Origin of the sequence: Novosphingobium acidiphilum DSM 19966, from assembly GCF_000429005.1 — a bacterium.
Taxonomy (GTDB): domain Bacteria; phylum Pseudomonadota; class Alphaproteobacteria; order Sphingomonadales; family Sphingomonadaceae; genus Novosphingobium; species Novosphingobium acidiphilum.
This window is the reverse complement of record NZ_AUBA01000007.1, coordinates 1-115,343: the sequence shown is the minus strand read 5'-3', so window position 1 is coordinate 115,343 and position 115,343 is coordinate 1. Positions and strand designations below refer to the sequence as shown.

Below are 115,343 nucleotides of genomic sequence, written 5' to 3'. Positions count from 1 at the left end.
GGCGGCGCAGGCGGCCTGGCCAATGCCGCGGGCGCGGGCGGAGCGGGCGGCGCGGGGTCCACGCAGATCAGCCTGAGCGCCGCCGGTGCGGCCACGGGCATCGCCGTGGCACAGGGCGGCCAGGGCGGCGCATCATCAACCGTCGGCGGCGGGAGCGGCTATATCACCGCCAAATCGGCGGTGGCCTCGACCGGCACCGGTGCGTTTGCCGTAGCCGCAACGGCCACTGCGACCGGCGGCGGCGGCGGGGCCAGCACCGGGGGCACCGGCGGCGCCGGGGGTGTTGCCAATGGCTCGACCGCCACAGCGACCAGCGCGGGCAACGGCACGGTCAGCGCCACGGTCAGCCAGACCGGCGGCACCGGCGGCGCAGGCGTGACCGGCGGCGCCGGTGCTGCCTCAACCCTGACCAACGCGGTCAGCGCGATCAGCAATGGCGGCACCGTGCAATTGATCCAGCAGGCAACCGGCGGCAACGGCGGCGCGGGGCCCACCGCGGGCATAGGCGGCAAAGCCGCATCGTCGCTTAGCGTCAACGACACCACCCAAGCCACGCACAGCGCGGCGATTGTGGCGGTATTGCAGGCCACCGGCGGCAACGCGGGCGCTGCTGCCGCTGCCGCTGGCAGTGCTGCGGCCACAGGCGCGATTACCGGCGCCAAAGCGGTCAACCTGTCGGTCGGCGCCAGCGGCGGCAGTGGCGCGGGTGGTACCGCCACGGCCACTGCCACGGCGGCCGGCACCACCGCGGTCACCGCCAGGGCCACCGCGGCGGGCGGGCTTGGCACGGGCAGCGCGGGCACCGCAACGGCGCAGGCCACGGGCAACACCGGCACGGTCAGCGCGATCACATCGGCGCAGATTGCCGGACAGGGCACAACCGGCGTGCTGATCGACAGTGTGTCGGCCGTGGCGGGTTCGATCCTGGCCGGCAACGGAACCGCGCTCGACACCGGACGGGATACCGCGCTGGCGCGGTTTGGTGCCGCGATCCCGGGTTTTGACAGCGTCGATCAGGGGGTGGCTGACATCACCGGCGCGCCGACCTCGGCCAACATCGCCAGCGTCCTGGCCGCCAACAGCACGATTGCCACAGCTTTTGCGGTTTCGCCCAGTTACTTTGGCCTGGGCGAACTGGGCGGCCGTTACAGCACCGCGGGCAAAGGCAGCGAAACGACGGTCAGCACCACCGGGCTGGTGGTTGATCTTGGCCAGCTGGCGGTCAAGCAGGACCTGTTGATCGGGTTTTACGGCGGCACGCTGGTCGGCACCGGGGTGACCGGTGTCACGCTGACGATCACCGCCAATGGCACGACATTGCTGAACCAGAGTTTTGCCAGCGGTGCGGCGGCAAAGACCTGGTTCACCAACAATGCGGTCGATCTGGGTTCGTTGACCGCGTCGCTCTATGCCGGTGGTGTGGCCAATCTGTCGATCAGTCTGGCGGTCACCGCCAATGCCGCGGGATCGGGCTTTTACGGTGCCTTTGTGATTGGCGATCCGCCAAAGAATGCAGCCCTGGCGCCTGTCGCCATGCCCGCGGCCGACAACGGCGCCAACGCCTTTGCCGGCTGGGCCCACCTGCTGGGCGCAACCCGCCTTGGCAGCCACGACAGCGTGCATCCGGGCATTGTCGCAAACGAGGGCGGGTTGCGCGAACTGGTGTTTCCTGCAGGCGCGCGCCACCTTTGACGGTCAACCACGATGGGGCCGGTAACAGATTGCGCCAAAGCGTCGCCGGGCCCGGGCTGGACGCTTGACGTTGTCAGGTCGCTTGCCGATGGTAGGTCCAGCCCGGTTCCCCGGCTTGGCCAGATGAAAGCATTGCCTTGTACCTGCCCCGCGTGCCCGCCTCGTTTCTGACGGTGCGGCCCATTTCACAGCGTTCGCTGCCGTGGCTGGTGGCGATCGCGTTTTTCATGGAATCGCTCGATACCACGGTGCTCAACACCGCGGTGCCGACGATGGCGCGTGCACTGCACGAACCCGAATTGAACCTGAAGGCGGTGCTGGCGAGTTATGCGCTCAGCCTGGCGGTGTTCATCCCCGCCAGTGGCTGGATGGCCGACCGTTTCGGCACGCGGCGGGTGTTTGCCGCGGCCATCGGTCTGTTCACACTGGGGTCGGTGCTGTGCGGGTTCAGCCATTCGATCCCGCTGCTGGTGGTGTGCCGGATCATCCAGGGGATGGGCGGCGCCATGATGGTGCCGGTCGGGCGGCTGACACTGGTGCGCAGTTTTCCGCGCGAAGAACTGGTCCAGGCGATGAGCTTTGTTGCCATTCCGATGCTGATCGGACCGCTGATCGGCCCGGCGCTGGGCGGCCTGATCATCAGCGTGGCGCGGTGGGAGGATATCTTTTTCCTGAACGTGCCGTTCGGCCTGGTCGGGCTGATCCTGGTGGGGCTGCGCCTGCCCGATTATCGTGGCACCGATGTGCCCCCGCTTGATCGCATGGGGCTGGTGTGGTTCGGCGGCGGGGTTGCGCTGCTGTCGTGGACGCTGGAAGTGTTTGGCGAACACCACGCCGGGACGCAGGTGGTGCTGCTGGCCGGGGCCACTGCGTTTGGCCTGCTGGCGTTGTATTGGCGCCATGCCCGGCATCGTGCCAACCCGCTGCTCGATCTCGATCTGTTGCGGTTTCGCACGTTTGCCGCCTCGGTCACCGGGGGCATGGTCACGCGGCTGGGGGTGGGCGGGGCACCGTTCCTGTTGCCGCTGCTGTACCAGACCGGGCTTGGCTATGCGCCGCTGCAATCGGGCCTGCTGTTCATGCCCCAGGCGCTGGGCGCGATGAGCAGCAAAGTGTTCGTCCGCTATGAACTGGCGTTTCTGGGCTATCGCACGATGCTGATCGCCAACACGGTGGCGCTGGGCCTGATGCTGATGCTGTTTGCCACGGTCGGGCCGCAGACCCCGGTCTGGCTGATCTGTGCGCAGGCGATGGTCTATGGCGTGCTGATGTCGACCCAGTTCACCGCGATCAACACGCTTGCCTATGCCGACGTGCCGCAGCCGCGCACCAGCCGGGCGAGCGCGTTTGCCAGCACGTTTCAGCAGCTGTCGCTCAGCTTTGGCGTGGCCAGCGCGGGGCTGGTGACCGCAGGGTTTGTCACCTCGCGCGCCACCGAACAGGCCGACATGCTGTCAAGCGTGCACCATGCCTTTGTCATTCTGGGCGCAGTGACGATCGCGTCGTGCGCGGTGTTTGCGATGCTGCGCCGCGGCGACGGGGATGCGGTCAGCGGGCATCACGAAGGCGGCACGCAACCGGCTCAATTGTAATATTGTCGTCTTGAATCTGTCGTAAATACCGGGGCTCGACAAAAAGGAGCCACGCGTTGCGCTGTCTGGTGATTGAAGATGATCCGGTGATTGCCGGGCATATCGTCGGCGGACTGGGCGCGGCGGGGATCGAGGCGACCTGGGCGGCCAATGCCGCACAAGGGCTGGCCCGGGGACGCGAAGGCGCGTTCGACAGCGTGGTGCTCGACCGGCTGCTGCCCGATGGCAACGGCATCGACCTGTTGCGCACCTGGCGACGGCACGGCCCGGTGCCCCCGGTGCTGATGCTCAGCGCGCTGGGATCGGTCAAGGACCGCATCGACGGGCTGGAATCGGGCGCGGACGATTATCTGGCCAAACCGTTCCACATGGCCGAACTGGTGGCGCGGCTGAACGCGATTGCCCGGCGCGCACCCTTGCGTGAAGGCGGCGACGTGGCGGTGCGTGCGGTGGGCCGGTTGCGGCTCGATCCCAGCCGGCACGCCGCCTGTTTCGGCGCAGCCTCGGTCGAATTGAACCGGAAACTCTATTCGCTGCTGGCGCATCTGATGCTCCATGCCGATCGGCTGGTGACGCGCGACATGCTGCTGGAACACGTCTGGGGCTACAGCTTCAGCCCCGGCACCAATATCGTCGAAAGCAATATGAGCCGGCTGCGCACGCGGTTGCAGGACCTGGGCATCGATCCGATCCTGACCCGGCGCGGCGAAGGCTATGTCCTGCTTGCCGGCGCCTGCCGGTAAAGGCCGGTTCGTGGAACAGGCGGCCCGTTGGCCAGGCGCAGGCCGCATCTTCTTTCTGTTTGGTGGGGTGTTTGCGCTGGCCATGGTGCTGATGGGGTCGGTGGTGTTCGTCGTGGTCGAACGCACCGTGGCGATGCGCATCGATGCCGATCTGTTGCATCACGAAGGCAAATTTCTGCGCGTGCCGTCGGGGCGCGCCGCCACCAGCGACGAAGTCGCCGCGCGCATCCGCGACTGGCAGGCGCGCAAGATCACCAGCGAACGCACGTACAGCCTGTTTGCCCCCGATGGCCGGCTGGTGGCGGGGCGCCTGTATCTGCGTCCGCAGCCGGGCCTGTCGGACGTCATGTTTCTGGGCGGCGGACGCACCTGGCAACGGGGCCGCGCGCTTGCCGAACGGCTGCGCGACGGTTCGCTGTTCGTGATTGTCCAGCACAGCGAAACCGCGGCCAGCCTGCGCGCGCTGTTGCTGCCGCTGGTGCTGGCCACATTCGTTGCGGCGCTGGCGGCGGGGCTGGGGGCAACCTGGCTGTTTGCGCATCTGACCGCGCGGCGGCTCGCAGCGACCGGCGCCACCGCCGATGCCATTGCCGAGGCGGGAGATCTGTCGCGGCGCGTGCCGATGCACGGGCTCGACGGCATGTTTGCCCGCCAGGCCGAAAGCCTGAACCGCATGCTCGACCGGATGGAAAGCCTGGTGGAAACCCAGCGCCACTTTGCCAGCGCACTGGCGCATGACCTGCGCACCCCGCTGACCCGGCTCAGCACGCTGCTGACCCCCGATATCACCGGTGACGAGGAACGCCTGCGCCACGCGATCGAAGCGGGGATGCGCGAATGCGGCGGGATCATCGCGATCTTTGACGCGCTGCTGCGCCTGGCCGAAATCGAAGGCGGCCGGCACGGCGGGGCAATGGTCGATCTGTCGCTTGATGCGGTGGTCGAAGATGTGGCTGAAACGATGGAACCGGTGATTGCCGATGCCGGGGGCACTTTGCTGCGCGGGCCGATGCAATCGGCGGCGATTCATGGCGATCCCGGCCTGATCACCCAGTTGCTGGTCAACCTGTTGCAGAATGTGGCAACGCATACCCCGGCGGGCACCTGCGCGCGGCTGTCGCTGACGCGCCAAGCCGATGATGTCGTGCTGGTGCTGGCGGACAACGGCCCCGGACTGCCCCACGCCGATCGCGCGCGCGTGCTGCGCCCGTTCGAGCGCGGAGCGGGCGCGGCCGACCGGCGCGGCAGCGGGCTGGGCCTGTCGATCGCGCAGGCGATCGTGCGCTTTCACCGTGGCCGGATCGATCTGGTCGATACCGGCCCGGGTTTGGAAGTGCGGATCACCTTTCCCGCCGTTGTCGTTGTTTGAATTCTATATTTGCAATGTAATCCGACGCGGCGACCCGTGTCACCGGACTGTCATCGGTGCCACCTAGCGGTCCGGCAACAGGGCGCGCGTGTGCCCATGGTGCGGGATCGGAGACGATGATGGTGGTGCGTGGCGTTCTGCTTGCCAGTGCGATGATTGCGGCATGTTGCGGTGTGGCGCGGGCCGATCCCGCGCCCGACATGACCGCCGCCAAGCCCGCCAGGGCGCTCCACTGGCTGGATGCACAGGCCTTTGCCCCCGACCATGTCCTGCCCGAACCCGCCGCTGTCGGATCGCCCGATCAGCAGGCCGAAATGGCCACGCTGCGCGCCTTTGCGCAAAACACCTCGCCCGAACGGCGTGCTGCGGCCGCCGTCGATGCCGACGATGAAACGCTGCGCGCGTTCAACGCGGCGGCGGGCCGCGATCTGACCGCCTTGCCCGCAACCAGCCGCCTGATCGATCTGTTCGAACAGGATATCGAGGCCGTGGCCGATAACGCCAAGCGCCAGTTCCACCGTACGCGGCCCTATATCGTCGATCCCGCACTGATCCGTTGCGGCAAGGAAAGCACCAAGGGCGCCGAACGTTCATACCCCAGCGGCCACGCGACATTCGGCTGGAGCGTCGCCTGGGTGCTGGCCGACCTGATGCCCGAACGCCGCGCTGCGTTGTTTGCGCGTGCGCGCGACTATGGCTTTTCGCGCGAAATCTGTGCCGCGCATTACCCCAGCGATATCGAGGCCGGCCACGTGCTGGGCGTGCTGACCGCACGCGCGCTGCTGGCCGATCCGCGGCTGGCGCCGCAGATTGCAGCGGCGCGTGCCGAACTGCGCCGCTGATCGTTACGCCAGATCGATCGCGTGCCCCGGTTCGTCATGGCGGAATCGGCCCGGCACGATCGCGTGTTCGGCCAGGGCACGGGCCAGCGCGTGGACGGGTTCGTCGCGGCCTTCGTCGCTTAACGGGAACACGCCCCAGTGGATCGCCTGGGCGTGTCGGGCCTGCAGATCGAGCATGATGCGCACCGCCTCGTCCGGATCGGTGTGCTGATCGCGCATGAACCAGCGCGGGGCATAGGCGCCGATCGGCAGCAGCGCCAGATCGGGTGATCCAAGCCGCATGCGGATCGTGTGAAACAGGCTGCCATCGCCATAGCCGGTGTCGCCCGCGAAATAGACCGATGCATCGGCGCTGCGCACGTGAAAACCGCACCACAGCGCCATGCGACGATCATAGACGCCGCGCGCCGACCAGTGTTGCGCAGGCACCAGGGTCGCCGTTACGCCATTGTCAAAGCGATGGGCATCCCACCAGTCGCCGGTCACGATCCGCGCCTTGGGAATGCCCCGGCGCACGATCGTGTCGTTGCCCAGCGGGGTCACGATCAGCGGATCGTGGTGCGCCACGATCTTGCGCAGCGTGGCCATGTCGAGGTGGTCGTAATGGTTGTGGCTTAACAGCACCGCATCGATCGGCGGCAGATCGTCAAGCCGCACACCCGGCGCACAGACGCGCTTTGGTCCGGCAAATTGCACCGGGCTGCACCTGCTTGACCACACCGGGTCGGTCAACAGGTTCAGCCCGCCGGTCTGGATCAACACGGTGGCATGGCCGATCAGTGTAACGCGGGTGCCATCGACGCGCGCGTGGGGCACCGCAGCGTGCACCGGCACATGCTGCGGCCAGGGCGTGCGTTGCGACGTGCGGCGCCAGCGGCGGATATCGGCCAGCGTCTTGTCGGCGGTGGGCGGCGCGTTGTTGAAAAAGCGACCGTCGAAATGGTCGCTGGGCGGCCCGTCGTAATAGCGGTTCTTGGGCATGGGATGTCCGTCTGCGGGGCGGTCCCGATACCGGGACGACAGGTGCGCGATTACAAGGCTGCGTGTTCGCGGCGCAGGATATTGACCGCCTGCCCGATCAGGCGCGCGACCGCTTCGGGGCTTTGCCAGCCGGTGTGCGGGGTCAGGACCGCGCGCGGCGCTGTGCGCAACGGGTGCTGTGCGGGCAACGGTTCGCTTGAAAAGACATCAAGGCCCGCGCCTGCCAGATGACCGTCATCGAGCATCGCCAGAATTTCGGCTTCGTCGGTCAGTTCGGCGCGTGCGGTGTTGATCAGAACCGCGCCGCGCTTCATCTGGCGCAGGCGCCGGGCATCGAGAAATCCTGCCGTTTCCCCGGTATAGGCCAGATGCGGTGAAACGATGTCGGCCTGCGCCAGCAACGTGTCGAGATCGACCTGTTCGACTCCCGGAATGTCGACCGGGCGCCGCGCCCAGACCAGTACGCGCATGCCCAGTGCCAGCGCCAGCCGCGCCACTTCGCCACCGATCGCGCCAACACCGATCAGCCCGATGGTCTTGCCGTACAGTTCGCCCAGCGGCGCCCCGGCCCAGCCGCCGCCGCGCACGCTGGCATCCTGCGATGCAATATCGCGCCACACCGCAAACAGCAGCGCCAGCGTGTGTTCGGCCACGGCCCGATCGCCATAGCCCTTGATCGTGTGCACCGGGATGCCACGCGAGGCCGCCGCGGGCAGATCGACGAAATTGGCGGCGCCCGTGCCAAGGAACAGGATCTGTTTCAACGCGGGGCTGGCATCCATCACGGCTGCACTGACCCGGCTTTCGTTGACCACGATCATCGCATAGCCTTGCGTGCGTGCGATCATCGTCGGCTCGTCGGGTTGGCCCAGATAATGCGTGATCAGGCCGTCATCGGCGCCGGCGCGGGCAAACGCTTCGACCAGCAGGTCGGTGGAATCGGCAAGCACGGCAAAGCTTTCGGTCATTCTGGATGCCTTTTCGTCCCCGGACCGGGGAGGGTGGCCAGGCCACCGACTGGTGGCCGCATGGCGGAACCGAGGTCGGTCCTGGCACAACGATGCCGTGGTGCGTTGCGCGGGGCAAGGCCCCGCCACCACCTTTCAAGCGGTGATTGTCCCCCTGGCGGGGCGGATGTCACGTGGCAAAATCGGGGTCGGTGCGTTGCAGGTCGCGCAGCAGCGCAATCCATTCGGGCAGACCGGTATCCTGGCCGCCGAAATTCTCGTTTTGCCGCGCGGTCAGTTCGCGCACCGGTTCGGCCACAGGGTATAGACGTGCGCCGCCGCTCATCGCTGCGATCTGGATCTTGCAGGCATTTTCCAGGTTCAGCATCGCGGTAAAGGTTTCGGCCACCGTGGCATAGGCGGTCAGCAGCCCGTGATTGCGCAGCACCAGCGCGCCATGCCTGCCCAGGTCGCGCACCAGGCGGGGCTTTTCATCCTCAAGCAGCGCGATGCCTTCATAGTCGTGATAGCCGATGCGGTTGTAGAATTGCAGCGCGTGCTGGCTGATCGGCAGCAGTCCGTCGGCCTGGCAGGCAACGGCAATGCCGGCAACGGTGTGCGTGTGCATCACGCAGCCGACATCGTGGCGTGCGGCATGGATCGCGGTGTGGATCACGGTTCCGGCGGGGTTGACCTTGTGCGCGGGGGGCGTTTCGTGGATGCCGAACCGCACCAGGCTTGACGCCGTCACTTCGTGGAACTGGTCACCGAACCGGTTGATCAGGATATCTTCGGTGCCGGGAATGCGCGCCGAAATATGCGTGTAGATCGTGTCGGTCATGCCGTACTTCGCCGCCAGGCGATAGCACGCCGCCAGATCGTGGCGCGCCTGGCGTTCGGCATTGTCAAGGCGGGCGGCCGTGGCCATCAGCGCAGATCCCCCAACTGACGCGACAGCACGCGCCAGCGCGAATTGATCTCGTCGCGATCGACGTAAGCCCCCTGCAAATGGCGTTCGCCGGTCTGCGGATCGAATTCGCGCCGCGCGTGCAGCACGCGACGATTGTCGAACGCCCACATGTCGCCCGGTGCCAGCCGGCGTTCGATGAAAAAGCGCGGATCACGGCACATCGCCTGAAACAGGCGCAGCGCCGCATAGATCGCGTCCATGCGTTCCGCCGGGGCGTCGATCGGCCCGCGCAGGAAATTGGCAAACCGCACTTCGGCCAGATCGCCGTCCGCGTTCAGCGCGATCAGCGGCGCGGTCCAGCGATAATCGGTGCGATCGTCGCGGTTCCAGAACGCCATCGGCGTGGTGGTGATCGTGGCGAAGTGCGCCGGGTGATCGCGCCGCATCGCCTCGGCAATGGCAAAGCCGTCGACAAACACCGATTCGCCGCCCACCGCATCGTTGACCAGGCAGTGCAGGAATTGCAGGCCGGGCTGCAATTCACGCGTCGGCAGATCGGTATGTGGCGGCAGATTGACGCTGGTGTAGGCGGCGCTGTCGGCGCGGGGCTTGGATTTCACATCGAACACGCGGCCGAAATTGGTTTCGCGAATGTGCGATATGCGCGCGATCGGGGCCAGCAGAGCCTCGTGCGCGACGGGCACGTTTTTGACCAATGTCATGCCCGCCGACCGCAGCGCGCCCAGCCAGTCGAGCAGGACGTGATCATCGGCCATGATATCGGCACATTCGAACGATTTCAGCGCATCGGCATATTCGCTGCCCCAGATGAACGGGCGCGCGCGGTCGGCGTGGCGTTCGGCGCGGCTGACGGCATCGGGCGCGCATTCGCGCAGCCAGCCCGGGGCATAGCGGCTGACATGCCCGTCGGACCAGTCGACCACCAGATCACCGCCGGCATCGATGCCGGCGCCGGCAAAGCGCAGATCGGCGGGCGCATCGGTGATTTCGAACAGCTGTTCGCGGGTCAGCGGCAGATAACACTGCGCGCAGGTGCAATTGTCGCGCAGGAAAAACCGGTGCAGCGGCGTTTCGCGGCCATCGCTCCAGGTGACCACCGCATCGTCATCGCCCAGCGCGACCTGCGCCAGGTGATGGTCGGTTGCAAAGACGCGCCAGTCCTCGACAATATCCGGTGCGGTGCTCATCGCGTTCAACCCTCGTTTGATTTGGTATGATCGCCCCATGGTTCGCGCGCAAACACGCGCTCCATCGCGGGCAGGAATGTCTCGATCGGCAGTGTGTCGTAATCGCGATCGAACGCCTTCTGGTCCCATTCGTCGGTAAACCGCGCGGTGCGCGCAAAGGCCGGATGATCGCGGTAAGTATCGCGCGCATGCTTGTCGCCGCCGAAATATTCGGCATAGAAAAAGCCCTGAAATTCCTCGTGATGTTCGATCATCCAGGCGTTCAGCGGCGAAATATACGGCGCCAGCATCGCCGCCGCCATCGGCCCGTGGTTGACCGGTGCCAGCGTGTCGCCAATGTCGTGCAACAACGCGCAGACCACCATTTCGTCATCCGCCCCGTCGCGCAGCGCGCGCGTTGCGGTCTGCAACGAATGGACATAGCGATCGACCGGATAACCCAGATCGTGCGTGGCGAGCAGTTGCAGATGCGCGATCATCTGGCCCGCAATGCCCATCTGGAACGCGACGAATTTTTCATCGATCGGTTTCCAGTCCGCAGCCGTAGCCTCGTCGAAATGGCGGAACATCGGGCCCCCTTCCATCATGCCACCTGCAACAGGCGGCGGCGGCTTTGCACCGTGTCGCGGTCCATATAGCACTGGCGCATATGGCGCGATCCGGTGGCCAGCGTATAGCCGGTGCGGCCGTGCAGCAGGCGGTAATTGTCCATCATCAGCAATTCGCCCGGTTGCAGCCGGAACCGCAGCGTCAGCGGCGAAGCCGGCGCGATCAGCTGCCAGAACGCCGCACGCGCGGCATAATAGGCATCCAGCCGGTCGATCGGCAGCCGCCCGATCATCTCGGTCCGGTTGGAATAGCGTATCTGCACCACATCGCCCGCCGCATTGCGCGCGATCAACGGCGCATGGTGTTCCAGAAACGCGGTGTCGTCGCGATAGCGGAACGTGACATCGGTGCTGGCCAGCGTGGCAAAGCCGGCCGGATCGTCGCGGCGCAGGATCGCCGCGGCATGAAACCCGTCGACCAGCGTCGAATCGCCGCCATCGGCATCGTTTTCAAGGCAGTGCAGCAGAATATAGCCGGGCACCGGATCGCGATACGGATTGTCGCTGTGCGGTTCGAGATGGCGCGGGGTCATCGTCAGGTCATAGGCGTTGGGGATCGCCTTGACATCGGCCATGCCGCCCCAGTTGGTGATGCGGATCGGGCCCATCAGGCCGGCCAGCGCAAGCCCGCCATCCATTTCGATCGGCACGCCGCGCACCACCGCAAAGCCATAGGCATCAAGCTCTTCGAGCAGTGCTGACAACGCCGCCGGATCGGCGCGCAGATCGGCCAGATCGGCGGCCGGAAACCGGCCCCGGTCAAGCGTTGCATCCCAATGCACGTGGTGCCCGGCGGCAGGGCAGGTGGCGATCGCGTTGGTCAGCCAGTCGCTTGGCAGACGGGTGGCAAATCCGTCGGAAAACGCGATCGTGCCATCGGGTTCGGCGCTGACCACGCGCAAATCGCGCGGTGTTTCGGCGGCTTCCTGCAGCCGTTGCCCGGTGCGCGGGTCCAGCACGGCCGCATCGGGCAGCCGTTCGCGCAGCCACACCGGATGCAGCAGCACGGGTGGGCCGCCACGCTGGGCAACTTGCAACAGCCCCCGGTCGGTGATGGTCAGATCCATGGGTTGCGCACCTTGGTTTGAGTCGAGCCGTGTCATCGGCAGTCTAGCCGCGAAATGGGCCGACATTGACAGCTTTGCGACATCGTGGACTCATTTTGCGACAGCGTCGCGCCGCGCAGCATTAGTGAAAACGGGTTTTGCACTTGGGCAAATCTGTGTTTGTCTGCGCGCCATGAATGCCGCTTTTGCCCCGCTGGGGCAGGAAACCTATTGCTTTTACCTGGTGCCGGGGTTTTCCGCGATGGGCTTTGTCGCGGCGATGGAACCCTTGCGGGTGGCCAACCGGCTGGCGCAGCGGCCGGTGTTTGCGTGGCGGCTGTTTTCGGCCGATGGTCAACCGGTGGCCGCATCGTGCGGGCTGCAGGTGGCGGTCGATGGACCGCTGGATGAAAATGCCTCGGCGCTGATCGTCTGCGCAGGGTTCGATCCGCGCCGGGGGATCAGCCGCGCGCTGGTGGCATCGCTGCGGCGCATGGCGCGCAAGGGGGCGGCACTGGGCGCGCTGGACACCGGGGTCTATCTGCTGGCCGAAGCCGGGCTGATCGGCGACCAGCCCGTCACCCTGCATTGGGAGGCGGTACCCGCCTTTCGCGAGGATTACCCCGCTGTGCGCGTGACCGAAGACCTGTACTGCCTGGGCGAGCGGCTGTTCACCTGCGCCGGGGGCACTGCCGCCATCGACATGATGCTGGAACGCATCGCCTGGCGCCAGGGGCCGGCACTGGCGCGTGCAGTGTCCGATCAGTTCATCCACAGCCGCATCCGACCCCACGAAGAAAGCCAGCGCGCCGATATCGGATCGCGCATCGGCACGCGCGATCCGCGCCTGGTCAAGGTGATTGCGCGGATGGAGGCAGACATTGAAAACCCGGTGGCGCTGGAGCAATTGGCGGTTGCGGCCGGGATCACCCGTCGTCAGCTCGAACGGCTGTTCACCACCCAGTTCGGTGTGGGTCCGGCGGCCTATTACCGCAATCTGCGGCTCGACCGTGCGCAGCGGCTGCTGGCCGATACCGGCCTGCCGCTGATCGAAGTGGCCGTGGCAACCGGGTTTTCGTCGAAAAGCGCGATGGCGCGCGCCTATGCGCAGAAATTCGGCCGTCCACCCGGGGGTGAACGTGGCCGCAAAACAAGGATGCCGGTGTGACCTCTTCCCAGATTGCCCCGCGCGCCAGTGGTGTTGCGGCGAACCTGCCGCTGATGCTGTGCCTGGGGATCGCTGCAACGAGTTGTGCGGCGCACATGGGCATCATCTATACGCCGTTTCTGGTTGGCGGGCTGATGGATCGTTATGGCTTTGGCCAGTTCCTGATGGGCTGGTTCGCCTCGGTCGAAACGCTGTCGTTCGCCGGCGCGATGTTCCTGTTTGCCCCGCGCGCGCACGCGTTTCGCCCGCGGCGCATGGCGCTGGTGGCCAGCGGGCTGATTGTCGGAGCACAATTGGCCTCGGCATTGACCGGGTTCTGGCCGCTTCTGCTGCTCAGCCGTCTGGCCACCGGTTTTGGCTATGGCACGCTCAACACCGCGGTGAATGTTGCCGCCGGGCGCAGCAGCCAGCCCGAGCGTGCGATTTCGCTCGGGATTGCCTTGCAGGTTATCCTGTATGCCTTGCTCAATATCGCGGTGCCGCGCATCGGGCTGGTGGGCGGGGTGGCCGCGATCTTTGTCGCGCTTGGCATGGTTTCGGGCACGCTGGCGCTGGGCATGTTTGCGCTGACCGATGCCCGTGCCGACAGCAGCGCGCAGGCCGCCCAGGCCGTGCCGCCGATCGCGCCGGGCGGTTGGCCGGTGTTGGCCGCGATGGCGCTGTTTGCGTTCGGCACGATGGCGATCTGGCCGTTCATGGAGCGCGCGGCGCATGCCATTCATTTGCCCGATACGACGTATGGCCTCTATTCGGCGTTGTCGATGGTGCTGAGCTCGCTGGGCAATTTTACGCTCAGCTGGTTTCTGGCGCGCGGGGGGCGGCGTGGCCTGCTGGAATGGGCGCTGATGGCCTGCGGGACGATGTGCGCGGTGCTGACGCTGGTTGACAGCCAGATCGTGTTTGGCGTGGCGCTGCAGATCTACAACGTGTCGTGGTACATCACGTATCCGCTGCTGCTTGGCCTGGCCTATGCCCACGATCCGCACGGGCGGCTGGCGGTGCGCACCACGGGCACCTGGCTGGTCGCGCAATCGGCGGGGCAGGTGGTTGCCGGATATATGGCACAAAGAACCTCGGGCTATGCGCTGGTCGGGTGCCTGGGCATGGCGACCTGTGCGATGGCCGTCGGCCTGATCGTGTGGTTTCAGGCCGGCTTGCGCAAGGATGCGATCAGCGCGGTGCCTGCCACAGGCACAGCCCGCTGATTTTGGCAGGGCTGCGCGAAAGCGTTGCCCTGCCGTTGACGCACACCAGTGTGCGCGCCTGCGGGCCGGTTCCGGCCAGCCCCGACAGATCGATCAGGATCTGGTCCCAGTGGCGATATTGCACATCGTGGCCTTCGTCGGGATAGGCGCGTGCCATCACCGGCCCGCCCAGCCGCTTTTGCCAGAATTGCGCATTGACCGGGCTGACGGTGTGATCGGCCAGGCCGTAATAGGTGAACACCGGCGCGGTCACTTTGGCCAGCGCGGGGCCCAGATCGGCCAGTTTCGCGTGGCAATAGCGCTGCATTTCGGCGGCTTCGGGTGCGGCGTCGCCCATCTGCCCGCGAATGAAAAAGGCGCGTGCACCCTCGTCAAAGGCACGCTCGGCAAAGCCCGGAATGGCGCGGGTCGGGCTGGTGTCGGGAAAGCCCCACCAGATCTGCGGGTTGATGACGGCAGGCCCCAAAGCCTTTGACAACTGTGCGGTGGTCAGATCGCAATTCATGTCATCGCCCACCGGCCGGTCGGCCAGCGCCGCGGCAAAGTGCAGCGAGATCAGCCGGTCGGGCATCGCTGCGGCAACATGCGCGGCATAAGGCCCGCCGCCCGAGATCGCCACGACCGCAAACCGCGCAACGCCCAGGTGGTCGAGCACCGTGCGCAGATCATCGGCATAGTCGGCCAGGCTCCAGGCCGGGTCATAGGCGGTGTCGCCAAACCCGTTGCGCTCCACGCTGATCAGGCGGATGTGCAACTGCCTGCGCAGCGTTTCGAGATAACCGGTCATCAGCATGGCGCGCGCGCTGGTGCCGGTGCCGCCGATATAGACCACCGGCCGCCATCCGGCCTCGGCGGTGTCGGCCTGGGCCGTGTCGGCATAGTGCAGCATGCGGCCGTGCGGCCCGGGCAATGCTGCAACCGGCGGTCCGATCGGATCGAACCGGGTCTGCAACGGGGGCAGGTGCGCCACGCTGGGCGGCTCGGCCAGCGCCGGCGCGGCCAGCAGCAGCGACAACAGCACGGCGCGTGCGATCATGCCCCATACTCCGGTTCCAGGCCCGCGTCGGCGCGAACGATCTGCGCGCGTTCGGCCGCAAGGTCGATCGATTGGCACGACAGGTAATACACCAGCCCGGCCACCGGCAATCCGATCAGCATCGAGATATCCGCCCCGCCCAGATGCTGCGCCACCCAGCCTTGATAGACCGGGGTGGAAAAGCACGGCACCATCGCCACGAACCCGATGACATAGGCACCGATCCCGCGCCAGTTCCAGCGGCCATAGATCCCGTCGGGGTTGAAGATTTCGCGCACCGAATAATGCCCGTGCCGCACAAAGAAGAAATCGACCAGATTGATCGCGGTCCATGGCGTGAACAGATAGATCAGCACCGACAGCAGGTCTTCGATCAGTTTCTGGATATTCGCGCCCGCCAGCGCCGACAGCCAGGTCGACACGATCCCCAGCACGACCAGCGCGATCAGCCGCGCCCGCCCCGGATTGCGCACATGGTGAAAACTGTCGATGATCGACAGCAGCGTCAGCGACCCGCCATAGAGATTGAGCGTGGTGATCGTCACCAGCGACAGCGACGACAGCACGATCAGCAGCGGGCCAAACCCGCGCCACACCAGATTGCCGGTATCGAGCACCGCGCCGACGATCTCGCGCCCCGGAAAGATCGCCACCGCCACATCGCCGACCAGCATCATCCACGCCCCGCCGATGAACGCGCCGATGAATGTCCACCAGAACGACGCCTTTACCCCCACGTCGCGCGGCAGATATCGTGAATAGTCGGACACATAGATCGACCACGACAATTGATACCCGGCCACCGCGAAAAACTGCACCAGAAACGGGATCGTCGCCCATTTGCCCATGGTCAGTTGCGCCATGCCATGACCGATCACGCCAACGCCGATGGTGTAGACCAGCAGTGCCACGATCACCACCGTGGCCAGCGTGCGCTGCGCAAGATGGATCATGTCGTACCCGGCCACGGCAAACACCAGCGCCGCCAGGCTGAACGCGGCATAGATCGCCACCAGCGCGCCTTGGGACAGGTGCGTGCCGGTCAGGTCTGCCACCGCCACGCCAAACACCACTTCGTTGAACACGGTATAGCCGACATACGTCACCAGCGCGAAACACCACACCAGCAATGCACCCTGGTAACCGAACTGCGGGCGCGACTGGATCATCTGCGGCAGCCCGAGTTCGGGGCCCTGGCTGGAATGCGATGCCATGAACAAGGTGCCAAGGGCACAGCCTGTAACAATCGCCAGCACCGACCAGCCAAATCCCAGACCCAGCGGCATACCGATCGCGCCGGTTGCCAAAGTGGCGAGGTGCGCATCGCCGGCGAACCAGATCGGCCACAAGTGCCAGACTTTGCCATGGCGTTCCTTCAGCGGAACATAATCGATGGCATGGCTTTCAACGAGCTTCATCAACGCCCTCTTGCACGAACGGGATCCCTTGCAGGTTCATGCCCGACTGCGATGCCAGGGGGAAGGGGGTGGGGAAAAAGGCCCTGTCGGGGTGTGGCCATGCGCCGATCCTTGGCTATGGTGCACGCAACGAGGCGTTTGGGGGTCAAGGGGCGAACATGGCAGGACTTGGGATCGGGATGGCGTTGGTCGCTGTGGGCGTGGGCTGTGCGCTGCCGCTGGTTACGCGCAGCGCCGTGCGCCGTGCCGAACGGATCGCACCGCCGCAGGGGCAGTATCGCGATGTGCCGGGTGGACGGCTGCATTACACCGATCAGGGCAGCGGCCCGGCGCTGGTGCTGATCCACGGTCTGGGCGGAAACTTGCGCAATTTCGCGCCCGAACTGGTCGCCCGGTTGGCGCAGCGGCACCGGGTGATCGCGGTCGACCGGCCCGGAGCGGGGTATTCGACCGCCGCAGGCGCGATCCCCGATCTGCACGGCCAGGCGGCGATGATTGCAGCACTGGTCGATGCGCTCGATACGGGGCCGGTGACGCTGGTGGGCCATTCGCTGGGCGGGGCGCTGTCGCTGGCATTTGTGCAGGCGCGGCCCGATCTGGTCTCGGCGCTGGCGCTGATCGCCCCGCTGACCCAGCCGATTACCGCGGTGCCGGCGCAGTTCCGCACGTTGATGATCCGTTCGGCGCTGCTGCGCCGGGTGTTCGCGTGGCTGGTGATCGGCCCGGCAGGGCTGCTGGCGGGGCGTGCGCGCGCATTGCCCGCCTTTGCCCCCGATGCGGTGCCCGCCAGCTTTGAAGGCACCGGTGGCGGCGCGTTGCTGTTCCGGCCGGACACGTTCGATGCGGCATCGCAGGATGCGCAATCGGTGCCCGATGTGATGCCTGCACTGGTGGCCGGCTATGGCGCGATCGCGCGCCCGGTGCACGTCTTGTTCGGCACAGGCGATCAGATTCTGCCGCCGGACCTGCATGGCCGGGCCTTTGTCGACCAGGTGGCGGGGGCGCGCTGCACGCTGATGGACGGCGGGCACATGCTGCCGTTTGTCCATCCGCAGCAGACCGCGCAATGGATCGCCGGCGTGATCGCGCAGACGGCATCATGACCGTGCGGTCGACACTGGGCGCGCTGATCCTGCTGGCGCTGGTCTGCACAGGCCACACCACCGCCAGCGCTGCGCCGATGACCATGCGGGTGTTTCGCATCAACGATCACCTGTTGTGTTTCTATGACGGGCGGCCGGACGAGGCATCGGTACCGCCGGGTGACACCAACTGGGCCGATTTCGGCGCGAACAACGTCGGCGTGGCAACCTATGCCGTGGTGCGCGGCGATTGTGCGCTGGTCTATGACGCGTTTCCCGGCGTGCGGCAGGCGCAATGGGTGCGCGATTACCTGCAAAAGGCGGGCGTGCGGCATTTCGTGCTGGTCAACAGCCACTGGCACCTCGACCATGTCGGCGGCAATGCGGTCTATGCCGACAGCGATGTGATCGCCACCGCGCGCACCCGGCAGAAACTGGTGGAGCACAAGGCCGCAATAGAAGCGGGCACCGATTCAGGCCCACCCGCAATCACCCCGCTGGTGATCCCCGATGTGGCGATTGCCGCCGACACCACGTATTATGTGGGCGACATCCGCGTCGAACTGCGCCCGGTCAATATCCATTCCGCCGACGGGCTGGTGATCCTGCTGCCCGCAGATCATCTGCTGCTGGCCGGCGACACGCTGGAAGACACGGTGACGTTCATTTCCGAACCCGCGCAGATCCCCGAACACTTGCGCAATCTGGCGGCGATGAAGCAATGGGGGTTTGACCGTATCCTGCCCAACCACGGCAACCCGGACGTGATTGCCAAAGGCGGCTATAGACCCGCGCTGATCGATTTCACCCGCGCCTATCTGCGCCGCATGGTCGAACATGCGCACGATGCCGATTACCTGACCCAGCCGATCGATCGCTATATCGAACAAGGCGTGCGCGATGGCACGGTCACCCTGTGGTGGGCCTATCGCGACGCGCACAAGGAGAACCTGGGCAAAGTGGCGTCGGTGTGGAAGGATCGCGCTTTGCCCGATTTCGGCCGGGAACCGTGATCATGCGGCGCAGATTTGTGCCCCTGCTGGCAGGTGTGCTGGTGCTGGGCGGCTGTGGCGGCGGCAGCACCGACGGATCGCCCGCCACGCCCGTGGCACCGGCGGTGAATGCTGCGGCTGCGCCGCGCATTGGTACCAGCGCTGCGCTGGGCGGGGCGGTGGTGGTGTCCTTGTCGAGCACGACAACCGGCGCCACGATCCATTACACCACCGACGGAACCACCCCGACCAGCGCTTCGCCGCAATATCAGGCGCCGTTCCTGGTAACGTCAAGCCAGACGGTGCAAGCCGTCGCCATGGCCTCGGGCCTGAACACCAGCGCGGTTGCCACGCAAAGCCTGACCGTGACGGTGCCATCGGGCACGCTGGTCTGGTCGGACGAATTTGCCAACACCAGCGGCAGCCCGATCGCGCCCGATGCTGCGGTGTGGACGTATGACACCGGCAACAGCGGCTTTGGCAACAGCGAACTGGAAACCTATTGCGCGGCGGGCAGCAATGCCGCGCCCTGCCAGGCGACCGCCCCCAATGCCTGGGTCGGCGGCGACGGGCTGCATATCGTCGCGCGCAATCCGTCGGCGGGTGTCTACACGTCGGCCAGGTTGAAGACGCAGGGTCTGTTCAGTTTCCGCTATGGCCGGCTTGAGGTCATGGCCAGCGTGCCCGAAGCACAGGGGCTGTGGCCCGCGATCTGGACGCTGGGCAATTCCATCGCCACCGCCGGATGGCCTGCCAGCGGCGAACAGGACGTGATGGAGCATGTCAACGCGGCGACCACGCCCGACGTGATCGCCGCAACGCTGCACAGCCCTGGTGCCGACCCTTCGACCCAATACCGGTTTCCCGCCGGGCAGACCGCGGCGGGGCTGCATGCCTATGGCATGGTCTGGTCGCCGCAGCAGGTGGCGTTTTACGTTGATGATCCCGCAAACGTCTATGCCACATACACCGCCGCGCAAGTCACCGCGCTGAACGGCGGGGTCTGGCCGTTTGACAACGGTCAGGCCAATTTCATCCTGCTCAATCTGGCGGTCGGCGGCGCCTGGCCCGGACCGCCCGATGGCACGACGCCCTGGCCATCGGAGATGGTGGTCAAATACGTGCGGATTTACGCAAACTGAGCGTGTAAATCCGCGCTTACATCGTGGCGAACGGCGAAACCCCGATCAGCCACAGATGCAGGACATGCGCAAATACCCAGGCCAGCACCGTTCCGGTGATCACCACCAGCACGGTGTTGATCGCCTTCGGCGCGGCGCCGCGCGATGATCCGCGAAGGCGCAGCGACACGAAATCGATGATCGCCCAGGCCAGAAATCCGCCGAACAGCAACAGCGCGGCAGGCGTCGCATTGACCAGCAGATGGCCCAGCGCCCACAGTCCGACGCCCGCAACCATCGGATCGCGCAGCCAATGCTTGATATGGTTGCCCGGCCAATACGCCGCGACCACCAGGATGAATGCCAGCCACACCAGCCCGAACGTGGCATGGGCCGATCCCTTTGGCGGCATCCACAACGGCGCGGCGCCACGCGTCAGGCCATAGCCGTGGCCGATCAGCACCAGTCCGGCGAGCGACACCAGCGTGTAAAGCCCCATCCACGGCCCTTTGCCCAGCCGCGCGATAGCACGCGCGCGCCAGCCTCCGGCAAAGATCTGCACCGAATGCGCGCCCAAAAACAGCACCAGTCCTGCAATCAGCCAAGCCATGATCGCCCCCCCTTGTCTGGTGCGGACCATCTGCCGCGATGGTCCCCGGGTCAAGGCCCGGGCGTTGCTCACCGGATTGCAGCGCGGTCGGGTTGACAAACGGATCAAGGCGACCGAACGCCGGACAACAAGGGTGTTCAGGGTCACATGCTTTCAGTCGAACGTCTCAACGCGGGTCAAGCCTCGTGCGGTCTGCTGCACGCCTTTCTGGCGGGGCCGGTTGCGCGCGATCGGACCGCTGTGGCGATCGATGTGCCGCCTGGACGCGGCCGCACCCAGCGCCAGACCCTGACCTATGGCGAACTTGATGCGTTTTCCGACCGGATTGCGCAGCATCTGGTGCCGCGCATCGCGGGTGAGGCGGTGGTTGCGCTGCTGATCGGGCGCACATCGCCCTTGCTGTATGCGGCGCAGATCGGCGTGCTGAAGGCGGGCGGGGCGTTTACCTGTCTTGATCCCGCATTTCCCGATGAACGCATGGCCGAAATTCTGGACGATGCGATGCCGGTGGCGGTGTTGGCCGATGCTGCAGGGCTGGACCGGCTCGATCGGCTGGGCCTGGCGCCGGGGCTGGTTATCGATGCCGAGGCGCTGGCGCATGGCGCGGCGCCCGGTGCGGGGTTGCCCACCGATGTCGCGCCCGATCGCCTGGCCTATGTGATCTACACCTCGGGCACCACGGGCAAACCCAAAGGCGTGCAGATCGAGCATCGCAACATTGCCAACCTGGTCGCCTCGGATCTGGCCGAATTTGCGCTCGGTCCGGATGACCGCGTGGTGCAGGGGTCATCAAGCGCCTACGACAGTTCGCTCGAAGAAGTGTGGCTGGCGCTGGCCAGCGGCGCAACGCTGGTGGTGATGGACGATGCCGCCGCGCGTCTGGGCCCCGATATCATCGGGTGGTTGCAGGCCGAACGCGTGACGGTGTTCTGCCCGCCGCCGACACTGCTGCGGTCTTCGGGGTGTGCCGATCCGCAGCGTCTGCTGCCCGATCTGCGTCTGCTGTATGTCGGCGGAGAGGCTTTGCCGCAGGATCTGGCCGATCTGTGGGCTGCGGGGCGCCGCATGGTCAATGGCTATGGCCCCACTGAATGCGCGGTGACGTGCCTGCGCTGCGATGTGGTGCCGGGGCACGAGGTCGGGATCGGGCGACCGGTGCCGGGCATGGCGGCGTGGGTGCTGGACGAGGCGCTGAACGAAGTGGCCGCCGGTGCGCGCGGCGAATTGTGCATCGGCGGGGCGGGCGTGGCGCGCGGTTATCGCCATCGCGATGACCTGACCGCCGAAAAATTCCTGGATCATCCGCGTTTTGGCCGGATCTATCGCACCGGTGATCTGGTCGATTGTGACGACGCCGGGGTGATGTATTACCACGGCCGGATCGACGCGCAGGTCAAGATCAGGGGCTATCGCGTCGAACTGGGCGAGATCGAGGCGCGGCTGGCAGCGCTCGATGGCGTACGCGCCGCTGCGGTGCGCATGCAGCCCCACGGTGCGGGGCAGGACCTGGTCGGCTTTGTCGTGCCCGCCGATCCGGCACGTCCGCCGCAGCCCGATCTGTTGCGCGCGGTGCTCGCCAAGCAGGTGCCCGCCTATATGGTGCCGGTGCAGATCGGTACGATCGCGGCGCTGCCGACCACCGTGGGCGGCAAGCTTGATCGCGCGCGCCTGCCCGTGCTGGCGTTGGCAGAAACCGCGGGCGAACGGCCGATGATCGCGCCGGTCGGCGAAATGGAGCACCTGATCGCGCATGCCATGGCCGATGTGCTGCGCCGCACTGGCGGCGTGTCGGTCGAGGACGATTTCTTTGCCGATCTGGCGGGCGATTCGCTGAGCGCCGCATTGCTTGTCACGCTGTTGCGCGACGATCCGCGCACGCAATGGGTAACGGTCAGCGATATCTACGAGGCGCGCACCGTACGCGCGCTGGCCAGTGCCGCGCATGCCCTGGTCGAAGACGGGCCTGATCGGCCGGCCGAACTCGATGTGCCGCGCGAAGGCACGGTGCGCGTGGGTCTGGCCAATGCGGTGCAACTGGGCTGGCTTGGGCTGGAATTGTGCATTGGCAGCTGGCTGGGCTGGGGCATGGCGTTTCGCCTGTTGCCGCTGGTCTATGCCGGACTGGGGCCGGTCGGGTTCGTGATTGCGGCACCGCTGATCGGCCTTGCCGGACTTGCGGTTTATCTGCCGGTGTCGGTGGTGTTTGCGGTCATCGTCAAGCGGGTGTTGATCGGGCGTTATCGCCCGATCCGCGCGCGGGTGTGGAGCGCCTGGTATCTGCGCCACTGGGTGGTGGTGGCTGCGGTGCGGCTGATCCCGTGGCCCCTGTTGCAGGGATCGGGGTTGCAGGTGATGATCCTGCGCGCGCTGGGCGCGCGGATCGGGCGCGGCGTGCATATCCATCGCGGCGTGGATCTGGCACGCGGCGGCTGGGATCTGCTTGATATCGGCGATGGCGTGGCCATCGGCCAGGACGCGATGCTCGGGCTTGCCGATCTTGACCGTGGCGATGTGGTGATCGGGCCGATAACGCTGGAAACCGGGTCGACGCTGCTGACCCGCGCCGAAATCGGCGGTTGGTGCCGGATGGGTGCCGACAGCATGCTGAGCGCGCTGTCGGTGCTCAATCCGGGCATGACGATCCCTGCGGGTGAACTGTGGGACGGCGTGCCCGCACGGCCTGCGGGCCATGCGCCGGCGGCGCCTGCATCCCCGGGCGATGGACTGCCGCACTGGCTGTGGGACCTGGCCGCCATGCTGGCCGAGGCGGCATTGGGCTTTGCCGCGGTGCTGCCGACCCAAATCCTGGCCGTGGCGTTGTGCGCGCTGACCGGAACGCGCGCGGCCGATCTGTGGCGCTGGGCCTGGCATCCCGATTTCGCCAGCCGCGCCGGGCTGGTGGTGGTGCTGCTGACCGTGGTGTCGGTGCCGACGACGCTGCTGTGGACCGCGTTGGTCATGCGGTTGATGGGGCGCGTAAAGCCGGGCGTGGCGTCGCGCTGGAGCCTGGCCTATCTGCGCGCGTGGCTCAAGGCGGGGCTGCTGCGGATGTCGGGCGAATGGCTGACCGGCACGCTGTTCTGGCCGCGCTGGCTGCGCCTGGCGGGCATGGACATCGGCCCCAAGTGCGAAATCAGCACGATCACCGATGTCGTGCCCGAACTGGTGACGATCGGCGCCGAAACCTTCTTTGCCGATGGCATCTATCTGGGGGGCGGCACCGTGCGCCACGGTGCGGTGCGGCTGGCGCATACGCGGCTGGGTCGGAATACGTTTCTGGGCAATCACGTGGTGATCCCGCCGGGCGAGGACTTGCCCGATCACATCCTGATCGGCATCGCCACGCCGGCCTGCGCCGCTGATATCGCATCGCATCAGGCGCGCTTTGGCCATCCCGCATTCGATCTGCCGCGGCGCGAAGTGGTGGTGGTCGATCGCAGCCTGACACTCGATCCTTCGGCCCTGCGTTATGCCAGCCGGCTGTTCTGGGAACTGGCGCGGTTTGTCCTGCCGGTGTTGCCGGTCGTGCTGACCGCGCTGTGGTATCGCGCGCTGACCGATCTGGCCGGCGCGGTGTCGCCTGTGGTCTATGCGCTGGTGGTGATCCCGGCTGTGTCGCTGATGCCGCTGGTGGCGCTGTGCGTGGCGGTGCTGGCGTTGAAATGGGCGCTGATCGGGCGGGTCAAGCCGGGGCAGCATGCGCTGTGGTCGTGCTGGTGCAGCCGGTGGGATTATGTCTATGTGGCGTGGGCGCGCTGGGCCACGCCGATCCTGCGTCGGCTCGACGGCACGTTCCTGCTGCCGGTCTATCTGCGCGCGATGGGCCTGAAAATCGGGCGTCGCGCGGTGCTGGGGCCGCAATTTGCGCAAGTGGTCGATCCCGACATGATCGAAGTGGGCGATGGCGCCACGGTCGCCGCGTTTTTTCAGGCGCACACCTTCGAAGATCGCGTGCTCAAGGTCGATCGCGTGCGGATCGGCGCGGGTGCGACACTCGCGCGCGGCACGGTGCCGTTGTATGGCGCGGTGATCGATCAACGCACGCATGTCGGCGCGGGCAGCGTCATCATGAAGCGCGAACATCTCTTGCCCGGTGTGCGTTATCAGGGCGTGCCATCGCGCGCGGTGGGCCAGGAAACCGACTGATCGCGGCGATGTCGTAAAATGGATGTGCCATTTCGCAAAATGGCACTGACATCGCCACTGCCCCGGTATCGTGGCGCAAAGCTCGATCAGAACGGACATGGCCTTCATGAATTTCGAACCCTTCATCACATGCGCGGTGACCGGATCCGGCGAAACCGCCGACAAGCATCCGGGCCTGCCGATCACGCCCGCGCAGATTGCCGCCGCCGCGATCGAGGCCGCCGATGCAGGTGCTGCGATTGCGCATATCCATGTGCGCGATCCGGCAACGGGCAAGGGCTCGCGCGATCCCGCGCTCTATCGCGAAGTGGTCGAACGCATCCGCGATTCGGGGCGCGACGTGATCATCAACCTGACCGCCGGCATGGGCGGCGATATCGTGTTCGGCCCGGGCGAGACGCCGCTGCCGCTCAATCCGGAAGGCACCGACATGGTCGGGCCGATCGAGCGGCTGGTGCATGTGACCGAGCTTTTGCCCGAAATCTGCACGATCGATTGCGGGACGATGAACTTTGCCGCGGGCGACTATGTGATGACCAACACGCCCGGCATGCTGCGCGCGATGGCCGCACATGTGCAAAGCCTGGGCGTGCGGCCCGAACTTGAAGTGTTCGACACCGGGCATCTGGTGTTTGTGAAGCAGCTGATCCGCGAAGGGTTGCTCGACGATCCTGTGATGATCCAGTTGTGCATGGGGATTCCGTACGGCGCGCCCGATGATCCGCTGACCACGATGGCGATGGTCCATCAGATGCCAGCGGGTGCTGTGTTCAGCGGGTTTTCGATCGGGCGCTACCAGTTGCCCTATGTCGCGATGGCGGCACTGGCGGGCGGCAACGTGCGGGTCGGGCTGGAAGACAACCTGTATCTCGGGCGCGGGCAACTGGCCAGCAACGGCGATCTGGTGACGCGCGCCAAAATCATTCTCGAAGGTATGGGCGCACGCCTGCTTGGCCCCGCCGAAGTGCGCAAAAAGCTGCAACTGACCAAGCGCTGGGGCTGAGCATGACCGATATTTCTGCAATCCGCTCGATCGGTCTGGTCGGTGGCGGGGTGATCGGCGCGGGCTGGGCGGCGCGGTTTGCGCTGGCCGGCTATGACGTCTGCCTGTTCGATCCGGACCCCGAGGCCGGGCGCAAGGTCAATGCCGTGCTCGACAATGCCCGTCGCGCGCAGCGACGCCTGCTGGGCGCGCTGCTGCCGCGCGAAGGCACGGTGACCATCGCCCGGACGCTGGCAGACGCGGTTGCGCAGGCCGACTTCATCCAGGAAAGCCTGCCCGAGATCGAAACGCTCAAGCAGCGGGTGCTGCGTGAAATCGAGGCGGCAGCCCGTCCCGATGTGGTCATCGGCTCGTCCACCAGCGGCCTGTTGCCATCCAGCCTGCAATCGGTGCTGGCGCACCCCGAACGTTTTGTCGTGGGTCATCCGTTCAACCCGGTCTACCTGCTGCCGCTGGTCGAAGTGTGCGGCGGCGCGGCGACCACGCAGGCGACCAGGGACATCGCCACCGCGCTGTATAGCGCCTGCGGGATGCAGCCGTTGCAGGTGCGGGTGGAAATCGACGGCTTCATCGCCGATCGCCTGCTCGAAGCGCTGTGGCGCGAAGCGCTGTGGCTGGTCAACGACGGCGTCGCCACCACGGCCGAAATCGACGATGCCATCCGCTATGGCGCGGGGCTTCGCTGGTCGTTCATGGGCACGTTCCTGACCTATCGGCTGGCCGGCGGCGAGGCCGGGATGCGGCATTTCCTGGCGCAGTTCGGCCCGGCGCTGAAACTGCCCTGGACCAGGCTGGTCGCTTGCGAGCTGACCGATGAACTGACCGACATGGTCGCCGCACAGTCGGACGAGCAGGCGGCGGGTATCGGCCTGCGCGAATACGAACAGAAACGCGACGATTGCCTGGTCGATGTGATGACCGCGTTGAAAGCCAACGATTTCGCGGCGGGCGCCACGCTCAAGGCGCATGGCGCGCGGCTGGCGGCACGGCAGGATGCGGCCGATCCCGGTGCCGCGCTGACCACACACGTCGATGCGGCGTGGATCGATTACAACGGCCATATGACCGAATGGGCCTATCTCAAGGTGTTTGGGGACAGCACCGACGTGCTGCTCGCCGCGATCGGCGCGGGGCCCGATTATGTCGCCGGCGGGCACTCGTTCTATACCGTGGAAAGCCATCTGCGCCACCTGGGTCAGGCGCGGCTGGGCGAACGGATCGCGGTGGCGACACACGTGCTGGGTGCCGATGCCAAGCGGCTGCATATCTTCCACACCATGACTGGCGCCGATGGCGCGGCGATCGCCACGGCCGAACACATGCTGGTGCATGTCGATGCCGCGGCCGAACGCAGCGCGCCGATGCGGCCGGCGGTGGCCGAGGCGGTCGCGGCACTGGCCGCAGCGCATGCCGCCATGCCCAGGCCCGATGCCGCGGGACGCCGGATTGCCCTGCCCTGATCGGGATTGACTTCACCGCGCGATCGCCATCATCTGCAGCCAACCTGCGGGAGGGTGATGGATGATCGATGATACCGACATGACCGGCCAGCGGGTGCTGGTGGTGGGCGGATCGAGCGGGATCGGCAACGGCATTGCCCAGGCGTTTCGCGCGCGCGGTGCCGCCGTGCAGGTCTGGGGCACGCGCGCGTGCGCCGCCGATTACGATCCGGCCCAGGGCAGCGACCTGACCGGGCTGGGCTATGCCTGCGTCGATGTCGGCGATCCCGAGGCAATTTCTGCCGCGCCCGCACCGTTTGATACGGGCCTTGACGTGCTGGTGCTGTGCCAGGGCACCGTTGTCTACAAACGCGGCGAATTCGCACGGCCCGGCTGGGATCGGGTGATGGCGATCAATCTGGACAGCGTGATGCAGTGTACGATGCGGTTTCGCGCAGCCCTTGGCGCGTCGCGCGGGTCGGTGATCGTGGTCAGCTCGATTTCGGGGCTGAAGGCCAATATCGGCAACCCGGCCTATGCCGCGTCAAAGGCCGGCGCGATCAGCCTGACCAAATCGCTGGGGCAGGCGCTGGCGGCCGAAGGGATCCGCGTCAACGGGCTGGCGCCGGGGCTGGTCGATACCAAGCTGACCACGGTGACCACACAGCATCCCGACCGGCTGGCCGCTGCCGTCGCGCGCATCCCGCAATCGCGCATGGGCACGCCCGCCGACATGGCCGGGGCGGCGATTTTCCTGGCCTCGCCACTGGCGGCCTATGTGACCGGGCATACGCTGGTCGTCGATGGCGGATTGTCGCTTTAGGAGCGGACGATGAAAGCACTGCGTTATTACGGGCCGCGCGATATCCGGCACGACAGCATGGATGATCCAAAGCTGGAACACGATGGCGATGCGATCGTGCGCATGACCGGCTGTTCGATCTGCGGCAGCGATCTGCATATCTGGCACGGCCATGGTTTTTCCGAGGATATCGGTTTTTGCGTCGGGCACGAGGCGGTGGGCGAAGTCGTCGAAACCGGGCGCGGCGTGCGCCGGATCAAAGTCGGCGACCGGGTGATGATGCCCGCCGCGGTGGGCTGCGGGGCATGCGGACCATGCCTGCGTGGCCAGGTCTTTGCCTGCGATACCAACGCCATGGCCTGCTATGGCCTGTCGAGCCGGTTGCAGGGGGTGCAGGCCGAGGCATTTCGCGTGCCCGCCGCCGATATGAACGCGGTGCCGATCCCCGACGGCGTTACCGAGGATCAGGCGCTGATGCTGACCGATGCCATGGCCACCGCCTGGTTTGGCGTGCGGCAGGCCGATATCCGGGCGGGATCGAGCGTGGCGGTGATCGGGCTTGGCCCGATCGGGCTGATGGCGGTTGACGCCGCGTGGATCATGGGCGCAGGCACGGTCTATGCCATCGATCCGGTGGCCGAACGCCGCGCCCTGGCGGCTGCATCGGGTGCGGTCGCGCTGCACCCCGACGGCGCGCTCGAGATCATCCGCGACGATACGCGCGGGCGCAAGCTCGATTGCGTGGTCGAAGCGGTGGGGGCGGATGCCACGGTCGACCTGGCGCTGCGGCTGGTCACGCGGCGCGGCACGGTGTCGGTGATCGGGGTGCAACAATCGCGCCGCTTTGCCTTTCCGTTGGAACGCGCGTTTACCGCCGGGCTGACCTTTCGCACCGGCACCTGTTCGGTGCCGGAAGAATTGCCCGCGCTGTTTGCGCTGGTGCAATCGGGGCGTCTGCGGCCCGAACGGTATATCAGCCACCGCCTGCCGCTCAGCCAGGGTCAAGACGCCTATCGCCAGTTTGACGCGCGCGACGCCGGCGCGCTGAAAATGGTTTTGACGCCCGATTAAAGGCGGGGGTTGCCGCGCCTTTTCCGGCCGTTCATCTGGGTTTGATTGAGAAAAAAGCGCCATGACCGATCCCGCCGCCCGTATCGACCGCAATTTTGCCGCCCGCGTCGACTGGAACCTGTTGCGCACATTCGTCGAGATCGTGCGCGCCGGCGGGATCGGTGCCGCCGCGCGCAAGCTCAATCGTCAGCAGCCCACGATCAGCGTGGCGCTCAAACGGCTGGAAGACCACGTCGGCACGCAATTGCTGCGCCGGTCGGCCAGCGGAGTCGAATTGACCGTGGCCGGGCGTGCGCTGCTGCTGATCGGCGAAGAAATGTTCGAGGCCGCGCGCATGGTGCCGCACCAGATGGCCCAGGCGATGAAACAGGTCGAAGGTCTGGTGCGGATCCAGATGATTTCGTCGATCGTGTCGCCCGAATTCGACGAGGCGATTGCCACGTTCCGCCGCCGATACCCCGCAATCCTGATCGAATTGCGGGTGTCGCCCTGGCGCCAGGTGCTCGAATCGCTGGAACGCGGCGAAGTCGAAATCGGCGTGGGCTATGACAGCGGCGTGCGCGCGGGGCTGAATTACGAGCCGCTGTTTGTCGAGGTGCAGCAATTGTACTGCGATCGCAACCACCCGCTGTATGGCCAGCGCGTGACGCGCCTGGGCGAATTGCGCGATCAGGGGTTTGTCCTGACCGGCGATGACGAACTCGATTCGGTGACCCGCCTGCGCCAGCGGTATGGCCTGGGCACGGTGATGAATGGCCTGGCCGAAGACGTCCACGAGGCCAAGCGGTTGATCAGTCTGGGCGTCGGCATCGGCTTTCTGCCGGTCATGGCCGCGCGCGATCTGGTCGAGCGTGACCGGCTGTGGCCGCTGCTGCCGCATGATGTGGAACCGGCGTATGACATCTATCTGCTTTCGCGCCAGACCGCGGCGCGCGACACGCCCACGCAACTGTTTCTCGACGAAATCCTGCGCCGCCTGCGCGCGCGGCCGGTGGTGTGATGACGTCACAGGCTCATAGACATATTCTATGCCCTGCATCATGAAACAGGCTCTAGCGTGATGGCCTGCGCTTGGGCACGTCTTGTCCCGACATGCCTCAAGGAACCTATGCCGTGAACCGATCCGCCCGTGTGATTTCTGCGTTCGCTATGGCCAGCATGCTGGCGCTTGCCGGGTGCGGCCATTCGGGGCCCGCTGCGGGTGCAGACGGCATTCCGGTCGAGGCGCCGAAAAAGGATTTCACGATCGGCTGGTCGATCTATGCCGGATGGATGCCCTGGCCTTATGCGCAAGAATCGGGGATCGTGAAGAAGTGGGCCGACAAGTACGGGATCTCGATCAAGCTGGTGCAGGTCAACGACTATGTCGAATCGGTCAACCAGTACACCGCCGGCAAGCTGGACGGCGTGGTCGCCACATCGATGGATACGCTGACCATCCCGGCGGCCGGCGGCAAGGACACCTCGGTGGTGATCCTGGGTGATTATTCGGACGGCAATGATGGCGTGGTGCTGAAAAACGCGCGCAGTATGGCCGATATCAAGGGGCGTTCGGTCAATCTGGTCGAACTGTCGGTGTCGCAGTACCTGTTGGCGCGCGGTCTTGAAAAATCGGGCCTCAAGCTGTCGGATGTCAGACTGGTCAACACCGGCGACGCCGATATCGTCGGTGCATTCGCGTCGCCCCAGGTCAATGCTGTGGTCACGTGGAACCCGCAATTGTCCGAGGTGAAGAAGGCCGCCGGCGCGACGCTGGTGTTCGACAGCCACCAGATTCCCAACGAGATCCTGGACGTGATGGCGGTCAGCAGCGCCACGCTCAAGGCCAATCCCGCGCTGGGCAAGGCGCTGGCGGGGATCTGGTACGAAACCATGGCGGTGATGCAGAAACAGGATGCGGCGGGCAAGGCGGCGCGCGCGCAAATGGCGCACGATGCCGGCAGCACGCCCGATGGCTATGACGCACAGCTGAAAACCACGCACCTCTATTACACCGCAGCCGATGCGACCAGGCTGGCGCGCAGCACCGAACTGATGACGGTGACCGACCGCGTGCGCCAGTTTGCCTTTGCCAAGGGGCTGTTCGGCCCGGCGGCGACCACGGTCGATGCGATCGGCATCGGCTTTCCCGGGGGCAAGACGCTGGGCAATCCGGCCAATGTGAAATTGCGCTACGATCCGTCCTTCATGCAACTGGCTGCCGACGGCAAGCTTTGAGCGGCCGTGACCTGCGCCAGGGAGTAAGCCTGCGATGACCCGCCTGATCAATCTGCGGCCCAGCCGACGCGGGCGCATCCTGGCGGGCGCGGTGCCGATCCTGGTCCTGTGCCTGGTCTATGGCGTGGCCGCAGCCCTGCGCCATGCCGACAATCCGGCGGACAAAGTGCTGCCGACGGTGGGCGCCATGGCCACCGCGCTGTGGCATATGGGCGCTACCATCGATCCGGTTACCGGCCAGGTGACGTTGCTGGCCGATACGCTGGCCAGCCTGACCCGGCTGGGCGCGGGGCTGGCGCTGGCGACACTGTCGGCGCTGGTGATCGGACTGTTGCTGGGGGTGATGCCGCTGGCGCGCGCGATCTTCGGTCCGATGATCATGGTGATCGCGGTGATCCCGCCGATTGCCGTGCTGCCGATCCTGTTCATCGCGCTGGGCCTTGGCGAAGCGGCCAAGATTGCGCTGATCGCGATCGGCATTGCGCCGTATATGACGCGTGATCTGGCATCGTATGTGTCGGGACTGCCCGCCGAACAGTTCATCAAGGCCGAAACGCTGGGCGCCAATTCGTGGGCCGTTGCCATCCGCGTGGCGCTGCCGCAGATGATGCCGCGTCTGATCGAATCCTTGCGCCTGTCGATGGGGCCGGCGTGGGTATTTCTGATCGCGGCCGAAGCCATCGCATCGGATGTGGGGCTGGGCTATCGCATCTTTCTGGTGCGGCGCTATCTCGCGATGGATATCATCCTGCCGTATGTCGCATGGATTTCGCTGCTGGCGATTGCCGCCGATGCGCTGCTGCAGATGATATCGCGGCGTGCCTTTCCCTGGGCCCGGGGGGATGCACGATGACCGATGCGCCGTTGCTGGAACTGCGCAATGTCTGGGTCGAATACGGCGATAAGGTCGTGCTCGAACGCGTCAACCTGGCGATTCCCGAAGGCGCGTTCATCTCGGTGGTCGGGCCGTCGGGCGCGGGCAAGAGCACGTTTCTGCGCCTGATCCTGGGGCAGGAAGCGCCGAGCCGGGGAAAGATCCTGTTGGATGGCGCGCCGATGCGCGCCGAATGCGGGCCCGATCGCGGCGTGGTGTTTCAGCGCTATTCGGTGTTTCCGCATCTGACGGTGATCGGCAATGTGCTGTTCGGTCTGGAATGCGCGGCAGCGCCGATCCTGGGCCGCCTGTTCGGCGCGCGCCGCCGCACCGCGCTGGCCGAGGCCGATGCTATGCTCGACGCGGTGGGGCTGAGCCATGCGCGCGACCAGTATCCGGCGCAATTGTCGGGCGGGATGCAGCAGCGCCTGGCGCTGGCGCAGGCACTGGTCAAACATCCGCGCGTGCTGCTGCTTGATGAACCGTTCGGCGCGCTCGATCCCGGCATCCGTGTCGACATGCACGATCTGGTCACACGGCTGTGGCGCGAACACGGCCTGACCGTGGTGATGGTCACGCACGACATTGCCGAAGCCTTCAAGCTGGGCACCCGGGTTCTGGCGTTCGACAAGCGCCGCCACGATCCCCACGCGCCGCACCGTTACGGTGCGACCGCCACGTACGATGTGCCGCTGCTGCGCAAGGCCGCCGCCGCCCCCGATGCGAAGAGTGCCTGAATGACCACCGCTATCGTGCCGTTTCAAAAGGTCCTGATCGCCAATCGCGGCGCGATCGCCTGCCGCATCATCCGCACCTTGCGCACGATGGGGATCGCTTCGGTCGCGGTGTTCAGCGAAGCCGATGCCGGATCGCGCCATGTAGCCGAAGCGGACGAAGCGGTGCCGATCGGCCCTGCTCCGGCGAGCGAAAGCTATCTTGATGTGGCGGCGATCCTGGCGGCAGCCAGGGCGACCGGCGCGCAGGCGATCCATCCCGGATATGGTTTCCTGTCGGAAAACACGGGCTTTGCGGAAAGCTGCGAAGCGGCCGGCATCGCGTTCATCGGGCCCACGCCCGACAACATACGCGCGTTCGGGCTGAAACACACCGCGCGCGATCTGGCCCGCGCGCATGGCGTGCCGCTGGCGCCGGGTACAGGGTTGCTGACCGATGCTGCGGCTGCGGCCGAGGCGGCGGCGGAGATCGGTTATCCGGTGATCCTCAAGGCCACCGCCGGCGGCGGCGGCATCGGCATGAAAGTCTGCGCCGATCACAGCGAACTGGCCGAAGCGTTTGCCATGGTCGCGCGGCTGGGTGCGGGCAATTTTGGCGATTCCGGCGTATTCCTGGAACGCTATATTGCGCGCGCGCGGCATATCGAGGTGCAGGTGTTCGGTGATGGCGCGGGCAAAGTGGTGGCGCTGGGCGAACGCGATTGTTCGCTGCAACGGCGCAATCAGAAGGTGGTCGAGGAAACGCCTGCGCCGCATCTGCCTGCCGCAACGCGCGCCGCGCTGATCGAGGCGGCGGTGCGATTGACCGCAGGCGCGCAGTACCGGTCGGCAGGCACGGTGGAATTCCTCTACGATGCGCAGCGTGACGATTTCTTTTTTCTGGAGGTCAACACCCGGCTGCAGGTCGAACACGGCGTGACCGAGCAGGTGACCGGGGTCGATCTGGTCGAATGGATGGTCCGGGCTGCTGCGGGCGATTTTGCGTTCCTCGACGGGTTTGCGGCCAAGCCGGTCGGCCATTCGATCCAGGTGCGGCTGTATGCCGAAGATCCTGCCTGCGATTTTCAGCCAAGCTCGGGCCGCCTGATCGAGGTCGCCTATCCTGCGGGTGATCGCGCCACCTTGCGCGTCGATGGCTGGGTCGAAAGCGGCAGCGTGGTGCCCGCCTGGTATGATCCGATGCTGGCCAAGCTGATCGTAACCGCGCCGACACGCGATCAGGCGATCACCGCGCTGCAAGCGGCACTCGATGCGACGCGGCTGGCAGGGATCGAAACCAATCTGCGCTGGCTGCGCGCGGTGGTGCGCGGCGATGCCTTTGTCAGCGGGCAGGTCTCGACCCGCGCGCTGGGCGAATTCCGGTGGCAGCCGGGCGCGATCCGCGTGCTGGCGGCGGGTGCGGCGACCACGGTGCAGGATTATCCGGGGCGCACCGGGCTGTGGGATGTCGGCGTGCCGCCGTCGGGGCCGATGGATGCGCTGTCGTTCCGGCTGGGCAATCGGCTGTTGGGCAACGACGAGGGCGCGGCGGGGCTTGAGATCACGGCCGCCGGCCCGGCGCTGCAATTCCAGGGCGCGGCGCGGATATGTCTGACCGGCGCCGATTGCGCAGCCACGCTCGACGGCGTGACGGTGCCGCGGTGGACGGTGGTTCGGGTATTGGCCGGGCAGGTCTTGCGCATGGGCCGGGTGCAGGGCGGGGGCCTGCGTGCGTGCCTGCTGTTTGGCGGCGGGCTGGATGCGCCGGTCTATCTCGGTAGCCGCAGCGCGTTTACGCTGGGCGAATTCGGCGGCCATGCCGGGCGCGCGGTGGCAACGGGCGATACGCTGCATCTGCTGGGCGATGGCCCGGGCGGTGCGGCCACGCTGGCCCCCGCACTGGTGCCCGACATCACCCACGAATGGACCATGCGTGTGCTGTATGGCCCGCACGGCGCGCCCGACTTCTTTACCCCCGGCGACATCGCGATGATCTGCGCCACGCCCTGGCGCGTGCATTACAATTCCAACCGCACCGGGGTGCGGCTGATCGGGCCAAAGCCTGAATGGGCGCGGCGCGACGGGGGCGAGGCGGGGCTGCACCCGTCGAATATCCATGACAACGCTTATGCCATCGGCGCGGTCGATTTTACCGGCGACATGCCGATCATCCTGGGGCCCGACGGGCCTTCGCTGGGCGGGTTTGTCTGTCCGTTCGTGGTGATCCAGGCCGATCTGTGGAAAGTGGGGCAATTGTCACCGGGCGACACCGTGCACTTTCAGCCGGTGTCCGAGGCAGAGGCCCGTGCGGCGGAAACCGCGCAGGATGCGCTGGTGGCCACGCTGGCGGCACCATTGCCGATGTCAGCTGATCGGGTGCCGCCATCGTCGCCCGTCCTGCACACGATCGCCGGCGACGGGGTGCGACCGGTCGCAACCTATCGTCGGCAGGGTGATCGGCACCTGCTGGTCGAATATGGCCCGATCGTGCTCGATCTGGAACTGCGGCTGCGCGTCCATGCGCTGATGCTTGAACTCGAACGGCTGGCCTTGCCCGGCGTGATCGACGTGACGCCGGGTGTGCGCTCGTTGCAGATTCATTACGATGCGCGGGCGCTGAGCCAGGCGGCGCTGCTGGCGGCGCTGATCGAGGCGGAAGAACGGCTGGGCGGGCTGGATGATTTCGCAATCCCCAGCCGCACCGTCCATCTGCCGCTGTCGTGGCAGGACCCGGCGATTTACCAGACGATCGACAAATACATGGCCGCGGTGCGCGACGATGCGCCGTGGTGCCCCGACAACATCGAATTCATCCGCCGGGTCAACGGGCTGGACACCATCGACGATGTCAAACGCATCGTGTTCGACGCCGATTACCTGGTGCTGGGGCTGGGCGATGTCTATCTGGGCGCGCCGGTGGCGACCCCGGTCGATCCGCGCCACCGGCTGGTGACCACCAAGTACAACCCCGCGCGCACCTGGACCCCGCCCAATGTGGTGGGCATCGGCGGCGCCTATATGTGCATCTATGGCATGGAAGGACCGGGCGGATACCAGCTGTTCGGCCGCACTATCCAGGTGTGGAACACGTGGGTGGGCGCAGGCAAGCAGACTGACGCCTTTGTCGATGGCAAACCCTGGCTGCTGCGGTTTTTTGACCGGATCCGGTTCTTTCCGGTCAGCCACGATGAATTGACCGAGTGGCGGCGCGATTTTCCGCTGGGACGCCGGCCGATCCGCATCGAACAGGGCGAATTCCGCCTGTCCGATTATCGCGCGTTTCGCGCCGCGCATGCCGACAGCATCGCCGCGTTCGAGGCAACCCGGCAGGCCGCGTTCGATGCCGAACGCGCGGCGTGGCAGGACAGCGGCGAATTCGACCGCGTGGCTGCGCTGGTCGATGCCGGCGCCGGCGCGGGCAACGATGATGCCGCGATCGACCTGCCGCAAGGGTCCGAACTGGTCGAAGCGCCGTTTGGCGGCAGTGTGTGGAAAATGCTCGCCGGGGTTGGCCGCACGGTCGAACTTGGCGAACCGATTGCGGTGATCGAGGCGATGAAGATGGAATGTCCGGTGCCCAGCCCGCAGGCGGGCGTGGTGCGGCGTGTCTATGTCAGCGAGGGGCAGGTGATCCAGCCCGGCGCGGCGATGCTGGCCATCGAACCGGCATGATCACCGCCACGGCCATTGTCCGCGATGTCGCGGCCGGCACCACCAGCGCCGAAGCTGTCGCGCGCGATACGCTGGCCCGGATCGCCGCCTATGCGGCGATCCAGCCGGCGGTGTGGATCCACCGTGTGCCCGAAGCCGACGTGCTGGCCATGGCGCGCGCGATCGATGCGCGGATTGCCGCGGGCGAAGCATTGCCGCTGGCGGGTGTGCCGTTTGCGATCAAGGACAATATCGATCTGGCGGGCAGCCCGACCACCGCAGGCTGTCCCGATTTCGCCTATCAGCCCGGGCAATCGGCGAATGTGGTGGCGCGGCTGATCGCGGCGGGTGCGGTGCCGGTGGGCAAGACCAATCTTGACCAGTTTGCCACCGGCCTGAACGGCACGCGCAGCCCCTATGGCGCGCCGGCGTGCGCGTTCAACCGCGCCTATGTCAGCGGCGGGTCCAGTTCGGGGTCGGCGATTGCAGTGGCCGCCGGGCTGGTGCCGATCGCGCTGGGCACCGATACCGCCGGATCGGGCCGGGTGCCCGCGGCGTTCAACGGGCTGATCGGGTTCAAACCCACCAAAGGCCGGTGGAGCACGGCCGGGCTGGTGCCCGCCTGCCGCTCGATCGACTGTATCACCGTGTTTGCCCACGATCCCGCCGATGCGGCGCTGGTCGATGCGGCTGTCGCGGGACACGACGCTGCCGATCCGTGGTCACGCCCGCTGTGCGATGTGCCGCTGACGCTGACGCGCGTCGGCGTGCCGCTGCCGCACCAGCGCCAGTTTCTGGGCGATCTGGCCGCAGAGCAAATGTATGCACAGGCGCTTGGCCGGCTTGAGGCGATGGGGTGCGAACTGGTCGCAATCGACCTTGCCCCGCTAAGCGAAGCCGCGCGACTGCTGTATGATGGTCCCTGGGTGGCCGAACGCACCGCCGCGCTGGCCGATTTTCTGCACAGCCACCCCGACAGCATCGATCCCACCGTGCGCACCATTGTCGAAGGCGGGCTGGGCCGCAGCGCGGTCGAGGCGTTCCAGGGAATCTATCGCCTGGCCGAGCTGAAACAGGTGGCCGATGCGCTGTGGGGCCGCATCGATGCGCTGTGCCTGCCGACGACGCCGACGATCTATCGCCTGGCCGAAATGCGTGCCCATCCGATCGCGCTCAACAGCAATCTGGGGCTCTATACCAATTTCGTGAATCTGCTCGACATGGCGGCGATCGCCATTCCGGCTGGCTGGCGGCGCAATGACACGGGCTTTGGCGTAACGCTGATCGGCCCGGCGTGGACCGACCGCGCGCTGATCGCCTGCGCCGCGCAGCTGTGCGACCGCGATCCTTTTCCCAAGCCACCGCTCGATCTGGAGACCAAAGTGGAAACAGTCGCCCTTGCCGTTGTCGGCGCCCATCTCGAAGGCATGCCGCTGCATTGGCAGCTGACCTCGCGTCAGGCAAAGCATCTGGCCACCACGACCACCGCGCCCAGCTATCGCCTCTATGCCATGGCCGACAGCGTGCCGCCCAAGCCCGCGTTGATCCACGACGCCACCGGCGCTGCAATCGCGGTCGAAGTCTACGAACTGGACATGGCTGCGTTCGGCAGCTTTACCGCCGAGGTGCCGCCGCCATTGGCGATCGGCACGGTGACGCTGGCCGATGGCACCTTGGTCAAGGGCTTTGTCGCCGAACCGCGCGCCATCCTGGGCGCGACCGACATCACCGATCTGGGCGGCTGGCGCGCCTACGTTGCTTCGCGCACCTGACGCGATGCCGGCATGACCGCGTGCCGGTTTCCCGCCCTTTGAGGCCATCCGCAAAATCGAAATCTGTTCGCCAGAACGGCACGCTGGCGCGCTTTGGCGCGGCCTGGCAATTTTCCGCCCGGCCAATTTTCTGAAATCCTTGCGCAGGATTACTCCATGTTACGTAGGGCGCGGCGCATGGATTATTGTTTTCTTCGACCTACCCTTATGGCTCAATGATTTAGCCGGACGGGACACCCATGCCTCAAAGCACGACGCCAAGCCTGATGAGACATGCAGCACACGTGCAATTCGGGCTGGTGGCGGCAGCGTTGCTGGGTAGCGTGCTGATGCCGCGCCCGGGCGGTGCCGTGCTGCTGATTCCGCTGTTGAAGGGCTCTGTCGGCAGGGTCGATGCGGGACCTGTCGCGGTGCTCCATGCCGGCTGGCTTCGCGGCAGCATGCTGGTGCGCGTCAAAGGCCCTGTTCCGGTTTGGGGATTGTTGAGGCGCGGTGTGTTGGCGCTTGGCGCACCGGGCTTTTCCTGTGGTCCAAATGCCGGTGCTGGCCCCGACATTCAAAAGGCGGCTTAGCCATGGATGAATTGTTTGCTTTGCGTTTGCACGGCGTGCGTGTGTTGGCATGCCTTGCCTGGCTGGCAGCGGGCACAGTGGTCATTGGTGCGGCATTTGCCGGATCGGGCCTTGTACCGGTCGGTCTGGCGCTGGCCCTGGTGATATTTCCCACCCTTGCCGCGCTCAATGGTGCCGCTGATCCACTGACCCGCACGGTTCTGGGGGCAACGATGCCACTGTTTTGTGCGGTGTTGTTGTTCCAATGGAGCGGTTCGGCATGGATGATCGACCTGCACATGACGTTTTTCGCCGCCATTGCGCTAAGCGCCGTGCTGGCGGACTGGCGGCCGGTGCTCGCGGGCGCCTGCGTCACCGCGGTGCACCACCTGGCGCTCAATCTTCTGGCGCCGGCGCTGGTGTTTGGCGCGACGGGTGATCTGGGTCGCGTTATTCTGCATGCCGTGGTGGTGGTGGTTGAAACCGGCGCACTGGTCCAGGTTGCGGTGCTGCTCGAAACGATGCTTGTTACCCGCGCGGAAGCGCAGGCCGCTGCGCAACGGGCGGAACGCGACGCGACGCAAGAACGCGAACAGACCGCTGCCGATCAGCACAGGGTTGTAACCGGTCTGGCCGAAGCGCTGCGCAAATTGGCGGGCGGTGCGCTCAACGATCGTATTGTCACTGGGTTTCCGTCCACGTTCGAACCGCTGCGGATCGATTTCAACCGGGCACTCGATGATCTGGAACAGGTGATTGGTCGCGTCATGGACTCGACCGAACAAATTCAGGTCAGTACCCAGGAAATAAGCGCTGCTGCACAAGATCTTGCCCACCGCACCGAGGCCCAGGCCAATGTCGTCGAACGGGCAATGGGCACGATTTCGCAACTGGTTTCGATGGTGGACGAAACCCTGATCCGGGTGCAATCAGCCGGCACCGCCATCGCCCATTCCAGCGATCGGGTGAAGGCAGGGCACGTGGTTGTCGCCAGTGCGATCGCCACGATGGAGCGCATTCAACAATCATCGAGTGAAATCGGCCAGATCGTCAGCCTGATCGACGGCATCGCGTTCCAGACCAACCTGCTTGCGCTGAACGCCGGGGTCGAAGCCGCACGTGCAGGCGAATCCGGCCGCGGTTTTGCGGTCGTTGCCAATGAAGTGCGCGCGCTGGCCCAGCGCAGCGCCGATGCCGCGCGCGATATCAAGACGCTGATCTCGGCATCCTCGGCGCTAGTCGTCGAAGGCGTGGAACAAGTCGGGCAGACCGGCGTGGTGCTGCGCGATGTGGTCAGCGATGTCACGGCTTTTGCAGAAACGGTCGGCACGATCACCGTTGCCGTGGGCGACACCGCACGCGATCTGGCAGTCATGAGCGACACATTCGGCTCGATCGATCGCAGCACGCAAAAGAATGCAGCGATGGTCGAACAAAGCCACGCCGCCTTGCGTTCGCTGGCTGGTGAAGCCACTGGCCTGGCGAATGCCGCGGCACGATTTACGATCACCGACACCCACCGCAGCGGTCTGCGCCGCGCAGCATAATACAGGGTAACTTTGGCAGGCCGTTGGCAACGGGGATATGTGGACCATCATGACCATCCGGCACGCGCGGTGCCGGGTGTGGCGTTGAACCCGGTCGCAGGCGAACAAGGCCGCACCACCAGCGTCATCTGTGGGGTCAGACCGGTTTCGGGCGCATCCATGGCCGGGCTCTATCGCGAGGGATCGTTCGAAGTGCGGCTGCCCGGCAGGCGCGCGGCTTAGAACACATCGCGGTCATAGCGTTCGGGGCGGTTGCGGCGCAGCACCGATCGTCCGGCCAGGATCATGCCGATGCCACCCACGAACGGCAGGCCGCCGACGATCAGCACCAGGATAGTCAGAAGTCCGACTTCGCCCGACGCGACATTGGTCGATGTCCACAGCATCGTCGACAGAAACCACGCCGAACACAGCCCGCTGGCACTTGATACCAGGATGCCGATTGCCATCAGAATGCCGCCCAGCAGCCGGTTCATGCGTCAATACCTGCCATCATTGCGGTTCCATCCTGTATCGCGCAGCAGGCGTCGTCCGGCAAACACCAGTCCGATGCCAAGGACAAGGGGGATGCCGCCGACAACAATCCACAGCATCAGTCCGGAAAACAGCACGGTCACCGCTTCATCCACACTGTGCTGGTGCACAACAGTCGCCAGCCCGATGCCGAAATAGACCATCGAGCACAGTCCGCTGGCACACGTGATCAAAATTCCCGCAGCAAGCAGGATTCCCCCCACCAACGCCTTCATCGCATGGCCTGTGCCAGGCCGCGATGCCGCGCCACCACGCCTGCGCCTTCGGCCCCGGGGCGATAGAACGTGTTGTAGGTGTCGAACGGATAGATCTGGCCTTCGGGCGTGACAAAATGCACGCAGCTGCGTTTCACCGTGGCCAGATCGAAATTGTACCGGTCGAGGAATTGCATGATCACCACGCGAAATGAATTGGCATAGCTGACCTCGGCCGGCACCATCGCCTGCGGCAGGCAGCACAGCAGGCCGGCCAGCTTTTCCTCGGTATTGGCCTGTGCGGTGGACAGCGACAGCAGGTCGAACATGGCTGCGCGCAGATTTGCGTTGGCCTCGTACAGCACGGTGTTGGGGCCATCCAAGATCACCTCACGCGGGATCAGGCGGGTGATCGGGGTTACCCGGGGCCCGGCGCGCAGGCCATAACCGATCGATATCTGATCGGGGTTGCAGGGCAGGGGGATCATGTCTTCGGTGTCGAACACACCCGATTTGCCCACTTCGCGGCGGATCTGGGTCAGCAGCACGCGGTGCGCGTTGGGATCGAACCCTTCGTTGCGCCCGGCATCCTGCACCGGCTGAAAGGTGACCCCGCGCACACAGTTCCAGGCAAGCGCGTGGCGTACGATATCGGCCACTTCATGATCGTTGACACCGCGCTTGATCACCGCAACCAGCGTGGTGGACAGCTCTACCCGCTCCAGAGCCTCGAGCGCTGCACGGCGCACGCGCGCAAGCCGCGCGCCGCGCAGGTTCATCAGCGCATCGTCGTTCAGCGAATCGAATTGCAGATAGACTTCGAGTGCAGGCTTGTAGCTGGCCAGCCGGTCGACAAACGCCCGATCCTGCGCGATGCGCACGCCATTGGTGTTGATCATCACGTGGCGGACCGGGCGGCGTTTGACCGCATCGAGAATGGCAAAAAAGTCGGGATGCAGCGTGGGCTCACCACCCGACAATTGCACCAGATCGGGCTCGCCCTCGCTTGCCACCAGCGCGTCGAGCATGCGTTCGATTTCAGCCAGCGGGCGGTGGCTGCCGTGGACATTGGCGGCATCGGCAAAGCACACCGGGCAGGCCAGATCACAGGCCTGGTTGATTTCCAGAATGGCCAGGCAGCTGTGCTGTTCGTGATCGGGGCACAGCCCGCAATCGAACGGACACCCCGCCTCGGTGCGGGTCTGCGCGGTCAGCGGGCGGTCTCCGGGTTTCAGCCACAGCTTTTGCGCGCGCCAATAGTCCAGATCGTCGCTGATCAGCGTCTTCATCACGCCATGCGTGCGGCACCGCTTCAGGTACCAGACGCAAGCGTCCTCGATCACGACTTTGGCAGGGACCGGCTCAAGACAGGTTTCGCACAGGCTCGTCGTCTGGCTGTGAAACAGATAGGGCGCGGCTTTGCGCTCTGCGATCACCGTCGCGCCACCAGGCAATTCCATAAAGCACCAGCCCCCCGCAGATCAGATGGAACAGATTGAACGGCCCTGCCAGCTTGGGATAGGGCTTGAGGAATTCGACGGCAAAGCGTTGCGCGCCATACCAGATGGCAAAGGCGTGAAATCCGTGCCGCGTAGCCCAGTTTGCGCCGCGTTGCCGCGCCACCAGATAGACCACGATGAACAGCGCCATGGCCAGCGATTCATAGATTTCGACCGGGTGCCGTCCCACGCCATCGCCCAGATCGACGCCCCATGGCAGGCCGGTGCGAATGCCATAGGTCTGGTCGGCCAGTCCCGCAAACAGGCATCCCCAGCGCCCGACCATGATGCCGGCCGCCACTGGCAGCACGAATGCGCCGCCGGTCGATCCGTGAACGCCCATGCGCCATTTCCACAGCTCGACACCAACGATCGCCCCGGCCAGCGCGCCGGCGATTGAATGCGACGGAGCAAGGCCGGTGGGCACGGTGTTCAGCGATCCGGCCAGCCAGGCCCCGATCACCCCGCCCAGCGCCAGAGTCACAAAATAGGACGGCGCGGTGATCCGTGACAGGCGCTGCGCGTCGCTGGGCCAGATCCAGTATTGCCAGTATCCGGCCAGGCTGGCCACGGTCCACGCGGCGCCGTCGCCCAAGTAGTGCAGCATTGGCGAAGTTGCGACGGGGATCATCGCCGCACAGACTGCCGCGCACCGGCGTGCAAGTCCATAGCGCGCAAGACATAGATCGTATCTATGTCCATCATCGAAAATTGATGTCTACCGTGATGGGGTGCTGATCGGCCATTCTTGCGCTGCACAACGGGCCAGAGATCAGGGAATCAGCACAATGACGTCACGCCGCATCGGGCTTTGCACTGCGACTTCTGCCCTTGCCATGATGCTGTGCCCCGGTCTTGCGCTGGCCCAGTCCGCACCCGCCGCCGACGCACCTGCAGCAGACAGCGCCGGCAGCGAAATCATCGTAACCGCGCAAAAGCGCAGCGAAGATATCCGCACCGTGCCGATCAGCCTGTCGGTGCTGTCGGGTGCTGCGTTGAAGGATCAGAAGATCGCCAATTATGACGATCTGGCGCGCGCGGTGCCGGGCGTGGCATTCAACGCGGTTGCGGGCGAAGAAGGCCGCACCAATATCGTCATTCGCGGGGTCAGTTCGGTGTCGGGCGCATCGACGGTCGGGCTGTATCTCGACGATGTGTCGATCACCGTGCCCAATCTCTATCGCGACGGATCGATCGAAGTGCGCCTGCCCGATATCGAACGGGTCGAGGTGCTGCGCGGGCCGCAGGGCACGCTCTATGGCGACAGTTCCGAAGGCGGCACGATCCGCTATATCACCACGCCCGCCAATCCCGATGCCTTTGGCATGACGCTGAGCACCGATGCGTCGGGCACATACCACGGCGGGGCCAACTTTGCCGACAGCGCCACGTTCAATCTGCCGGTCGTGCCCGACAGGCTGTCGCTGCATGCCAGCGTGAACTACCAGACCGACAGCGGCTGGATCGATCATTACAACACCGACGGCACGCTCGGCAAAAAGGGTGTTAACAGCGCGGACAGCCTGACCGCGCATGTCAGCGCGACCTGGACCCCGGATCCATCGCTGACCATCACGCCGGCCTTTTTCTACCAGCGTGCGACCAATGCCGACAACGCCGCGTTTTACCCCGGTGTGGGCCTGTGGCAGCAGAACAAGGAAGTGGCCGAACCCAGCCAGGACACCGTGATGCTGGGCAGCCTGTCGATCAGGAAGACCCTGGGTTTCGCCGACCTGACCTCGGTCACCGGCTTTTTCGACCGCGTTGCCGCGCGGCAGGAAGACGGGACCTATTTCAACAGCACCGCCTTTGCGCAATTCTTCCTTGATCCGGTCTATCCCGCGTATCAGCCGCAGAACGACAGCGTGATCGCCAATCTGCCTTCGGCCGTGCATATCCGCACGCATTATCGCAATTTCAGCCAGGAACTGCGCCTGTCGTCGAACGACGGCAGTTCGGGTGCGTCGTGGCTGAAATGGGTGGTCGGCGCCTATTATTCGACGCAAAGCGTGCACAACACCGATTACCAGACGATCGGCGGGATCAATGCCACGTTCCAGTCGATCTATGGCGTAACCATGGAACAGTCGCTGGTCGAAACCAGCTATGGCAACCCGACTTATGGTCAACCCGGCGGCGGTCCTGCGATCACGCTGTTCCCGGGCGATATCGACGAAAGCGATGACCGCACCTATCGCCAGCAGCAGGTGGCGGTGTTCGGCCAGGCCAGCATTGCCTTTGCCAAAGGCTGGAAACTCGATCTCGGCGGCCGCTTTTCGGCCGCGCACGAAGATTACGTCTCGGTCGAAACCGGGTTCTACCAGATCGGCAACCTTGGCTATCAGACCCCGGGCCAGCCTGCATCGCCGCCCTATACCCAGGATGGCACCAGCACCGCGTTTCTGCCCAAGGCGACGCTGTATCACGACGTTGCCGCCACCAGCTCGGTCTATGCCTCGGTGGCCAAGGGGTTCCGCCTGCCCGGGCCGACCGGGCCGATCGTGTTCGGCCCGACATCGGTGTGCAATGGCGATTTCCAGAACATCGGCCAGACCAGCCAGCCCACCCAGTTCAAATCGGACAGCCTGTGGACGTATGAACTGGGCACCAAAAACGACTTTGCCGGGCACCGTATCCGGTTGAACGCTTCGGGCTATCTGACCAACTGGAAGGACATCCAGCAGCAGATCTATCTGCCCACCTGCGGCTATTATTTCACCAGCAATATTGGCAACGCGCGGATCTGGGGCGCGGAGGGCGATGTGTCGTTCAAGCTGACCTCCAGCCTGTCGGTCAATGCCAACGCCAGCGTCAACAATGCCAAGGTGATCCAGTCGAACAACCCGATCGACGTCGCAGTGGGCCAGCACCTGATCGACGTGCCCAATGTCACCGCCAGCGCGGGCGCCAACTACCTGCGCCCGGTCGGCGCGTCACAGGCGGTGGTAGCACTGGTCAACTATGCCTATACCGGGCACAGCTATGGCAGCTATCTGACCAGCGACACCAATTACTTCAACCCCGCCTACAGCGTGGTGAATGCCAGTGTCGGCTATCGCTTTGGCACCAACCAGATCACATTGTACGTGAAGAACCTGTTGAACAACGAGACGATCATCCAGCGCCCGGAAATCAACACCGTGACCGAAGGCTATACCGTGCATCCGCGCACGATCGGCCTGACGCTGAAGCTGGTGAACTGATCGCAAAGCAAAGGGATACCAAGGTCATGAGCACCACCGCCGATCCCGCCGGTGCGCGTGCCCACGCGCGCGCCATGGCTGGCACCCGGGTCGACGCCATGCCGACCATTCCGGCCAGCGCCGCCACCGACCTGCCGCCGGGCGTTTCGTCCGACCAGGTGGTGTGGGACGAAACGCTGGCCGCAGGCGGCTATGCCGCGCGCCTGCTGAAACGCGGCACCCGGCTGCGGCTGACCGATGTGCAGGGCGATGGCGCAGTGGCGATGCTGGTGTTCAACGCCGAACGCAGCGTCGAACGGCTGAACGTGGCCGATACGGTCAAAGTGCAGTGGAATGCCTATCTTGGCGCGGGGCGTCTGTTGCTGTCGGATATGGGCCGGGTGATGCTGTCGGTGCTCGACGATGATACCGCCGGGCACGATGCCTTTTGCGGCGCATCGAACCAGGCATCGAATGCGCGCAAATACGGCGACGGGTTCAACCACGGCGCGCATCCCAACGCGCGCGACCGGTTTGTGATCGCGCTTGCCAAATATGGCCTGACCCGCCGCGACATCCACCCGTGCATCGCCTGGTTCAAGCCGGTGGCGATTGCCGCCGATGGCACGATCGAACTGGATGTGGGGCCGCATCGGGCAGGCCAGGCGATCACGCTGCGCGCCGAAATGGACGTGATCGTGGTTCTGGCCAATTGTCCGCACGTGCGCGATCCGCGCAATGCCTATACCGTGACCCCGGTGCGCGCGACCGCGTGGCGCGGGGACATCACCCCCGCCGACGATCCTATCCGCCAGGCCAGCCCCGAAGGCCTGCGCGCGTTCGAAAACGTCGAAGATTATTACGCAAGGTGATCCGGCGATGATATCCAACACCCCCGTTCCCGATCTGCCTGGCACGATTGTCCACGATGAAGTGGTGCCCGCGCGCGCACCCTGGCACCATCTGGTGAAAAAGGGCGAAACCTTGCGCATCGTCGATGTGGAGGGCAACCAGGCGGTCGATTTCCTGATCTATGCCGCTGCCGATGATGCCGAACGCTACAGCGCGCAGGATACCATTGCCGCGCAAGGCAATGTCTATCTGGTCACCGGCACCCGCCTGCTGTCGAACGAGGGGCGGGCGATGATGACCATCGGTTCGACCTCGGTGGTGCGCCATGATACCATTGGTGGTGCATGTTCATGTGAATCCAACACCTTGCGATATGGTCATCATACAAAATCGCAACATGCCTGCGTCGACAATTTCCTGCTGGCCAATGCCGATTATGGCCGCACCAAGCGCGACATGGTGTCGAACATCAATTTCTTCATGAACGTGCCGGTCGAAGCCGATGGCGCGCTGGGCATTGTCGACGGCATGTCCGCACCCGGCCTGCATGTCGATCTGGTGGCCGAGATGGATGTGGTGGTGGTGGTGTCGAACTGCCCGCAGATCAACAACCCCTGCAACGGGTTCAATCCCACAGCGGTGCGGATGATTGTTGCCGCGCCCTGATTTCTGCCGCCACCATCAATGGTTAACACCCTGTTTGCCAGTGGCAATTGCGACTTTGGTCTATCCCCTTTGGCCGCTTTCACTGGGGCAGTTGCGTGCTAAGGGACTTTCCGCATCCCCGGAAACAGGGGTAAAATGGAGAGATCAATGGCAACGGACAGGGTCGCGTCCACTACGTCTACCGGATTTTTTGATCGCGCGCGCACGATTGCGCCCGCAGGGTACAACCGCTGGCTGGTGCCGCCTTGCGCGCTGGCCATCCACCTGTCGATCGGCATGGCCTATGGCTTTTCCGTATTCTGGAAACCGCTGATCGGCGCGCTTGGCATGGCCAAGCCGATCGTGTGCAAAGACATGACGCTGGTTCAGGCCGTCACCACGGCCACGTGTGACTGGCGCCAAAGCGATCTGTTGTGGACCTATTCGATCTTTTTTGTCGTGCTGGGCGCCGCGGCGGCGATCTGGGGCGGCTGGCTCGAACGCGTCGGACCGCGCAAGGCCGGCATGGTTGCAGCCTGCTGCTGGGGGGGCGGGATTGCCATCGGCGCGCTGGGCGTTGCCTGGCACCAGTTGTGGCTGATCTGGCTCGGCACCGGGCTGATTGGCGGGATTGGCCTGGGTATCGGCTATATCGCGCCGGTTTCGACGCTGATCAAATGGTTCCCCGACCGGCGTGGCCTGGCCACCGGGATGGCGATCATGGGCTTTGGCGGGGGCGCGATGATCGGCAGCCCTTTGGCGGATCTGCTGATGAAGCATTTCGCCAGCGCGCACGGCGTGGGCGTGTGGCAGACCTTTCTGGTGCTGGCAGCGATCTATTTCGTGGCGATGTCGGCTGGCGCGCTGGGCTTTCGCGTGCCGAGCGAAGGCTGGGCACCGGCGGGCTGGACGCCTGCGGCCAGCACGTCTCCGGGTGCGGGTTCGGGCGGCTATGTCCACCTTGATGACGCACACAAGACCTTGCAGTTCTGGTTGATCTGGGGTGTCCTGCTGCTCAATGTTTCGGCATCGATCGGGATCATCGGGGTCGCATCGCCGATGTTGCAGGATCTGTTCGCGGGTCGGTTGATCGGTCAGCCGCTGCTGGCGATCGGTGCGGTCAGTCCCGAACAAAAGGACGCGATTGCAAAGATTGGCGCAGGCTTTGTCGGGGTTATCAGCCTGTTCAACATCGCCGGGCGGTTTTTCTGGGCGACATCGTCCGACCGGCTTGGCCGCAAGACCACTTATGCGATCATGACCGCCTTGGGCGCAGTGCTCTATGGCCTGGTTGCGCCAAGCATGATCGGCGGCTCGGTCGGGCTGTTCATCGTGGTGTTCTGCATCTGCGCATCGATGTACGGCGGCGGCTTTGCCACGGTGCCGGCCTATCTGGCCGATGTGTTCGGCACGCGGTTTGTCGGCGCCATCCATGGCCGGCTGTTGACCGCGTGGTCGACGGCAGGCGTGCTTGGGCCACTGATCGTCAGCAGCCTGCAATCGCCAAAACTGCCACCGGCACAGGTCTATACGCGGATCTACATGACGCTCGCCGGGTTGCTGGTGGTCGCGTTCGTGATCAATCTGCTGATCAAGCCGGTCAACCCGTCGTTGCTGCGCTATCCCGAAGACACAGCACCCGAACCGGTGGCGCAGGCCGCCACCGGCGACAGCGCGGTGCAGGCGCAGGCGCCTGCCGGGATCTCCGGTGCGGTCGTGTTCGCCTGGCTGGTCGTCCTGTTGCCGATCGGCTGGGGCATCTGGCAGACCGTGAACAAGGCGGCGGTGCTGTTCCGCTGATCCGAATGCGCCACGCTCTCTGGGGGAGCGTGGCGCAACCGGCCGTCAGCCCTGTTTCTCAAACGCGGCGGTAAGCGTCAGTTTTACCGTATCGCCGATCAGCGGGACATATTTGGTCACGCCGAAATCCGACCGCTTGATGATGCCGGTCGCCGAAAATCCGATCGTATAGGCCTTGTTCAACGGGTTGATGCCCGCGCCGCCGAATGCGGCGTCAAGCGCGACCGGCCGCGTAATCCCGTGCATCGTCAGGTTGCCGTCGATATGCGCGGTCGTGGCGCCGGTGCGGGTGACTTTGGTCGCGGTAAAGCGGATCTCGGGGTACTTGGCCGCATCGAGCCAGCTCGGGTCCTTCAATTCGCCATCGAGCACGCTGTTGGTGGTCGAAATCGCCGCAACCGGCAGCGTCACGTCCAATGTGTCTGCGGCCGGATTGGCCGGGTCGAGCGTCAGCGTGCCGGTGGCATTGGGGATCGTGCCGTAAAATTCGCTGAAACCCATGTGGTTGATCGCAAACACGGCCTGGGTGTGGTGGCTGTCGACTTTGTAGGTGCCGGCAGGAACAGGTGCGGCCGTCTGGGCCAACGCCGCGGCGGGCACCAATGCGGCGGCGGCGAGCAGCAAAAGGGTTCTGGTCATGCAAGGGGTCCTGTGCGTGATCGGTCGGGGGAACCGGTGCGGAACCTTGAAGGTAAGCCTGCGCGACACCAATGCCAAGTGCCCCGCGCGGCGCAACCGGCATGATCCACATCGGTGCCAAATCCACGGTGCGGCCGGGTGCCGCGTCATGCTAGGCGGGCACGGATGACCGTTCGGCCCACCTTGCGTGTGTATAAACTGCCGCCGGCGGTGCTGGCACTGATCGTGGTCGCGGTCGGGCTTGTCATTTTGGCGCTGTGGATGATCGCGCACCGGCGCCCGGTGGCGCCCGTCCGGCTGCCCGGCACAACCTGGCCCGATCGCGCCCTGACCCCGGGAGCGATCGATCCGGGGGTAACCGATGCGGCGATCTGCGCGCACGACTGGGCGCCTGGCGATCCTCCGCAGCGCGGCGGCGACCTGACCTATGCCAAGGCGGCGCGGCATACCTCTGCGCATGTCAAGGATGCGGTCTTTGCCGCATACCATGTGACCAATCCGCACGATGGCGGCCATTCGTGGGAAGTGGATCACCTGGTGCCGCTGTCGCTGGGCGGGCGCGATCTGCGCGAAAACCTGTGGCCGCAAAGCCGGGCGGGTGACGGGCTGAACGCCTGGGCCAAAGACCGGCTGGAATACCGGCTGTACCGCATGGTCTGCGATCCGGCGCCGGGCACACCGGCATTGCCGCTGACCACGGCGCAAACCGCGATCCGCACCGACTGGGTGGCCGCCTATCGCACGTATTGCGGCAACGAGGCCGATTGCCCGGCGTTTGGCGGGGATTAATCCCCGGCGTCGATCCCCGACCAGCCGGGCAGGTGCCGCGCCTCGCGGTTGCGCGCCATCGGCACCGCATCCTCTACACAGCGGGCGAAATGGTCGGTCAGCAGATCAGGTTTGATCCGGTCGCGAAAGAAATCGGCCCACAGGAATTCGGTATATGGCGTGGGCGATTTGGCATAGCCCCCGGCGCGGCGCACTTCGCCGGCCAGCGATCGATAGGGATCGTCGGCCAGATCGGTGACACTGTGCGGCAGTTCGTCGAATTCGCGACGTTTGCCCTTGGCATCATAGGCATGCAGCCAGTTGTGCGCGTCCATGAACGCCAGGAACCGCTTGTTGGGCAGGGTGTCGAGCTTGGCGATGATCGAAACCATCACCTCGGTCACGCCTTCCAGATGCATCGCCAGCGCCAGATGATGGTGATCGACGATCCACGGACGGCCCTTGGGCCCCAGCACCGCCGGGATCATGTGCGATCCCAGGTATTTGCCCGCCGAATCGCGCGGGCGGTTGCGCCATTCCTCGCGCTTTTCGGCCACTTCGCGCATGCCCACGGTCATTTGCGTCGGGCGCAGGTCCTTGATCCTGACCGGGTGGAGAATGGGGTGAACGGGGTGGTTCATGGCCATGGATCAGGCGCTCCTTTGGGGGGCTGTCAAAGATATCGCGTGTCGGGCGGCATCGGCCACGCTGAAGGTTGACGCGGTGGCCAAATCGCCAAACCCGGCCGCGTTCAGCACATCGCGCACCCGGTCGTGGGTGCGGGCCAGGATCAGGCGGGCGCCACAGGCGTTGATCGACCGGGCGAATTCATCCAGCGCATCCAGCGCGGTGGCATCCAGATCGTCGCTTTCTTCAAGGCTGATGATCAGCACGTTTGCACCGCGCACGCGCGCGGCAAGGCCGATATGCCGCAGCACGGTTTCGGCATTGGCAAAAAACAGCGGCGCGTTGGGACGAAAAATCGCCACCCCGGGCACGCGCAGCGCATCGGCGTGGTGGCTGATATCGACGAAATCATGGCTGTGGCCGATCTGGCCCAGTTCGCTGGTCACCGGATGCGACCAGCGATACAACAGCTGGATCAGCGACAGCGCGATCGCCGCCAGCATGCCGTTGAGCACGCCCAGCACCAGCACCCCCAGCGCCGCCGCAAAGGCCACCCAGTGATCGCGCCGCAGGTGAAACAGCCGCACGATCGGCGCGGGGTTCAGCGCGTGGAGCAGGGCTGCGATCACCACCGCGGCCAGCACCGGTTCGGGAATGCGCGCGATCAGCGGCCCGGCCAGCAGCACCAGCGCCAGCGTGGCCAGGCTGGCCACCCCGGCCGACATGCGGCTGTGCGCGCCGGCGGCGGCATTGGCCGATCCGATCGAAAACCCGGCGCCGATCGGCATGCCCTGCACCAGCGCAGCGGCGCCATTGGCCAGACCGATCGCGGTCAGTTCGCGGTTCGACGATATGTCATCGCCATGCGCCAGCGCCAGCCCGCGGATCGTGCCCCAGCTTTCGGCAAAGATGATCAGCGTCAGCGGCGCGGCCAGCTGCGCAATGCGTTCCCACACCGCCAGATCGGTGGGCAGCGCCAGATGCGGCATGGCGATCGGCGTGGGCCCGACCAGCGCGATGCCCAGGTGCGCCAGCGGCCCGACCGATCCCAGCGCAATGCCCATGGCCATCACGACAAGCGTGGCGGGAATGCCCGGCACGCGCCGCAATGCCACCAGCGCCGCCAGCGCCGCCAGCCCCAGCGCCAGGCTGGGCCAGTGCCATTGCGCCACCTGCGTGGCCACGCCCGTCACCACTTGCGCGATGTTCGATCCCGCAACGGTTACATGCACCAGATGGGGCAGCTGTTTGATGATGATCGTCGCGGCCAGCCCGAAGGCAAAGCCGCGCAGCACCGGGCGCGAAACAAACCCGGCCAGGCCCCCCAGCCGGAACAGCCCCAGCGCGGTGAACATCACCCCCACCATCAACGTCATCGCCGTGGCCAGCGCATCGTGGCCGATATTGCCGATCAGCTGCGGCGCCGCCGCCAGGCTGCCCAGCGCCGCCGCCAGGATCGATGCGGACGAACTGGTGGCCGATACCACCGCAAACCGGCTGCGCCCGACCAGCGCATAGACCAGGCCGCCGGCAACGCCTGCAATCAGCGCACGGCCGGGCGCAAGCCCCGCGATCCCCGCATAGGCCACCGCTTCGGGCACCAGCAGCCCCGCGACCGACAGCCCGGCCAGCAGATCGGCCGATCGCGCCTGCCATGGCCCCGTTTCCGTCATCGTATCACGCCCTTATGCCGGTCCATGCGATCAGCATAGGCCGCACCGCGATGCGCGCAAGGCGTGCCCGCGCGGCGTGGGCGAACGGGGATTGCGCCCGGGCCCGCCTTAACCTTTGGGGTGCAGCGCGGGCGCGGCGTTCATCTGGCTGCTGGCCACGTTCAGCGTGTTGCCCACCGCATTGCCCGCCAGGCCCATGCTGCCCATGGCCGCCACCGCGATCAGGCAGGCGACAAACGCATATTCGATCGAGGTGGCACCGCATGTGCCGTGGATCACAGATCTGCTGTTCAACATGACGCGCCTTGCCCCGCTGTGCCGGCTGCCGCGCCGGGATGGGCTGACTGTATCGCGATCGCGCGGCCTGCCAATCGGTCGGCCAGCGCCGTTTCGGCCGCGTCCCGAAGCGGGGCAGCGCGGCGCACACCCGTTAATCGCGCGGGCGCCGGCGGCGCTACAGGCCGCCGGCAAAGCCGTCGATCGCCTGAAACAGCCCGGTCAGCGCGATGCGGTCGGCCTCGTCAATTTCGGGGCGCCAGATTTCGAACAGCAGGATCACGCGCGCCTGCGGCCCGTCATTGAATGCCTCGTGATTGATCGAATCGTCGAATATCAGCGGCACGCCATCCTGCCAGGTGCGCGTTTCGCTGCCCACGCGCAGCCGGCATTGCGGCGCGGTGCGGATCGGGATGTGGCAGATCAGGCGGCAGTTCAGCATGCCGTGATGCGGCGCGATATGCGTGCCGGGCAACAATCGCGACCATATCGCATTGGGCGCGCGGCCGGGGATCATCGGCATCGGCGCATGCGCCAGCGTGGCCATCGTGGCGGGACAGCGCGCGGCGTGTTCGGGCACGATCGCCCCGTCGCGCCAGAAATGGAACGCGCCCCACGCCGGATCATCGCGCAGCGGGTTGTTGGCCGCGGGCCGTTCGGTGCTGGTGCGCACATAGGGGGCAAAACCTTCGCCGTGCGCGCCGTGGGCGCCGGCCACCGCGTGCAATTCGGCCTGCATCTGCGGCACCAGGTCCATCATCGGGCGCAGCCAGGCAAATTGATCGGGATCGTAAAACCGCCGTTGCGGCAGCCCCGGATAATAGAACAGCGACGGTTTCTGAAGATCGACCTCGCGCCGCCCGGCCAACAGGTCGATCGCCTCGCGGATGGCGGGCGATGGCGATGCGCCGGCCGCCGCCTCAAGATGCGCCATCCACGCCGATTGCGCCGACGCGACCGCGGCGCGGGCATGCGCCATCAACGCGCCCAGCTCGGCCGGCGCGCCGCCATAGGCGGCATCCTGGTTCAGCGCGGCGGTGTAAAAGCTTGACGCGGCGCGCGTATCGCCGCGGCGTTCGCGCAACAGCCCCTTCATCAGCAGGCCGCCGATATCGCGATGCTGCAGCGCCAGATGGCGATCCATCGCCGCCTCTGCCGCATCAAGCCGCCCCAGCGCCATTTCGGCATTGGCCAGCGCCAGCCACGGCATCTGCGCGTCGGGCACATGGCCCGCAACCGCGTTCAGCAGCTGGGCGGCAAGCGCGGGATTGCGATGGGCCAGCGCATCAAGTGCTGCATCGATGGTCTGTTGCGGTTCGGCCATGCCCGCACCGTGGCCCGGAACGGGTTAATGCGAAAGGGTGTGTGGGGGATGAGCAGCCAGTGCGCCTGCCGGTGAAAATACCGCACCAGCTTGATCTGCTCGACCGCTTCCTTGCGCGGCTCCTCCAGCGCCTTCAGCGCGCTTGCCTTGCCGCGCTTGCCGCCGCCTTCACGGTGCGCCTTCTCGGCCAGCTTTAACAACTGATCGATCTGTTTGATCAAATCGCGGCTGGTTTCGGCCAGCGGTTCCAGATCGTCGTGCGCGCTGTGCAGTTGAAAAATGCCAAGGTTCGCGCCAGACCAAGTCCCGCCAAGCTTCTGGACAGACGACACATAAAAATCCCAATCGGCCTGAAAAGCGGCCCGCGCCTCGGTCAGCGGGTTCATCAGGTCGGCAGAAGCCGTTTCCTCCAGCTCTTCGATCAAGCTGTCCAGCAAGGCCAGCATCGGCTCGACCACGCCCGCATTGCCCCGCGCCTCTGCCATCGTCCGGTCCAGATATTCCGCCACCAGCCCCCGGAACTGCGCCTCTCGCCCACGATAAAGCCAGAAGATCGCAGTCAGGTTCTGCAACTGCTCGGGCGCAAAGTCATAGACTTTGCGCGTAACCTTGCGGAACACCTGCCGCGCATCCAGCATCAGCACTTTGTCGGCATGTTCGGCTGGCTTGGCCTTGTCGAACAGCCACAGTTCGCAGGGCACGGTGCGGGTGTAAAAGAAGTTGCCCCGGATCGCGATCATCGCATCGACATGGCCGGTTTCGATCAGCCGCCGCCGCACGGCCGCCTCATCGCCGCCCGCGCTCGATGCCTGCGACGACATGACAAAGCCCGCCCGCCCGGTGTCCTTCAGGTAACTGTAGAAATAGCTGATCCACAGGTAATTGCCGTTGGAAACCTTCTTTGCCTTGTTTACGCCGGGCAGGCCGAACGGCAGGCGCGGGTCCTTGCGCACCCGTTCTGCATCGACTTCGTCCACGTTGAACGGCGGGTTGGCCATCACGAAATCGGCCTTGCCCAGCAATTCGTGCGCATCGGTGTAGTACGTGATGCCGGGCTCGATCCGCCCCTCCAGCCCGTGCACGGCCAGGTTCATCTTGGCCAGGCGGATGGTGGTCGCGTTTTTCTCTTGCCCATAGAACGTGGCGACTTTGGTCGGGTCCTGCTTCATCCGTTCGATGAAGTGCGCGCTTTGCACGAACATGCCCCCCGATCCGCAGGCCGGATCGAGCACCACCCCATGATCGGGCTCGATTGCATTTACGATCATCTGCACGATCGACGGGGGCGTGAAAAATTCGCCGCCGTCATGCGCGCTTTGATCGGCAAACTGGGTCAGGAAATATTCGTAGATCCGCCCGAACACATCGCCGGTGGCGTTCTGCAACGCCGGATCGTTGAAGATGCGTAGCACATTGGCCAGCACGACGTTTTCAAGGCCTTGATATTCGTTCTTGGGCAGCACGCCTTTCAGCGCGGCATAGTCATCCTCGACCGCTTCCATCGCGGCAATGATCGCGGCCGCGCGGTCTGCGCTATCGGGCAAGGCCACCAGATGATCGAACTGCGCCTCTGGCCGCAGGTAAATGGCGCCCTTGCTGGTGAAATCCTCTTTGGTCAGCGCGCGCGGAACACCGTGGCGTGACGGCAAGGTCGCCTCGATATCAGGTTTGACCGCCAGATACCGGCTATAGGCGTGGCGCAGAAAGATCAGGCCCATCACGGGCATGAAGTATTCGTTGGTGGCAAAATCACTGTTTGCGCGCAATTGGTCGGCCGCGGTCCACAGGCGTTTTTCGACCGCTTCGATATCATTCATCATGCGCTGGCCCCGCTGGCAACGGGTGTGGCGCATGAATGGGGCGGGCTGCTTGGTCGTAACCTGCGTGGTGTGTGAAAAGTATCGCGATCGATCGAGCGATTGCGCAGCAGATTAACCAGTTGGGAATGCGACAACGTCTCGTAATGATCGTGCAAACGATCGTCCCCCCTCGCAGTGGCGATTAAGGGTTTGTACCTAATCGACATCGCGCCGGGTGCGCAAGCGTGCGTTGTCGCCAATCTGACGCTGTGGCGTTCATGAACGGGGCGGGCGCGCGTGCGCGCGGCGGTCGATCAGGGGCGGCGGGATGTTTGCCGGCCGGCGCTGGCTGCGCCGAGCATCGCTACTATAACGTGGGCGCCAATGGTGCCCGGGGACGGGATCGAACCGCCGACACCGTGATTTTCAGTCACGTGCTCTACCAACTGAGCTACCCGGGCGTTGCGTGTCACAGGTGCCGAAAACCGGCGCCGACCGCGTTGGAAGCGCGCCTATGGCGAAGCGCGGGGGGCTTGTCCAGCCCCATCGTCACAGTTTTTTCAGGCGCCGCCGCCTTCTTCGGCATCGTCGTCGTCGGGGCGATCGGCCGGTTTGCCGGGAATGGCATAGCCATCGTCAAGCCAGCGCATCAGGTCGCGGTCGCGGCAGCGCGACGAACAGAACGGGGCATAGTCGGTGCTGCGGGGTTTGCCGCAGATCGGGCAGGGGCGCGTGCGCACTTCGGGTTCGGTCATGGCGCAATCGCCTGCGCGAAACCGGTGTGAAGGGCAAGATGTTCGCGCGGGGCGCGGCGAATTTCGCGCCCGCTGCGCCGCGCCAGTTCGGCCTGCATCGCCGCATCGATCGCGCCCAGCACCGCAGGGTGCGCGGTCAGCAACAGCGCGCCCGGTTCGGCCACGCGTTCGGCGGCGCGCAACAACGCACAGGCCGCGGCGCGCGCCGGATGAAACGCCATGCGCGCCACCAGCGAAGGGCGTTCCAGCCGGCTGATCAGCTGAACCAGGCCAAACCCGTTCATCGCGGTGCGTTCGCCCTGCCAGCCATGCGCGGCCAGCGCGGTATCGAGCACGGCGTCGATCGCCTGCCGGTCGGCGCGGGTTTCCTGCCCCGGAAAATCGATCCCGACCGATCCGGCAATATCCAGCCGCGCCAGCGTTTCGGGCACGGCGCGCGCCGCCGCCTGCGCCAGCGGGGCCAGCGGGGGCGGGCCATCGATATCGATCAGCGTCATCGCCGGCGTCGGGCTGATGGTCAGGCGTCCGCCGGGAAAATCCACCACGCCCGATGCCGCCTGTTCGACCAGGTCGGGCCACCCGGCGCGATCCAGGCTGCGATCGAGCATTCCGGCCACGCGCACGCTGTGCCCGGTCTGTGCCACCGCCTGGGCCAGCGTGGGGGCAGGGGCCGCGGGCACATCGCCCGCGGGTCGGCACTGCGCCAGTTTGAAGCGGCCCTGTTCGGCAAGCGCCGCGCGCGTGATCCGCACCATCAGCCGCGCGCCGCCGGTAATCTGTGGCGTCAACGCGTCGATCAGCGCGATCGAACCATCGGGCAGGTGCACCGCGCCGCGCCGGGTGCCGGGATGGCGATGGTCAAGCCGCGCCTGCACCACCGCGCCCGCGCGCAGCGCCTCGCGCCAGCACAGCCGCGCGGCCACGATGGTATCGCCTTCGATCAGGGCGGCGCGGTCTTCGCCGATGCCCTGTTCGACAATCCATTCAGCCATCGATCACGCCCGCCGCCTGCAACAGCCGCCGCGTTTCGAACAGCGGCAGGCCGACCACGCCCGAATGGCTGCCCGAGAGCCAGGTGCAGAACCCTTCGGCGCTGCCCTGGATGGCATAGCCGCCGGCTTTGCCGTGCCATTCGCCACCCGCCAGATAGGCATCGATTTCGCGCGGTGTCAGCCGCTTGAACCGCACGATGGTTTCGCTCAACGCTTCGCGCAGCAGGCCATCGGGGGTGATGACCGCCACGGCGGAATAGACGCGGTGGCGGCGGCCCGACAGCAGCATCAGGCAATGGCGCGCGGTGGCCTCGTCCTCGGCCTTGGGCAGGATGCGCGCGCCCGCGCCGACCACCGTATCGCCCGCCAGGATCACCGCATCGGGGCGCAGTGCGGCGGCGGCGCGCGCCTTTTGCGCGGCCAGGCGCACCGCATGCGGGCGCGGGCGTTCGCGGTGCAGCGGGCTTTCGTCGATATCGGCGGGCACGATGGCATCGGGTGCCACGCCGATGCGGGTCAGCAATTCGCGCCGTCGCGGACTGGCCGAGGCCAGCAGCAGGGGCGGGCGACCGGGCGACACCGGCGCGTGGTCGGTGTCAGCCATGCGATGGTCCGATCAGAACTGGCCGGGGCCGTTGCGGCCGGGCATGAAGCGATAGGTGATACGGCCCTTGGTCAGATCGTACGGGGTCAGTTCCACCAGCACTTCATCGCCCACCAGCACGCGGATGCGGTTCTTGCGCATCTTGCCGGCGGTGTGGCCCAGGATCTCGTGATCGTTTTCGAGACGCACGCGGAACATCGCGTTGGGCAGCAGTTCCACCACCGATCCGCGCATTTCCAGGAGTTCTTCTTTCGCCATCGGCGGGTTCGGCTGCCTTGTTCTGTCGAACGCACCCGGTCATCGCCCGGACGGTTCGAGATGGATGGGACATCATGGTCTGCAACGCATGGGCAATATCACGCGCGACGCGCCCATAGCGGCAAAGTCGTAAAAAGAAAACCCCGCCCGCGCGTGGTGTCCGATAATGGGTTTGCACCCCCGGGCGAAATCCCGATAGGCGACAAAATGTTACGAAAAGGGCATTGCCCCGCGGTGGCGCTTTTCGCATGGGCGGCATGCGCCCGTGGCGCCGCCTGCGCCCCCATTCATTAAAGACCCTTGCCCCGCTGTGAACCGCGTTTTGCCACCGATGGCTGCGGCCATGATGTTACTCGCTGCGGCCGCCGGCATCGTCTGGGCCGGCGCTGCGGCGCATGCGCAGACCGCGCCTGCCGTGCCTGTGCCGCCAACGCCTGTGCCTGCGCCGCCGGTGGCGCAACCGCCGGCCACCGGCGAAACCGACGAGATCTCGGTCAACGGCGAAAAGATCCTGAAGGCCGATGCGCGCGGGCTGGACCAGCAGGGCGAAATCCTGGTGGTTGCGCATCGCATCAAGGGGCAGGTCGAGGCCGACCAGCCGCCGATTGTCACGCTGGATGAGGACGACATCGCATCCTACGGCGTGTCGTCGATCCAGGAACTGGTCGCCGCGCTGGTGCCGCAGACCGGCACCGGGCGCGGACGCGGCGGCGGCACGCCGGTGTTTCTGCTGAACGGCATGCGCGTGTCGAATTTTCGCGAAATCCGCGGGCTGCCCCCCGAAGCGATCAGGCGCGTCGAGATCCTGCCCGAGGAAGTCGCGCTGAAATTCGGGTTTCGGCCCGATCAGCGCGTGGTCAATTTCATCCTGAAGGACCAGTTCAAAAGCCAGTTCAACGAGATCGAGGTGGGCAGGCCCACGCGCGGCGGATATACCGACACGCGCGACGAGGCGACCGCGGTGCGCATCGCCAAAGGCGCGCGCATCAACGTAACCGGCGCCTATGAAGTGGTGACACCCGAAACCGAAGCGGCGCGCGGGATCATCCAGCAAACCCCGCCGCAGCCGGGGCAGCCCGATCCGGCGCAGTTTCGCACGCTGTCGGCGGGCACCACCACCGCGCAGCTGAACGCAACCGTGGCGCGGCCGTTGTGGACCGGCGCGGGGCTGACGATCAACGGGTTGATCGAACGCGATTCAAGCGATGCGCTGAACGGGATCAAATCGACCGAGCCGCTGCTGGGGCTGCTGACATCATCGCGCACCACCACGGGATCGGTCGGGCTGGGATTGAACGCGCCTGTCGGCACCTGGCTGCTGTCGGCCACGCTTGACGGCACGCATGCCTATCAGGTGCAATCGATCGACGCGCTGACCGCGATCAACCCCGAAATCGCGCGCACCACCACTGACAGCTATACCTCGCTGGTAACGCTGAGCGGCCGCCCGTTGCGGCTGCCTTCGGGTGATCTGGGGCTGACGGTCAAGACCGGCTATGTCTGGTCGGCCGAAGCCGCCAGCGACACGCGGACCGGCATCGACGATGCATTCCGCCGCGGCGATGCGCAGATCGGGTTCAGCCTGGACCTCCCGATCGCGTCGGCCAAGAACCACGTGCTGTCTGCGATCGGCGATCTGGCGCTGAACGTGAATGTCGAGGCGCATTCGGTGTCGGATTTCGGCGGGCTGGTCGATATCGGCAGCGGGCTGACCTGGAAACCGACCCCCACCTGGACGCTGTCGGCAACCTATATCGGCACGCAAGTCGCGCCCACGCTGGCCAATCTGGCCGCACCCGACACGATCACGCCCAATGTGGCGGTGTTCGATTTCGTGCGCGGGCAGACCGTGCTGGCCACGGTGACCACCGGCGGCAATCCGGGATTGCTGCGCGAAAAGCAGCACGACCTGAAATTTGCCAGCAACTGGACGCTGCCGTTTGGCGGCGGCAACGACACGCTGGTGGTGGAATATTTCCGCAACCATGCCGATGATCCGGCCAGCGCGTTTCCGTTGGTAACCACCGCGGTGGAAACCGCGTTTGGCGATCGCATCACGCGCAATGCGGCCGACCAGATCGTGGCGATCGATGAAACCCCGGTAACCCTGGCGATGACGCGCAGTTCGCGCATCCGCACCTCGATCAATCTGTCGGGCAATTTCGGCAAGCCCGATCCGGCGATGGCGCAGCAGCGGCGCGGGTTTGGCGGCGGCGGACGCGGGTTCGGCGGCGGCCCGGGTGGCAGTGGCGGCGGGTTTGGCGGCGCAGGCGGCTTTGGCCGTGGCGGCGGGGGCGGCGGTCGTGGCGGCGGCGGGGGTGGCGGACCTCCACCATCGGACGGGCGCGGGCGGTGGAACCTGTCGCTCAGTTACAGCTATGAATTGTACAACACAGCGCAATTGACCCCGGGCGGGCCGGTGCTGAACCAGTTGGGCGGCGATGCGTTGACCGGCACCGGCGTGGCGCGGCACACCGCCAATCTGGATACCGGCGGGTTCTATCGCGGGTTCGGGATGCGGCTGGCGGCCAGCTATGCCAGCGGCACGCGGGTCAATTCCAGCGGCCAGCCGGGCGATCTTCCGCTTGATTTCGGATCGCTGGCGACAGTCAATCTTCGCCTGTTCGCCGATCTGGGCCGCATGCCCTCGGTGGTGAAGAAACACCCGTTCCTCAAGGGCACGCGCCTGCAGCTGGCGATCAACAACGTGTTCGACACGATCCAGAAAGTCACCGACAGCAGCGGGGCCGTGCCTTTGCGGTATCAGCCGGGCTATGTCGATCCGGTCGGGCGTCTGATCAAGCTGGAATTGCGCAAGCAGTTCTGATCAGTAGACTTTGCGACCCTGCACGAATTCGCGGGCGTGCCGCAGCCGGTTTTGCTGTTCCAGCGCCTGCTGATGGTCGTTGAACCCGCGCAGGCGGACGACATCAGCCATCGGCATCGCGTCTTCGAAACACAGGCCAAAGCTGTTGCCGCGCCGCCAGATCACCGTTCCGAACGCTTCGACACCGTTGACCATCAGCACGGCATCGTCGCCCAGCGGCGGCGGGATCTGGTCGACCGTGATTTTGGCGCCGGTCTGCGACAGGTCGTCAAGCTGACAGGGCTGATGGCCGGTGACCAGGATGACTTTGGCGGGCAGCGCCAGACGCACCCGCGCCGCCTGGCGGCGGCCCGGCACCTGAGCCCTGGACCCAAATTGAAAGTGCATCGACATGCCAAAGCGTTAACGCGCAAAAGGTTAACCGGCCGACAAGGTTTGCTACGGAACAATGACTAGGCCGATAATATTTTTTTAACGCCTGACCCACCGGTTTTTCCGCGCGCCCGCCCGGTGGGGCGCTGGACCGGCGGGCATCGAGCGCTTATCTGACAGTGCCCATGGCCCGATCACCGTCCCGATCTTCCGCTGCCGACGATGCAGCCGACACCGCGCCTGCCGGGCGCACGCCTGCCGGAACCGTGCCCACGCCGCATGGCGCCGAACGGTTCCACGAAGACAAGGCGACCTATGCCGTGCGCGGGGCGGACCAGCCCGATCTGGATCGCGGCGTGGCGGTGATCCGCGAAGTGGTTGCCACGCTGAAGCCGGTGCCCGGGGTCTATCGCATGCTCGATGCGCGCGGCGAGGCGCTGTATGTGGGCAAGGCACGCGCGCTGAAGAACCGGGTGGCCAATTATGTGCAGGTCGATCGCCTGCCCAACCGGTTGCGCCGCATGGTCAGCCTGACGCGGACGATGACGATCGTCACCACCAATTCCGAGGCCGAGGCGCTGCTGCTCGAAGCGCAGCTGATCAAACGCTATCGCCCGGCGTACAATGTGCTGCTGCGCGATGACAAATCGTTTCCGTTCATCCTGCTGCGATCGGATCATGCCTTTCCCCGGATCATGAAGCATCGCGGCGCGCGCCGGGCCAAGGGCAATTATTACGGCCCGTTTGCCAGCGCCGGATCGGTCAACACCACGATCAACGCGATGCAGAAACTGTTTCTGCTGCGCAGTTGCAACGACGGATTCATGGCGCGGCGCGATCGGCCGTGCCTGTTGTACCAGATCAAACGGTGCAGCGCGCCGTGCGTCGGGCGGATCAACGAGGCCGACTATGCCGATCTGGCCCGCCAGGCGCGTGATTTTCTGGGGGGAAAATCCAACGCGGTGCAGCGCGAGATCGAAGCGCAGATGGCCGAGGCCGCGCAGTCGCTCGATTACGAACGCGCCGCCGTGCTGCGCGATCGGCTGCGCGCGGCGACCTTTATCCAGGGCAGCCAGGCGATCAACGCCGAAGGTGTCGGCAATGCCGATGTGTTTGCCGTGGCGGTGCAGGGCGGGGCGGTCGCGATCCAGGCGTTTTTCATCCGGGGCGGGCAGAACTGGGGGCATCGCGCGTTTTTCCCCAGCCACACCGAAGGCCACGACGAGGCCGAAGTGCTGACCCAGTTCATGGCGCAGTTCTACGAAGACGTGCCGCCGCCGCGCCTGATCCTGGTCGATCGCGATCTGCCCGAGGCCGATCTGCTGGCCGAGGCGCTGTATCCCGCCGCCGGGGGCAAAGTGGAGATCTCGGTGCCGCAGCGCGGCGACCGGCGACGGCTGATGGAACAGGCGCAGCGCAACGCCGACGAGGCGCTGGTGCGGCGCCAGGCCGAAACCGGTACGCGCGCCCGGATCTTTCGCGATCTGGCCGAATTTCTTGAACTGGGCGAGGTGCCCGATCGCGTTGAAATCTACGACAACAGCCATATCCAGGGCACCAATGCGGTCGGCGGGATGGTCGTGGCGGGACCCGAAGGATTTCGCAAAGGGCAGTACCGCAAATTCAATATCAAGCGTCCTGAAACCGAGCCGGGCGACGATTTCGCGATGATGCGCGAGGTGATGGCGCGCCGCTTTGCCCGCGTGCAGGAAGAAGACCCCGACCGCGACCGCGGCATGTGGCCCGACCTCGTGCTGATCGACGGGGGCAAGGGGCAGATGACCGCGGTGCGCGAAACGCTGGAGGAACTGGGCATCGAGGATGTCGCGCTGATCGCGGTGTCAAAGGGCCCTGACCGCAATGCCGGGCGCGAACATTTCCATTTTCCCGACGGGCGTGAAAAACTGCTGCCGCTCAATTCGCCGTTGCTGTTCCACCTGCAGCAATTGCGCGATGAAGCACACCGCTTTGCCATTGGCGCGCATCGTGCCAAGCGCAGCCGCGCGATCACCGCCAGCCCGCTGGACGAAGTGCCCGGTATCGGCCCCGCGCGCAAACGCGCGCTGCTGCTGCATTTCGGCACGGCGGGCAAAGTGCGGGCTGCCAGTCTGGACGATCTGCAGCGTGCGCCCGGGGTCAGCATTGCCGTGGCGCAGGCGGTTTACGATTTTTACCACGCGGGCGGTTGAAACTTTCGATTGGCGTTGGTCGCGTGCGATTCGCCGCCGCACGATCATCAAACCTTTGCCGTGGTTCGGGCCCCGTTGTCCCGTATCGGATCACGTTTTGCGCCGTTTACGACGGCTTGCGTCCTACGTGCGGCCAGTCGTGTAAAAATTAAGGATCAGGTAACGTAGTCCTTTCAACTGGCTGCTACCATAACTCGATAGTTACCAAGCGACACCGGCATCAATGCATCGGTGTCCAATGGCTGGCTATCACGCGGGGGCGACCGCGAAATGGGGGTCCACATGTCGAAAATGGGTCGCATTGTGAAATCGGCTGGCGCGCAACGCGCCATGGTTTTGGGCGGTGTCGCGCTGGTGCTGGGCAGTGCGTGCAGCGCACCCGTGGTGCACGCGCAATCGACCGTGGCCACCGGTGTCGGCACGCCGTTCGAGCTGGCATTCTGGCAATCGATTGATTCAAGCAGCGACCCTTCGCTGTACGAAGCCTATCTGACGCGGTATCCCAACGGCACGTTCAGCGAAATTGCGCGTGCCAAGATCGTGGCGCTGCATGGCCGCACGACGCCGCAGAGCACATCTGGGACGACCGCCGCGCCGACCGTTTCGCCGGCATTGACCGTACCGGTTGCGCCACCTGCGCCGCCTGCTTCGATCGCGCCGTCGCCGATGGCTCCGCCGGCGGTCTACACCCAGACCGCGGCGCCGGCACCGGTGGCATCGGCGCCGCCTACCTATGCCACGCCGGCGGTGGTGCAGCCCGCGGTGATGCCGGGGCCGTCTGCGGCGGCGCCTTCGCCAGGGGGTGCCGCACCGGCTGCACCGGCCCAATCGGGGGCGACGCTTGGTCAATTGCTTGCAGCGCTTGCCAACAGCCAGGTCACCGGGGCCGCGGCACCCGCCGCGCCGGCCACGGTGCAACTTGTCGCCACGCAGCCCGCGACCGTTGCCCCGGCACCACCGCGCCCGCTGGCGGCCGGGTATGTGGTGCCTGCGCAACCCGCGCTGGTGCCGGTGGCCGCGGTGGCGCTGCCGCCCAGTTTCTGTTCGGCCGAGGCGCGCAATGCGTTTCACGACACGGTCTATCTGCCCTCGGTCAACGCGGCCAAGCAGAACAACGACGCTGCAGCGGCTTATATGCGCCAGTTGCAGTCGCTGTATGACCAGTACCAGTTGAGCCACGATCCCGACACGATGAACGCCATCGTCGGCGCCGCGCGCACCTATCAGCAAGTGGCGCAGACCACGTTTTCGATGCAGTCGGCGCTGGTGCGCCAGTTCAGCGCGCTGATGACGGTGCCGGTGGTGGCCTGTTCGCAGCCGGGGCAACCGCAATCCGCGACGCTGGCGAAATGACCATGCGCCGATCGGGCGCGCTGGCGCTGTTGGCGGCCTGCCTGGCGCTGGCCGGGGTTGATACCGCGCGCGCGGCCTGCATCGATGAAACCCTGACCCATGCCGCGCGGCTGCACGAATTCGAAATGCTGATGATGAACGTGTCGCTGCGCTGTTCGTTGATGGGCGTGGACATGCGACCGCATTACGAGGCGATGGTTTCGGCGCACCAGGCGCAGTTCGACGGCGCAGCCCAGCGCCTGCAACACTATTTCGCCACAAGCGGTCAGGCCGAAACCCGGCACGGCGGGTTGTATGATCGCTATGCCACGCTGATCGCCAACCGCTATGGCGGGGGCAACACCAGTCTTGATTCCTGTCACCTGTTCGATTCTGTGGTGGTCGAAATTACCCGCGCCGCAGGCGACAGCGGCCGCACGCTGGGCGCGGTGGCACAAGCAATGGTCGAACACCCGGTGCTGGAACGCGCGACGTGCGTGGTGCCCTGATGATCAGTCGCGGGGACGGATCGGCCTGATCAGGCCTTCTTGCGCAACGCTGGCCACATGACGGCCGTCGCGCGTAAAGATCTGGCCCCGGTTGAAACCGCGGGCATTGCCGGCCCACGGGCTGTCGCAGGCATACAGCAGCCATTCGTCGGCGCGAAAGTGATCGTGGAACCACACCGCGTGATCCAGGCTGACCCCCATGACATTGCCCATGATCCAGCTCAGCCCATGGGGCAGCGTGCACGTGCCCAGCAGGCTCATGTCGCTGGCGTAGGCCAGCACCGCACGGTGCACCCGCGGATCATCGGGCAGCGGCGCTGCGGTGCGAAACCAGGTGTGCGATCGCGCCTCGCGCGGTTCGGGGTTCATCCAGTGGCGCGCTTCGGCCGGGCGTTGTTCGATCGGACGCAGGCGCAGCATCACTTCGCGGCGGTCGGCCGGGATGCGGTCGGCAAATTGGGCGCGCAGCCCCGCCTCGTCGGGCAGGTCATCGGGGTCTGGCACATCGGGCATCGGATTGGCGTGCGATACCCCCGCCTCGCGCCGGTGGAACGATGCCACCATCGTCAGGATCGGCGTTTCGCCCTGGCTTGCCACCACCCGGCGATTGGCAAAGCTGCCCCCGTCCAGATCGCGCAGCACCGACAGATCGACACCTTGCGCTTCGTTGCCGCCGCGCAGGAAATAGGCGTGCAGCGAATGGACCGGGCGATCTTCGCCCACGGTGCGCTCGGCCGCGACAAGCGCCTGTGCAATGACTTGTCCGCCAAACATGCGGCCGCGGCCATCGGGGCGGTTGTGCCCGATAAACCGGTCATCGCCGGCCGTATCAAGATCGAGCAGTCGGAGAAGGCCGGATACCAGCGCTTCGGGGGTGGGGGATTGGGACATGGCTTCGTGTCTGGCTTGGCCTGCCGTTGACGTCAACGTGAAACCCCCGCCGGCGGCGCCGACGGGGGTTTGCATGCTGCGATGGCAAGACGGTTCAATGCGTTGCGTGATGGACCAGTGCGGCCAGCAGCAGCAGTGCAACGATATTGGTGATCTTGATCATCGGGTTTACCGCCGGGCCAGCGGTGTCCTTGTACGGATCGCCCACGGTGTCGCCGGTCACTGCCGCCTTGTGCGCGTCAGAACCTTTGCCACCGTGATGGCCATCCTCGATGTATTTCTTGGCGTTGTCCCACGCGCCGCCGCCCGATGTCATCGACAGCGCGACAAACAGCCCGCTGACGATCACGCCCAGCAGCAGCGCACCCAGCGCGGCAAATCCGTTGGTCTGCCCCGCCACCATGGTGATGACGAAATAGACCACCACCGGTGCCAGCACCGGCAGCAACGACGGCACGATCATTTCCTTGATCGCCGCCTTCGTCACCAGATCCACGGTTCGCGCATAGTCGGGGCGGCTGGTCCCGGCCATGATACCCGGATTGTTGGCAAACTGGTCGCGCACGTCGACCACCACGTCACCCGCGGCACGGCCAACGGCCGTCATGCCCATCGCCCCGAACAGATAGGGCAGCAGCGCACCCAGCAGCAGCCCGACGATCACATAAGGATTTTCCAGGCTGAAATCGACCGTCAGCTTGGGGAAAAATTCCCTGAGGTCGGTGGTATAGGCACCAAACAGCACCAGTGCGGCCAAGCCTGCCGAACCGATGGCGTAGCCTTTAGTCACCGCCTTGGTGGTGTTGCCCACGGCATCGAGCGCATCGGTCTTTTCGCGCACGGCGTCGTCCAGGCCGGCCATTTCGGCAATGCCCCCGGCATTGTCGGTGACCGGGCCATACGCATCGAGTGCCACGACCATGCCCGCCAGCGCCAGCATCGCGGTCGCCGCATAGGCAATCCCGATCAGGCCGGCCAGCTGGTACGACACCACGATCCCGGCGCAGATCACCAGCGTGGGCAGCGCGGTCGCCTCAAGGCTGATCGCCAGGCCCTGGATCACGTTGGTGCCATGGCCGGTAACACTGGCCTTGGCGATCGAACGCACCGGACGATAATTGGTGCCGGTGTAATATTCGGTGATCCAGATGATCAGCCCGGTGATAGCCAGCCCGACGAGCGTGCAATAGAACAGCGTGCGCCCGGTAAATGCGGCCGAACCGATCCGCGCCTCCATATCGCCCAGCGTGTACTGGATCGCAAACCAGATCGCCGGGATCGAGGCCACGGTGGTGACCAGGAACCCTTTGTACATGGCGCCCATGATGTTTTTCGAGCTGCCCAGTCGCACGAAGAACGTGCCCAGGATCGAGGTGACGATGCACACCCCGCCGATCAGCAGCGGCAGGCTCATCAGCGGCAACAGCAGATTGCCAAGCCCGTGGACCAGCAACGCGGTCAGCACCATCGTCGCGCCGATCGTCACCACATAGGTTTCGAACAGGTCGGCGGCCATCCCGGCGCAGTCGCCAACGTTGTCGCCCACGTTGTCGGCGATAACGGCGGGGTTGCGTGGGTCGTCTTCGGGAATGCCGGCCTCGACTTTGCCGACCAGATCGGCACCGACATCGGCGGCCTTGGTAAAGATGCCGCCGCCCAGGCGGGCAAAGATCGATACCAGCGATGCGCCCAGCGCCAGCGTGGTCAGCGCGGTAACCACGGTGCGTTCATCGGGTTGGTGCCCGCCAAAGCCCACCAGATAGCCGAAAAATCCCGCGATCGCGAGCAACGCCAGGCCCGCCACCAGCATGCCGGTGATCGCACCTGCGCGAAACGCCATGGTCAGCCCGGCCTGCAATCCGTTCTGCGCGGCAGCCGCGGTGCGCACATTGGCGCGCACCGACACATTCATGCCGATGAACCCGGCCGCGCCCGACAGCGTGGCGCCGATCACAAAACCAACCGCGGCGATAACGCCCAGGAAATACAGCACCAGGGCTGCAACCACCACGCCGACAATCGCGATCGCGGTGTATTGCCGCTTCAGATAGGCCTGTGCGCCCTCCTGGATGGCCCCCGCAATGTCCTGCATGGTCTGGTTGCCGGCGGGTGAGTTCAGCACCCAGCGTCCGGCGAGAAAGCCATACACGATGGCCAGCAATCCCAATCCAATTGAAATTTCAACAAGGTTCACGTTGGCATCCCCCTTTTATGCCCGTCCGCGCCGAACGTTCCGGCGTGCCAGTGGTCCGCGGTGGATCGTGGCGGCGCGATGCGGGTCCCCGTTGTGTGTGGAGAGACGGCGAAAGCTAGGGATTTATTGTGAACCGGCAAGTGCTTCCTTGTTCAGGGTCAATCGTCGGCGACGTCGTGCCAGTATCCCAGCGGTCCTTTTGGCGATGCACCATCGACCAAGATACTGTTGCCAGTGAATTCCGTGACCCGGCCTATTGCATGCGCGAAGCATGCGGGCGCGGTGTCGGGCGGCAGGGTGAACAGCAATTCGTAATCATCGCCCCAGGTCATGGCCGCATGGCGGCGCGCCTGGACAAGCGACTCTGGAACCGGAACAGCGGCAGAATCGATGGCCAGAGTGACGCCGCTGGCCCGGGCCATGCGCTGCGCATCGATCAGCAGGCCGTCGGACACATCCATCATCGCCGACACGTGCGGCGCCAGCGCGATCCCCTGGGCCAGACGCGGCACCGGCCGGCGGTATGCGGCCGTAGCGACGCCGGGCACACCGTCGCGCAACGCCTCGAACCCCAGCATTGCCGCGCCCACCGGTCCGGTAATCCAAAGCACATCGCCCGGCTGTGCACCTTTGCGCGACGGCACCGGGCAATGCGTGGCGCTACCCAGCGCGGTCAGCCCGTGGCTGCGGCCGCCGGCAGGTGCGGCAACAGTATCGCCGCCCAGCAGCGGCACATCGAACGCGCACAAGGCTTCGCCAAGCCCTTGCGCAAAACGCGCATCGTCGGGACCAAGCGCATAACCCAGCAGTATGCCGACCGGCCTGGCCCCTTTTGCGGCCAGGTCCGACACGTTGGTCGCCACCAGCTTCCAGGCTATGTCGGCCTCGTCCTGCCCGCGCAGCCAGTGCACGCCTTCGACCATCATGTCGTGCGTGATCACCAGCGTTTCACCACCGATCGCGATCACCGCGGCATCGTCGTGCAATCCGCGCGCCGCCGGATCGGGCGCCAGCGCGCGCATCATCGTCAGGAACTGTTCTTCGCGCGAGGTCATCATTCTCCCGTGAAGTTCGGCGCCCGTTTGTCAAGCAGCGCAGCCACCGCCTCGGCATGGTCGTGCGTTTCGTGCGCGATCGCCTGATAGGCGGCCGACAGTTCCAGCACGTCGTGCGCGCGGCCATGCTGGGCTTCGCGCAGCAGTTTCTTGGTCAGGCGCAGCGCGCGGGGCGGGTTTGCGGCAATGTCCTGGGCGATGCCGATCGCCGCGGGCAACAGGTCTTCGTGCGGCACCACGCGGCTGACCAGGCCGATCGATCGCGCATATTCGGCGTCAAAACTGCGCCCGGTCAGAAACAGTTCGGCGGCCAGCGAATAGCCGACAATGCGCTGCAGCGTCCACGCGCCGCCATCGCCCGGCACGATGCCGACCTTGATGAAACTGGCCGCCATTTTGGCGCTGTCTGCGGCAATGCGGATGTCGCACAGACACGCAAGGTCAAGGCCCAGGCCGATCGCATGGCCATTGATCGCCGCGATCATCGGGATTTCGCAATCGAGCAGCGCGCGCACCGCGCGCTGCACGCCGCGGCGGTAATTGGCGCGAGTCGAATCGGGCTGTTCCAGCACGCCGATCCCGGTGCGCTGCTGCATGCCCTTGATATTGCCGCCGCTGGAAAAGGCACGACCCGATCCGGTCAGCACCAGCGCCGAGATCGAACGATCGTTGCCCAAGGCAAACAGCGTGTCGACGATGCAGTCGCAATCATCCAGCGTGCCGATGGCGTTCAGCGCCTCGGGCCGGTTCATGGTCAGGATCGCGATGCGGCCCTGGCGCTCGACAGTCAGGAACGGGGTGGCCATGGCAGGAAACCTCTCTTAAGCTTTCGATTAAACACCCGCTGCCACAGGCCCGTGGCGGACGCAAACGCTGCGCGCGCACGATCGGCTTGACCGACGCGTCATGGCTCCTTAATCGTTCAGTTAAACATACGCCGGGTCAGAGGAGTCGTAAGGGAAATGGGCAAGGCCTATATCGTGGATGCGGTGCGCACCGCCGGTGGCCGTCGCAACGGCCGGCTGGCCGGGGTGCATCCTGTGGATCTGGCGGCGCTGACGCTCGACGCGCTTGTCGCGCGCACCGGGATCGATCCGGCCGCGGTCGAGGATGTGATCATGGGCTGTGTCAGCCAGGGTGGGCAACAGGCCGGGCAAGTCGGGCGCAACGCCGTGCTCGCGTCAAAGCTGCTGCCGCAATCGACCCCGGCGGTGACGATCGACCGCCAGTGCGGATCATCACAGCAGGCGATCCAGTTTGCCGCGCAGGCAGTGATGTCGGGTGTGCAGGACGTGGTGATTGCCGCCGGCGTCGAAAGCATGACCCGCGTGCCCATGGGCAGCACCGCGATCTTTCACATGAAAGAGGGGCTGGGCAATTACAAATCGCCAGGGCTTGAGGCCAAATATCCGGGCGTGAACTGGTCGCAGTTCACCGGTGCCGAAATGATCGTCAAGAAGCACGGCTTTACCAAGGACCAGCTCGACCAGTTTGCGCTGTCCAGCCATCTCAAGGCGATTGCCGCGACCCGGGCCGGGGCTTTTGCCGACGAGATCGTGCCGGTCGAGATCGACACCGCCGATGGCCCGGCGCTGCACACCGTTGACGAAGGCATCCGCTTTGACGCCACGATCGAGGGCATCGCCGGGGTCAAGCTGCTGAGCCCCGACGGCGCGTTGAGCGCGGCCAGTTCCAGCCAGATCTGCGACGGCGCCAGCGCCGCGCTGGTCGTGTCCGAAGCCGCGCTCAAGCGCTATGGCCTGACCCCGCTGGCCTGCATCCACACGTTGACCGTTACTGCGGGCGATCCGGTGATCATGCTGGAAGAACCGCTGTTTGCCACCGACAAGGCGTTGGCGCGCGCGGGCCTGCGTATCGGTGATATCGACCTGTACGAAGTGAACGAGGCGTTTGCTTCGGTGCCGATGGCCTGGCTTAAGCACACCGGCGCCGACCCCGATCGCCTGAACGTGAATGGCGGGGCCATTGCGCTGGGCCATCCGCTGGGCGCATCGGGCACCAAGCTGATGTCCACGCTGCTCCACGCGCTCAAGGCGCGCGGACTGAAATACGGATTGCAGACAATGTGCGAAGGCGGCGGTGTCGCCAATGTCACGATTGTCGAAATGGTTTGAAATCAATGCAAAGAGGATATTTTCATGAAGTGTGAATCGGGCATTTCCGCGGTTGTCACCGGCGGTGCATCGGGTCTTGGCGCGGCCACCGCGCGCGCGCTGGCGGCAAAGGGTGTGAAAGTCGCGATATTTGACCTGTCGCGCGAAAAGGGTGAGGCAATTGCCGCCGAAATCGGCGGCGTGTTCTGCGAAGTCAACGTCACCAGCGAAGACAGCGTCGACGCCGGCTTTGCCAAGGCGCGCGCGGCGAACGGCCAGGAACGCATCCTGGTCAATTGCGCGGGCACGGGCAACGCCATCAAGACCGCCAGCCGGTCGAAGGAAACAGGCGAAATCAAGCATTTCCCGATTGATGCCTTCAACGCGATTATCCAGATCAATCTGGTCGGCACATTTCGCTGCATCGCCAAATCGGCGGCCGGGATGATGACGCTCGATCCGGTGGGAGAATTCGGCGAACGCGGCGCGATCGTCAACACGGCGTCGGTCGCGGCCGAAGACGGCCAGATCGGCCAGGCTGCCTATTCGGCGTCAAAGGGCGGGGTGGTCGGCATGACTTTGCCGATCGCGCGCGATCTGATGAACGAGGGCATTCGCGTCAACACCATCCTGCCCGGCATTTTCAACACCCCGCTGCTGCAGGGTGCGCCCGAAAACGTCAAGGCGGCGCTGGCCGCATCGGTGCCGTTTCCCAAGCGTCTGGGCATGCCCGAAGAATATGCGGCATTGGCACTGTGCATGATCGAAACCGGCTATTTCAACGGTGAAGACGTGCGTCTGGACGGGGCCATCCGCATGGCGCCGCGCTGATCCATCCGCCAACGGGGGCACGCCACAAGGCGGCCCCCGCCTTCGTGGGAGAGGGCCTTTGAGCGACTATTCGCACATCCGGTTTGACGTCGATGACGGCATTGCCACGATCACGCTGCACCGGCCCGACAAGATGAACGCGTTCACCGGCACGATGATGCTCGAAATGCGCGATGCGTTCGATCGCACCGATGCCGATGACGATGTGCGTGTGGTGATCGTGACGGGTCACGGCGCCCGCGCGTTTTGCGCAGGCGCCGATTTGACCCCCGATGATGGCAAGCATGTCTTTTCCAGCGGCGATGCGGTGACAGACTTGTCCGATCCGCGCGTGCGCGATGGCGGCGGGCAGCTGACCTTGCGCATCTATCAGTCGAAGAAACCGGTGATCGGCGCGATCAACGGCGCGGCCGTGGGGATCGGCGCGACGATGCAATTGCCGATGGATATCCGTCTGGCCAGCACCACCGCGCGGTTTGGGTTTGTGTTCGCGCGGCGCGGCATCGTGCCCGAGGCAGCCTCAAGCTGGTTTCTGCCGCGTATTGTTGGCCTGCCGCAGGCCTTGGAATGGTGCATGACCGGGCGCGTGTTCGACGCGGCCGAGGCATTGCGCGGGGGGCTGGTGCGATCGCTGCACGAACCCGATGATCTGTTGCCCGCGGCGCGCGCGCTGGCGCGCGAGATTGCCGACAACACCAGCGCGGTGGCGGTGTCCATGACCCGCGCGATGTTGTGGCACAATCCGCAGTTCGATCACCCGATGCAGGCGCATCACGTCGACAGCCGCGCAATCTACACGCTGTCGCGCGGGCCCGATGCGGCCGAAGGGATTGGCAGCTTTCTGGAAAAGCGCAAACCGCGCTACCCTGCACGCGTTTCTTCGGATATGCCGGAGTTTTATCCGTGGTGGGAAGAACCGGGTTGGGAATGAACGTGACCGAACAGACCGTGACGCCGTCGGCAACGAGCGACAGCCAGGACAATGTCGAAGCCCAGGGCGCGCGTGAACTGCTGCTGGAAACCGCATCGCAGATCATGCGCGAGGGCGATCAGGTCGATATCTCGCTGTCCGAGCTGTCGTTGCGATCGGGGCTGAATTCCGCGCTGGTGAAATACTATTTCGGCAACAAGGCGGGCATGCTCAGGGCTCTGCTCGATCGCGACATGGTGACGATCATCCGTTCGGTCGATGCGCTGCTGGCCAAGGATGCGATGTCGCCCGAGGCCAAACTGCGCCGGCATATCGGCAAATGCATCGACACCTATTACGCCTATCCCTATCTCAACCGCCTGCTGATGCGGCTGGTGCGTGATAGCGACGAGGCCGAGGCGCGCACGATTGCCGACACCTATCTGACCCCGCTGGGGGTTGCCTATGACAAGCTGATCAAGGCGGGCGTGGACAATGGCACGTTTCGATCGGTCGATGCGCAGCTGTTCTATTTCACCGTGACAGGCGCCGCCGACCGGTTCTTTTCGGCGCGGCTGGTGCTGCGCCATTGCTATGGCCAGGACACGCTGACCGAGGAACTGCGCGATCGCTATCGCGAACACACGGTCGATTTCATCATGGCCGGAATTCTGGCGCGAGGGCATTAGGCGGCGTGGACACAACCCGCAAAACAATATCAGAATGACACGTCAATCCGGGTGGTTTGTTTCACTTGCAACGCATGTCGCTTTCGATATGTGTCGCAGGCTATGCCTGGATCGAAAAGTCGTCTTGCCGGTTTTCTGCCCTATCGCATGTCGATCACGTCGAATGCGGTGTCGGGCCATATTGCCGGCGATTATGGCGAATGCTTTGGCCTGAAGATTCCGGAATGGCGGATCATGGCCATTCTGGGCGACACCGGCGCGCTGACCCAGCGCGATCTGGTGCGCGCGACGCTGATGGACAAAGTCGCGGTCAACCGCGCGTGCAAGGCGCTGGACGATCGGGGTTTGCTGCAGCGCAATCCCAATGCCGCCGATGGCCGGTCGCACCACCTTGAACTGACCACGGCAGGCCACGCGATGTATGAACAGATCTGGCCGCGGGCGTTTGCCGCCTATGAACGCATCTTTGCCGCGCTGACCCCGCACGAAATCCAGACTTTGCGCAATCTGCTCGACAAGCTGGGGCAATCGGTGCGCCAGATTGAGGATGCGACGGCCCCGCGGCGCAAGCGCTGACCCCGGGGCTGGCGTTCGCGCGTGCGAACGCCAGGTTCAGCCCATCTTGCGGTTGAGGAAGTTGTCGCTGATCGAACAGGCCGCCGGGCCCAGGATGACCACGAACAGCGTGGGCAGGATGAACAGGATCAGCGGCACGGTCATGATCGCAGGCAGGCGCGCGGCCTTTTCCTCGGCGCGCATCATGCGTTCGTTGCGGAATTCGGCCGACAGCACGCGCAGTGCCGATGCCAGCGGCGTGCCATACCGTTCGGTCTGGATCATCGTCGTGGTTACGCCTTTGACGGCTTCGAGGTTCACGCGATAGGCAAGGTTTTCAAACGCCTGGCGCCGTTCGGTAAGAAACGACATCTCGATCGCGGTCAGCGAAAATTCATCGCACAATTCGGGGTAGGCGCGGCCCAGTTCGCGCGCCACGCGGGTAAACGCGGCATCGATGGTCAGCCCGGCCTCGGCGCAGATCACCAGCAGGTCAAGCGCGTCGGGCAGCCCTTTGCGGATCTGGTGGGTGCGTTTGCCGACCAGGTTGGCCAGCCAGATGTCGGGTGATTTGTACCCCAGCACGAGCATCGCGGCAAAGGCGCCGAATTTCTTGTAATCGGGCCAGGTGGGGAAATAATTCACGCCGTAAATCAGCGTCGCCGCCAGACCGCCAATGACAATCGGGCCGATCATCCGGCCCAGAATGATGGCAACGCCCCATTCCTTCTTGCGGATGCCGGCCTGCGCCAGTTTGCGCTGGGCGTGGGCCAACTGGCTGTCCTGCAACACGCTCAGCCGCTGCAGAAAGGTACGGATGCGGTCGGTGGTCTCGTTGCGGCGCACGATGCTCGCGCGTTTGCGGCTGGCGGCGACAACGATCCCGGCCTTGAGCTGTTCGCGGCGTTCGTTCAGCGCCTTGACCCGCTTGGCCATCGGATCGCGCACGGTAACCGCCGCATAGATCGCCAGCACCACCATCAGCGCGGCAACGCCGGCCAGCAGGGTGCCTGCAAAAATGACATCGACACCCAGCAGGGTGGGGTGGGCTGCGGCCGGATTGGCGGAAAAAGCGCTCATGCCAGGGCTTTCAGATCTCGAAGTTGATCATGCGGGACATGATGAACGCCCCCAGCGACAGCCAGACAAACGCACCGATCCCGGTGCCGATCAGGCGCTCATCGATGAAAAAGCGCCCCATGTACTTGGGGTTGATCGAATAGATCAGCGCAAACACGATGAACGGCAGCGATCCGATGATATAGGCCGATGCCTTGGATTCAGAGCTCATCGCCTTGATCTTCAGCTTCATCTGGGCGCGCTTGCGCAGCACATCGGCCAGCCCCGCCAGGGTTTCGGCCAGGTTGCCCCCGGTTTCGCGCTGGATCGCCAGCGTGATGCAGAAAAAGCTGAATTCGGCAATGTTCAGCCGGTCGGCCGCATCCTGCAGCGCCTCTTCCATTGTCCGGCCCAGCCGGATGCGATCGGTCACCAGCTTGAATTCTTCGGACACCGGCCCCGGCAATTCGCTGACGACCACGCCCAGCGTCTCGCTGACCGGCAGACCCGAACGCAAACCGCGCACCAGCAGTTCCAGCGCATCGGGAAACTTGGTGATGAACTTGTTCAGACGCCGGCCCACGTGCCAGTTGACGACCATGTGGGGCAGACCCGCCCCGATCACCACGCCAACCGCCAGCCCGAACACCAGCGATCCGCTTTTCAGCCAGATCAGCAAGGTGATGGCGACCAGCAGGCCGATGCTCCAGGTCGTGTATTGCTGGACGGTCCAGCCTTTGCCGGTGCGCAACAGCCGCAGACGCAGCGCTTCGCGGCGCGATTTCTGGCCGTCGGCGCGAAACGTGGTCGGCTTGCGGGCGGCCACGGCCTTGCGATACTGGGCTTCGACTTTGTCGAGTGCGCTGTCCGAATGGCGCAGTTTGACCGCCTGCAGCCGCCGCGACGCCTCGCGCGCGGGATTCGGACCCGTAAACGCAAACGCGATCATCGCCAGGATGAGCGTTACGCCAAAGATCAGAATCATGATGGGCATTGGCTGCATCGCAAAGACCTGTGGTTGCGGGCACGCTGGCCGGACCGGGCGCGGGGCTGAAAACCCCGCGCCCGATCAGGCCGCAACCCCCGTTTTCGATTTGGGAGAAAGCAGTTTCTTGATTGACCGGCCCAGCACCGAATTGGAGCCCTTGTCGGTGCCGCCGTCGGCCGCGGCGCGCGCCGGTTTGGTGCCCTTGCCGATGCCCTTGGTCGGCTTGGCGCCGGCGGGGGCATCGCGATCGGCATCGCTGGCCATGATGGCATCGGCGATCGCGCGCAGCGGCAGCACGGTTTTCGAGGTCCGGTTGGCGCCGACAAAGGTCTGGCCCAGCTTGGCCGCATTGGCGGCCGCCTTGAAATCATGCGGGATGACAAAGTTCAACTTGCGTTCGATCGACGTTTCAAAATCGTTGCGGCTGATTTCACCAACGCCCGAAGGCACCTTGTTGGCGACCATCAGCACCAGCGCATGGGGCGCATTCGATTTGAGCCACGACAGGATCCGGATGCCGTCGCGGGCGCCGCCCAGGGTCAGTTCGGTTACCACCACGACCACCTGCATATTGGCCAGCAGCTGCGGAAAATTGATCAGCATGTTGCGTGGCAGGTCGACCACCGTCGCCTCGAAGGCATGGCGGAATTCCTCGACCAGCTGCTGGAACGCAGTGCCGTCGGTCAGCAATGGCGCGCTGATCGGCGCCTCGGCCGACAGGATTGCCAGATTGTCGTTGGCACGGATCATCGCGCGTTCGATGAACAGGCCATCGATGCGGCTGGGATTGTCGATCGCATCGGTCAGGCCGCGACCCGGCTCAAGATCCAGCGTCAGCGCCCCGGTGCCGAAATGGACATCAAGGTCAAGCAACGCGGTCGGCATCTTGTGATCGGCGCTCAGCATCCAGGCCAGCGAAGTGGCGACCGTCGAGGCGCCGACCCCGCCGCGCGTGCCGACAACCGCGGTGGCAATGTGCCGCTTGGTTGCGGCACCATCGCCGCGCGGCGCGGCAAAAATTGCCTGCGCCTGGACCAGCGTATCGCGCAGATGCCCGACCGACAGCGGCTTGAGCAGATAATCCTGGATGCCCGAAGCCACCAGATCGCGGTACAGCCGCACATCGTTGACCTGGCCCACCGCGATCACCACGGTGCCCGGTTCGCACACTTCGGCCAGCGCATTGATGTCGTTCAGCGGATCGCCGCTTTCCGACAGGTCAACCATCAGGATGGCAGGGCTCGCCGTGATCGCCAGCGACTGGATGGCATTGCGCAGGCCACCCTTCATCACCTTTTCCGGCGGCCAGCCCATATCAATGACCACCGAACGCAATGTGTCGAGCGTGACATCATCGCACACGAAAGCGGCGAACATGTCGCGATTGCCGGTTTTCCAAGGCGCGTTCATCGCGTGACTTCCTTATGAGGTTACTGGCCCGACTGGGTCGAGGTTTGCTTCAGGGCTTGCGCACCGGTCACCGCCTTGGTGCGATAGGCATCGATGGCCTTGGTGTTGGTGTAGACCACGGTGTTGCCGGTGCCGTCCTGGCCGTGGATCAGGTCTTCCTTGTTGGCGACCATCGCCGCCAGGTTGGAGCTGACCGCGCAGCCATAATTGCGCGACAGGCCATTGGTGTAATTGGCATCCGACGTTGCCGACCAGTCGGGGCAACCCGGGACGCTGGCAATGGCGCGGCTGATCACCACGCGGGCCTGGCCTGCGGGAATGACGCCTTCGGTCACCGGCGCCAGGGGATCGAGGATCAGGCCGAAACGCGCCGCCACCGCTTCCACTGCGGCATGCGTGGCGCCGGTCTGCGCCGGATCGTCCAGCGCGACGTGATCGCCATATTTCAGGCCGAGGGCCGTGAACCAGTCGCCCAGGCGGTGCTGTTGCACAGGATCGATCCCGCCTTCGCGCTGGGTCAGCAGATCAAAGGTGAAATTGGTGTGTTCAACCACCGGCTGGTGCACGTTGTCGAGCGACCGGTTGGTCGGCATGCCGCCGCAGGCCGACAGTGCCAGGCCCAGTGCGAGCGCGATCCCGCTTGCAGAAACAGACTTGAGCGTCATGACCTTGGTCCCTTTCACTGGATGCTGAAGCCGGGCTGCGCATCGGCCCCGGCTTGCGCCCTGCCGTTGCGCGGCCGATCGGCCGCTTCGGGCGATGCCAGACCCACGACCGGGGCGGCGGGCGTCGACGACTGCGTGGCGGGCCGCTCGGTCGGTTTGGGCGAAACCGCGCCTTTGGCATTGGCGGTTTCCTGATTGCCCAGGATCTGTTGCACCGCATCGGCCGTCCGGAACCCGTCGGTCGGCAGCTTGATCTGGTTCGCGTCAACCGGATTGACCAGATAAGGCGTGACCACGATCACCAGTTCGGTTTCTCCGCGCTGGTAGGCGGTCGAACGGAACAGCGAACCCAGCACCGGAAGGTCGCCGGCACCGGGCATCTTGGTGATCGAATTCTGGCTGTTGTTCTTGAGCAGCCCGGCGATCATGAAGCTTTGCCCCGAACCCAGCTCTACCGTGGTTTCGGCGCGGCGCACTGTCAGGCCCGGCACCGAAAACCCGTTGATGTTGACGGCGCCTTCGGTGGTCAGTTCCGACACTTCGGGGCGCACGCGCAAGGAAATGCGCCCGTTGGCCAGAACTGTCGGGGTATAGGCCAGGCTGACCCCGTATTTCTTGAATTCGACCGAAACCGTGCCAAGGCCCGTGCTCATCGGAATGGGATATTCACCACCCGCCAGGAATTCTGCGGTTTCACCCGACAACGCAGTCAGGTTCGGTTCGGCCAATGTGGTGACCAGACCGATCTGTTCCCCCAGGTTGAGCGCCGCCAGCAGGTTCAGCCCGAACAGCCTGCCCGTGCCCGCCAGCGTGGTGCCGATCGATGTTGCAGGAACCGAGGTGCCCTGGACCGTGGTTACGGCCCCGGTGATCGGGTTGGTGTACGTGCTCGTCACCGAGGATGTGTTCACACCGATCGGTTGCCCGGGGGCATAATACGTCGACGTGGTGCCCTGACCGATGCCGTATTGAAAGCCGTTGTTGGTGTTGATGCTGCTGAGGTTCGAACTGATGTTGCGCGTCAGCGTGCGGCTGACTTCGGCGATCTTGACGCTGAGGTTGACCTGCAGCGGTGTCGCCATCTTCAGGCGGCTGATCACGTTGGTCTTGTCACCGACGAACGCCTTGACCAGACGTTCGGCCTCGGCTGCGTCTTCAGGGGCGCCCACCGTTCCGGTCAACAGCACGGTGTTGTTCATTGTCGATGCGGTGATCCGCGCTTCGGGCATGGCCAGGTGCAGCATCTGGTCGACACTGTCGAGGTTGTTGCCCACGCGCACATTGGCCGACCACACCACATCGCCACGGCCGTTGCTGGCATAGACGGTGGTTTCGCCCGCGGCCTTGCCGAACACATAAAGCTGGTTGCCCGACTTCACCTGCACATCGGCGATGGCATCGCTGGCCACAAAAACATCAGACATCGTCGACGGCAGCGTGACAAGTTCGCCACGACCAATGCCGATCGCCAGGGACCGCGCCGGTGCACTGACGCCAGGCGTGCCGGGCAGGGCGGGCGGCGTCATGCCGACGTGACGCTGGGGCAGGCGGGCTGCGTGCGACTTTGCTGCATGGTGCGGCTTTGCTGCCAGCAGCGGGGTGAAAACGCCCGGAATGGCGACCATCGCCATGGCGCCGAACGCCGAAGTAACCAAACGCAGTTTCATTGTCCTGCCTTTCGCGCCGGATGGTGCGGGGGCATCATGCCCTGGGTGACGAAGCGGGGTGGGTGTGCGCGCGTGCATCTCAGAACACTCCCGCTGGGCCGACCGGCACAATGCGTGGAACAGGCGCCACCGGCACTTCGATCGTTTCCTTGCCGCGGGTCACCCGCACCGACGGGCCGGCGCGAACCACCACCGGTGCGCCACCGGCCACTGCCGGATGGGCCGGGGCACCGCTTCCGCGGACCTGTTCCTGCACGCCGTTGATTGCGCCTGCCGAAGGCATGGTCTTGCGCTGAAAGCGCGAGACATCGCCGCCGGTGACATACGTGTTGGTCTTGTCGACCGGCTTGGCCATGGCGGCCTTGAGCAGACGGTCTTCTTCCTGCTTGCTGGCGCCGGCCGGAACCTTGACTTTGCCCGAGGCGACCGCCTGTTCCAGTTCGGCCGAATTGTCCGCGATCGAGCGCAGCGACAGGCTGATCGTGCCAAGCGCTTCGGCCACGGCGAGCTCTTCGGCGATCTTGGGCGTGGCCTCGACGGTCACCAGGCTGAAGCCCTTGACCCGGGTATGGCCGTCGACGGTTTCCTGATCGGTCGACTGGTCGGTGGCGAGCACGCGCAGGTTCTTGAGGATGGTTTCGGTGGCACGCAGAGCCTGCGATTCGCCTTCACCCTTGACCGTCTGGGTCAGCAACAAATCGACATGGTCGCCCGGAAACACGAACCCGGCAACCCCGGTGCGGCTGCTGACCGGAATGGTAACAGCGCGCATGCCGGGCCCGAGCGCGGCCGCCAGAAACCCGCGATCGCCCGGTGCGACCAGCGAACCGGTGGTCACCGGCTGGCCCGCGGTGATCGGGTTCTTGACCACGGTGCCAAGCAGTTTGGCCATGTCGGTCTTGTCCTGCAGGAAATAGGCGTCCTGGACCAGATCCTTGGGCCAGGGCTGGAACGATACGGCATCGGCCGTGATGATCGTGCCGACCGGCAGTGCACGTTGCGAGACGAGCACTTTGGGCCCCTCCAGCATCTTGGCCGCGACCGCTTGCGGCGCGGCGCCGCCTGCCAGCAAGGCGCGGGCGGCAAGGCTGGTGACAAGCGCCACGAACAACGCCCCGATCAGCAAAAACAGCTTCTTCCTGTCCATGGCTCTCTTTTCCCGCCCTAATCCGAACCCGCCATCTATCGGCCAAATTGGTTAAAATTGACCTAGCCGCCCGGGCACCGTGTACCGCTGCCCGGGCGCGTGGTTGTCATTGTGCCCCGCCGGGGCCGGGCTGGGTCGGATGCGCCATTGTCGCAACCGTCCCCTGACCCGAATATGTGATGTGAACCGCGCCACCGGGCGCTGCTTGTGCCCTGCCGTCGTACCAATGCGCAGCGTCGGCGGACCAGATCGTCAACAGCCCCGCCAGCGCGATCGCCACGCCATAGGGGATCTTCAGGCGTCCCGGCTGACGACGGGTGATGTGCCACATGCCCAGCACGATGGTCAGCACCCCGCCTGCCAGCGCCATCACCGTCAACATGCGCACAAACAGCATGGCAGGCATCCACAAAGCCAGCGCCGTCAACAACTTGACATCGCCGCCGCCCATCGCGCGGATCGCGAACAGACCTGCCAGCACTGCAAAGGCTGCGAATGCCAGCAGCAGCTGAAACACCACGCCCGGCCACATCGACAGGCCCGTGGCCCACCAGAACAGTGGCGCGCCAAGCGCAATCGCGGCGTTCAGCCAGTTGTCGATCTGGCGGCGACGGATATCGGTAAACGCGGCAACCAGCAGCGCGATTGCCAAGGCCCCCACCAATCCGTAAATGATCCATGTTCCCTGCATGGCGCGTCTTATGCGGTACAATCACTTACCAAACGGTAACCAACGTCCGCCGCGGATTGAGGCGGCCCACTTCATCCACGAGGCAGCCTTGGCGTCGATACCCGAACACCCGGCGATGGTTAACGAATCGGGATCGCCACGGCGTGGAATATCCGCAGATGCAACCGAATCGATGTGGTGCGCGCCCGGCGGCCATGCGCTGCGTCGCATCGACTGGACCGCGCCGCAGGGGGCTGCGCGCGGGTCATTGTTGTTCGTGCCGGGGCGCGCCGACTTCTACGAAAAGTATATCGAAACGCTGGCCCGTTGGGCCGCGCAGGGCTGGCACGTCACCGCGCTCGACTGGCGCTGGCAGGCCGGATCGGGGCGCTTTTATCGCGATCCGCACATCGGTGGAGTCGATGATTTTTCGTCCTGGATCAATGATTTGTCTGCGTTCTGGGGTGAATGGTCAATGACCCGGCCGGGCCCACGTGTGCTGGTCGGTCATTCGATGGGTGGACACCTGGCGTTGCGCGCGGTGGCCGATGCGCAACTGCGCCCCGATGCCCTGGTGTTAAGCGCGCCGATGCTGGGTTTTGTCACCCCGATTCCCGGCTGGCTGCAGGCGACCGTTGGCTGGCTGATGTGCCGGATCGGTGATCCCGCGCGCGCGGCCTGGGGCGAAGGCGAGCGGCCCGGCGATACCGTTGCCACGCGCGGCGCGGCGCTGACCCACGATGCCGGCCGCTATGCCGACGAACTGTGGTGGCGGGCCCGGCGGCCCGAACTTGATATGGGCCCGGCCAGCTGGGACTGGGTGCGCAAGGCCGGCGAATCGATTCGCCACCTGGCGCGCAGGGGTGCGCTCGAATCGGTCGATGTGCCGATCCTGGTGCTGGCAGCGCACCATGATGCGCTGGTGGCATGGCCCGCGATCGAACGCGCGGCCGCCCGTTTGCCCCAGGCGGAACTGGTCGCGTTCGGGCCCGAATCAGCGCACGAACTGTTGCGTGAAGCCGATCCGGTGCGCGATGCGGTACTTGCCGCGATTGAAGCGTTTCTGGCCCGTCATGCGCCGGAGCCTGGCGCATGACCGATCTTGCCGTGGCGACACCGGATGACCTGACCGCACCGTTCGATATCGCGATCATCGGCGCGGGCATGGCCGGGGCCAGCCTTGCGGCCGAATGCGGTGGCCATGCCCGCGTGCTCGTGGTTGAGGCCGAGGATGCCCCAGGCTACCATACCACCGGGCGATCGGCCGCCTATTGGGAGGAAAGCTATGGCGGCCCGGGGGTCGTACCGCTGACCGCCGCTTCGGGCCGGTTTCTCGACGCGCACGGGTTCCTCAGCCCGCGCGGGGGGCTGACCATCGGGCGTGCCGCCGATCGCGACCGGATTGGCGGGTTTGTCGACCGTTTCGCGCGGCTTGGCGTGGATATACGCATGATCGACCGGACCGAAATGGAACGCCATGTGCCGGGGCTGCGCGCCGAATGGTGCCACGGCGCCTATGAAGGCGAGGGTGCGGACATCGATGTGGCCGGGTTGCACCAGCTCTATCTGGCGCAAGCGCGGCGCAGCGCCGGGGTGTTGAAACTGCGCGCCCGCATCGCGCAGCTGTCGCGCGAAGTCGGTGGCTGGCGGCTCGACTGGGCAGGGGGCAGCGCGCGCGCCGGTGTGGTGGTCAACGCGGCCGGGGCCTGGGCCGATGGGCTGGCCGCGCTGGCGGGCGCGGCACCGCTGGGCATTACGCCCTTGCGACGCACGATTGCGCAGATCCGCACCGATCCCGCGCCACCGGCCGATATGCCGCTGACCTTCGGGATCGACGAGGATTTCTACATGAAACCGCAAAGCGGGCGGCTGCTGGTATCCCCGCACGATGAAATCCCCGACACCGCGCACGATGTCGCGCCTGAAGAGCTGGATGTGGCGATCGCGCTCGACCGGTTCGAACATACGGTCGATTGGCGCATTGCCGCGCTCGAACGACGCTGGGCCGGGTTGCGCAGCTTTGCCCCCGATCGGCTGCCGGTCTATGGCTTTGATCCGGTGGTGCCGGGGCTGTTCTGGTTTGCCGGACAAGGTGGCTTTGGCATCCAGACCGCGCCCGCGGCGGCGCGCCTGGCGGCGCAATTGCTGCTGGGCCAGCCGCGCGATGCGATGACCGAGGCGCTCGATGCGGCGCTGTATGCGCCGGGGCGGTTTACGCAGCCTTAGCCGCGTCGCTGGCCAGCTTGTCCACGCGTTCGTTTTCCGCGTGCCCCGCGTGGCCCTTGACCCAGATCCATTCGATCGTGTGCGGGCGCGCCGCATCGACCATCGCGCGCCACAGGTCTTCGTTCTTGACCGGCTTGTTGTCCGCGGTTTTCCAGCCCTTTTTGACCCAGCCGAACATCCACTTGGTCATGCCGTCGATCACATAGCGGCTGTCGGTGTGCAGCCGCACCCGGCACGGTTCGCGCAAGGCCTGCAACGCGCGCAGCACTGCGGTCATTTCCATGCGGTTGTTGGTGGTCTGCGGGTCGCCCCCCGACAGTTCCTTTTCGGTCGTCCCGGCGCGCAGCAGCACGCCCCAGCCGCCTTTGCCCGGATTGCCCTTGCACGCGCCATCGGTGAACACATCGATTGATTTCACACTTGTTCCTCTTGCGCTTTGCGCGGCGCAGGGTTTGCTTTCACAAAAACACGCCCGGGTTGTCATGATAATATTGCAGGCGGTGCGCCATCGGCAACGGGTCCTTGCGCGTCACCAGCGCATCGACCGGGGTGTTGATCCAGTCGTAGGCGCGGCTCATCAGGAACCGCATCGCGGCACCTTGCGCCAGCAGGGGCAGCGCGGCGCGCTCTTTTGCGGAAAGAGGGCGCCCCGCCTCATAGCCTGCGATCAGCGCGTTCGACAGATCGGCGCGGAAAGTGCCGTCCGCAGCATCCCAGCACCACGCCAGGTGGGTGATCGCCACGTCGTAGGCATAGAGATCGTTGCACGCGAAATAGAAGTCGATCATCCCGGTGATCGTATCGCCCAGCACCAGGACATTGTCGGGAAACAGATCGGCGTGGATCACCCCACCGGGCAGATCGGCAGGCCAGGCCGCGGCAATCCGCGGCAGATCATCCGCCACCCGCTGTGCCAGCCACGGATCGATCGCGCCAAGGCCATGGGCGCCACAGGCGCGGGCCAGTCGGTGCCATTCGGCAATGCCCATGCCATTGGCGCGCGTCGCCTGAAAATCGGCCGCCGCCAGATGCAGCCGCGCCAGTTCGGTGCCCACCGCGCGCGCCTGGCCGACCGTCGGTGCGCTGACCGAGACGCCGGGCAGAAACTCGATCAGGGCAACCGCCTTGTCGCCGATGCGGCGGTAGAGCGCGCCATCGCGATCGTGGATCGTGCGCGGCACCGGGCAGCCATGCGCCGACAGATGGTCAAGCAACGACAGAAAGTAGGGCAGATCATCCAGCTCGATGCGGAATTCGTACATTGTCAGGATGTACCGCGCGCCCGCACCATCGCGGCCGGTGGTATCAATCAGCCAGTTGCTGTTCGATACACCTTCGGCAATGCCCTTGGCCGAAACCAGCGTGCCCACGTCATAGGCCGCGATCAGTGCCGCCATGTCCTCTGCGCCGAGGTGGGTATAGACCGCCACGGTTCAATCGATCAGTTGGCGCGGCAGTTTGAACACCATGTGCTCTTCGGCGGTGGTGACCGTTTCGCTTTCGATCGGGCGCCATTCGCGCAGGCGATCGATCACTTCGCGCACCAGCACTTCGGGCGCCGAGGCGCCGGCCGTTACGCCGATGGTGGTGATCCCGTCCAGCCATTCGGGCGCGATTTCGGCGGCGCGCTGGATCAGCCGGGCGTGCGCGCCGCTGCGTTCGGCCACTTCGACCAGCCGCAGCGAATTGGAACTGTTGGGCGCGCCGATCACCAGCACCAGGTCGCATTCGCCGGCGATCGCCTTGACCGCTTCCTGGCGGTTGGACGTGGCGTAGCAGATGTCTTCCGCACGCGGCCCGGCAATCGCGGGAAACCGTGCGCGCAACGCCGTAACGATCGCGGCGGTGTCATCCACCGACAACGTCGTCTGGGTCAGGAAAGCCAGCGACCGTTCCGGCACGAGCGGGATCGCCTCGACATCTTCGATCGTTTCGACCAGCGTGATCGTGCCATCGGGCACCTGGCCCATCGTTCCGACCACTTCGGGATGGCCGCGATGGCCGATAAACAGGATGTGCCGCCCGGCTTCGAAATGGCGTTCGGCCTGACGATGCACCTTGCTGACCAGCGGGCAGGTCGCATCAAGCCAGTCGAGCCCGCGCGAGGTTGCCTCTGCCGGCACCGCGCGCGGCACGCCATGCGCGGAAAACACCACCGGCGCGCCATCGGGCACCTGGTCCAGTTCCTCGACAAACACTGCGCCTTTGGCTTTGAGCCCTTCGACGACAAAGCGGTTGTGCACGATTTCGTGCCGCACATAGACCGGCGCGCCATAGCGCGCGATGGCGCGTTCGACGATCTCGATCGCGCGGTCGACGCCGGCGCAAAAACCGCGCGGTGCGGCGATCAGCACGCGCAATGGTGTGTCGGGCGCGGTGGCGGCGGGGATCGATGCGGTGGTCATGGCACCCCCATAAAGCATCGCGGTTGCATTGCGGAACCGGTTTTTTGCGGCTGCACGCAATTGGGCGGACGCGATCGTTCGCAACAATCCGCTGATCGGGCGCATTGCCCAATCCGGCCAGGCTGGCTAGAGAGGAGGAAATCGGCGTGCTCGTGCGTTGATCCACTATCCAAGACCCGCCTTCAAGGATTGCGCGCCGCGATGTCAGTTCTCTTTTCACGACCTGCCCGGATCGGCACCCTGGCCTGTCTGCCCCTGATCGCACTGGCCGGCTGTTCCAAGTCGCATGGCGAGCTGGTGGTTGACGACGGTGTCGGCGTGACCGCGCTGCGCAGTCCGTGCCCGATTGTCGAAGTTCCCGAAATGACCGGCGATGTTACCCTGCTTGCACCCGGACGTGACGATGCCGGCGCCATCGACACGGTGGCCTCGCTCACCAATGTGCGCAGCACTTGCGATGATGCCGCGCGCGCGGCCAAGCTGACCACGCGCGTCGAATTCGACGTGATTGCGCGCCGCAACGATACGCATGGCGCGCGGCACATCGATCTGCCGACGTTTGCGGTGGTGCAACGCGGCGGCAGCGCGATCGTGGCCAAGCATGTCGGCACGATCGGTATCGATTTTGCCGATGGCCAGGCGCGCGCCACCGCCCACGGTTCGGCCACCACGATGGTCAGCCGCGACGAAGCGACGCTTTCGCCTGCGATCCGCGCGCGCCTGGCGCGCAAACGCAAGGCGGGCGACACCGATGCCGCGGTCGATCCGCTGTCGCTGCCCGAAGTGAAGGCGGCGCTGTCGAAGGCCACCTTCGAGGTGCTGGTCGGCTTCCAGATGACCGATCAGCAGCTGGCCTATAACGCACGACGATGATCGGGTGACCGGCCCGTCGGGCCGGCCCCGTCCGTACCCAAGCCCTCGTGCCACGCGCGGGGGCTTTTGCCTGTGGCGGCTTATTCCGCTATCGCTCCAACGATGAGCCACACCATGACCGAACTTGCACCCGTGACCCGGCCGCTGTTTGCCGAATTTGCCACCGTGATCGATGCCGCGCTCGATGCGCTGGTGGCGCAAGGCACGCTGCCTGCCGGGCTGGCACGTGGCGCTGTCACCACCGAGCCGCCGCGTGATCCGGCGCATGGCGATCTGTCGACCAATGCGGCGATGGTGCTGGCCAAGCCAGCGGGTACCAATCCGCGTGCGTTGGCCGCGGCCCTGATCCCCGAACTGACACGCGATCCGCGCGTGGTTTCGGCCGAGATCGCCGGACCCGGGTTCATCAATCTGCGTCTGACCCCGGCTGCGTGGCTGGGCGAATTGCGCCTGATCGCGCATGCGGGCGACGCTTATGGCCGGTCGACCATGGGCGCAGACAGCGTCGTCAATGTCGAATATGTCTCGGCCAATCCGACCGGGCCGATGCACATGGGCCATTGCCGGGGCGCGGTGGTGGGTGATGCACTGGCGACATTGCTGGCCTTTGCCGGCCACCGGGTGATCCGCGAATACTACATCAACGACGCCGGCGGGCAGGTCGATGTGCTGGCCCGGTCGGTGCACCTGCGCTATCGCGAAGCACTGGGCCATGATGTCGGTGCCGTGCCCGAGGGGCTGTATCCCGGCGACTATCTGGTTCCGCTTGGCCAGGCGCTGGCGGCCGAATTCGGCACGGCCTATGCCGATGCGCCAGAAGCCGAGTGGCTGGGGCTGTTCCGTACGCGCGCCGTGGCGGCGATGATGGCGATGATCCGCGACGATCTGGCGCTGCTGGGCATCCATCACGACGTGTTCAGTTCCGAGGCCGAATTGCAGGCGGCGGGCAAGCCCGCTGCAGCCGAAGCATGGCTGCGCGCACATGATCTGGTCTACGACGGCGTGCTTGAAGCGCCCAAGGGCAAATCGGACGAAGAATGGGAACCGGTCGAGCTGCCGCTGTTCCGCTCGACCCGGTTTGGCGACGATCAGGATCGGCCGATTCGCAAATCCGACGGCAACTGGACCTATTTTGGTGCAGACCTGGCCTATCATTTCCAGAAGGCGCAGGCGGCCGATGCGCTGGTCGATATCTGGGGGGCCGACCATGCCGGTACGGTCAAGCGCATCCGCGCCGCCGTGGCCGCGCTGACCGGCGCCGAAGGCACGGCAAAACCGTTTGAAGTCAAGCTTGTGCAGATGGTTCAGCTGTTGCGCGACGGGGTGCCGGTCAAGATGTCGAAGCGCGCGGGCAATTTTGTCACGCTGGCCGACGTGGTGCGCGAAGTGGGCAAGGATGTCGTGCGTTTCACGATGCTGACGCGCAAGCCCGACGCGCAAATGGACTTTGATTTCGCCAAAGTGGTCGAAGCGTCGAAGGACAATCCGGTGTTCTATGTGCAGTATTGCCATGCCCGGACTTGCTCGACCTTGCGCAAGGCGGCGGCCGAGGGGTTTGTGCCCGACGCTGCCGCGCTCGACCGGCTGGGCGACGAGGAACTGGCGTTGATCCGGCTGGCCGCGCAATTTCCCCGCGTGATCGAAGGCGCCGCCCAGGCGCGCGAGGCGCACCGGGTGGCGTTTTTCCTGTCCGATCTTGCCGCAGGGTTCCATGCCTATTGGAATGTCGGCAACGATCGGCCCGAAAAGCGCTTTATCGTGGCCGATGATGCGGCCCTGACCGGTGCGCGGCTTTTTCTTGCGGCGCAGATTGGGCAGGTTGTTAAGAATGGTCTTGCTATTCTGGGCGTGACAGCGGCCGAAGAATTGTAACGCGGCCACGCTGGGCAGATACGGGAATCGGGCGATGCACGAAGACGAACACGCAACTGCGCATGACCAGCATGGCTGGACCGGCCACGAAGCCGCAGGCCACGCACCCGCACTCGACCTGGGTGAGGAAGAACGCCTGCCCTGGCTGGAAAGCGCCGACGATATCGAGACCGAGCCCCACAACGGCGGGCACAGGCGGCTGTTCGTGTTCGGTGTGATTGCGCTGATCGTGCTGGCGCTGCTGGTAGACGGGATTTACTGGGCCACCCATCGCGGCGGTTCGGCCAAGCCGGCCGACGGCAGCCTGATCGCGGCGAGCAAGGACCCGTACAAAGTTGCGCCAAGCGATCCCGGCGGAAAGCAGTTTGCCGGCACCGGCGATGCCAGTTTCAAGGTCAGCCACGGCGAACATCCCGATGCCAGCCTGGCAGGCAGCGCCGGTACCACCCCGCCGCCGGCCGTGGCCACCCCATCGCCGTCGCCCGCGCCGTCTGCGTCTGCAGGGGCACCGCCGCCGCCTGCGGCCAAACCCGCGCCTGCGCCTGCACCAGTTCCAGCCCCTGCGCATCCCGCAGGCGGCAGCGTGGCGGTGCAGGTTGGCGCCTATTCCAGCAACGCGCTGGCCGAAGCCGGCTGGAACAAGCTGAGCGCGGCGCACGATCTGCTCAAAGGCGTCGGCCACCGCGTGGTCGAGGGCAAGGCCGATATCGGCACCGTCTACCGCCTGCAGGCGTTGGCGGGTGACACCGCCACCGCCAGCAACCTGTGCAGCCATCTCGAAGCCGATGGCGTGAAGTGCCAGGTCAAGAAATAGCGTGTTTTCCCCGGCTGGTTGATACAGGCGGCTTGCAGGTGCGGTGGGGCATGCGTCACACCGTGGCATGCTTCCTGCCATATTCGGCCTTTCCGGCCCGGTCCTGACTGCTGACGAACGCGCCTTTTTTCGCGATGCGGATCCGGCGGGCTATATCCTGTTTGGCCGCAATGTGGCCGACCCCGGACAGCTGCGCGCGCTGACCGACGATTTGCGCACGATCCACGGGCGCGATCGGCTGCTGATCTGCATCGATCAGGAGGGGGGGCGCGTGGCGCGGATGAAGCCCCCGACATGGGGCCCGTATCCGCCGCAGGGCGTGTTTGACCGGTTGTATGACCTTGCGCCGGCCAGCGCGATCGAGGCGGCGCGCGCCAATGCCGAGGCGCTGGGGCTTGACCTGGCGCAAGCCGGGATCACGCTCGATTGCCTGCCGCTGCTCGATGTGCGCCAGCCGGGCGCCGACGATGTGATCGGCGATCGCGCGCTGGGGGCAGAACCGATGCGCGTGGCGGCACTGGGCCGCGCGGTGCTGACGGGGCTGGCCCGTGCCGGGGTCACCGGGATTGTCAAACATATCCCCGGCCATGGCCGCGCCACCGCCGACAGCCACAAGGCGCTGCCCACGGTCACCGCCAGCGCCGCTGCATTGCAGACCGATCTTGCCCCGTTCCGCACTTTGGCCGATGCGAAAGTGGCGATGACCGCACACGTGCGCTTTACCGCCTGGGATGACACGGCCCCCGCAACGCTGTCGGCGCGCGTGATTGCCGACATCGTGCGCGGCGAGATCGGCTTTTCCGGGCTGTTGCTGTCGGACGATCTCGACATGGAGGCATTGACCGGCACGATTCCCCAACGCGCCGCGCGCGCGGTGGCGGCGGGGTGCGACCTTGCGCTCAATTGCTGGGCGCGGATGGATGACATGGCGGGCATTGCCGCGGAGCTGCCGCCATTGATCGATGCGGGCGCGGCGCGCCTGGCGCGCGCGCTGGATAGGACCGACATCGACCCGCGCGATGCGGCGCAGCGCCGCGCTGCGGCGTGTGCCACCCGCGATGCGCTGTTGGCGCTGGTGGAATGAGCGAAGACAACCTGACGCTCTATGGCGCGCAGGACGCCGACTGGCTGCCGCTGGCCTCGGCGCCCGGCAATGATGACGCACTCTATCTCGAACTCGATGGCTGGGAAGGGCCGCTCGATCTGCTGCTCGATCTGGCGCGGCGGCAAAAGGTCGATCTGCGCACGATTTCGATCCTCGATCTGGTCGATCAGTATCTTGGCTATGTCAATCGCGCGCAGGCGCTGCGGCTGGAACTGGCGGCCGATTACCTGGTGATGGCGGCCTGGCTCGCCTATCTCAAATCGCTGTTGCTGCTGCCGCGCGATCCCGAAATGCAGCCCAGTCCCGAGGAATTGGCCCTGCGTCTGCAACTGCGGCTGCAACGCCTTGGTGCCATGCGCGAGGCGGCTTCGCGGCTGATGGCGCGCGATCGGCTGGGGCGCGATGTGCTGCCGCGCGGAATGCCCGAAGGCATCCGCATCGATCGCAAATCGCGCTGGACCGCCAATCTGTATGACCTGATCCAGGCCTATGGCACGATCAAGGCGCGCAATGTGCCGGTGGTGCACATGGTGCGCGAACGCCCGGTGGTCACGCTGGAGGCGGCCCTGGAACGCGTAGCGCGGCTGTTGGGCGTGGCGCTCGACTGGGTCGATCTGCGCGATTTCCTGCCTCGTGCCGAACCCGGCACCGACCCCCGGCTGACCCGCTCGGCGCTGGCATCCAGCTTTGCCGCCGCACTGGAACTGGCCAAACAGGGCCGCGCCGAAATTGCGCAGGATCATGTGTTTGGGCCGTTGCGCCTGCGTGCGGCGGCGGTTGCGTCATGACCGCGCCCGACGCCGATCTGGTGCGCGCGGTCGAGGCCACGCTGTTTGCCTCGGACCTGCCGTTGACGGCAGAGCAGATCGCGCGCCACCTGGGCGCAGCATCGGTTCGTGTCGCGCTCGATACACTGGTTTCGCATTACGCCGGCCGCGGCATCGAACTGGTCGAACGCGGCGGGTACTGGCATTTCCAGACCGCCGCCGATCTGGCGCACCTGTTGCGCCGCGAACGCGAAGATCCGCGCCGCCTGTCGCGCGCCGCGATCGAGGCGCTGGCGATCATCGCCTATCACGAACCCGTCAGCCGTGCCGAGATCGAGGCGATCCGCGGGGTCCAGACCGCGCGGGGTACGCTTGATGTGCTGATGGAGGCGGGCTGGGTGCAGATCGCCGGGCGGCGCGAAGGTCCGGGGCGGCCCACGATCTATGCCACGACTGCGGCGTTCCTTGCGCATTTTGGCTTGGCCAGCCGGCGCGATCTGCCCGGGATCGACGAATTGCGTGCGGCAGGCCTGCTCGATCCGATCGATGCGGCTTATGCCGCGCTGACTGCCGGCGAATCCGACGAATAGCCGGACCAATCCGACAAAGGGCAGATTCTGTCCCGCTGGCATCTGGCAACCGTCGCAAAAAGCGCCTATCTGGGGCCCAAGAAGGAGATTTACGATGGGTGGCCTGTCTATTGGGCATTGGGTGATTGTCGCGGTTGTCGTGCTCATCCTGTTCGGCCGTGGCCGGATTTCCGACGTCATGGGCGATTTCGGCAAGGGTATCAAAAGCTTCAAGGAAGGCATGGGCGAAGAGGCCAACCGGCCGGCAACCCCGCCACCTTCGCAGATCCCGCCAGCCGCACCGCCGCCGGCCCAGCCTGCCGCACAGCCGGTGCAACCCGACCATCAGGGGCCTGTGGCCTGAACCCGAGCATCGCTCGCCGAACCGGTTGAACCATGTTCGATATTGCGCCGTCCGAATTCCTGCTGATCGCGATTGTGGCGATTGTGGTCATTGGCCCCAAGGACCTGCCGATGGCGTTGCGCGCCGCGGGGCGATGGATCGCCAAAGTGCGGCGCGTGTCCAATCATTTTCGCAGCGGCATCGAAACCATGATCCGCGAGGCGGAAATGGAAGAGATGGAGCGCAAGTGGCGCGAACAGAACGCGGCGATCATGGCCGCCACCCCGCCGGTTGACCCCCACGCGATCCCCGTTGCCGAAGCCGGGCCGGCGGTCGAACCCCAGGCGGTTGATCCGATGATTGCAGCGCATGCCCCGACCGAGCCGGTGATGATGCCGCTGCCCGTGCCGGCAGCCACGCCCGAGGCACCCGCCGCACCGCACGGCGATCACCCGGCATGATCAACGACATCGACCAGACCCAGGCGCCGCTGCTCGACCATCTGCTGGAACTGCGCACACGGCTGTTGCGCGCGATCTATGCGCTGATGATCGCGTTTGCGGTGTGCCTTTATTTCGCCAACCAGATCCTGGGCATCCTGATCATGCCGCTGGCGCGCGCCTTTCCGGCGGGCACGGGCAAGCTGATCTATACCAAGCTGTATGGCGCGTTCTTTGTCGAGATGAAGGTGGCGCTGTTTGCCGCCTGCCTCGTCAGCTTTCCGATCATTGCCAACCAGTTGTGGGCATTCATCGCGCCAGGGCTTTATGCCCGCGAAAAGAAGGCATTCCTGCCTTTTCTGATCGCGACGCCGGTGCTGTTCGCGATGGGCGCCAGCCTGGCCTATTTCGTGGTCATGCCGACCGCGTTTCGCTGGTTCATCGGATTTCAGGGGATGCACGGCGGATTGCAGCTTGAGGCTTTGCCGGGGGTCGAGGAATACCTGAATCTGGTGATGCAGTTCATTCTGGCATTTGGCGGCAGCTTCCTGATGCCGGTCCTGCTGATGCTGTTGAACCGTGCCGGCATTGTGTCGCGCGACCAATTGGTGCGTGCACGTCGCTATGTGATCGTGGGCATTGTCGCGCTGGCCGCGCTGATCACCCCGCCCGATGTCGTTTCGCAGCTGATGCTGGCGATCCCGCTGATGATCCTGTTCGAAGGCACGATGATCGTGATGCGCTTTGCCGAAGCCCGCGATGCACAGGAAAAGGCCGCCGCCGAAAGCTGATGTGTGCTGCGCCACGGGGGCAGCTAATTCAGGGTTTTTGGGCCTGACCCCTGGTCACCGCGGGGTCTGCATCCCAGGTCTTGCCACCGCCGACCCAGGTCTGCAAAACGCGGGTCTTGCGGATGGCATCGGGGCTGGCGGTCATCGGATCGGTATCCACCAGGATGAAGTCGGCGCGCAAGCCCGGCGCGATGCGGCCGAAATGCGCCTCGGCGTAGCCGGCCCACGCGGCTGCGCTGGTGTATCCGGCCAGCGCGGTGGCACGATCGACGCGTTCCTGCGGCTGCCACCCGCCCACGGGGGCGCCGGTCTGGTCCTGGCGGGAAATCGCGGCGGCAATGCCGATCCATGGATCGGGGCGTTCGACCGGCGTGTCCGATCCAAAGGCCAGCACCGCGCCCTGGCGCTTCAGGCTGGCCCAGGCATAGGCCCCGCGCAACCGATCCGGACCCAACCGGGCCTCGGCCATCTGGCGATCGGATGTCTGGTGAACCGGCTGCATCGAGACAACAAGGCCGCCTTTTGCCGCAATCTCGGCCACTTTGGGCCAGTCGGCAGGATCGATGATCTGCGCGTGTTCGATGCGCCAGCGGCGTTCGCCGTGATAGGTCTGGCCCAGATCGCTGATCGCCGACAACAGCGTGGCATTGGCCTTGTCGCCGATGGCATGCACCGCCACCTGATAGCCGTCCATGGCCGCGCGGCTCATCAGATTGCCCAACTGCGTTTCGGTCAGCAGCGGGGTGCCCTGGCTTGCGGGCATGTCGGTATAGGGCGCCTTGAGCCAGGCCCCGCGCGATCCCAGCGCGCCGTCGAGATAGAGTTTGACGCCGCCCATGCGCAGCCGGTCGGCATAGAGCCACGGCGTCGGGCCGCTGCCGCCGATTGCGGCCATCGCCTCTGTCCCCAGCGCATAGGCCATGATCCGCACATAGAGGCGGTTGCTGTCGCCCGCGCGGCGAAATGCCAGCCAATCGTTCAGCGATGTGCCCATGTCGGCCACCGCGGTAATGCCGGCTTTGGCAAAATCGGCCTCGGCAGTGGCCAGCGCCAGATCGATATCGCGCGGATTGGGCGCGGGGATCGCACGGGTCACCAACGCGGTCGCATGATCGACCAGCACGCCCGCGGGGCGCCCATCGGGCAGACGTTCGATCGCGCCGCCCTCGGGGGTGGGCGTGGACGCGGTCATCGCGGCCGCCTTCAACGCCGCGCTGTTGGCCCATCCGGCGTGGAAATCGGCCCGGTTGAGCCAGACCGGGCGGTCGGGCACCACGGCGTCAAGTTCGGCCGCGGTGGGAAAACGGCCCAGGTGCCAGCGTTCCTGGTTCCACCCGCTGCCCAGGATCCACGGCCGGTCGGGGTGCGCCCTGGCAAAGGCGCCGATTTTCGCCAGCGCGTCATTCAGCGATGTGGTGTCCGACAGATCGAGCGTCAGCAGCGCAAACCCGGTTTCAATGACATGCGTGTGCGCATCGATCAGGCCGGGCAACAGCACCCGGCCTTTTCCGTCGATATGATACTGATAGCCCTTGCGGCCCTGCCGGGGCAGTTTGTCGCCCGCGCGATAGACCGCGGTGATCACCCCGGCATCGTCGAACATCAGCGCCACAAAGTTTTGCACCGCGCCGTCCGGGCCGATCGTTTCGCCGCGCACATTGTCGACCAGAGTGTCTGCCCGGGCCGCCGGGGCAAGACCTGCCAGCAGCGTGCAGGCCAGCGCCGCGGCGCGCAAGCCGCGCATGGTCAAGCCTGGCCCCGCCGCGGCAGGCGCCGGATCAGCGCGCTGGTGTCCTGACGTCCACCGCCCAGAGCCTGAACATCGGCATAGAACTGGTCGATCAGCGCGGTGATCGGCAGGCTGGCGCCGACACTGCGCGCTTCGTCGATGGCCAGGCCCAGATCCTTGCGCATCCAGTCGACGGCAAAGCCGAAATCGAATTCATCGGCGGCCATCGTGTGGAACCGGTTGTCCATCTGCCACGATTGCGCCGCGCCACCGCTGATCGCCTCGAACAGGGTGTCGAGATCGAGATGTGCGCTTTGGGCAAAGCGGATCGCTTCGGACAGGCCCGCCAGCGTCCCGGCCAGGCACATCTGGTTGGCCATCTTGGCGGTCTGGCCCGCGCCCGATTTGCCGACATGGACCACACGCTTGGCATAGGCCGTCAGGATCGGGCGGGCCGCCGCGATCGACGCCTCGCTGCCGCCGCACATGATCGACAAAGTCCCGGCCTCTGCCCCCGATTGCCCGCCGCTGACCGGCGCATCGACGCAGAGCAATTCCTTGTCGCGCCCTTCGACCGCGATCTGGCGGGCGATTCGCGCCGAGACGGTGGTGTGGTCGATAAAAACCCCGCCCCGCCGCAATGTCTGGAAAGCGCCGCTGGGCCCCAGCACGACATCGGCCAGATCGTCGTCGTTGCCCACGCAGGTGATCACCACATCGGCGCCCTCGGCGGCTTCGGCAGGGCTGGCGGCGACCCGGCTGGCAAGCCCGGGATGCGCAGCCACCCATGCCTGCGCGCGTGCAGCGGTGCGGTTGTACACGGTCAGGCGGTGTCCGGCCTTGCCCAGATGGCGGGCCATCTGCGAGCCCATGACGCCAAGGCCAAGAAACGAAATGTTGAGTGGTTCGGTCATGGCCGTGGTGTTTAGCCTGAAATCCACGCGGCGCCAGACCATCATTGATCATTTCCCAATCAGGCAGGATGCTTTAGGCCGCAAACGCACAAATCCCACCACCGAGGCAGCAGAATGGCGAACATGTCGGTTCCTGGCCCGCGAAGCGAAGGCTGGTTGCCTTTGCGATCGCGCAGAGGGCCGAGAAGGACGCCACTGTGGCGCCCCCGGGGGGTTTGACCCAAACGGCCCATCGCAGCGTCGATCGGGCCTGAAACATTGACATATTCCTGCGCGCTTTATCCTTGCGCTGGGCCTTGTGGCCCCAAACCTTGATGGTGGCATTTATGAATTTACGGCCTGGCGCGCGCAGTATGACGCACTCGGAAAAAATGCGCCTGGTGCGCGCTGTGGCCATGACTTTGTTCTGGCTGGCGTTGGTGGTGGCGGTCACCATGGCCTTGCTGCCGCATCCGCCGCGCCTGCCGATCGACCGGTTTGGCGACAAGTTCGAACATATGCTGGCGTTTGCCACGCTGACCCTGCTGGCCGACTTTGCCTTTCCAACAGCACCCCGGCTGCGCATTGCCGAGCGGCTGTCGTTTCTGGGGGCGCTGATCGAGGTAACCCAGTCGATCCCTTCGCTGCATCGCGATTGCGATATTCGCGACTGGATTGCCGACACCCTTGCGATCCTGGTGATGGCGGCCGTGCTGACCGTGTGGCGCGGGGCGCGCAAGGCCGTTTCCAATCACGCGACTTTGCACTAGGGCGACTGCCATGAACGCAACTGCCCTTACGGCCTCCGGCCTGTCGCTCGATGATGTGCGCGCTGCTGCGGCGCGCATTGCCGGGCATGTCGTGCGCACGCCCACGCTGCACAGCAAGACGCTGAGCGCGATTACCGGCGCAGACATCTGGCTGAAATTCGAAAACCTGCAGTTCACCGCCGCCTACAAGGAGCGCGGCGCGCTGAACGCGCTGCTGTTGTTGTCAGACGAACAGCGCCAGCGCGGGGTGATCGCGGCCTCGGCCGGCAATCACGCGCAGGGCCTGTCGTATCATGGCACCCGGTTGGGCGTGCCGGTCACGATCGTGATGCCGCGCACCACACCCACGGTAAAGATCACCCAGACCGAAAGCGTCGGCGGCAAAGTCGTGCTTGAAGGCGAAACCTTTGATGACGCCTATGCGCACGCGCGATTGCTGGAAACCGAGCTGGGCCTGACGTTCGTCCACCCGTTCGACCATCCCCATGTTGCCGCGGGGCAGGGCACCGTCGCGCTGGAAATGCTGGAAGACGTGCCCGATCTTGACATGCTGGCGGTGCCGATCGGTGGCGGCGGGCTGTTGACCGGCATGGGCACGGCGGCGCGCGGGATCAACCCGGCGATCGGGCTGATCGGGGTGCAGGCGCGGCTGTTTCCATCGATGTTCAACAAACTGAAGCATCAGGATCTGCCGTGCGGCGGCGATACGCTGGCCGAAGGGATCGCGGTCAAGGAACCGGGCCAATTCACCTCGGCGGCGCTGGCCGGCCTGGTCGACGATATCGTCCTGGTCGACGAGGCGCATCTGGAACAGGCGGTTTCGTTGCTGTTGCAGATCGAAAAGACCGTGGTCGAAGGCGCGGGTGCAGCAGGCCTGGCCGCGGTCATGGCCAACCGCGAGATTTTTGCCGGTCGCAAAGTCGGCATCGTGCTGTGCGGCGGCAATATCGACACGCGCCTGCTGGCCAATGTGCTGTTGCGCGATCTGGCGCGATCGGGCCGGCTGGGCCGGTTGCGGATCACGCTGCAGGATCGTCCCGGTGCGCTGTTCAAGGTGGTCGAGGAATTCAACCGCCACCAGGTCAATATCCTTGAAGTCTGGCATCAGCGCATTTTCACCTCGTTGCCCGCCAAGGGTCTGACCGCCGAGATCGAATGCGAAGCGCGCGACCGCGAACAGATCGATCGCCTGGTCGAGGCGCTGCGCGCGCGCGGGTACGAGATCGAACAAGTCGAACTGGGCTGATCGCGGCGCGTCGGCGTTAATCCGGGCGAGCCGCGCTGTCCCCTGCCGGGACAGCGCGGGCGCTGTGTGCGGCCACATCCAAACAAATCGCGTCTTTTGCCGGATATCTTGGTTAACCCGGGTTTTACTGTATGGTGGCCTGCGGCATCATTGCAGGCACCAGCACCGGGCCAAGGTCGACCGGTGGCAGCACAGGACATTGGACGGCACGTGAGCGCCCCGGTTCGTTTTCCCCGCTTTTTCGTCACCAGCCCGATGCCGTGCCCCTATTTGCCGGGCCGGACCGAGCGCAAGGTGTTCACCGAACTCAAAGGCGACAATTCTGCCGAGCTGAACGACGCGCTGAGCCGCATCGGATTTCGTCGCAGCCAGACCGTTGCCTACAGGCCCAGCTGTCTTGGCTGCACCGCGTGTGTTTCGGTGCGCGTGGTCGCGTCCGAATTCGATGCCTCGTCCAGCCAGCGTCGCACCATGCGCAACAACGCCGACCTGATTGCCAGTGTCTGCAAACCGTGGTCGACACCCGAACAATATGAACTGTTGCAGGCCTATCTGGCGGTGCGCCACCCCGGCGGCGGCATGGCGGCCATGGACGAAATCGATTTCGCCGACATGGTGGAACATAGCCCGGTAAGAAGTTATGTGGTGGAATATCGAGAGCCCAATGCCGATGGCACGCCCGGGCGGCTGGTCGGGGCATGCCTGACCGACCATCAGGGGGATGGACTTTCGATGGTTTACAGTTTTTACGACCCCCATCATCCGACCAGGGCAGGTCTTGGCACGTACATTATTCTTGACCACATCCGCCGCGCGAGCCAGCTGGGCCTGCCTTATGTCTATCTGGGATATTGGGTCGAGGGATCGGCGTGCATGCAGTACAAGGTCCGTTTTCGCCCGATGGAGCGGCTTGGCCCCGATGGCTGGACCCGGCTTGCGCCCGCAGAACAGGCCGATGCGATCGATCGTGTTGCCACCGGTCGCAGACGTGACGCGCTGGTGGCGGCCACGTCCGGCTGAATCAACCGCGCTGATGCAGGTGTGGCTGGCCGTTGGGACATTGGCGCTGATACCGGCAGCGGCCGCAGCGCAGACGAAGCCCGCGACCACGCCGTCCGTGCCGGCGGCCAGTGCCCAGCCGACCGATCCGGCGCTGACCGATCTGATCCCCGACAGCGCGCTGGCCGATCCGATGCGCTGGGCGCTCGATACCGATGACGCGCACCATCCGCCCGATCCACAGATCCTGCCCGATGTCAGCTGGTTGAACCAGCCCGATGGCATGCCGCTGACCGATGCGGCGCTGGGGCCGATACCGGGCCTGACGATCGCCTGGCCTGACAGCTTTGTGCTGCCGGCGATCGAACAGCTGACGCCTGATGCCGATCTTGCGGCGGTGGCCAATGCTGCGCGCGATGCCGGCGCCGCACTCGATGTGGCGATGCCGCGCGGTGGCTGGCGCGGTCCGCTGGCGGGCGATGCCGAGGTCCACCACGCTGCACCCGGGATCGACCTGGTGTTTCCGCGCGGCACGGCAATTCCGGAACTGGCGGCGATATCGGCGCGTTTTGTCGACCTGTCGTCGTTGCGTGCGCTGGGGCGCGGCGATGACAATCTGGCGCAACTGACGCGGCGCGCGCGCGACGATATGGCGCTGTTGCAGCAGATCTTGCGGATCTATGGCTATTACGACGCCGAAGTCAGCCAGAACCTGATCGGCGTGCTGACCACCACCGACACCCCCGCGCCCGTGGCCAAGCCCCGTGGTCCGGTGGTGCCGCAGGCGACGGTGCGGTTCGAAGTGGTGCCGGGCACGCGCTATCGGCTGGGCACGATTGCGCTTGGCGATGTTCTGCAAAGCCCCGACAGCGCAGTGCTGGTGGCCGCGCTGGCGCTGAAGCCGGGCGATCCCGCCCAGACCGATGCAATCCTGGCGGCGCGGATGCGGCTGTATGATGCGCTGACGCATTTCGGCCACGCCTTTGCCAAAGTGGGCGACCCGGCGCTTGATGTCGATCACGCGACGCAACTGGCCAATCTGGCCGTGCCGGTGACGACCGGGGGCCAATATGTGTTTGGCGCGATCACCAGTTCGCTGCCCGGCTTTATCAACGCGCACCATTTGCAGCGCATGGCGCGGTTCCGCCCGGGCCGGGCCTATGACCAGCACCTGGTCGATGATTTTCGCCGCGCGGTGCTGTCCACCGGCATCGTCGGCGGGGTGACGATTGCCCCGCGCGAGGCACTGGCCCCGACGTCGACTGCGCCGGGCGTGGCCGATCTGGATGTGAAGCTGACCAAGGGCCCCCAACACACCATCGGCGCCGCGATCGGCCTGTCCAACGGCGAAGGTTTCGAAGTCGACGGCAGCTGGGAAGACCGCAACCTGTTCCCGCCCGAAGGCATGCTGCGGCTGCGCGGCATTCTGGGGACGCGCCAGCAACTGGCCGGCGTGACCGTCCGTCGCAGCAATTTCATGGCGCGCGATCAGGCGATAAACCTTGATCTCTATGCCCAGTCGCTCAACACCGATGCCTATGATGCGCGCACGCTGTCGGCGATCATGACCCTCGACAAGCAGAGCACGCTGCTGTTCCAGAAACGGTGGGCCTATTCGCTGGGCGTGCAGGTGATCGCGACCAAGCAGCTTGCGGCGGGGTCTGCGCCCGGCGCTCCGTTTGTGCCCTATTTCATTGCCGCGTTGCCGGCCAAACTGGCGTTTGATGCCAGCAACAATCTGCTCGATCCGACCCGGGGCATGCGCGTGGCGGTTACGCTGTCACCTGCCATTTCGGTTCAGGACGGGCCGCGATCCTCTTATGTGACAACCCAGCTTGATGCCAGCGCCTATCAGCCGGTGTCGCGGACTGTGGTCCTGGCCGAACGCGTGCGGGTGGCCGCGATCAATGGCACCAGCATCGACAATATCGCGCCGTCGCAACGGCTTTATGCCGGTGGCGGCGCCTCGGTTCGTGGCTATGGCTATCAGGATGTGGGCCCGAGGGATGCGAGCAACAATCCGATCGGCGGCTTGTCGCTGACCGAATTCTCGCTCGAGGCGCGGGTGCGCACCGGCATGTTTGACGGCGCGCTGAGCGTTGTGCCGTTTGTCGATGCCGGCATGGTGGGCAGCACGCCCACGCCCACCATGCGCGGGGCCAAGTTCGGCGCCGGGCTGGGCATGCGGTACAAGACCAATTTCGGACCGATCCGCATCGATCTGGGCACGCCGATCAATCCATCGCCGCATGACAGCCGGATCGGCGTCTATGTATCGCTGGGCCAGGCGTTCTGATGGTCGAGCCAGCCAGCGATCAGGCCCCGGTGCGGCGCGGGTGGAAGACGGCGACGCTGCGGCTGGCCGGACTGGTTCTGCTTGGGCTGGTCGGGCTTGTCGCATTCGGGTTGCTGGTGCTTGATTCGCCACTGGGCCATCGGCTGGTGGCCGACCGGGTTGCGGCGCTGCGCCTGCAAAGCGGGCTTGGCATAACCATCGGGCGGATCGACGGATCGCTGTATGGCGCAGCGCAATTGCACAATGTGGTGCTGTCCGATCCGCAGGGGCGGTTCCTGACTGTGCCCGATGTCAATCTGGACTGGCGGCCGTTGCCCGCGTTGCGGCTGGCGCTGGGGCTGGGCGGTGGTCTGGACATCCGCGATCTGGCACTGCATCGCGGGCTGCTGCTGCGCGAGCCCCGGCTCAATCCTTCCGATCCGAACGCACCGATCCTGCCCGATTTCGATATCCGGATCGATCGGCTGAGCGTGGACGGGCTGACCGTGGCGCCCGGGCTGGCCGGCGCGCGGCGGCGCATCGATCTGACCGCGCAGGCCCAGGTCCACGACGGGCGCGTGGTCGTGGCGTGCGACGGACGGCTGGGCGGGCGCGACCGCCTTTCGCTGAACCTCGACAGCGAACCGGATCGCGACACATTCGCGCTGCACCTTGATTACCACGCGCCCGAGGGCGGATTGCTGTCGGCGCTAAGCGGGGTGCATCACACGATTACGGCACAAATCGGCGGGGCAGGGCGGTTTTCCCGGTGGCATGGCACCTTTCTGGCCGAGGCTGACGGGCACCGGCTGATCGATGGACAGCTGGACAACCGCGCCGGGCATTATCGGCTGAACGCGCTGGCGCGTCCGTCGGCGGCGATGGGGGGGCTGGTCACGCAACTGGGCGGCGATCGGCTGGACCTGACATATGCCGGAACGTTTGCGGGGGGCGTGCTCAACGGGCGGTTGCATGCTGCCAATGCGCTGGGCCAGGTCGATGGCCTGGGCGCGGTCGATCTGGTGCGCAACCGCGCCGAAGCGCTGACACTGGGCATCGCGCTGGTCCGCCCCGAATTGCTGCCGGCGGCGTTTCGCGATGCGGTGCATCCGGGCCCCGCGCGGATGACCGCGCGGCTGGACGGCGCGTTTGGCGATCTGGCGATCACGCACGATCTGACCGTTACCCGGCTCGACACCGGACTGGCACGGTTGACCGGCCTGCATACGGCGGGCGTTGCGCGCTGGCATGGCTTCGCGCTGACCGTGCCGCTGATGGTCAGGGCGCAGCACGTGGATACCGGCACGCCGTGGCTTGATGAACGGCTGGCGGGGGGGCAACTCAACGGATCGCTGCGGATCGATGCAACCAGCCTGTCGGGCGATGGCTGGCGGGTGACAGGGCGCGGATTGACGGCCAATCTGGCGCTCAAGGGCGATCTGCGCCGCGCCGCCTACGCGCTGGCCGGGCGGGTCGATGCGCGCGCGGTGGACCTGCCGCACGTCGGCCGCGTGGACGGCACGGGCAAAGGCGTGCTGGCCTTCGGATACCGCGTGCCGTGGACGCTGGCGGTCAATTACGCCGGAAATGTCGCCCAATTCCAGACTGCCGGATTGACCGCGTTTGCAGGCGATCATGCGCGGGTATCGGGCAGCCTGCATTGGGGTGCGCATCGCGCGCTGGTGGTGCCCGGAATGCAGATTGCCTCGACCAGTGTCACCGCCACCGCAAGGGGCAGCTATGGCCCGGGCCATGATCTGACCGCGATGGTCGAAGGGCATCACGCCGACTATGGCGCGTTTGACGCGCATCTGGCGGTCGATCGATCGGGCACCAGCGGGCAGGCTCATTTTGCCGACCCGTTCCCCGCCGCGGGGATCAAGGCGCTGGCACTTGATCTGACTGGTACCCCGGGCGGTTATCGCGTGGTGGCAGGGGCCGCCTCACGCCTTGGGCCGATTGCCGCCACGCTCGATATTGCCGCGCCACCGGCGGGCGATGGCAACGATCCATCGCGGATCACGCTGAGCAATGCGCGCGTGTTCAACACCCGGATCAGCGGCAATCTGGCGCTGGCCCCGGCCGGGCTTGACGGGGATCTGGCGCTGGCGGGCGGCGGGATCGATGGCACAATCCATCTGGCGGGCAGCACTGCCGGGCAGGCGGTCAGCGCCGTGCTCAAGGCGCGCGCCGCACGGTTTGACGGGGATCGGCCGATCACGGTGGGACTTGCCGATCTGACGCTCAATGCGCGGTTTGCGCATGACAGCACCGCGATCAACGGATCGTTGAAGGCCCAGGGACTGTCGGTCGGCAATCTTTTCATCGGACGGCTGATGGCCGACGGGTCGCTGGTCAATGGCGCCGGCTCGATCACCGCGTCGCTTGCCGGGCGCCGCGGCACGCGGCTGGCGCTGCAGGGTACGGCCGCGTTTACGCCCGATCGGATCAGCGCCTTTCTGGCAGGGGATTATGCAGGCAATACGATCACCATGCCGCGCCGTGCGGTCCTGAACCGCGATGGTGACGGCTGGCGCCTGCAACCCAGCCAGATCAATTTCGGCAGCGGCGCGGTCATTGCCAGCGGGCGGCTGGGCAATGGGCCGACCGATATGCATCTGGCGGTGTCACGCATGCCGCTGTCAACGCTTGATATCGTCTATGCCGATCTGGGGCTGGGGGGCTATGCCTCGGGCGTGATCGATTATCGCAACGATCACACCGGGGTACCCGAGGGCCATGCTGCGCTGTCGGTGATGGGGCTGACCCGTTCGGGGCTGGTGCTGACGTCGCGTCCGCTCGATCTGGCGCTGGTCGGGCAACTGGATGCGCGCGCGCTGCAGGTGCGCGCGGTGGCGCGCGAAGGCACCGTGCCGCGCATGCGGTTGCAGGCGCTGATTGCCGATCTGCCGCGCGGCGGATCGATGATCGATCGGCTGCGCGCCGGGACCTTGCACGGTCAATTGCGCTTTGCCGGGCCCGCCGATGCGCTGTGGCGGCTTGCCGCGATCGATGCCTTTGACCTGACCGGGCCGATCGGTGTTGCGGCCGATGTCCGCGGATCGCTTGACGCCCCGGTGTTGAGCGGCGCAGTGATCAGCCACAACTTGCGCGCGCAAAGCGCGATCAGCGGGTCCGATATCAAGGCGATCGACCTGGCCGGAAGTTTCAACGGCACGCATCTGTCGCTGGCGCATGTGTCGGGTACCGCGCCCAATGGCGGGCATGTCGCCGGCAGCGGTTCGATCGATTTCAGCGATGTGTCGAGCGAAAAGCCCAAGATCGATCTGCGCCTGGGCGCCACCAATGCCGAACTGGTCAATCGACCTGAAATGGGGGCAACGATTACCGGCCCGATGCGTATCGTGTCCGACGGGCACGCAGGGACGGTGGCCGGCCGCCTGCATATCGATCGCGCGCGCTGGGTGCTGGGCCGCACCAGCGCGGTGCAAAGCCTGCCGGTGATCGCGGTGACCGAACGCAATACGCCGCTCGATGTCGCACCGCCCGCGGCGCGCGGCGCGCCGTGGAAGCTGCTGATCGATGCCGTGGGGGCCAACCGTATCGATGTGCACGGCATGGGGCTGGAAAGCGAATGGCAGACCGATGTGCATTTGCGCGGGGATACCACCACGCCGCAGATTTTCGGCAGCGCCGAGGTGATCAGGGGCAGTTACGAATTTGCCGGCAAACGGTTCGATCTGACCCGCGGGCGCATCCGGTTCAACGGCGAAACCCCGATCGATCCGCAGCTCGATATCATCGCAACAGGCGATGCCAACGACATTTCGGCAACGATCACTATCGGAGGATCGGCGCAAAAGCCGCAGATCAGCTTTGCCTCGACGCCGGCACTGCCCGAAGAAGAACTGCTCAGCCGGATCCTGTTCGGCAGCTCGATCACGCAGATTTCCGCGCCCGAAGCGGTGCAACTGGCGTCTGCCCTGGCGGCGCTGCGCGGGGGCGGGGGGCTTGATCCGATCAACAAGCTGCGCAGTGCGATCGGGCTTGACCGGCTGCGCGTGCTCAGCGCCGATCCCACCATCGGGCGCGGCACCGCGCTGGCCGTGGGCAAATACCTGGGTCGCAGGTTCTATGTCGAATTGGTGACCGACGGGCATGGTTACAATGCCACATCGATCGAATTCCGGCTGACGCGGTGGCTGTCACTGCTGGGAACCGTGTCGACGCTGTACGATGAATCGGCCAGTCTGAAGTTCAGCAAGGATTATTGAAACGGTTGTTTGCGGTCAAAACGCCTGCTTTTGCCGGCGGGTTTGGCAACTGCGACAGCACAACCCTGGTTGACACGAAAAATTACACTTCGCGGCGTCTCAACGTCACCGGGTTGTCATAGCTTGTTGCTTCAAGCGATAGGGTGATTGCAATCAACTCCGGACGTCCCATTTGCGACCTGACGCAAAGCTACGCCCCTGTCGGTGGTGGTGGCATCGGCACCTATTTGCGTGAAAAACGCGACTACGTTCTGGCCAGGCACGATTGCCGCCTGTTGCAGATCGTGCCTGGGCCCGAAGATCGGGTGGTCGAGAACGGACGGCACGTCTGGGTGGAAATCGGCGCAGAGCAGGTGCGCGGCAGCCCGAATTATCGCTTTATCACGCGGACCTCGGCGGTGCGCGCGGTGCTGGAACAATACCGGCCGCAAATCATCGAATCGCAATGTCCATGGGTGCTGCCGTGGACCGCGATCAACTATCGCCGGGCGCATCCCGACACCGCGCTGGTGGCAGGGTATCACACCGATTTTCCCAACACCCATGTCTATCGCGTGGGTGCCGCCCTGTTTGGTGATTTCGTGGCGCGCGGCTTGCGCCGCCTGTCGGCAAGCTATGCCGCGACCACCTATCGCGAATTCGACCGGGTCTATACGCTGGGCCAGGATATGCGCGGCGTGCTGACCGGCTATGGCGTTGCGCATGTCGATGTGCTGTCGCTGGGTGTCGATGCCGGCACATTTCACCCCGATCGCCGCGATCCGGGCTTGCGCGCCGAACTTGGCCTGCCTGCCACCGGCCCGTTGCTGGCCTATGCCGGGCGGCTCGACAATGAAAAGCGTGCCGATCGCCTGATCGCGATGTTCCGCGCCCTGCCGCCTGAACTTGGTGCGTCGATGATCCTGATTGGCGACGGCAAGTTGCGCGATCAGCTGGCGGATGCCGCGCGCGGATTGCCGGTGGTGCTGCCCGGTTATTGCGCAGACCGGTTCAAATTGGCCCGGCTGCTGGCGTCTGCGGATATCTATGTCTCGGCCATGGCCGACGAGACGTTTGGCCTGTCGGTGCTCGAAGCGCAGGCCTGCGGTTTGCCCGTGGTCGGTTTCGCCTCGGGCGCGATGGTCCAGCGCGTGCCCAAGGGGCTGGGTGAACTGGTCGATCTGGATGATGTTGCGGCGATGGCGCGCGCGGTTGCGGCGGTGTGGCGGGGTGATCCGGCCGCGATGGGCCAGCGCGCGCGTGACCACGTGACGGCACGGTTTTCGTGGGATCAGACGTTTGAGATGCTGTTCGGCGATGTCTATTCGCGGGCACTGGCTACGGCCTGGCAGCGGCAGGAAAAGGCCCGCTGGTTCCGGCGCCCTGCCGCCACGCCGATGCTGGCGGGCCAAAGAGCAGGCTGACGGGGTTTCCCCCGTCAGCCCTGGTACCTGTCAGGCGTTAACGATGGTCTTCACTTCCATGAAGTCCTTCAGTCCGTGGCGGCCGCCTTCGCGGCCATTGCCCGACTGCTTGTAGCCGCCGAATGCACCGCCCTTGACGCCGCCCCACTGGTTCACCGCAACCAGCCCGGCGCGCAGCTTGCCGACCACGCTTTTGGCGGCTTCCGGATCGCCGGTGACCGTGGCCGACAGGCCATAGTTGGTGCGGTTGGCCAGTTCGATTGCATCGTCGATGTCGGTATAGGTGGTGATCGTCGCGACCGGACCAAACGTTTCCTCGTGGAAAATGGTCATGTCGGGGGTCACGTCGGAAAACACCGTCGGGCGGATGTAATACCCGCGGTTGACGCTGTCAGGCAGGCCGGGACCGCCCTGCAGCAGGCTGGCGCCTTCTTCGATCGACTTTTCGATCAGGCCCTGGATCTTGGTCCACTGGGCCTTGTTCACGACGGGGCCGATATGGCCGCCTTCTTCGGTCGGGCTGGCCACCTTTACCGCTGCGAAATAGTCGCGGACAAAGGTTTCGGCTTCGGCCTTGCGCGCGGCGGGCACCAGAATGCGCGTCGGCGCGATGCAGCTTTGGCCGGTGTTGGCGATCACGCCCGACAGCGTGCCCGGCAGCGTTGCGGCAAAGTCAGCGTCTTCGAGCACCAGATTGGGCGATTTGCCGCCCAGTTCCTGGTGCACGCGCTTCACCGTGTCGGCCGCGTTCTTGGCAATCTGGATGCCGGCGCGGGTCGATCCGGTAAAGCTGACCATGTCGACATCGACATGTTTGGTCAGCGCCACGCCCACGCCCAGGCCATCGCCCTGGACCAGGTTGAACACGCCGGGCGGAACGCCTGCGGCATCGAGCACTTCGGCAAAGATTGCCGCGTTCGACGGGCATTCTTCCGACGGCTTCAGGATGACGGTGTTGCCCGCCAGGATGCACGGCGCGATCTTGGCGCAGATCTGGTTCAACGGCCAGTTCCACGGGGTGATCGCGGCGACGACGCCGATCGGTTCATAGACGATGCGGGCATTGGCGCCGGGCACCGGTTCTTCCCAATGGAACCCGTCAAGCGCTTCAAGCGATCCTGCCAGATAGCTGATGCCCGCGCCGGTCTGGGCGGTACCGGCAAAGCTGATCGGCGCGCCCATTTCTTCGCTGATCACCGCGGCAAAGTCGGGAATGCGTTTTTTGTATTCGGCGATGATCCGGCTCAGCAGCGCCTTGCGTTCGTCGAGCGAGGTCTGGCTATAGGTTGCAAACGCGCGCTTGGCAGCGGCCACGGCCTTGTCGACATCGGCTTCGCTGCCCAGTGTGATCGCGGCGCAGGGCTCTTCGGTGGCGGGATTGATCACCTCGTAGCGGCGGCCGCCCTGGCTTTCGACCCACTGCCCGTCGATGTAATGTTTCAAAAGTTCGCGCATGTTACCTCCGACGGCTGCGAGTCTGGCCGCACCGTTCGCGGCGCACTTTGGCGGGGTGGGCGCAAATTGCAAGATCGGTGGCAGGTTGCAACCAGATCTCAAGCAATCGTTTCAGGCGCAGCAGGGTTTACCCGGGCCCCTGCCGGTTTGCGAAGCTAACCATTTGTTTGGACCGGTTGCGTTATCGCTGTCGTCATGGGTCTGGTTCCTGCAATGCGCTCAAAGGCTGAGCGGCAGATCGCGTCCGGGCTTCGCACCGGATGGGTGGCGCTTGCCACGTTTCTGGGGCTGATCGCACTGTCGGCGGCGCTTGTCGTGGCCTTCGAACATGCCATCGGGGTGGCCGACGATCTGAACCGCGAAGACGAACGCCAGCTGGTCCGGCGCCTGCTTGATCGGACGATGGAAGGCGATGTCAGCGCGCAACTGGGCCTGCTGAACTGGAACGAGGCGGTGGTGCGCGTGGCCGCGGCGCCGCGCAACGCGCGCGCGATGGCCTGGGTCGACCACGAATTTGGCGCCTATGCCTGGCAGGCCTTTGCCACGCAGCAGGCGTTACTGGTCAGGCGCGACGGTTCGGTGATGCGCGGCTGGATCAGGGGCGCGCCTGTGGCCGAGAGCCGGTTTCAGGGCTTGCGCAGCACAGTGACCAAGCTGCTCGCGCGCAGCCAGGCATCAGGGATGGTGCTGGGTACACCCGTTGGACAGATCCGTGCAGATGACGGATCGTCGTGGCCGGTCGACCGTGCCGGGATGCCCCTGCCACGTTGGGCCGGCGGGCTGGTAAGGATGAACGGACAGGTGATGATCATCACGGTGGGTTCGATCGTGCCCGATCATGTGCCCGACGCAATGCTGCACACGCCGGTCTATTTTGCCACACTGCGCCCGTTCGACGATGCGCAAAGTGCGCGCATGCGGCGCGATCTGGTGCTTGGTGATCTTGGCCTGACGCTGGCCGCAAAACCTGCCGCCGCTGACAATGCCATCGCGCTCGACAGCGTTGACGGAACCCGCCTGGGCTGGCTGCACTGGACCGCGCGCAGCCCGGGGCCGGCAATCGTGCGCAGCGCCGAACCGATGCTGTGGGCCTGGACCCTGCTGTTTGTGGGCGTGCTGGTCGGTGGCAGTGTGGTGCTGCGGCGGACCTGGCGGACCACCCGCGAACTGCTCGCCAGCGAGGCGCAGGCGCGCCACAATGCGCTGCACGATGCAATGTCGGGCCTGCCCAACCGGGTGCATTACATGCAGCGCCTGCGTCAGGATCTGGCTGCATGTATCACGGGCCAGCAGCGCGGCGATGTGTTTGTCGGCTATATCGATCTCGACGGGTTCAAAGTTGTCAATGACACGCTGGGCCACCATGTCGGCGATGAACTGGTGCGCCAGGTCGCGCTGCGCTTGCGCCGGCTGATGGCGGCCGGCGATTTCATCGCGCGGTTTGGCGGAGATGAATTCGTTGTCTTGCGCCGGGCCGAAGGCGGGCGGGCGATGGCCGACCAGTTGGGGCAGCAGATCATGGCGGTGCTGCGTGAACCGTTCGTGATTTCGGGCAATGCCATCGATGTAACCTGTTCATGCGGCATCAGCTGGGGGCCGGCGCAAAGCGAGGATCCGGGTGAATTGCTGCGCCGCGCGGATATCGCGCTGTACCGCGCCAAGCAGCGCGGCCGTGCGCGCTTTCGCCGGTTTACCCGCGACATGGACGCCAGTGTCAAATTGCGGCTGGAACTGGAAATGGAATTGCGCCGGGCGATTGCGCGCGATGAATTGTCGGTTGCCTATCAGCCGATCGTCACCGCCGGGCGGGGCGAGATTGTCGGGGTCGAGGCGCTGTTGCGCTGGCAGCATCCCGAACGCGGGGCCATCCGGCCCGATCTGTTTGTGCCGATTGCGGAACAGGGCGGGTTGATGATCGTGCTGGGCAACTGGATGCTGCGGCGGGTGTTTGCGCAATGCCGCGACTGGCCGTCATGCGACATTTCGGTGAACCTTTCGCCGATCCAGATCATGGCTGGCAATTTCCTGCCGACAATGGCCGCGATCGTGGCGGAAACCGGCATCGATCCGGCCAGGATCGTGCTGGAAATCACCGAGGGCGTGATGCTCGATCGTTCCGACCACGTGCTTGGCGTGTTGCGCGAACTCAATCGCATGGGGTTCCGCGTTGCGCTCGACGATTTTGGCAACGGCTATTCCAGCCTCAGCTATCTGCGGCTGTTTCAGTTCGAACGGATCAAGATCGACCGGTCGTTCGTGTCCAACATCGAAAGCGATGCCGATGCCAATGCGATCCTGTGCACGATCGCGGCACTGGGGCACAGCCTGCGTATGAAAGTCGTGGCCGAAGGCGTCGAAAACGAGACCCAGCGCCAACTGGTTCAGGCCGCCGGGTGCGAGCTTGTCCAGGGATACCTGTTCTGGAAACCGATGCCCGCCGAGGACATGCGCCCGTTGCTGGGGCGGCCGGCAGGTGGGCGCCTGCTCAGGCTGGCATGACCGATCAGCCGGCGTTGTCGTCGGTGTGCCCGGCGCTGCTGGCGGTTTCGGTGGCAGGGTAAATGAAGCCGAAGGCGGGCGAGGGGCGCAGGCCGAGCGAGCCGGTCTGGGCATACCACACGCGCACTTGCGACCAGTCACCCGCAGTCGAAACATCGACTGCCATCACGTCGCGTTCGACCATGCCGGGGCGCGACCAGTTGGCATGGTTGATCAGCACATGGCGATCGTCGAGCACTTTGCTGACCACTGCAACATGGCCCATCGGCATGGCGTGGGTGGCGCGGAACGCCAGAACCGATCCGCGGCGAGGCGTGTTGCCGCGCGAATAGACACCCTCGGCGTGGCCCCACCAGTCGCGCGCATTGCCCGAAAGCTGAACCTGCGAAACCTGGCGGGCATAGGCCACGCACTGGATCCGGGCCTGGGCCGCCACAGGCACCGCAGCAACGGTGACAAGGGCGATGAGGCCGGTGATCGTGCGAAGGATGGCGGAACGCTGCATGGCCCAGTGTCTAGGTACATTCCGCAGATTCGCGAACCCCGTGCCGGATCGGTTCGCCGTACCCGTCCCACCGTTCATCCCGCATTGCAGCGCGGCGCCTCGCGAATGCTGCATTGCAACGAAAGGCGAGCGATCACCCGCGCGACACCGGCCCGTGCGACGCAGTCAAGGCTGGAAAGATCCATATCGCATTGATGCCGCGCGATGCCGCCGCGGACCACGACTGCCCGCCAAATGCAGCATGCGATCGCAGATGGGGTCTAAAGGACCGCGCACTGGCGGCGGCGCTTTACGCATAAACCCTTAATAACACGAATAATTTTCATTTACTTGGATTCGTTTCCTAAGAAGCGGTTGGACGTGGCTGGTTATGCAGGGGCCAGCGTCTGCTTCGATTGCTTGGGTTGATACCACCATAACCGACGGGAACAGTCCTCCGGAAGCCAGTCTTCCGTGGACAATCAAAAAACGCGGTGCGTCATCTCCAACAAGAACAACCCGTGGCCAAGCGCCACAAAAAGGGGTGCGAATACGTGCGAAACCAGAACCTTGTCATTTATGCCGGTTTGGCGATTTACTGTACTGCAATGCCTGCGCTGGCGGTTGCCGCTAGCATTGCCGACCCTGCGGCTGATGCTGCCGAAACCGGCGATGCTGCGCCAATCCCCTCTGCCGTTGCTCCGTCGGCTTCTGCGGCCGCGTCGGACGCGGTTGCAACGCCAAGCTTTTCCGGGCCGCTCGCGCCCAACGCCCATCCATTGTCGGTCAACGCAGGCCCGTTGGGCGTTGTCAACGTGACGGGCCAGTTCAGTGGTGTTGGTCTGTTGCAAAACCATGCGACCAATGTGCCCGGCACTCTGACGGCCAAAGCCGTAGGCGATGTGACAAACGCCCAGGTTGAATTTCAGACGACCAAAGGTCCGGTGCAGTTCTACGTTCAGGTCGGTGCTTATTCGATACCGGCACTGGGAACCCCCTATTTGCGTGCCGGCAGCGCCATCGGACAGACCTATGGTGCGCTCCCCGTGGGCTATGCCAAAGTCGTGCTCAGTCCCGATCTGTTTATCACCGGCGGCTTTCTGCCAACGCTGGTCGGCGCTGAATCCACCTTCACGTTTCAGGACATGAATGTCGAGCGCGGGTTGCTGTGGAATCAGGAGCCAGCGGTCAGTCGCGGCGCGCAGATCAACTATGCACATGGCAAGCTGAGCGCGGCGCTGTCGCTGAATGACGGTTATTTTTCGGGCAAGTTCAACTGGATATCGGGCACCGTTGGCTATGCGTTCGACGCCGCCAATGCGGTGACGGTGGTGGGCGCAAGCAGCCTGTCGCGCTCGTACCACAATACCTATGCCACCCCGGTTGCCCAGAACAACGGCAGCATTTTCAACCTGATGTACAGCTACAGCAATGGTCCAGTGACGCTTTCGCCGTACCTGCAATACAACCGCGCCGGACACGACACCCTGCTCGGGCTGGGGACGTCGGCGGATGTGCTGGGTGCAGCGATGCTGGCCAAGTATACCCTGTCGGGTGGCTATTCGATTGCCGCCCGTGCCGAATATCTCAAGTCCGGCGGCGCGGACTGTGGCACGCAGTCTGACTGTGTGCCCACCAATCTGCTCTATGGGCCGCACAGCAAGGCGGTCTCGCTGACGGTGACGCCCACGTATCAAAAGGGCATCTTCTTCGCGCGGGCAGAGCTGTCGTATACCAAGGTCGATACGCTTGCCCCCGGGCTTGGTTTTGGCGCTGCGGCTGACCAGGGTGATCAGGTCCGCGGTCTGCTGGAAGCCGGCGTCCTGTTCTGATTGCGGTGGCGGTGCGCCTGGATTGCCAGGCGCACCGTTTCGCGCGCGGGGCCGGCATCACGCGGCTGTGCCCCGCACGCGCCCGGCTGTGGATCGGCCTGGGCCCATGCGCCTACACCCGCACCGGGGAGGCCGGTCGGGTGGTCGTTCGCGTGTTCGGGCGCATTGGAATGGGTGGCGGCGCGCGTTGGCGGGGCGTGCTTCGCAACGATGATGCGGCGTGCGGCAAACTGCGCGTAGTGTGGCCGGCCGGTACCGCGGAACGAAACGATGGCGGAACCGGGGGGATTACCCCCGGTCCCGCCACCGCAGGTCAAATCAGGATCGGATCAATAGTTGTAGGCGCGTTCGCCGTGTTCGTTGATGTCCAGGCCTTCGCGTTCGACCTCTTCGGTCGGACGCAGGCCCATGGTCTTGTCGAGCACGAAAAACAGCACGGCCGACACGGTGCCCGACCACAACAGCGT

Annotated in this window: 100 protein-coding genes and 1 tRNA gene (1 of these 101 running past the window's edge); 57 read left to right on the top strand and 44 right to left on the bottom strand. The window is 65.4% G+C overall.

The genetic code is table 11. The features are described 5' to 3' along the window. The 5 genes from G404_RS20925 to G404_RS0108120 all read left to right on the top strand — a co-directional run. Window positions 1-1,692, top strand: the 3' portion of a protein-coding gene (locus G404_RS20925; protein ID WP_156906240.1) for a hypothetical protein. Its footprint begins 4,710 nt before the window's first position; only the last 1,692 of its 6,402 coding nucleotides appear in the window; its start codon lies beyond the left edge, outside the window; it ends in the stop codon at window positions 1,690-1,692. Window positions 1,693-1,844: 152 nt separating this feature from the next. Beyond that, entirely contained in the window at window positions 1,845-3,284 is a 1,440-nt protein-coding gene (locus tag G404_RS0108135; RefSeq protein WP_028640643.1) for a DHA2 family efflux MFS transporter permease subunit, read from the top strand. A 68-nt stretch (window positions 3,285-3,352) separates the two neighbouring features. Then, a complete protein-coding gene (locus G404_RS0108130) occupies window positions 3,353-4,027 on the top strand; it encodes a response regulator transcription factor (RefSeq protein ID WP_245584447.1) in 675 nt (224 codons plus the stop codon). Between the two features lie 10 nt (window positions 4,028-4,037). After that, window positions 4,038-5,396: a HAMP domain-containing sensor histidine kinase gene (locus G404_RS18510; RefSeq protein WP_036520781.1), complete on the top strand. Its 1,359-nt coding sequence runs from the start codon at window positions 4,038-4,040 to the stop codon at window positions 5,394-5,396. A gap of 116 nt (window positions 5,397-5,512) precedes the next feature. Next, on the top strand, window positions 5,513-6,238 hold the full coding sequence (locus tag G404_RS0108120) for a phosphatase PAP2 family protein (protein WP_028640641.1): 726 nt from the start codon (window positions 5,513-5,515) through the stop codon (window positions 6,236-6,238). 3 nt (window positions 6,239-6,241) lie between these two features. On the opposite strand, the gene G404_RS0108115 is transcribed toward G404_RS0108120, so the two are convergent. From G404_RS0108115 to G404_RS0108090, 6 genes are all read right to left on the bottom strand, one after another. Next, window positions 6,242-7,219, bottom strand: a complete 978-nt coding sequence (locus G404_RS0108115; RefSeq protein ID WP_028640640.1) for an MBL fold metallo-hydrolase — start codon at window positions 7,217-7,219, stop codon at window positions 6,242-6,244. 50 nt (window positions 7,220-7,269) lie between these two features. Then, complete coding sequence (locus tag G404_RS0108110; RefSeq protein WP_028640639.1) at window positions 7,270-8,187, bottom strand: 2-hydroxyacid dehydrogenase; 918 nt, start codon at window positions 8,185-8,187, stop codon at window positions 7,270-7,272. A 169-nt stretch (window positions 8,188-8,356) separates the two neighbouring features. Continuing rightward, on the bottom strand, window positions 8,357-9,094 hold the full coding sequence (locus G404_RS0108105) for a class II aldolase/adducin family protein (protein ID WP_036520779.1): 738 nt from the start codon (window positions 9,092-9,094) through the stop codon (window positions 8,357-8,359). Continuing rightward, window positions 9,094-10,284: a TauD/TfdA family dioxygenase gene (locus G404_RS0108100; RefSeq protein ID WP_028640637.1), complete on the bottom strand. Its 1,191-nt coding sequence runs from the start codon at window positions 10,282-10,284 to the stop codon at window positions 9,094-9,096. Before G404_RS0108100 ends, G404_RS0108105 begins: the two co-directional genes overlap by 1 nt. 5 nt (window positions 10,285-10,289) lie before the next feature. Continuing rightward, complete coding sequence (locus G404_RS0108095) at window positions 10,290-10,853, bottom strand: HD domain-containing protein (protein ID WP_036520829.1); 564 nt, start codon at window positions 10,851-10,853, stop codon at window positions 10,290-10,292. 14 nt (window positions 10,854-10,867) lie between these two features. Next, window positions 10,868-11,959 (bottom strand): TauD/TfdA family dioxygenase, encoded by a 1,092-nt coding sequence (locus G404_RS0108090; RefSeq protein WP_028640635.1) that lies wholly within the window; start codon window positions 11,957-11,959, stop codon window positions 10,868-10,870. Between the two features lie 172 nt (window positions 11,960-12,131). On the opposite strand from G404_RS0108090, the gene G404_RS0108085 reads away from it, so the two are divergent. Next, complete coding sequence (locus G404_RS0108085; protein WP_028640634.1) at window positions 12,132-13,106, top strand: GlxA family transcriptional regulator; 975 nt, start codon at window positions 12,132-12,134, stop codon at window positions 13,104-13,106. Beyond that, a complete protein-coding gene (locus G404_RS18505) occupies window positions 13,103-14,311 on the top strand; it encodes an MFS transporter (protein ID WP_051280380.1) in 1,209 nt (402 codons plus the stop codon). The genes G404_RS0108085 and G404_RS18505 overlap by 4 nt, the downstream gene beginning before the upstream one ends. On the opposite strand, the gene G404_RS0108075 is transcribed toward G404_RS18505, so the two are convergent. After that, the gene (locus G404_RS0108075; protein WP_028640633.1) at window positions 14,277-15,347 is read right to left on the bottom strand and encodes an alpha/beta fold hydrolase; all 1,071 of its coding nucleotides are present in this window, start codon (window positions 15,345-15,347) and stop codon (window positions 14,277-14,279) included. The two genes, G404_RS18505 and G404_RS0108075, sit on opposite strands and share 35 nt — an antisense overlap. Continuing rightward, window positions 15,344-16,765 (bottom strand): purine-cytosine permease family protein, encoded by a 1,422-nt coding sequence (locus G404_RS0108070; protein ID WP_036520825.1) that lies wholly within the window; start codon window positions 16,763-16,765, stop codon window positions 15,344-15,346. The genes G404_RS0108075 and G404_RS0108070 overlap by 4 nt, the downstream gene beginning before the upstream one ends. Window positions 16,766-16,923: 158 nt before the next feature. Here G404_RS0108070 and G404_RS0108065 point away from each other — a divergent pair, with 158 nt between their 5' ends. From G404_RS0108065 to G404_RS0108055, 3 genes are read left to right on the top strand one after another with little or no spacing between them, the layout of a single operon-like run. After that, entirely contained in the window at window positions 16,924-17,868 is a 945-nt protein-coding gene (locus tag G404_RS0108065; RefSeq protein ID WP_051280404.1) for an alpha/beta fold hydrolase, read from the top strand. Next, window positions 17,865-18,860, top strand: coding sequence for an MBL fold metallo-hydrolase (locus G404_RS18500; protein ID WP_211230748.1), 996 nt, complete (start codon window positions 17,865-17,867; stop codon window positions 18,858-18,860). The genes G404_RS0108065 and G404_RS18500 overlap by 4 nt, the downstream gene beginning before the upstream one ends. 2 nt (window positions 18,861-18,862) lie before the next feature. Continuing rightward, the gene (locus G404_RS0108055) at window positions 18,863-19,981 is read left to right on the top strand and encodes a chitobiase/beta-hexosaminidase C-terminal domain-containing protein (RefSeq protein ID WP_051280376.1); all 1,119 of its coding nucleotides are present in this window, start codon (window positions 18,863-18,865) and stop codon (window positions 19,979-19,981) included. Window positions 19,982-19,997: 16 nt separating this feature from the next. On the opposite strand, the gene G404_RS0108050 is transcribed toward G404_RS0108055, so the two are convergent. Then, on the bottom strand, window positions 19,998-20,570 hold the full coding sequence (locus tag G404_RS0108050; protein WP_028640629.1) for an NnrU family protein: 573 nt from the start codon (window positions 20,568-20,570) through the stop codon (window positions 19,998-20,000). A gap of 147 nt (window positions 20,571-20,717) precedes the next feature. On the opposite strand from G404_RS0108050, the gene G404_RS18495 reads away from it, so the two are divergent. The 14 genes from G404_RS18495 (at window position 20,718) to G404_RS0107980 (ending at window position 40,578) form a co-directional block, all read left to right on the top strand. Then, window positions 20,718-24,716 (top strand): non-ribosomal peptide synthetase, encoded by a 3,999-nt coding sequence (locus G404_RS18495; protein ID WP_051280374.1) that lies wholly within the window; start codon window positions 20,718-20,720, stop codon window positions 24,714-24,716. 106 nt (window positions 24,717-24,822) lie between these two features. Then, window positions 24,823-25,719 carry a beta-keto acid cleavage family enzyme gene (locus tag G404_RS0108040; RefSeq protein WP_028640628.1) on the top strand — a complete coding sequence of 299 codons (897 nt, stop codon included), beginning with the start codon at window positions 24,823-24,825 and terminating at the stop codon, window positions 25,717-25,719. 2 nt (window positions 25,720-25,721) lie between these two features. Continuing rightward, the gene (locus tag G404_RS0108035; protein WP_051280372.1) at window positions 25,722-27,179 is read left to right on the top strand and encodes a carnitine 3-dehydrogenase; all 1,458 of its coding nucleotides are present in this window, start codon (window positions 25,722-25,724) and stop codon (window positions 27,177-27,179) included. Window positions 27,180-27,240: 61 nt separating this feature from the next. Then, the gene (locus G404_RS0108030; RefSeq protein ID WP_028640626.1) at window positions 27,241-27,981 is read left to right on the top strand and encodes an SDR family NAD(P)-dependent oxidoreductase; all 741 of its coding nucleotides are present in this window, start codon (window positions 27,241-27,243) and stop codon (window positions 27,979-27,981) included. Window positions 27,982-27,990: 9 nt separating this feature from the next. Next, window positions 27,991-29,031, top strand: coding sequence for an alcohol dehydrogenase family protein (locus tag G404_RS0108025; protein ID WP_028640625.1), 1,041 nt, complete (start codon window positions 27,991-27,993; stop codon window positions 29,029-29,031). Window positions 29,032-29,092: 61 nt separating this feature from the next. After that, window positions 29,093-30,031 (top strand): LysR family transcriptional regulator, encoded by a 939-nt coding sequence (locus G404_RS0108020; RefSeq protein ID WP_028640624.1) that lies wholly within the window; start codon window positions 29,093-29,095, stop codon window positions 30,029-30,031. Window positions 30,032-30,180: 149 nt separating this feature from the next. Beyond that, window positions 30,181-31,248, top strand: coding sequence for a putative urea ABC transporter substrate-binding protein (locus G404_RS0108015; protein WP_028640623.1), 1,068 nt, complete (start codon window positions 30,181-30,183; stop codon window positions 31,246-31,248). A 34-nt stretch (window positions 31,249-31,282) separates the two neighbouring features. Then, window positions 31,283-32,101: an ABC transporter permease gene (locus G404_RS0108010; RefSeq protein ID WP_028640622.1), complete on the top strand. Its 819-nt coding sequence runs from the start codon at window positions 31,283-31,285 to the stop codon at window positions 32,099-32,101. After that, window positions 32,098-32,859, top strand: coding sequence for an ABC transporter ATP-binding protein (locus G404_RS0108005; protein ID WP_028640621.1), 762 nt, complete (start codon window positions 32,098-32,100; stop codon window positions 32,857-32,859). The genes G404_RS0108010 and G404_RS0108005 overlap by 4 nt, the downstream gene beginning before the upstream one ends. Beyond that, window positions 32,860-36,507 carry an urea carboxylase gene (gene uca / locus G404_RS0108000; RefSeq protein WP_036520775.1) on the top strand — a complete coding sequence of 1,216 codons (3,648 nt, stop codon included), beginning with the start codon at window positions 32,860-32,862 and terminating at the stop codon, window positions 36,505-36,507. Further along, entirely contained in the window at window positions 36,504-38,258 is a 1,755-nt protein-coding gene (atzF, locus tag G404_RS0107995) for an allophanate hydrolase (RefSeq protein WP_028640619.1), read from the top strand. The genes uca and atzF overlap by 4 nt, the downstream gene beginning before the upstream one ends. 266 nt (window positions 38,259-38,524) lie before the next feature. Then, on the top strand, window positions 38,525-38,830 hold the full coding sequence (locus G404_RS0107990; RefSeq protein WP_028640618.1) for a hypothetical protein: 306 nt from the start codon (window positions 38,525-38,527) through the stop codon (window positions 38,828-38,830). A gap of 2 nt (window positions 38,831-38,832) precedes the next feature. Beyond that, the gene (locus G404_RS18490; protein ID WP_036520771.1) at window positions 38,833-40,356 is read left to right on the top strand and encodes a methyl-accepting chemotaxis protein; all 1,524 of its coding nucleotides are present in this window, start codon (window positions 38,833-38,835) and stop codon (window positions 40,354-40,356) included. A 39-nt stretch (window positions 40,357-40,395) separates the two neighbouring features. Continuing rightward, the gene (locus G404_RS0107980; protein WP_028640617.1) at window positions 40,396-40,578 is read left to right on the top strand and encodes a hypothetical protein; all 183 of its coding nucleotides are present in this window, start codon (window positions 40,396-40,398) and stop codon (window positions 40,576-40,578) included. Here G404_RS0107980 and G404_RS0107975 read toward each other — a convergent pair. From G404_RS0107975 to G404_RS0107960, 4 genes are read right to left on the bottom strand one after another with little or no spacing between them, the layout of a single operon-like run. Further along, window positions 40,575-40,832 carry a hypothetical protein gene (locus G404_RS0107975; RefSeq protein ID WP_028640616.1) on the bottom strand — a complete coding sequence of 86 codons (258 nt, stop codon included), beginning with the start codon at window positions 40,830-40,832 and terminating at the stop codon, window positions 40,575-40,577. The two genes, G404_RS0107980 and G404_RS0107975, sit on opposite strands and share 4 nt — an antisense overlap. Window positions 40,833-40,835: 3 nt before the next feature. Beyond that, a complete protein-coding gene (locus G404_RS0107970) occupies window positions 40,836-41,105 on the bottom strand; it encodes a hypothetical protein (protein ID WP_028640615.1) in 270 nt (89 codons plus the stop codon). Next, on the bottom strand, window positions 41,102-42,544 hold the full coding sequence (locus G404_RS0107965) for a radical SAM protein (protein WP_051280370.1): 1,443 nt from the start codon (window positions 42,542-42,544) through the stop codon (window positions 41,102-41,104). The genes G404_RS0107970 and G404_RS0107965 overlap by 4 nt, the downstream gene beginning before the upstream one ends. After that, the gene (locus G404_RS0107960; protein ID WP_245584446.1) at window positions 42,447-43,190 is read right to left on the bottom strand and encodes a prolipoprotein diacylglyceryl transferase; all 744 of its coding nucleotides are present in this window, start codon (window positions 43,188-43,190) and stop codon (window positions 42,447-42,449) included. The genes G404_RS0107965 and G404_RS0107960 overlap by 98 nt, the downstream gene beginning before the upstream one ends. Window positions 43,191-43,419: 229 nt before the next feature. Here G404_RS0107960 and G404_RS0107955 point away from each other — a divergent pair, with 229 nt between their 5' ends. The 4 genes from G404_RS0107955 (at window position 43,420) to G404_RS0107940 (ending at window position 49,062) form a co-directional block, all read left to right on the top strand. Beyond that, window positions 43,420-45,786 (top strand): TonB-dependent receptor, encoded by a 2,367-nt coding sequence (locus G404_RS0107955; RefSeq protein WP_245584445.1) that lies wholly within the window; start codon window positions 43,420-43,422, stop codon window positions 45,784-45,786. 26 nt (window positions 45,787-45,812) lie between these two features. Then, window positions 45,813-46,637 carry an urea amidolyase associated protein UAAP1 gene (locus G404_RS0107950; protein ID WP_028640611.1) on the top strand — a complete coding sequence of 275 codons (825 nt, stop codon included), beginning with the start codon at window positions 45,813-45,815 and terminating at the stop codon, window positions 46,635-46,637. A 7-nt stretch (window positions 46,638-46,644) separates the two neighbouring features. Then, window positions 46,645-47,283 carry an urea amidolyase associated protein UAAP2 gene (locus G404_RS0107945; protein WP_028640610.1) on the top strand — a complete coding sequence of 213 codons (639 nt, stop codon included), beginning with the start codon at window positions 46,645-46,647 and terminating at the stop codon, window positions 47,281-47,283. Between the two features lie 147 nt (window positions 47,284-47,430). Beyond that, a complete protein-coding gene (locus tag G404_RS0107940) occupies window positions 47,431-49,062 on the top strand; it encodes an OFA family MFS transporter (protein ID WP_211230747.1) in 1,632 nt (543 codons plus the stop codon). A gap of 45 nt (window positions 49,063-49,107) precedes the next feature. Here the strand turns inward: G404_RS0107940 and G404_RS0107935 are convergent, their stop codons facing one another. Further along, window positions 49,108-49,701: a YceI family protein gene (locus G404_RS0107935; protein ID WP_028640608.1), complete on the bottom strand. Its 594-nt coding sequence runs from the start codon at window positions 49,699-49,701 to the stop codon at window positions 49,108-49,110. Window positions 49,702-49,866: 165 nt separating this feature from the next. Between G404_RS0107935 and G404_RS0107930 the strand changes: the two genes are divergently transcribed. Continuing rightward, complete coding sequence (locus tag G404_RS0107930) at window positions 49,867-50,490, top strand: HNH endonuclease (protein ID WP_028640607.1); 624 nt, start codon at window positions 49,867-49,869, stop codon at window positions 50,488-50,490. On the opposite strand, the gene G404_RS0107925 is transcribed toward G404_RS0107930, so the two are convergent. The 10 genes from G404_RS0107925 to infA form a co-directional block, all read right to left on the bottom strand. Next, window positions 50,487-51,110, bottom strand: coding sequence for a ParB-like protein (locus G404_RS0107925; protein ID WP_028640606.1), 624 nt, complete (start codon window positions 51,108-51,110; stop codon window positions 50,487-50,489). The genes G404_RS0107930 and G404_RS0107925 overlap by 4 nt on opposite strands. A gap of 9 nt (window positions 51,111-51,119) precedes the next feature. After that, entirely contained in the window at window positions 51,120-52,769 is a 1,650-nt protein-coding gene (locus G404_RS0107920) for a SulP family inorganic anion transporter (protein ID WP_028640605.1), read from the bottom strand. A gap of 108 nt (window positions 52,770-52,877) precedes the next feature. Then, window positions 52,878-53,063: a Flp family type IVb pilin gene (locus G404_RS0107915; RefSeq protein ID WP_036520817.1), complete on the bottom strand. Its 186-nt coding sequence runs from the start codon at window positions 53,061-53,063 to the stop codon at window positions 52,878-52,880. A 160-nt stretch (window positions 53,064-53,223) separates the two neighbouring features. Further along, window positions 53,224-54,369, bottom strand: a complete 1,146-nt coding sequence (locus G404_RS0107910; protein WP_028640603.1) for an aspartyl/asparaginyl beta-hydroxylase domain-containing protein — start codon at window positions 54,367-54,369, stop codon at window positions 53,224-53,226. Continuing rightward, window positions 54,288-56,186, bottom strand: coding sequence for a class I SAM-dependent DNA methyltransferase (locus G404_RS18485; protein ID WP_084601172.1), 1,899 nt, complete (start codon window positions 56,184-56,186; stop codon window positions 54,288-54,290). The genes G404_RS0107910 and G404_RS18485 overlap by 82 nt, the downstream gene beginning before the upstream one ends. Before the next feature lie 367 nt (window positions 56,187-56,553). After that, window positions 56,554-56,629 (bottom strand) — tRNA-Phe (locus tag G404_RS0107900). Window positions 56,630-56,728: 99 nt separating this feature from the next. Beyond that, window positions 56,729-56,923, bottom strand: a complete 195-nt coding sequence (gene yacG / locus G404_RS0107895) for a DNA gyrase inhibitor YacG (protein WP_028640602.1) — start codon at window positions 56,921-56,923, stop codon at window positions 56,729-56,731. Then, on the bottom strand, window positions 56,920-57,915 hold the full coding sequence (locus G404_RS0107890; protein ID WP_028640601.1) for a ribonuclease: 996 nt from the start codon (window positions 57,913-57,915) through the stop codon (window positions 56,920-56,922). The genes yacG and G404_RS0107890 overlap by 4 nt, the downstream gene beginning before the upstream one ends. Next, window positions 57,908-58,519, bottom strand: coding sequence for a Maf family protein (locus G404_RS0107885; RefSeq protein ID WP_028640600.1), 612 nt, complete (start codon window positions 58,517-58,519; stop codon window positions 57,908-57,910). Before G404_RS0107885 ends, G404_RS0107890 begins: the two co-directional genes overlap by 8 nt. Window positions 58,520-58,531: 12 nt before the next feature. After that, window positions 58,532-58,777: a translation initiation factor IF-1 gene (infA, locus tag G404_RS0107880; protein ID WP_028640599.1), complete on the bottom strand. Its 246-nt coding sequence runs from the start codon at window positions 58,775-58,777 to the stop codon at window positions 58,532-58,534. Between the two features lie 343 nt (window positions 58,778-59,120). On the opposite strand from infA, the gene G404_RS18480 reads away from it, so the two are divergent. Continuing rightward, entirely contained in the window at window positions 59,121-61,604 is a 2,484-nt protein-coding gene (locus tag G404_RS18480; protein ID WP_156906239.1) for a TonB-dependent receptor, read from the top strand. On the opposite strand, the gene G404_RS0107870 is transcribed toward G404_RS18480, so the two are convergent. After that, on the bottom strand, window positions 61,605-61,991 hold the full coding sequence (locus G404_RS0107870; RefSeq protein ID WP_245584444.1) for a PilZ domain-containing protein: 387 nt from the start codon (window positions 61,989-61,991) through the stop codon (window positions 61,605-61,607). It lies immediately after the preceding gene. Window positions 61,992-62,161: 170 nt separating this feature from the next. Between G404_RS0107870 and uvrC the strand changes: the two genes are divergently transcribed. The 3 genes from uvrC to G404_RS0107855 all read left to right on the top strand — a co-directional run bounded on the left by uvrC (window position 62,162) and on the right by G404_RS0107855 (window position 66,006). Further along, window positions 62,162-64,165 (top strand): excinuclease ABC subunit UvrC, encoded by a 2,004-nt coding sequence (gene uvrC / locus G404_RS0107865; RefSeq protein WP_084601159.1) that lies wholly within the window; start codon window positions 62,162-62,164, stop codon window positions 64,163-64,165. Window positions 64,166-64,495: 330 nt separating this feature from the next. After that, window positions 64,496-65,518: a hypothetical protein gene (locus tag G404_RS0107860; protein ID WP_156906238.1), complete on the top strand. Its 1,023-nt coding sequence runs from the start codon at window positions 64,496-64,498 to the stop codon at window positions 65,516-65,518. After that, window positions 65,515-66,006 (top strand): hypothetical protein, encoded by a 492-nt coding sequence (locus tag G404_RS0107855; RefSeq protein ID WP_028640595.1) that lies wholly within the window; start codon window positions 65,515-65,517, stop codon window positions 66,004-66,006. Before G404_RS0107860 ends, G404_RS0107855 begins: the two co-directional genes overlap by 4 nt. A 3-nt stretch (window positions 66,007-66,009) precedes the next feature. On the opposite strand, the gene G404_RS0107850 is transcribed toward G404_RS0107855, so the two are convergent. From G404_RS0107850 to G404_RS0107835, 4 genes are all read right to left on the bottom strand, one after another. Then, complete coding sequence (locus G404_RS0107850; RefSeq protein WP_028640594.1) at window positions 66,010-66,897, bottom strand: acyl-CoA thioesterase; 888 nt, start codon at window positions 66,895-66,897, stop codon at window positions 66,010-66,012. A 94-nt stretch (window positions 66,898-66,991) separates the two neighbouring features. Next, window positions 66,992-69,091, bottom strand: a complete 2,100-nt coding sequence (locus G404_RS0107845) for a sodium-translocating pyrophosphatase (protein WP_028640593.1) — start codon at window positions 69,089-69,091, stop codon at window positions 66,992-66,994. Between the two features lie 158 nt (window positions 69,092-69,249). Then, a complete protein-coding gene (thiL, locus tag G404_RS0107840) occupies window positions 69,250-70,149 on the bottom strand; it encodes a thiamine-phosphate kinase (protein ID WP_028640592.1) in 900 nt (299 codons plus the stop codon). Next, on the bottom strand, window positions 70,146-70,952 hold the full coding sequence (locus G404_RS0107835; protein ID WP_028640591.1) for a crotonase/enoyl-CoA hydratase family protein: 807 nt from the start codon (window positions 70,950-70,952) through the stop codon (window positions 70,146-70,148). Before G404_RS0107835 ends, thiL begins: the two co-directional genes overlap by 4 nt. A gap of 156 nt (window positions 70,953-71,108) precedes the next feature. Here G404_RS0107835 and G404_RS0107830 point away from each other — a divergent pair, with 156 nt between their 5' ends. From G404_RS0107830 to G404_RS0107810, 5 genes are all read left to right on the top strand, one after another. Further along, window positions 71,109-72,281: an acetyl-CoA C-acetyltransferase gene (locus tag G404_RS0107830; protein WP_028640590.1), complete on the top strand. Its 1,173-nt coding sequence runs from the start codon at window positions 71,109-71,111 to the stop codon at window positions 72,279-72,281. Between the two features lie 24 nt (window positions 72,282-72,305). Next, window positions 72,306-73,091 (top strand): SDR family NAD(P)-dependent oxidoreductase, encoded by a 786-nt coding sequence (locus tag G404_RS0107825; RefSeq protein ID WP_028640589.1) that lies wholly within the window; start codon window positions 72,306-72,308, stop codon window positions 73,089-73,091. Window positions 73,092-73,149: 58 nt separating this feature from the next. Further along, the gene (locus tag G404_RS0107820; protein WP_028640588.1) at window positions 73,150-74,022 is read left to right on the top strand and encodes a crotonase/enoyl-CoA hydratase family protein; all 873 of its coding nucleotides are present in this window, start codon (window positions 73,150-73,152) and stop codon (window positions 74,020-74,022) included. Beyond that, the gene (locus G404_RS0107815) at window positions 74,019-74,690 is read left to right on the top strand and encodes a TetR family transcriptional regulator (RefSeq protein WP_028640587.1); all 672 of its coding nucleotides are present in this window, start codon (window positions 74,019-74,021) and stop codon (window positions 74,688-74,690) included. The genes G404_RS0107820 and G404_RS0107815 overlap by 4 nt, the downstream gene beginning before the upstream one ends. Window positions 74,691-74,792: 102 nt before the next feature. Beyond that, the gene (locus G404_RS0107810; protein WP_028640586.1) at window positions 74,793-75,266 is read left to right on the top strand and encodes a MarR family winged helix-turn-helix transcriptional regulator; all 474 of its coding nucleotides are present in this window, start codon (window positions 74,793-74,795) and stop codon (window positions 75,264-75,266) included. A gap of 36 nt (window positions 75,267-75,302) precedes the next feature. Here the strand turns inward: G404_RS0107810 and G404_RS0107805 are convergent, their stop codons facing one another. The 7 genes from G404_RS0107805 to G404_RS18460 form a co-directional block, all read right to left on the bottom strand. Beyond that, window positions 75,303-76,325 (bottom strand): type II secretion system F family protein, encoded by a 1,023-nt coding sequence (locus tag G404_RS0107805; RefSeq protein WP_028640585.1) that lies wholly within the window; start codon window positions 76,323-76,325, stop codon window positions 75,303-75,305. A 10-nt stretch (window positions 76,326-76,335) separates the two neighbouring features. Further along, the gene (locus tag G404_RS0107800; protein WP_028640584.1) at window positions 76,336-77,307 is read right to left on the bottom strand and encodes a type II secretion system F family protein; all 972 of its coding nucleotides are present in this window, start codon (window positions 77,305-77,307) and stop codon (window positions 76,336-76,338) included. Between the two features lie 66 nt (window positions 77,308-77,373). After that, on the bottom strand, window positions 77,374-78,702 hold the full coding sequence (locus G404_RS18475; RefSeq protein WP_036520766.1) for a pilus assembly protein CpaE: 1,329 nt from the start codon (window positions 78,700-78,702) through the stop codon (window positions 77,374-77,376). 20 nt (window positions 78,703-78,722) lie between these two features. Next, window positions 78,723-79,367, bottom strand: a complete 645-nt coding sequence (locus G404_RS0107790) for a CpaD family pilus assembly protein (protein ID WP_028640583.1) — start codon at window positions 79,365-79,367, stop codon at window positions 78,723-78,725. 14 nt (window positions 79,368-79,381) lie between these two features. Continuing rightward, on the bottom strand, window positions 79,382-81,034 hold the full coding sequence (locus G404_RS18470) for a type II and III secretion system protein family protein (RefSeq protein ID WP_425411622.1): 1,653 nt from the start codon (window positions 81,032-81,034) through the stop codon (window positions 79,382-79,384). A 79-nt stretch (window positions 81,035-81,113) separates the two neighbouring features. Continuing rightward, window positions 81,114-82,181, bottom strand: a complete 1,068-nt coding sequence (gene cpaB, locus G404_RS18465) for a Flp pilus assembly protein CpaB (RefSeq protein ID WP_051280366.1) — start codon at window positions 82,179-82,181, stop codon at window positions 81,114-81,116. A 106-nt stretch (window positions 82,182-82,287) separates the two neighbouring features. Then, window positions 82,288-82,842 carry an A24 family peptidase gene (locus tag G404_RS18460; RefSeq protein ID WP_342663701.1) on the bottom strand — a complete coding sequence of 185 codons (555 nt, stop codon included), beginning with the start codon at window positions 82,840-82,842 and terminating at the stop codon, window positions 82,288-82,290. Between the two features lie 202 nt (window positions 82,843-83,044). Between G404_RS18460 and G404_RS0107765 the strand changes: the two genes are divergently transcribed. Further along, entirely contained in the window at window positions 83,045-83,947 is a 903-nt protein-coding gene (locus G404_RS0107765; protein ID WP_245584443.1) for an alpha/beta fold hydrolase, read from the top strand. After that, window positions 83,944-85,077 carry an NAD(P)/FAD-dependent oxidoreductase gene (locus tag G404_RS0107760; protein WP_028640580.1) on the top strand — a complete coding sequence of 378 codons (1,134 nt, stop codon included), beginning with the start codon at window positions 83,944-83,946 and terminating at the stop codon, window positions 85,075-85,077. Before G404_RS0107765 ends, G404_RS0107760 begins: the two co-directional genes overlap by 4 nt. Here the strand turns inward: G404_RS0107760 and rnhA are convergent. Genes rnhA through ispH form a run of 3 tightly spaced genes read right to left on the bottom strand, consistent with a single transcriptional unit; the run spans window position 85,064 to window position 87,482 of the window. Further along, window positions 85,064-85,495, bottom strand: coding sequence for a ribonuclease HI (gene rnhA, locus G404_RS0107755; protein WP_028640579.1), 432 nt, complete (start codon window positions 85,493-85,495; stop codon window positions 85,064-85,066). The genes G404_RS0107760 and rnhA overlap by 14 nt on opposite strands. Window positions 85,496-85,535: 40 nt before the next feature. After that, on the bottom strand, window positions 85,536-86,507 hold the full coding sequence (gene thrB / locus G404_RS0107750) for a homoserine kinase (RefSeq protein WP_028640578.1): 972 nt from the start codon (window positions 86,505-86,507) through the stop codon (window positions 85,536-85,538). 3 nt (window positions 86,508-86,510) lie between these two features. Then, on the bottom strand, window positions 86,511-87,482 hold the full coding sequence (gene ispH / locus G404_RS0107745; protein ID WP_036520803.1) for a 4-hydroxy-3-methylbut-2-enyl diphosphate reductase: 972 nt from the start codon (window positions 87,480-87,482) through the stop codon (window positions 86,511-86,513). Between the two features lie 201 nt (window positions 87,483-87,683). On the opposite strand from ispH, the gene G404_RS0107740 reads away from it, so the two are divergent. The 9 genes from G404_RS0107740 (at window position 87,684) to tatC (ending at window position 95,056) form a co-directional block, all read left to right on the top strand. After that, window positions 87,684-88,355, top strand: a complete 672-nt coding sequence (locus tag G404_RS0107740; RefSeq protein WP_036520764.1) for a hypothetical protein — start codon at window positions 87,684-87,686, stop codon at window positions 88,353-88,355. Window positions 88,356-88,469: 114 nt separating this feature from the next. After that, the gene (gene argS, locus G404_RS0107735; RefSeq protein WP_028640575.1) at window positions 88,470-90,227 is read left to right on the top strand and encodes an arginine--tRNA ligase; all 1,758 of its coding nucleotides are present in this window, start codon (window positions 88,470-88,472) and stop codon (window positions 90,225-90,227) included. 34 nt (window positions 90,228-90,261) lie between these two features. Further along, window positions 90,262-91,041 carry an SPOR domain-containing protein gene (locus G404_RS18455; protein WP_051280364.1) on the top strand — a complete coding sequence of 260 codons (780 nt, stop codon included), beginning with the start codon at window positions 90,262-90,264 and terminating at the stop codon, window positions 91,039-91,041. Window positions 91,042-91,108: 67 nt separating this feature from the next. Further along, window positions 91,109-92,125, top strand: coding sequence for a beta-N-acetylhexosaminidase (gene nagZ, locus G404_RS0107725; RefSeq protein WP_028640574.1), 1,017 nt, complete (start codon window positions 91,109-91,111; stop codon window positions 92,123-92,125). Then, window positions 92,122-92,934: a segregation and condensation protein A gene (locus G404_RS0107720; RefSeq protein ID WP_028640573.1), complete on the top strand. Its 813-nt coding sequence runs from the start codon at window positions 92,122-92,124 to the stop codon at window positions 92,932-92,934. The genes nagZ and G404_RS0107720 overlap by 4 nt, the downstream gene beginning before the upstream one ends. Further along, window positions 92,931-93,503 carry an SMC-Scp complex subunit ScpB gene (gene scpB, locus G404_RS0107715; protein WP_028640572.1) on the top strand — a complete coding sequence of 191 codons (573 nt, stop codon included), beginning with the start codon at window positions 92,931-92,933 and terminating at the stop codon, window positions 93,501-93,503. Before G404_RS0107720 ends, scpB begins: the two co-directional genes overlap by 4 nt. Before the next feature lie 94 nt (window positions 93,504-93,597). After that, complete coding sequence (locus G404_RS0107710; RefSeq protein ID WP_028640571.1) at window positions 93,598-93,846, top strand: twin-arginine translocase TatA/TatE family subunit; 249 nt, start codon at window positions 93,598-93,600, stop codon at window positions 93,844-93,846. A gap of 32 nt (window positions 93,847-93,878) precedes the next feature. Then, on the top strand, window positions 93,879-94,286 hold the full coding sequence (gene tatB / locus G404_RS0107705) for a Sec-independent protein translocase protein TatB (RefSeq protein ID WP_028640570.1): 408 nt from the start codon (window positions 93,879-93,881) through the stop codon (window positions 94,284-94,286). Beyond that, complete coding sequence (gene tatC / locus G404_RS0107700) at window positions 94,283-95,056, top strand: twin-arginine translocase subunit TatC (RefSeq protein WP_028640569.1); 774 nt, start codon at window positions 94,283-94,285, stop codon at window positions 95,054-95,056. The genes tatB and tatC overlap by 4 nt, the downstream gene beginning before the upstream one ends. Before the next feature lie 28 nt (window positions 95,057-95,084). On the opposite strand, the gene G404_RS18450 is transcribed toward tatC, so the two are convergent. Continuing rightward, the gene (locus tag G404_RS18450; protein ID WP_036520762.1) at window positions 95,085-96,800 is read right to left on the bottom strand and encodes an amidohydrolase; all 1,716 of its coding nucleotides are present in this window, start codon (window positions 96,798-96,800) and stop codon (window positions 95,085-95,087) included. A gap of 2 nt (window positions 96,801-96,802) precedes the next feature. Continuing rightward, window positions 96,803-97,699, bottom strand: coding sequence for an NAD(P)-dependent oxidoreductase (locus tag G404_RS0107690; RefSeq protein ID WP_028640568.1), 897 nt, complete (start codon window positions 97,697-97,699; stop codon window positions 96,803-96,805). Window positions 97,700-98,052: 353 nt separating this feature from the next. Here G404_RS0107690 and G404_RS0107685 point away from each other — a divergent pair, with 353 nt between their 5' ends. The 6 genes from G404_RS0107685 to G404_RS18445 all read left to right on the top strand — a co-directional run bounded on the left by G404_RS0107685 (window position 98,053) and on the right by G404_RS18445 (window position 108,606). Further along, entirely contained in the window at window positions 98,053-98,448 is a 396-nt protein-coding gene (locus G404_RS0107685) for a VanZ family protein (RefSeq protein WP_028640567.1), read from the top strand. Window positions 98,449-98,458: 10 nt separating this feature from the next. Continuing rightward, window positions 98,459-99,694: a threonine ammonia-lyase gene (locus tag G404_RS0107680; protein WP_028640566.1), complete on the top strand. Its 1,236-nt coding sequence runs from the start codon at window positions 98,459-98,461 to the stop codon at window positions 99,692-99,694. 210 nt (window positions 99,695-99,904) lie between these two features. Beyond that, complete coding sequence (locus tag G404_RS0107675; RefSeq protein WP_028640565.1) at window positions 99,905-100,714, top strand: arginyltransferase; 810 nt, start codon at window positions 99,905-99,907, stop codon at window positions 100,712-100,714. After that, complete coding sequence (locus tag G404_RS0107670) at window positions 100,650-102,989, top strand: autotransporter assembly complex protein TamA (protein WP_245584442.1); 2,340 nt, start codon at window positions 100,650-100,652, stop codon at window positions 102,987-102,989. Before G404_RS0107675 ends, G404_RS0107670 begins: the two co-directional genes overlap by 65 nt. After that, window positions 102,989-107,203, top strand: coding sequence for a translocation/assembly module TamB domain-containing protein (locus tag G404_RS0107665; RefSeq protein ID WP_028640563.1), 4,215 nt, complete (start codon window positions 102,989-102,991; stop codon window positions 107,201-107,203). Before G404_RS0107670 ends, G404_RS0107665 begins: the two co-directional genes overlap by 1 nt. A gap of 143 nt (window positions 107,204-107,346) precedes the next feature. Beyond that, the gene (locus G404_RS18445; RefSeq protein WP_051280362.1) at window positions 107,347-108,606 is read left to right on the top strand and encodes a glycosyltransferase; all 1,260 of its coding nucleotides are present in this window, start codon (window positions 107,347-107,349) and stop codon (window positions 108,604-108,606) included. Between the two features lie 30 nt (window positions 108,607-108,636). Here the strand turns inward: G404_RS18445 and G404_RS0107650 are convergent, their stop codons facing one another. Beyond that, entirely contained in the window at window positions 108,637-110,061 is a 1,425-nt protein-coding gene (locus tag G404_RS0107650) for an aldehyde dehydrogenase family protein (protein WP_028640562.1), read from the bottom strand. Between the two features lie 195 nt (window positions 110,062-110,256). On the opposite strand from G404_RS0107650, the gene G404_RS0107645 reads away from it, so the two are divergent. Beyond that, complete coding sequence (locus G404_RS0107645; RefSeq protein ID WP_028640561.1) at window positions 110,257-112,560, top strand: putative bifunctional diguanylate cyclase/phosphodiesterase; 2,304 nt, start codon at window positions 110,257-110,259, stop codon at window positions 112,558-112,560. Window positions 112,561-112,564: 4 nt separating this feature from the next. Here the strand turns inward: G404_RS0107645 and G404_RS0107640 are convergent, their stop codons facing one another. Continuing rightward, window positions 112,565-113,065 carry a CHAP domain-containing protein gene (locus G404_RS0107640; RefSeq protein ID WP_028640560.1) on the bottom strand — a complete coding sequence of 167 codons (501 nt, stop codon included), beginning with the start codon at window positions 113,063-113,065 and terminating at the stop codon, window positions 112,565-112,567. Between the two features lie 587 nt (window positions 113,066-113,652). Here G404_RS0107640 and G404_RS0107630 point away from each other — a divergent pair. Further along, window positions 113,653-114,876, top strand: coding sequence for an outer membrane beta-barrel protein (locus G404_RS0107630; RefSeq protein ID WP_084601155.1), 1,224 nt, complete (start codon window positions 113,653-113,655; stop codon window positions 114,874-114,876). A 329-nt stretch (window positions 114,877-115,205) separates the two neighbouring features. Here the strand turns inward: G404_RS0107630 and G404_RS20335 are convergent. Further along, the coding region (locus tag G404_RS20335; protein WP_156906236.1) for a hypothetical protein at window positions 115,206-115,343 on the bottom strand (138 nt) is incomplete at its 5' end.

What these genes read in the sequence shown, in the direction of transcription:
- G404_RS0108120 (WP_028640641.1), top strand. Translation starts at nt 5,513, where the DNA reads ATGATGGTGGTGCGTGGCGTTCTGCTTGCCAGTGCGATGATTGCGGCA.
- G404_RS0108115 (WP_028640640.1), bottom strand. Translation starts at nt 7,219, where the DNA reads ATGCCCAAGAACCGCTATTACGACGGGCCGCCCAGCGACCATTTCGAC.
- G404_RS0108110 (WP_028640639.1), bottom strand. Translation starts at nt 8,187, where the DNA reads ATGACCGAAAGCTTTGCCGTGCTTGCCGATTCCACCGACCTGCTGGTC.
- G404_RS0108105 (WP_036520779.1), bottom strand. Translation starts at nt 9,094, where the DNA reads ATGGCCACGGCCGCCCGCCTTGACAATGCCGAACGCCAGGCGCGCCAC.
- G404_RS0108100 (WP_028640637.1), bottom strand. Translation starts at nt 10,284, where the DNA reads ATGAGCACCGCACCGGATATTGTCGAGGACTGGCGCGTCTTTGCAACC.
- G404_RS0108095 (WP_036520829.1), bottom strand. Translation starts at nt 10,853, where the DNA reads ATGTTCCGCCATTTCGACGAGGCTACGGCTGCGGACTGGAAACCGATC.
- G404_RS0108090 (WP_028640635.1), bottom strand. Translation starts at nt 11,959, where the DNA reads ATGGATCTGACCATCACCGACCGGGGGCTGTTGCAAGTTGCCCAGCGT.
- G404_RS0108085 (WP_028640634.1), top strand. Translation starts at nt 12,132, where the DNA reads ATGAATGCCGCTTTTGCCCCGCTGGGGCAGGAAACCTATTGCTTTTAC.
- G404_RS0108075 (WP_028640633.1), bottom strand. Translation starts at nt 15,347, where the DNA reads ATGATCGCACGCGCCGTGCTGTTGTCGCTGCTGCTGGCCGCGCCGGCG.
- G404_RS0108070 (WP_036520825.1), bottom strand. Translation starts at nt 16,765, where the DNA reads ATGAAGCTCGTTGAAAGCCATGCCATCGATTATGTTCCGCTGAAGGAA.
- G404_RS0108065 (WP_051280404.1), top strand. Translation starts at nt 16,924, where the DNA reads ATGGCAGGACTTGGGATCGGGATGGCGTTGGTCGCTGTGGGCGTGGGC.
- G404_RS18500 (WP_211230748.1), top strand. Translation starts at nt 17,865, where the DNA reads ATGACCGTGCGGTCGACACTGGGCGCGCTGATCCTGCTGGCGCTGGTC.
- G404_RS0108055 (WP_051280376.1), top strand. Translation starts at nt 18,863, where the DNA reads ATGCGGCGCAGATTTGTGCCCCTGCTGGCAGGTGTGCTGGTGCTGGGC.
- G404_RS0108050 (WP_028640629.1), bottom strand. Translation starts at nt 20,570, where the DNA reads ATGGCTTGGCTGATTGCAGGACTGGTGCTGTTTTTGGGCGCGCATTCG.
- G404_RS18495 (WP_051280374.1), top strand. Translation starts at nt 20,718, where the DNA reads ATGCTTTCAGTCGAACGTCTCAACGCGGGTCAAGCCTCGTGCGGTCTG.
- G404_RS0108040 (WP_028640628.1), top strand. Translation starts at nt 24,823, where the DNA reads ATGAATTTCGAACCCTTCATCACATGCGCGGTGACCGGATCCGGCGAA.
- G404_RS0108035 (WP_051280372.1), top strand. Translation starts at nt 25,722, where the DNA reads ATGACCGATATTTCTGCAATCCGCTCGATCGGTCTGGTCGGTGGCGGG.
- G404_RS0108030 (WP_028640626.1), top strand. Translation starts at nt 27,241, where the DNA reads ATGATCGATGATACCGACATGACCGGCCAGCGGGTGCTGGTGGTGGGC.
- G404_RS0108025 (WP_028640625.1), top strand. Translation starts at nt 27,991, where the DNA reads ATGAAAGCACTGCGTTATTACGGGCCGCGCGATATCCGGCACGACAGC.
- G404_RS0108020 (WP_028640624.1), top strand. Translation starts at nt 29,093, where the DNA reads ATGACCGATCCCGCCGCCCGTATCGACCGCAATTTTGCCGCCCGCGTC.
- G404_RS0108015 (WP_028640623.1), top strand. Translation starts at nt 30,181, where the DNA reads ATGGCCAGCATGCTGGCGCTTGCCGGGTGCGGCCATTCGGGGCCCGCT.
- G404_RS0108010 (WP_028640622.1), top strand. Translation starts at nt 31,283, where the DNA reads ATGACCCGCCTGATCAATCTGCGGCCCAGCCGACGCGGGCGCATCCTG.
- G404_RS0108005 (WP_028640621.1), top strand. Translation starts at nt 32,098, where the DNA reads ATGACCGATGCGCCGTTGCTGGAACTGCGCAATGTCTGGGTCGAATAC.
- uca (WP_036520775.1), top strand. Translation starts at nt 32,860, where the DNA reads ATGACCACCGCTATCGTGCCGTTTCAAAAGGTCCTGATCGCCAATCGC.
- atzF (WP_028640619.1), top strand. Translation starts at nt 36,504, where the DNA reads ATGATCACCGCCACGGCCATTGTCCGCGATGTCGCGGCCGGCACCACC.
- G404_RS0107990 (WP_028640618.1), top strand. Translation starts at nt 38,525, where the DNA reads ATGAGACATGCAGCACACGTGCAATTCGGGCTGGTGGCGGCAGCGTTG.
- G404_RS18490 (WP_036520771.1), top strand. Translation starts at nt 38,833, where the DNA reads ATGGATGAATTGTTTGCTTTGCGTTTGCACGGCGTGCGTGTGTTGGCA.
- G404_RS0107975 (WP_028640616.1), bottom strand. Translation starts at nt 40,832, where the DNA reads ATGAACCGGCTGCTGGGCGGCATTCTGATGGCAATCGGCATCCTGGTA.
- G404_RS0107970 (WP_028640615.1), bottom strand. Translation starts at nt 41,105, where the DNA reads ATGAAGGCGTTGGTGGGGGGAATCCTGCTTGCTGCGGGAATTTTGATC.
- G404_RS0107965 (WP_051280370.1), bottom strand. Translation starts at nt 42,544, where the DNA reads ATGGAATTGCCTGGTGGCGCGACGGTGATCGCAGAGCGCAAAGCCGCG.
- G404_RS0107960 (WP_245584446.1), bottom strand. Translation starts at nt 43,190, where the DNA reads ATGCTGCACTACTTGGGCGACGGCGCCGCGTGGACCGTGGCCAGCCTG.
- G404_RS0107955 (WP_245584445.1), top strand. Translation starts at nt 43,420, where the DNA reads ATGATGCTGTGCCCCGGTCTTGCGCTGGCCCAGTCCGCACCCGCCGCC.
- G404_RS0107950 (WP_028640611.1), top strand. Translation starts at nt 45,813, where the DNA reads ATGAGCACCACCGCCGATCCCGCCGGTGCGCGTGCCCACGCGCGCGCC.
- G404_RS0107945 (WP_028640610.1), top strand. Translation starts at nt 46,645, where the DNA reads ATGATATCCAACACCCCCGTTCCCGATCTGCCTGGCACGATTGTCCAC.
- G404_RS0107940 (WP_211230747.1), top strand. Translation starts at nt 47,431, where the DNA reads ATGGCAACGGACAGGGTCGCGTCCACTACGTCTACCGGATTTTTTGAT.
- G404_RS0107935 (WP_028640608.1), bottom strand. Translation starts at nt 49,701, where the DNA reads ATGACCAGAACCCTTTTGCTGCTCGCCGCCGCCGCATTGGTGCCCGCC.
- G404_RS0107930 (WP_028640607.1), top strand. Translation starts at nt 49,867, where the DNA reads ATGACCGTTCGGCCCACCTTGCGTGTGTATAAACTGCCGCCGGCGGTG.
- G404_RS0107925 (WP_028640606.1), bottom strand. Translation starts at nt 51,110, where the DNA reads ATGAACCACCCCGTTCACCCCATTCTCCACCCGGTCAGGATCAAGGAC.
- G404_RS0107920 (WP_028640605.1), bottom strand. Translation starts at nt 52,769, where the DNA reads ATGACGGAAACGGGGCCATGGCAGGCGCGATCGGCCGATCTGCTGGCC.
- G404_RS0107910 (WP_028640603.1), bottom strand. Translation starts at nt 54,369, where the DNA reads ATGGCCGAACCGCAACAGACCATCGATGCAGCACTTGATGCGCTGGCC.
- G404_RS18485 (WP_084601172.1), bottom strand. Translation starts at nt 56,186, where the DNA reads ATGAATGATATCGAAGCGGTCGAAAAACGCCTGTGGACCGCGGCCGAC.
- yacG (WP_028640602.1), bottom strand. Translation starts at nt 56,923, where the DNA reads ATGACCGAACCCGAAGTGCGCACGCGCCCCTGCCCGATCTGCGGCAAA.
- G404_RS0107890 (WP_028640601.1), bottom strand. Translation starts at nt 57,915, where the DNA reads ATGGCTGAATGGATTGTCGAACAGGGCATCGGCGAAGACCGCGCCGCC.
- G404_RS0107885 (WP_028640600.1), bottom strand. Translation starts at nt 58,519, where the DNA reads ATGGCTGACACCGACCACGCGCCGGTGTCGCCCGGTCGCCCGCCCCTG.
- infA (WP_028640599.1), bottom strand. Translation starts at nt 58,777, where the DNA reads ATGGCGAAAGAAGAACTCCTGGAAATGCGCGGATCGGTGGTGGAACTG.
- G404_RS18480 (WP_156906239.1), top strand. Translation starts at nt 59,121, where the DNA reads ATGATGTTACTCGCTGCGGCCGCCGGCATCGTCTGGGCCGGCGCTGCG.
- G404_RS0107870 (WP_245584444.1), bottom strand. Translation starts at nt 61,991, where the DNA reads ATGCACTTTCAATTTGGGTCCAGGGCTCAGGTGCCGGGCCGCCGCCAG.
- uvrC (WP_084601159.1), top strand. Translation starts at nt 62,162, where the DNA reads ATGGCCCGATCACCGTCCCGATCTTCCGCTGCCGACGATGCAGCCGAC.
- G404_RS0107860 (WP_156906238.1), top strand. Translation starts at nt 64,496, where the DNA reads ATGGTTTTGGGCGGTGTCGCGCTGGTGCTGGGCAGTGCGTGCAGCGCA.
- G404_RS0107855 (WP_028640595.1), top strand. Translation starts at nt 65,515, where the DNA reads ATGACCATGCGCCGATCGGGCGCGCTGGCGCTGTTGGCGGCCTGCCTG.
- G404_RS0107850 (WP_028640594.1), bottom strand. Translation starts at nt 66,897, where the DNA reads ATGTCCCAATCCCCCACCCCCGAAGCGCTGGTATCCGGCCTTCTCCGA.
- thiL (WP_028640592.1), bottom strand. Translation starts at nt 70,149, where the DNA reads ATGATGACCTCGCGCGAAGAACAGTTCCTGACGATGATGCGCGCGCTG.
- G404_RS0107835 (WP_028640591.1), bottom strand. Translation starts at nt 70,952, where the DNA reads ATGGCCACCCCGTTCCTGACTGTCGAGCGCCAGGGCCGCATCGCGATC.
- G404_RS0107830 (WP_028640590.1), top strand. Translation starts at nt 71,109, where the DNA reads ATGGGCAAGGCCTATATCGTGGATGCGGTGCGCACCGCCGGTGGCCGT.
- G404_RS0107825 (WP_028640589.1), top strand. Translation starts at nt 72,306, where the DNA reads ATGAAGTGTGAATCGGGCATTTCCGCGGTTGTCACCGGCGGTGCATCG.
- G404_RS0107815 (WP_028640587.1), top strand. Translation starts at nt 74,019, where the DNA reads ATGAACGTGACCGAACAGACCGTGACGCCGTCGGCAACGAGCGACAGC.
- G404_RS0107810 (WP_028640586.1), top strand. Translation starts at nt 74,793, where the DNA reads ATGCCTGGATCGAAAAGTCGTCTTGCCGGTTTTCTGCCCTATCGCATG.
- G404_RS0107805 (WP_028640585.1), bottom strand. Translation starts at nt 76,325, where the DNA reads ATGAGCGCTTTTTCCGCCAATCCGGCCGCAGCCCACCCCACCCTGCTG.
- G404_RS0107800 (WP_028640584.1), bottom strand. Translation starts at nt 77,307, where the DNA reads ATGCAGCCAATGCCCATCATGATTCTGATCTTTGGCGTAACGCTCATC.
- G404_RS18475 (WP_036520766.1), bottom strand. Translation starts at nt 78,702, where the DNA reads ATGAACGCGCCTTGGAAAACCGGCAATCGCGACATGTTCGCCGCTTTC.
- G404_RS0107790 (WP_028640583.1), bottom strand. Translation starts at nt 79,367, where the DNA reads ATGACGCTCAAGTCTGTTTCTGCAAGCGGGATCGCGCTCGCACTGGGC.
- G404_RS18470 (WP_425411622.1), bottom strand. Translation starts at nt 81,034, where the DNA reads ATGAAACTGCGTTTGGTTACTTCGGCGTTCGGCGCCATGGCGATGGTC.
- cpaB (WP_051280366.1), bottom strand. Translation starts at nt 82,181, where the DNA reads ATGGACAGGAAGAAGCTGTTTTTGCTGATCGGGGCGTTGTTCGTGGCG.
- G404_RS0107765 (WP_245584443.1), top strand. Translation starts at nt 83,045, where the DNA reads ATGTGGTGCGCGCCCGGCGGCCATGCGCTGCGTCGCATCGACTGGACC.
- G404_RS0107760 (WP_028640580.1), top strand. Translation starts at nt 83,944, where the DNA reads ATGACCGATCTTGCCGTGGCGACACCGGATGACCTGACCGCACCGTTC.
- ispH (WP_036520803.1), bottom strand. Translation starts at nt 87,482, where the DNA reads ATGACCACCGCATCGATCCCCGCCGCCACCGCGCCCGACACACCATTG.
- G404_RS0107740 (WP_036520764.1), top strand. Translation starts at nt 87,684, where the DNA reads ATGTCAGTTCTCTTTTCACGACCTGCCCGGATCGGCACCCTGGCCTGT.
- argS (WP_028640575.1), top strand. Translation starts at nt 88,470, where the DNA reads ATGACCGAACTTGCACCCGTGACCCGGCCGCTGTTTGCCGAATTTGCC.
- G404_RS18455 (WP_051280364.1), top strand. Translation starts at nt 90,262, where the DNA reads ATGCACGAAGACGAACACGCAACTGCGCATGACCAGCATGGCTGGACC.
- nagZ (WP_028640574.1), top strand. Translation starts at nt 91,109, where the DNA reads ATGCTTCCTGCCATATTCGGCCTTTCCGGCCCGGTCCTGACTGCTGAC.
- G404_RS0107720 (WP_028640573.1), top strand. Translation starts at nt 92,122, where the DNA reads ATGAGCGAAGACAACCTGACGCTCTATGGCGCGCAGGACGCCGACTGG.
- scpB (WP_028640572.1), top strand. Translation starts at nt 92,931, where the DNA reads ATGACCGCGCCCGACGCCGATCTGGTGCGCGCGGTCGAGGCCACGCTG.
- G404_RS0107710 (WP_028640571.1), top strand. Translation starts at nt 93,598, where the DNA reads ATGGGTGGCCTGTCTATTGGGCATTGGGTGATTGTCGCGGTTGTCGTG.
- tatB (WP_028640570.1), top strand. Translation starts at nt 93,879, where the DNA reads ATGTTCGATATTGCGCCGTCCGAATTCCTGCTGATCGCGATTGTGGCG.
- tatC (WP_028640569.1), top strand. Translation starts at nt 94,283, where the DNA reads ATGATCAACGACATCGACCAGACCCAGGCGCCGCTGCTCGACCATCTG.
- G404_RS18450 (WP_036520762.1), bottom strand. Translation starts at nt 96,800, where the DNA reads ATGCGCGGCTTGCGCGCCGCGGCGCTGGCCTGCACGCTGCTGGCAGGT.
- G404_RS0107690 (WP_028640568.1), bottom strand. Translation starts at nt 97,699, where the DNA reads ATGACCGAACCACTCAACATTTCGTTTCTTGGCCTTGGCGTCATGGGC.
- G404_RS0107685 (WP_028640567.1), top strand. Translation starts at nt 98,053, where the DNA reads ATGACGCACTCGGAAAAAATGCGCCTGGTGCGCGCTGTGGCCATGACT.
- G404_RS0107680 (WP_028640566.1), top strand. Translation starts at nt 98,459, where the DNA reads ATGAACGCAACTGCCCTTACGGCCTCCGGCCTGTCGCTCGATGATGTG.
- G404_RS0107670 (WP_245584442.1), top strand. Translation starts at nt 100,650, where the DNA reads ATGCGATCGATCGTGTTGCCACCGGTCGCAGACGTGACGCGCTGGTGG.
- G404_RS0107665 (WP_028640563.1), top strand. Translation starts at nt 102,989, where the DNA reads ATGGTCGAGCCAGCCAGCGATCAGGCCCCGGTGCGGCGCGGGTGGAAG.
- G404_RS0107650 (WP_028640562.1), bottom strand. Translation starts at nt 110,061, where the DNA reads ATGCGCGAACTTTTGAAACATTACATCGACGGGCAGTGGGTCGAAAGC.
- G404_RS0107645 (WP_028640561.1), top strand. Translation starts at nt 110,257, where the DNA reads ATGGGTCTGGTTCCTGCAATGCGCTCAAAGGCTGAGCGGCAGATCGCG.
- G404_RS0107640 (WP_028640560.1), bottom strand. Translation starts at nt 113,065, where the DNA reads ATGCAGCGTTCCGCCATCCTTCGCACGATCACCGGCCTCATCGCCCTT.
- G404_RS0107630 (WP_084601155.1), top strand. Translation starts at nt 113,653, where the DNA reads ATGCCTGCGCTGGCGGTTGCCGCTAGCATTGCCGACCCTGCGGCTGAT.